Here is a 112,477-nt window from a genome sequence, read left to right on the forward strand (position 1 = left end):
CGTGTTACCCAAACAATGTTGTTCATGACAACAAGACTGACGGGAGGTTCCAATGAGCGAAGCCGTGGACGCAAAACAGGCGCCGCTCGACGTCATCACCATCGGCCGCGCTTCCGTCGATCTTTATGGCCAGCAGATCGGCTCGCGGCTGGAGGACATTACTTCGTTCGCCAAGTCGGTCGGCGGCTGCCCGGCCAACATTTCGGTCGGCACGGCGAGGCTTGGCCTGCGCTCGGCGCTGCTCACGCGCGTCGGCGACGAGCAGATGGGCCGCTTCATCCGCGAGCAGCTCAAGCGCGAAGGTGTCAATGTCGACGGGCTGAAAACCGACAAGGAGCGGCTGACCGCGCTGGTGCTGCTCTCGGTCGAGAGCGAAGGCGTTTCGCCGATGATCTTTTATCGCAGCGACTGCGCCGACATGGCGCTGGCGCCGGAAGACATCGACGAGGCGTTCATCGGCTCGGCGCGCTCGATTGTCGTCACCGGCACGCATTTTTCCCGCCCCAACAGCGATGCCGCCCAGCGCAAGGCGATCCGCATCATGAAGTCCAAGGGCGGCAAGGTTGTCTTCGACATCGACTATCGGCCCAATTTGTGGGGCCTTGCCGGCCATGCCGAGGGCTTCGAGCGCTACGTCAAGTCGGACCGGGTCTCGGCCCAGCTGAAGAGCGTGCTTCCCGATTGCGATCTCATCGTCGGCACCGAGGAAGAGATCATGATCGCGTCTGGCGCCGATGATTGCCTGAGCGCGCTGAAGACGATCCGCGCGCTGTCCTCGGCGACCATTGTGCTCAAGCGCGGCGCCATGGGCTGCATCGTCTATGACGGGCCGATCAGCGACGATCTCGAGGACGGCGTCGTCGGCAAGGGCTTCCCGATCGAGATCTATAATGTGCTGGGAGCAGGCGATGCCTTCATGTCCGGCTTCCTGCGCGGCTGGCTCGGCGGCGAAAGCCTCGAAACCGCGGCAACCTGGGCCAATGCCTGCGGCGCGTTTGCCGTGTCGCGGCTGCTGTGCGCGCCGGAATATCCGACCTTCGAGGAGCTGCAGTTCTTCCTCAAGAACGGCAGCAAGCATCGGGCGCTGCGCAAGGACGAGGCGATCAACCACATCCATTGGGCAACGATCCGCCGGCGCGACGTTCCCTCGCTGATGGCGCTTGCCTGTGACCATCGCGTGCAGCTCGAGGACGTCGCGGCAAAGGCCGGCGCCGATCCGGCGCGCATTCGCGATTTCAAGGTGCTGGCGGTCAAGGCGGCGGCCAAGGTCGCCGCCGGCCGCGACGGCTACGGCATGCTGATCGACGAGAAACATGGCCGCGAGGCGATGTTCGAATTCGCCCGCCACCCCTTCGCCTGGCTTGGCCGCCCGGTCGAGCTGCCGGGCTCACGGCCGCTGCGCTTCGAATTCTCGCAGGATATCGGCTCGCAATTGGTGGAATGGCCTGTCGATCATTGCATCAAGTGCCTGTGCTTCTATCATCCCGACGATCCGGCGGATTTGAAGGAAGAGCAGCAGCAGAAGCTGCGCGCGCTGTTCGAAGCCGCGCGGAAGGTCGGCCGCGAATTGCTGGTCGAGATCATCGCCGGCAAGCACGGCAAGCTCGACGACACGACCATTCCGCGCGCGCTGGAAGAACTCTATGCGCTCGGCATCAAACCGGACTGGTGGAAGCTCGAACCGCAGGCGTCGAGCGGCGCCTGGGCCAGGATCGAAGCAGCCATCCTGAAGCACGATCCGTGGTGCCGTGGCATCGTGCTGCTTGGCTTGGAAGCGCCGCAGGACGAGCTGGAGGCTGCCTTTGCCGCCACCGCCAAGGCGCCCATCGTCAAGGGTTTTGCGGTCGGCCGCACGATCTTCGTGCACGCGGCCGAACAATGGCTGGCCGGCAAGATGACGGATGACGAGGCTGTCGCCGACATGGCGTCGCGCTTCGAGCAATTGACCGAGGCATGGCTTGCCGCGCGCGGCCGCAAAGCAGCATAAGAAGGGCGCGGCATAAGGACTGCGGAGGAAAACACCATGAGCAAGACAATCCGCCTGACGATGGCGCAGGCGCTGACCCGCTTCCTGTCCCGCCAGATGACGGAGATCGACGGCAAGACGGTGCCGATCTTCGGCGGTGTCTGGGCGATCTTCGGCCACGGCAATGTCGCCGGCATCGGCGAGGCGCTCTACCAGGTGCGCGACGAACTGCCGACCTTCCGTGCCCACAACGAGCAGGCGATGGCGCATGCGGCGATCGCCTATGCCAAGGCCAATTTCCGCCGCCGGTTCATGGCCGCGACCTCTTCAATCGGCCCCGGCGCGCTCAACATGGTGACGGCGGCGGCACTTGCGCATGTAAACAGGTTGCCCGTCCTGTTTTTGCCTGGCGACGTCTTCGCCAACCGCATTCCCGATCCGGTGCTGCAGCAGGCCGAAGACTTTTCCGACGGGACGGCCACCGTCAATGACTGCTTCCGTCCCGTATCGCGCTATTTCGACCGCATCACGCGGCCGGAGCAGATCATTCCGGCGCTCAATCGCGCGATGCAGGTGCTGACCGATCCGGCCGATTGCGGCCCGGTGACGCTGTCGCTGTGCCAGGATGTGCAGGCCGAGGCCTATGATTATCCGGAGAGCTTCTTTGCCCAGCGGGTCTGGCATCAGCGCCGGCCGCGCCCGGACCGCCACGAGCTTGCCGCAGCTGTCGCGGCGCTCAAGGGTGCGAAAAAGCCGCTGGTGATCGCCGGCGGCGGCGTGCTCTATTCGCAGGCCTCGGACGAACTGGTAAAATTCGTCGAAAGCGCAGGCATTCCGGTCTGCGAGACGCAAGGGGGCAAATCCTCGCTGCCGGACAATCATCCGCTCAACATGGCGGCGGTCGGCGTCACCGGAACCTCGGCCGCCAACCGGCTGGCTGAGGAAGCCGATGTCGTCCTCGCCATCGGCACGCGCCTGCAGGATTTCACCACCGGATCGTGGGCCCTGTTCAAGAACTCCGGCAAGACCATTGTCGGGCTGAACGTGCAGCCTTTCGATGCCGGCAAGCATCGCGCGCTGTCGCTGGTCGCCGATGCGGCCGAGGGGCTTGCCGAACTGGGCGCCGCGCTGAAGGGCTGGAAGGCGCCTTCCGCCTGGACCGAGAATGCAGCCACCGGCAAGAAAGCCTGGCAGGCCGACGCGGCCAAGGTGACGGCGTCGACCAATGCTGCCTTCCCGTCCGACGCGCAGGTGATCGGCGCCGTGCAGCGCGCCATGGGCTCAGGCGTGACGCTGCTGCATGCGGCGGGCGGCCTGCCGGGCGAATTGCACAAGCTTTGGCAGGCCGGCGCGCCCGGCTCCTATCATGCCGAATACGGCTTCTCGACCATGGGCTACGAGATCGCCGGCGGGCTCGGCACCAAGATGGCCAAGCCCGACGAAGAGGTCGTCGTGATGATCGGCGACGGCTCGTACCTGATGCTGAATTCCGAGATCGCCACCTCGGTTATGCTCGGCCTGAAGCTGACCATCGTGCTGCTCGACAACCGCGGCTATGGCTGCATCAACCGGCTGCAGATGGCGACCGGCGGCGCCAACTTCAACAATCTCCTGAAGGACGCTCGCCACGAGATCCTGCCTGATATCGACTTCGCAGCGCATGCGGCGAGCATGGGCGCGATCGCCGAGAAGGTGCCGTCGATCGCCGGGCTCGAAAACGCGCTGCAGAAGGCCAAAAAGAACGACCGCACCACCGTGCTGGTCATCGACACCGATCCGCTGGTCTCCACCGATGCCGGCGGCCACTGGTGGGATGTGGCGGTGCCGGAAGTGTCTGCGCGGCCCCAGGTCAACGCGGCGCGCAAGGCCTATGACGAGAAGCGGCAGATGCAAAGCGTCGGTGACTGACGCTGGCGCCGCCAACCCCACCTCCCCTTGTGGGGAGGTCGGACCAAAGGTCCGGGTGGGGGTCCGGCGCCGCACCCCGCTGCTTCGCAGCGACCCTCCCCACAAGGGGGAGGGTAAACAAGAACCGGAGTGACGACTTGAAAGCCAAATTGGGCATGTCCCCCATCGCGTGGTGGAACGATGATCTTGCCGAACTCAGCGATGACGTGTCGCTGGAGGAGTGCCTGCGCCAGTCGCGTTCGGCCGGCTTCACCGGCATGGAAATGGGCCGGCGTTTTCCCAAGGACCCCGCTGTCATGCTGCCGATCCTGAAAGCGGCCGACGTGACGCTGTGCGGCGGCTGGTTCTCGGGCACGCTGGTCGATGAGGAGATGGGCAAGAACAAGGATCGCATCCAGCCGATGATCGACCTGTTCAAGGCGGTGAACGCGCCCTGCATCGTCTATGGCGAGGTCGGCCGCTCGATCCAGGGCGACCGCTCCAAGCCGCTCGCCACCAAGCCGAAACTGTCCGGCGACGAGATGAAGGCCTATGGCCGGCGCCTGACCGAGTTTGGCGAATGGTGCGCCGAACAGGGCATGCCGCTGTCCTACCATCACCACATGGCGGCGGTGGTCGAGACCGAGCCGGAGCTCGATGCCTTCATGCGCCATTCCGGCGAAGGCATTCCGCTGCTGCTCGATGCTGGCCACCTCGCCTTTGCCGGCGGCGACGTGCTGCGCGCCATCGACAACCACCACAAGCGCATCAACCATGTGCATGTCAAGGATGTGCGCATGGATGTGATCGACAGGCTCGACCGCACCAAGCAGTCCTTCCTCGACGCCGTGGCGCTCGGCGCCTTCACGGTGCCCGGCGATGGCTCGCTCGATTTCGGCGCCATCGTGCAACGCTTCGCCGACCATGGCTATGAAGGCTGGTTCGTGGTCGAGGCCGAGCAGGATCCAAAAAAGAACCCGCCGCTCAAGATGGCTGAGGTCGGCCACAAGGAGCTGATGCGGGTAATGACCGCCGCCGGCTACACGGTCGAAACCCAAGGCTTCCCCAATGCCTGATCGCGGTGGTTCTCGCTGAGCCAGGCTTGCTGTAGGTTGGCCCGATGAAAGATTCCGAGCACCCCTTCTTCCGGCCGCTGTGGCGGCGCGTCGCCGTCGTCGCGGTCTGCGTCATCTGGTCGATCATCGAGTTCGCCACCGGCACGCCGTTCTGGGGCGTCATCGCGCTCGGCTTCGCCGGCTACGGCGTCTGGCAGTTTTTTTATCTCTACAAGCCGGCGGACGAGGCGAAGCCTCCGGCCGAGGCCGAACCGAAGGAGTAATCGGATGTCGAAGCTGCTGGTGAAGGCCGAGAAGGGCCATGGCCGCGTCGCCCATGTGACGCCGAAAAGCGCCGGCTGGACCTATGTCGGTTTCGATCTGCATCGGCTGCAGCCCGGCGAAAGCGCCTCGGGCAAGACGGAGGATCGCGAAGTGTGCCTGGTGTTCGTCACCGGCAAGGGTATTGCTACAGCCGGCGGCAGGGATCTCGGCCTGCTCGGCGAGCGGATGTCGCCGTTCGAAGGCAAGCCGTGGTCGGTCTATGTTCCCGAGGGCTCGGACTGGTCGGTGACCTCAGATACCGAGCTGGAACTCGCGGTCTGCTCGGCGCCCGGCCTCGGCGGCGGCCTGCCGGTTCGAGTGATCGCGCCGGACGATCTCGGCCAGGAAGTGCGCGGCAAGGGCACCAACACGCGCTACGTCACCAACATCCTGCCGGAAGGCAAGCCGGCGGATTCGCTGCTGGTGGTCGAGGTCATCACGCCCGGCGGCCATACGTCGAGCTATCCGCCGCACAAGCATGACCAGGACAATCTGCCAGCCGAATCCTATCTCGAGGAGACCTATTACCATCGCCTCAACCCGCCGCAGGGCTTTGCCTTCCAGCGCGTCTACACCGACGCCGACAAGGATGGCCATCGCGCGCTCGACGAAGCGATGGCGATCGAGGATGGCGATGTCGTGCTGGTGCCCAAGGGCTATCACCCCTGCGCCGCCTGCCATGGCTACGACCTCTATTATCTCAACGTCATGGCCGGGCCGAAGCGGACGTGGAAATTCCACAACGCGCCCGAGCACGAATGGTTGATGAAGGCCTGACCGTTGTGCTTTTCCGGCTGAAGTTGTTGGTCCAGTTGGGAAAAATCGTCGGCTAAGGACCCGCGGGGTCGATTTGCCATCGAAAACCCGTCAAAGCTTCGTCAATCCGTCATGGAAATCACCTATGGCAGCGGGGCTGGTGCATGTCGCCCAAAAGTGCGCGGCGGTTTTGGGACAACGACATGCAAAAACAAAGATACTTGAAGCGCGTCGCAGCATCGCTCAAACGCGGCGCGCTTTAACGAGGATTTTCGATGCGCTACGCGATCTATTTCACCCCCCGGCAGGACGAACCGCTGGCGCGGATCGCCGCCAACTGGCTCGGTCGCGACCCGTTCGGCGCGGCGACAAGGTCGGTTGAGGCGGTTGCCGATTTGTCGGCGGCGGAAGTTGCATTCCACACTGCCTCGGCGCGCCGCTACGGCTTCCACGCGACGTTGAAAGCCCCCTTCCAGCTGGCTGCCAACGAGACGGAAGCCTCGCTGCGCGCGGCACTCGACCATTTCGCCGAGGCGACGCCTGTGGTGACGATCCCGCGCCTTGTCATCAGCCAGATCGACAGCTTCTTCGCACTGGTGCCGGAAGGACCGCTGCCCCCGCTCAACCGCTTCGCCGACGACGTGGTGCGCGATTTCGACCGGTTTCGCGCTGTTCTGACCGAGGCCGAGATCGAGCGGCGCAGCCCGGATTCGCTGAAGCCGGCAGAGTTCCGCAATCTCTGCCAATGGGGTTACCCCTATGTCTTCGAGGCATTCCGCTTCCACATGACGCTGTCTGGCCGGGCCGGGCCACAGGAAAGCCCACGTTTGCGCGCAGCAATAGACAGCCTGTTCGCGGATGTGCTGCGGCAGCCGGTGCTGGTCGACGCGCTGACGCTGTTTGTCGAAACCGAGCCAGGCGCGCCTTTCATGGTGCTTTCCCAGCACACGCTCGGACGCCGCACCGCCAGAAAAATCGCCTGAACAACCGGCGGAATAGCTCCCAGCCGGAATAGCCAAGGACTGCCTGAAATGACCGCCGAGACCGTTCTCCACAATGCCCGCATCGTGCTTGCCGACGAGATCGTCGAGGGTTCGCTGGTGCTGCGTGACGGCTTTATCGCCGGCATTGACGCTGGAACCAGCCAAACCGGCGGCAATATGGCCGGCGAGGACATGGGCGGCGACTATATCATTCCGGGGCTGGTCGAACTGCACACCGATCATCTCGAAGGCCATTACGCGCCGCGGCCAAAGGTGCGCTGGAACCCGATCGCGGCGGTGCTTGCCCATGACGCGCAGGTCGCGACCGCCGGCATCACCACCGTGCTCGACGCCTTGCGCGTCGGCATGGACGAGGACGCCGATCTCACCTCCACCGACATCCGCAAACTGGCCGACGCGATCGAGGACAGCGTGCGCGAGGACCGGCTGCGGGCCGACCATTTCATTCATCTGCGCTGCGAGGTTTCGGCGCCGGACTGCCTCAAGGCGTTCGCCAATTTCGATCAGGACGAACGGGTCAAGCTGGCATCGCTGATGGATCATGCCCCCGGCCAGCGGCAGTTCGTCAATCTCGAAACCTATGCCTACTATTACCAGCGCAAGCTGAAGCTGACCGACCGCGACTTCAAAGTGTTCTGCGAGAAAAGGATGGCGGAATCGGCGCGCAATTCGGCGCCGAACCGGGCGGTGATCGCCGCTGCTTGCCACGAGCGGGGCATCGTGCTCGCCAGCCATGACGACGCAACATCCGGCCATGTCGACGAGGCGATCGAGCAAGGCGTGCGGGTCGCTGAGTTCCCGACCACCGAGGAGGCGGCGCGTGCTTCGAAGGCCGCGGGGCTGGGCGTTCTGATGGGCGCGCCCAACGTCATGCGCGGCGCCTCGCATTCAGGCAATGTCTCGGCCCGCACGCTGGCCAGCGACGGTCTGCTCGATATCCTGTCATCAGACTACATCCCCTTCAGCCTGATCCAGTCCGCCTTCTTCCTCGGCGACGTGGTCGAAGGCATTTCGCTGCCGCAGGCGGTCGCCATGGTGTCGAAAAACCCGGCTGAAGCGGTTGGCCTCAACGACCGAGGTGTCATCGAACAGGGCCGCCGCGCCGATTTGGTGCGCGTGCGCGTCGACGACCATGTTCCGGTCGTCCGCACCGTTTGGCGGCAGGGACGCCGGGTCGCATGATGGTGTCGGCCTTGATCGAGCGTGAATTGTCGACTGAGACGTTTCCAATCCGCCATGGCGTGTTTGTCGCCGTCGTCGGACCGAGCGGTGCCGGCAAGGACACGGTGATCGGCTATGCCCGCGCGCTGTTTGCCGACGAGAGCCGGCTGGAGTTCGTCCGCCGCGTCATCACCAGGCCGAGCGATGCCGCGAGCGAGGATCACGACACGCTGGCCGACGCCGCCTTCGTCGAGGCCGAAGCCGACGGCGCCTTCGCCATCTCCTGGGAGGCGCATGGCTTGCGTTATGGCCTGCCTGCCGATGTCGACTGGTCGGTCGCCAATGGCCATGTTGCCGTCGCCAACGTATCGCGCGCGATCATTCCCACCTTGCGCGAGCGCTATGCCAATTTGGCCATTGTCGAGATCACCGCTTCGCCCGACGTGCTGGCCGAGCGGCTGGCGATGCGCGGCCGCGAGTCACGCGGCGAAGTGCTGGCGCGCCTGGCGCGCAGCGCCAATGTCACCCTGTCCGGTCCCGGCGTGACCTCGATCAACAACAGCGGCCCACGCGACGCGGCCGGCGAGCGCTTTGCCGAGCTGCTGCGCAAGGCGATGGCCTTTTCGGATATTTCGGGTCTGATCTAAGCGTCCATCCTGCTGCCGTATCGCGTGCGGCTCGACTGGGCCGAAGCGCCGCTGGTTGGCGCCTCGCTTGCTTTTTTGCCAGCGAGCGCTGTCCGGCGCTGAACGTATAGTGATCTGAACCCACGATTCCGAAGGTGGAAATGACCGCTAAAAAAGGTCATGGTCGAACGAGACACTACAGGACCCTTGATGCAGACGCTGACGCCCATCCTCTCGACGGTCACGGCGGCATTTCTAGCCTCCTTCGTCGAGGTCGTCGAAGCCTTCACCATCGTGCTTGCGGTCGGCGTGACGCGCAGCTGGCGCCCGGCGCTGACGGGCGCCGCGCTGGCGCTGGCGGTGCTGGCAGCGCTGGTGCTGGCGTTCGGACCGCTGCTGGCGCTGGTGCCGATCACCACGCTGCAATTCGCCGTCGGGGTGCTGCTGATCCTGTTCGGCATGCGCTGGCTGCGAAAGGCCATCCTGCGCAGCGTCGGCGTCATCGCGCTGCACGACGAGGACGCCGCCTTCTCCAAGGAAACCGCCGCGCTGCTCCAGCAGGCCAATGACCGCCGCGCCGACTATCTCGCCGGGCTGGCCTCGTTCAAGGCTGTGCTGCTAGAGGGCGTCGAGGTGGTGTTCATCGTCATCGCCGTCGGCGCGGCCCATGGGCAGACGCTTTACGCCAGCCTGGGCGCGCTGGCGGCCTTCGTCGTGGTGATGCTTGTCGGCCTGGCGGTCCACAGGCCGCTGGCGCGGGTGCCGGAGAATGCGCTCAAATTCGTGGTCGGGCTGATGCTGACCAGCTTCGGCATCTTCTGGACAGGCGAGGGCATCGGCGCAGACTGGCCGGGCGCCGACCTCGCCCTGCTCGCCATCTTCGCCATCGTAGCGCTCGCGTCCTTTGCCATGGTGCGCTGGCTGCGCAGCACCTATCCCGCGCCCGCTGGAGGGCTCGCCCGATGAACGCCATCCGTCTTGTCGCCAAGGAATTCTTCGGCATGTTCGTCGATGACGGCAATCTGGCGCTGCTGGCGCTGGTGCTGGTGGTCGCCGTCGCGGCGGCGGTGAAGCTGCTGTCACTGCCGCCGCTGCTCGGCGGCGCGCTGCTGCTGGCCGGCTGTCTCGCCATCCTGCTGCAAAGCGTTCGCCGGGCCGCACGCCAGACCGGTCGATAGCGGTTGCCAAGTATCGTTCCGCTACCGGAACAATGTTTCAATCGAGAAAGGCGTGGATCGTTTCGGCCGCGCAGGCTGAGGGTCAGCCCTTGAACGCCGGCAAGGTCAGGCCCTTGACGCCGACGTCGAGCGCGAACAATCCACCCGGATTTTTCTGCCTGACGAAATGACTGGCCGGGCGCCTGAGCACGGCCGAGGTGACATAGAGGATGTCGAGGTCCTTGCCGCCGAATTCGCAGCAGGTCGGCAGGTCGGTCGGCAGCCGCACGGTCTGCATCAGCTCGCCGTCCGGATCGTAGCGACAGACATTGCCGGTCACCGGGATCGTCACCCAGTAACAGCCTTCTGCATCGACGGTGGCGCCATCGGCGACGCCGCCGGTCGCCGTCATGTCGATGAAGGTGCGGCGGTTCTCGATGTCGCCGGTGGCGGGATCGAAATCATAGGCCCATACCGCGCCGGCATGGCTGTCGGAGAAGTACATGGTCTTCGAATCCGGGCTCCAGGCCAGACCGTTCGAGCAGCCGATGCCGTCGATCATCTTGTGGACCGAAAGGTCGGGATCGAGCCTATAGAGCGCACCGATGAATTCGATCGGCTGGCCCGGCACCTCGAACATGGTGCCCGACCAGAACCGCCCCTGGCGATCCGGCTTGCCGTCGTTGAAGCGGGTTTTTGGCATATCGGCTTCCGGGTCGACGATCGCTTCGAACCTGCCGGTCGCCGGGTCGAAGAAATGGAAACCGTTGGTCATGGTCAGCACAAGGCCGCCTTTCTCACGCAGGCCGAGGCAGCCGAGATATTCCGGTGTCTCGAAGACCTCGTCCTTGCCGGTCGCCGGATCGTAGCGGTGGATCAGCTTCTTCCAGATGTCGATCCACCACAGCACGCCGGCCTTGGGATCCCAGAGCGTGCCTTCGCCGAGCTCTGCCCTGGCATCGACGACACAAGAAATTTTGACCATGGTCAGCTCTCCCTTCTGCGCAGCTTGCCGCCGAGACCGGCAAAGGTTTCGCTGCCGATCGACACGGTGAGCAGGATGACCGCGCCATAGACGATGAGCAACGCCCCGCTCGACAGGTTCAGCGCCGGCAGCAGGCCGGTGAGGATGGTCAGCACCAGGGCACCGGCGACGGTGCCGAGATAATGGCCGCTGCCGCCGAGGATCGAGGCGCCGCCGATGGCGACCGCGGCGATCGAAGTGAACAGATAGGCGTCGCCCATGCCGAGATAGGCCTGGCCGGAATAGCCGGTCAAAAGCATGCCGGCGAAGGCGGCGGTGAGGCCCGATATGACATAGGTCAAGATGGTGGTGCGCGCCGTCGGCACGCCGGAGAATTCGGCGACCGTGGCGCTGGTGCCGAGCGCATAGAGATGGCGGCCGAACGCCGCCTTGGAGAGCAGCAGCGTCGCCACCAGCGTCAGCGCCAGCCAGATCAGCGCGATGACCGGGAAGCCGCCGATGCGGCCGACCGAGAGGAACTGGATCAAGGCCGGTGCCGAGGGCGTCGGCGAGCCGCCGGTCAGCACCAGGATCAGGCCTTGCAGGATGACATTGGTCGCCAGCGTCATGATGATCGGCGGCACGCCGAACCGGGCGACGCCGACGCCGTTGATCAGGCCGATGAACGCGCCGCCGGCGAGCAGCAGCGGCATGACCCAGACCAGCGGCAGATCCTGGCCGCCGCAGAGCAGCGCCATGATGATGGCGGCGGAATTCAGCACCCAGGGTACCGACAGATCGATACCGCCGCCGATGATGACGAAGGTCTGGCCGAGCGCGACGATGCCGACGAAGGCGGCCAGCACGACGGTCGAGCGCATGTTGGACACCGAGAGGAAGCCCGGCGAGAACAAAGCCGTGACCAGGAGCAGCACGAGCATGCCGGCATAGGCGAGCACGATGAGACGGTTGCGGGCGAGAAAGGCGCTCATTGGACACGGTTCCTTGCGGCCTTTTCGGCGACGGAGCTGGCCAGCACCGAGAGCAGCAGGATGATGCCGGACGCGACCGGCTGCCAGTAGCTCGACACATGCAGGACGAAGACAAGATTGCCGATGAGGGTGAGCACGAAGGCGCCGATCAGCGTGCCGGCGAGGTGGCCGCGGCCGCCGAACAGGCTGACGCCGCCGATGACCGCCGCTGCCACCGACGGGAGGATATAGTCCTTGCCGATGGTCGGCGAGCCGGCGCCGGTCTGCGTCACCAGGAACAGCGCCGCGCCCGCCGCGAACAGGCCGGAGAGGCCGTAGGTGACGAGGTTGACCCTTGTGATCGAAACACCGGACAGGAAGGCCGATTTCTCGTTGGAGCCTGTCGCCTGGATGGCGATGCCGACGCGCGTCGCGCGAAACCACCACCAGACCACGAGCAGCGCCAGCAGCATCCAGACCGGGCTGGTCAGGCCGACGAGTTGTGCGGAGGCGAAGCCGACCCACCAGGAGGGAACGCTGCCGCCATCGGTCGGCAGGATGATCATGGCGACGCCGTTGAGGATCGACCAGGTGGCGAGGGTCACAAGGAAGGGCTGCAGCTTGAGCAGCGAGATCAGCAGGCCGTTGAGCGCGCCGATCAGGAACCCGAGCGCCAGGATGACCAGCGACCAGAGTGCCACGGTCGACGGATCATCGGTGAAGCGCGTCGCGGCGATCACCGTGCCGATGCTGATCATGCCGCCGATCGACAGGTCGATGCCGCCGCGCACCAGCACGATCGTCTGGCCGGTTGCCGCCAGCATCAGCGTCATCGCCGCGGCCGTGTCGAGGTTGAGTTCGTCCAGCGAAAAGACGCCGGACTGCAGGCTGCCATAGATGGCGATGATCAAGGCCAGCATCAGGCAGGCGACAAGGAACGGCGCGCGGTCGAGCAGACGGCCGCGCCAGTCGATGCCGGGCCTCGTCGATTTCTTTTCGGCAGGTCGTTGCGCCATCCCGACAGTTTGCTCCGCGGACATCACCATGCCTCAAGCCGCCTCGCTTTCAAGCATGGCGGCGCGCAAAATGCCCGCCTCCGAGATGCGGTCGCCTTCGAGCGTCGCCGCGATGCGGCCATTTCGCATCACCAGCACCCGGTCGGCGACATGGACCAGTTCCGGCATGTCGCTGGAATGGAACAGGATCGCGTAGCCCTTGGCCGCGAGGTCGCGCATCAGCTGAAAAATCTCGCCCTTGGTGCCGACATCGACGCCGCGTGTCGGATCGTACAGCAACAAAACGCGCGCCTGCGTGAGCAGCATCTTGCCGAAGATCACCTTCTGCTGGTTGCCGCCCGAGAGCGTGCCTGCAAGCTGTTCCGGCGTGCCGGCCTTGATGCGCAGGAAATCGACCATTTCCTTGACCAGAGCGGCTTCCTTTTGCCGGCTGAGCAAGCCGTTTTCGGTGAAGCGCCTGATGACGGAAAGTGTCAGGTTCTCGCGCACGCTCTTGGTCAGCAGCAGGCCCTGCCCGCGCCGGTCCTCCGGCACAAGGGCGATGCCATCCTTGCCGGTCAGCGCCTGGCGCGGATTGCCGATCGAGGTGGGCTTGCCCCAGAGCTCGATGGCGCCGGTCGCCCTGGTGGCGCCGAACAGCGCCTGGAACAGTTCGCGCTGGCCGTGGCCTTGCAGGCCGCCGACCCCCAGCACCTCGCCTTCGCGCAGTGCGAAGTCGACGCCGGTGAGCCGGCTGCCGCTGGACAAATTGCTGACCCTCAGCGCAATGAGATCTGTCGCTGTGGACACGCGCTCCGGATACAGCCGGTCGAGATGCCGGCCGATCATCTGGGTGACGATCTCGTTGTCCGACACGGCATTGGCCTCGTGCGCGGCCACGGTGCTGCCATTGCGGAAGATGGTCAACCGATCGGCAATGGCACGCACCTCGGCCATGCGATGCGAGATGAAGATGACCAACCTTCCCTCGGTCGCCAATTGCCGCGTCAGCTTGAGCAGCCACTCCGCCTCCCGCGCGGGCAGCGCCGAGGTCGCTTCGTCGAGGATCAGGATGCGCGGGTCCTTGGCCAGGCCCTTGGCGATCTCGACGATCTGCCGTTCGGCCAGTGTCAGCCGCCGCAATTCCTGGTCTGGGCGCAATGCCGGAAAACTGTATTTGTCGAGCAGCGCCAGCGTCTTGCGGCGCATCTCTGCGCGATTGACGGTGCGCAGCAAGGTCCGTGGCTCGTGGCGGAACCAGATGTTCTGTTCGACGCTGAGATCTGGGATCAGCGACAATTCCTGGAAGACGGCGGCGATACCGAGCGCCTGGGCCGCATCCGGATTGGCCGGGCGATAGTCCTGGCCATCGACCAGGATCGAGCCGCCATCATGCTGGACCGCGCCCGACAGTATCTGGATGAAGGTGCTCTTGCCCGCGCCATTCTCGCCGAGCAGCGCGTGCACCTCGCCGGCGCAGGCACTGAATGTCGCCTCGCTCAGGGCGACGATACCGCCATAGCGTTTGGACAGGCCTTTGACGGTGACGAGGTCCATGAATGCGCCTTCGAAAGCTCTCCCGACACCTTGCGATGCCGGGAGACAGGATCGTGGTGTCAGAGTTTACTTGGTACCGGCGGCTTCCGCAGCAGTGATCTCGACCCAGTCCGGCGTGATCGGCAGCGTCAAGCCGGGCGCCTGGTCGGGGAACGCATTCTCGCCAATCGCGATCTTGATCATCTTGGTGCCAGGGTAAAGTTTGGACTCGAAGGGATCGGTGGTGACGAAATCACCCTTGACCGAGACGGAGCGCTCGGCCGGCCTCTTGCCGGTGTCGAGGATGTCGACCGCGAGCTTGATCGCTTCCGACGAGAGATAGGCCGGATTGGAGCCAAGGATGCATTTGGCGCCTTGCGTCTGCGCGCAGGTGACGGCCGCGACATTGTAGGAGAAGCCGACGACCGGGACGATCGGGCGGCCGGCGTCCTTCAGCGCCTGGATGGCGCCCGAACCGTAGCCTTGCGTCATGATGCCGTCGATCTTCGGATTGGCGGCAAGCAGGGCGGCCACACCAGATTGTTCCGGTCCGAGCGCATAGTTGCCGTTGTAGTAGCCGACGATCTTGATGTCGGGATATTTGGCCAGCACCTTCTCATAGCCTTGCTGCAGCTGCGCCGAGATCGGCGCGCCAGCGAGGCCACGGTCGAGGATGATGTTGCCCTTGCCGCCAAGCTGCGTCGCCATCCATTCGGCCATCACAGAGGGGATGCGATCCCAGTCCGAGGCGACGGCAAAAGCGCAGGGTTCGGTCACCACCTGGTCGAAGCTGATGACGACGATGCCGGCGTCGCAGGCCTTCTTGATGGTCGGATTCAAGGCCGAGTCCGAACCGGCATCGACAAGGATGGCGGCCGGCTTCTGGCGGATGATGTTGTTCAGCGAATTGATCTGCGCCTGGACGGTGTTCTCGACATTCTCGATCTTGAGGTCGACGCGGCCCTTCAGCGGCCCCTTGTTCACCGAAACGGTGGCGACACGCTCCATCTGCTGGCGCCAGTCATTGCCGACGAAATTGTTCGAGAGATAGATGGTGTAAGGCTTCTTGTCCTCGGCATGGCCCGGTGCCGTGCCGATGGCGATCGCGGACAAAGCGAGGCTTGCCAATCCGGCACAAATTGTCGTCAGTTTCATGGTCTCTCCTCCTTCGTGTTTCCTGCATCAGCCGGTGACGGACTTCGCCATCTTGATGGATGCTGCAGCCAAATTGATACCGGTACCAATGCGCCTTGTCAATTTAAGCCAAGGCGCATTGGAGAGGCCTGGAGCGACCATTTCGTCACCCACAAGCCAGCATCGTCACTTCGATCCGGCGGCCTCGGCCGGGGTGATTTCCACCCAGTCGGGGCTGACCGGAAGAAACAGGCCCGGAGCCATTTCCGGAAAGGCGTTCTTGCCCACCTCGATGTTCTGCATGGCCGCATCGGGGTACAATTCCGAGGGGACCGGGTCGGTGGTCAGGAAGGCATTGCGCAGCAGGATCTTCTTCTGCGCCGGTTTCTTGCCGTCGAGTATCTCCACCGCGAGCTTCAAGGCCTCGGCCGACAGATAGGCCGGATTGGGTGCAAGGATGCACTGGGCTCCTTTCGTCTGGGCGCAGGTCGTCGTCGTCAGGTTGAAGGGGCTGCCGGTGATGGGAACGATCGGGCGACCGGCATCCTGCAGCGCCTTGATCGCCCCGGCGCCGTAGCCCTGGACGAATATGGCGTCGACTTGCGGATGCGCCGCCAGCAGGCTGGCGACGCCGGCCTGCTCAGGCCCCAGCGCGTAGTCGCCGTTGAAATAGCCGACCACTTCGATGGCCGGATATTTCTTGATGACGTCTTCGAAACCACCTTGCAGCTGGGCGGAGATCGGCGCGCCGGCAAGCCCACGGTCGACGAGGATCTTGCCCTTGCCGCCGAGTTTCTTGACCAGCCATTCAGCCTCCACGCGTGGCGCGCGGCCCCAGTCGGACTCCATCGTGTAGGCGCAGGGCGCGCTGACGATCTGATCGAAGGCGATGACGACAATGCCGGCATTGCAAGCCTTCTCGATCGTCGGGTTGAGGGCTTCGCCAGAGCCCGCATCGATGACGATAGCGTTGGGCTTGTTGCGAATGATGTTGTTGAGGGAATTGATCTGGGCCTGGACCGTGGTCTCGACCACCTCGACCTTGAGGTCGACGCGACCGGCAAGCGGCGGCTTCTTGACCGCGATGTCGGCGCTGCGCAGCATCTGCTGGCGCCAGTCGTTGCCGACGAAATTGTTGGACAAATAGATGGTATAGGGCTTCTTGTCCTGTGCATTGGCCGGCACGGCATCGAACGACAGCAAAGTCGCCGCGACCGCCGCAAGGCCGGCAAAAAATGCTCCTGCTTTCATGATTTCCTCCTCCCGTGTTTGGTGTCGGCCTATCGAATGCCTTCGAGGCACACCCCCTTATGGACAGACCTTGTTCGCGTGCATGCCGTCACATTGGAATCGCCGCGCACTTCATGCACAGCGGCAAATGCTCGACATCGGATGGGGGCCACGCATTCACGTTCGATCGCGGTTTCGGCGCGGCCTTCATCTCAGCTATGATGCTATTATAATTTTATAAAACTGTCCATGGCCGAGGCAGGGAAATCCGCGCGCGACACTCTTGCCGGCCGGGCCGGGCGATCGGGCTCAGGCCAGGTCGTTCGGCGCGTCGTAGCTGATGCTGAAGAGATCGGCCGGATGTCGCGCGATGGTGAATTCGATGCTCTGCTGATCGGCCGACTGATAGAGCATCTCCACGCTGAGAACCGCGCTGCCAAGGGCTATGCCGAGGTCTTCCGCGATGGCCTCATCGGCGATCTCGGCGCGGACTGTGACATGGGCCACGTCCAGGCGCAGGCCGAGATGCCGTTGCACCGAACGAAAGATCAGCACGTCGGAGAAATCATCCCGCTTCAGCTTCGCTCCGACGGAGGGCGGGAAATAGCTGGTGATCTGAGCCTTCTTCTGCTCGCCCACCGACAGGATGCCGCGCAGGCAATAGCCCGCCTCGTCCTTGCCCATGCCGAAATGGCGCTGGAGCACGGGCGAAACCTCCTTGCGATAGGATTTCACCGACAGCTGCGCGTCCTTGGTGAAGGCCGCCATGTCGGCAAAATTCTTGAACTTCCAGCTCAGATTGACCGATGGATTGCGCGCCACGACCACGGCAGGCTTGGCCGAGCGCTTCCGGATCAGCCCGTCGGCTTCGAGATCGCGCAGCGCCTGGCGCACGGTGATGAGGCTGACACCGAAATGCTCGGCGATGGTCGCTTCCTTCGGCAGTTCGCCGCCGACGGGAAAGGTGCCGTTGCCGATCGGCTCGCGCAATATATCGGCGAGCTGGCGGTAAAGCGGCCCGTTGGCACGGCCAAGTGTGCGCTTGGGAAGACTGTCGATGGTGGGAACGGAGTGATCCATGTGCCTCGTCGCGCCTGTGTCGAAGCTTTTATAATAGCTTCCTGCGCTTGAGGCTAGGCAGGGCTGGCGGTCATGAACCGTTCAGACGAAAAGCCGGAGTGGGTTTTCAATCGCCGACTTCAGTGCCGAAAGCCATGTGGCCGCGATTGCCTCGTCAATGCTTCCCGCATCCGTAGTGAGCAGGCACTCGGCGTGAATGCCTGGTGCGTCGAGCGACACGGTCAAGCGCATGGCGCGGCCTGGCAGAAGCGGCATCATGACCGGCCTGACGTCGCTTGCCGGCAGCACCCGCAGGGACAATGGGGCGGGCCTTTCCGCATCGTCACGGCTGTCGGCCAAGGCAGCGAGCCGCGTTGCGCGCAGCGATGTCAGAGACGTTTCGGGGATCATGGCGAACACGGCTTGCCGGCCCGCCAGCTCCAGCGCAACGGATGTGTCACCGGGCTTGGCGGCGTCCGGTATCCCGGCAAATGCTCGACCGGCCGCGCACAGCAGCACGTCGTCAATATCGAACACCCTCCCAGAACCCTCAAGCGCCGCCAGCAGGTCTTGCAGTGCGCCGAGCGCAACGGACGTTGCAAAGGCAGCGATCCGGGACGCGGCAATGGAAGGCGCTGCCGCAGGGGCGGCGCCATCAGGCGTGGCAACCGGAACGTAGCCGATGATATCGGCAGCGAGGATGCGGCCGCCGGGGCCGCTGCCGCGAAGCGCTTCGAGCGGCAGTGCACGCTCGCGCGCCAGGCGGCGGGCGTATGGGGAAGCCGCAACACGCCTTACCTGTGCGTTCATTTCAGATACTCTGAATTGACGCAGTTGGTCAGCCGTCCTTCGGCAAGATAAGCGTGCACGACCTCAATCGATTTCAGCCGGAGATCGCGCATCGAAGCCGGGCTGTAGAAGGCGGCGTGCGGTGTGACGATCAGGCGATTGGCGATCCACGGCTCGCGGCGCCGCCATGCCGCCAGCAGCGGATGATCGAGATCGCCGGGTTCGCTTGGCAGGACGTCGAGCCCCGCGCCGGTGACGGTACCCTTGCGCATCGCTGCTTCCAGCGCGTCGAGATCGACGATCGGGCCGCGCGCGGTGTTGATCAGCACAAGGCCGGGTTTGGCCGCCGCGAAGGCAGCGGCGCCGAGCAGCTTGCGGGTTTCCTCGCTCAGCGGCGCGTGGACGCTGACCACATCCGCCCGCCCCATAAGCTCGTTCAGCGAATGAACGCGTTCATAGCCGGTCGACAGGTCGACGCCGGATAGGAGATGCGGGTCGTAAAACACCACGTTCATGTCGAAGGCGGCGGCGCGGCGGGCGGTGGCGAGCCCGATGCGGCCGAGCCCGACAATGCCGAAGGTGGCGCCCTTGTGCCTCCGCACCAGCGGCGCCTTGGAGAAATGCCAGCCTTCGGCGCCATGGCCGGAAAGCTCGGCGTCATAGGCCGAGGTGCCGCGGGTCAGCGCCAGCATCAGGCCAATGGCGTGGTCGGCGACTTCGGTGGTGCCGTAGTCCGGCACGTTGCAGGCCGGGATCTTGCGCGCGCCCCAGCCCGATGTGTCGATATTGTCGAAGCCGACGCCGGAGCGCACCGCGATGCGTGCCTTGGGAAAGGCCGACGGAGCGGCGGCGACATTGTGGGTGGGCGAATAGTTGATGACGGCATCGACTGTCTTGCAAACGATCGGGTCGAGCGAGGCTGCCTTGTCGTTGGTCGAGCGGGCGAGGATGAACTCGATGTCGGGATAATGCTCGCGTTCGAGTTCTGCCTCGTCGGCGGCTTGCCAGTTGGCGCACAGGATCTTCATGCTTGCCCTTCGGATTTCATCTTGCATGATGGTCTACTTCTTGATGCCGCCAATGCGGCCGCCCATCGGCACGACGGCGCCGACCGGCTGATCGATCGCGCTCAATGTCCCGTTGATCGGCGCCTCGATCTCGACCACGGCCTTGTCGGTCTCGATCTCGGCGATCAGCTCGCCTTCCCTGACCGCGTCACCGACCGCCTTCAGCCATTTGACGACGGTGCCTTCGCTGACGGTGAGGTCGCCAAATGGCATTGTTATCGGCTCGTCGCCGCCTGCAGAGAGCGTGGCGGGCGCTGGTGCGGCGGGCTGTGGCTTGGCCGGAGCCGATGCCGACTTAGCCGGCGCAGAGCTTTTCAGACCAACGGTGTACCAGTGATCGGGCACCGGTGGCTTGCCCGATATGACCTCGCGCACGCCTTGCGCGATGCGCGCGGCATCGACCAGCATGGCGCGCTCCAGCACCGGTGCGAACGGGTGCGAGGTCGGCGCGGTGTGCAGCCTGCCGGGCGGCGCGTCGAGCTCGTCGAAGGCGAGTTCGTTGATCGCCTGCGCGATCTCGCCGCCCAGGCCGCACATCGCCCAGGCTTCGTCGACGACGAGCAGGCGGTGGGTTTTCCGGACGCTGGCAACGATGGTGTCGATGTCGAGCGGCATGATGGTGCGCGGGTCGATCACCTCACTTTCAATGCCTTCGGCGGCCAAAGCTTCGGCGGCCTCAAGCGCGCGCTGCACCATCTGGCCGGCGGCGACGATGGTGATATCCGTTCCCGCCCTTGCGATCCGCGCGACGCCGAATGGCACATAATGTTCGCCAACCGGCACCTCGCCCTTGGAGGCGAACAGCGCCTTCGGTTCGAGCATGATGACGGGATCGCCGGCCCTGAGCGCCGTCTTCATCAGCCCCTTGGCATCGGCCGGGGTCGAAGGCACGCAGACGACGAGGCCCGGCATATGGGCGAAGACCGGATGGTAGATGCCGCTGTGATGCGGGCCGGAGCTGCGCAGCGCGCCAGCGCCGACGCGCACCACCATCGGCGCACTCATCAGTCCGCTGGTCATGTAGCGCAGCTTTGCTGCCTGCAGGAAGAGCTGGCCGGCGGTCTCGAAGACGAAGTCGGCGAACATCAGGTCCGAGACGGTGCGCGCGCCGGTGGCCGAGGCGCCGACGGCGGCGGCGGTAAAGCCCTGTTCGGAGATCGGCGTATCGACCATGCGATCGGCGCCGAATTCCTGCCAGAGGTTTTTGGTATGGGCAAAACTGCCGCCGCGCTCGCCGCTGCCTTCGCCGAAATAGAGGATCGCCGGATCGGCGCGCATTTCCTCGGCGATGCCGTCGCGCACGGCTTCGAGCCAGCCTTGCGTGCGGGTCTCGCCGACGGCGCGCGGCTGCAAGGCGGCCGGCGGGTTGATCGGATCGGCAAAGACATGCAGGCGCACCGTGGCCGGATCGGGCTCGGGTGAGTTGCGGGCGAAGGCCAAAGCCTGCTCGACCACCGTCTCGATCCGCGCCTCGATCGCCGCCAGCGCCTCGGCGTCGGCGACCCCGTAGTCCTCGATCAGTTTGTTGCGGAACATGTCGATCGGATCGCGCTTGATCCAAGCGTCGAGTTCCTCCTGCGTGCGGTAGTTGCCGATGACAGGATCGCCCTCGTGGTGACCGACGGTGCGGTAGGTCTTGGCCTCGATCAGCGTCGGGCCCTTGCCGGAACGGGCGCGTTCGGTCGCTTCCTTCATGGCCAGCCAGACGGCGAAGACGTCGTTGCCGTCGACGGCAACGCCGGGCATGCCGTAGGAGGCGGCTTTGGTTGATATCTCTGGATTGAGCGTGATCGATTTCAGTGGCGTCGCGGTGGCATAGAGATTGTTCTCGCAGACGAACACCGCCGGCGCACGCTGCACGGCAGCGAAGTTGAGCGCCTCGTGGAAGCCGCCATGGTTGGCGGCGCCGTCACCGAAGAAGGCGACGCCGATGTCGTCGCGGCCCTGCTGGCGGGCGCCCATGCCGATGCCGACGGCGTGGCCGATACCGGCGGCAACGATGCCATTGGTGCCGAACAGGCCGACGGAGCGGTCATAGAGATGCATGGTGCCGCCGCGGCCGCCGCAGATGCCGTCGGCCTTGCCGAACAACTCGGCCATCACCCGTCCCGGATCCGCGCCCTTGGCCAACGCATGACCGTGGCCGCGGTGGGTCGAGGTGACCCAGTCGGTCGGTCTGAGATGCGCGCAGACGCCAACGCCCGTCGCCTCCTCGCCGATATAGAGATGCAGGAAGCCGGGCGTTTCGCCCTTGCGGCAGGCGATCTGGGCCATGCTTTCGAAGCGGCGCAACAGCACCATGCGTTCGAACAGGTCGAGCAGAACCTGCTTGTCGGGCAGGTTTGGAGCGCTCTTGAAATCGTCGCGCGCACGCGCCGCAGACATTGCCACCAAAGCCTCCCTGAATCCGCCTGACGCCAGGCGACGGAGCGCCGGCGGCGAGCTTGTTGGTCGCTCGCTTTGGCCGATAATAGATTATAATAGCATAATGTCTACTGGCTCCGGACAGAGCCGGCGCGGCGGCTAGATCTTGGTGATCCTCACCGTGGCGTCGGGCCGTTGGAACAGCTCCGGCCGCAGACTGAGGCCGAGCCCCGCCCCTTCGAGCGGCGCGACATGGCCGTTGGCGACCAGCGGAATGTCGGCGACGATCTCTGTGTACCAGCCGGTGAAATAGGCGCGCACCGCTTCCTGGTAGTTGACGTTCGGCAAGGTCGCCGACAGTGCACAGCTGGCGGCATAGACGATCGGCCCGGTGCAGTCATGCAAGGTGACTGGCAATTCGCTGGCCTCGGCCATGTTGGCGATCTTGCGCGCCTCGGAAAGCCCACCGCACCAGGCAAGGTCGATCATGATCACGCTAGCGGCGCGCTTGTCGATCAGCTGCTTGAACATCTGCCGCGAAGCCAGCCGCTCGCTGGCGGCGATCGGTATCGACGTGTGGCGGGCGAGCTCGGCCAAGGCGTCGAGCTCGTTATAGCGGATCGGCTCCTCCAGCCAGGCGACGTCGTAGGGTTTCAGCGCCTCGGCGATGCGCAGCACCGGCGGCAAGGTCCACAGACCATGCAGTTCGACCATGATCTCCATGTCGCGGCCGACAGCGTCACGGATCTTGCCGAACGGCTCCAGCGCCTTGTCGAGATCGGCGAGCGAAATACGGGTGCCGTTCGACGCCTCGGCGGCGATGTCGAACGGCCATATCTTCATCGCGCCGATGCCTTCCGACTTCAGGCTTTTGGCGAGGTCGCCGGCATTGTAACGCCAGGCGAGCAGGTCTTCGTAGGGACCTTCATTGGAATCGCCTGCCTTGAGCGACCAGTCCTCGCCGCGCTCGAACAGGGCGTTCTTCCTGGTGGCGCGGACATGTTTGTAGCCGGCGCAGGTGTTGTAGATCGGCACGGTCTTGTGAGTGCGCCCGCCGAGCAGCCGCCAGACCGGCTCGCCAAGCGCCTGGCCATAAATGTCCCACAGCGCGATGTTGACGGCCGAATTGCCGCGCAGCTCGGCGCCGGAATCCCTCGCGCCGACATAGACACTGCCCAGCGTGCGGTCATGCAGCTCGATGTTGCGCGGATCCTTGCCCAGGAGATAGGCGGCGACATTGTCGTGAATATACGATGCGACCGGCCCGGGCGCCCAGAAGGTCTCGCCGGTACCGATCAGGCCGGCATCGGTGTGGACACGCAGCCAGAACAGGAACGGAAACTCGGCCAGCTGCAGCGTTTCGAGCGCGACGATTTTCATTTCTTCCTCCCGGCTGCGACCGATCACTTGGCCAACGGACCATAGCACATCGCCGTTGACAGCCATTTATGGTACCGGTATCAATCGCGTCAAGATGGCCGCCGGGAGGGTGCCCGTTGCCTGACGAAAATCAGAACATGACGTCTAAGAGAGCACTGGTCACCGGTGCAGCGGGGGGCCTCGGCCGTGAGGTGGCGATCCAGTTGGCCCAGCGCGGCTGTGTTCTCGCGATCGCCGACATCAATGGCGAGGGATTGGCGGATACCGCCAGAAAAATCGGCGAAGCCGCCGCGGAAGCCGAAAGCATAACGGGCGATTTCACGCTCGAAGGCGCGCCGGAAGCAGCCGTCGAAAAAATGGTCGCGCGCTGGGGCGGCATCGACATCCTGGTCAACAATGCCGGTTACGGCGTGATCGAGCCATTCCTCGACGCCACCTACCAGGCCTGGACACGCACGCTGGCGCTCAATGTCACCGCCCTTGCCATGGCCTGCAAGGCGGCCGGCCGGGTGATGCGCGAGCAGCGTTCGGGGCGCATCATAAACATCACCTCGCCGGGCTCACGCATGGCGTTGCCCGACTATACCGCCTACACGGCGAGCAAGGCCGGGGTCGATTCCATCACCCGGGCGGCGGCGGTGGCGCTGGCGCCTTATGGCGTGCTGGTCAACAGCCTGGCGCCGGGCATGATGGACACCGAGATGCAGCGTTCCACCGAGGCCGATCTTGCCCGCGCCAACGGCCGCGACGATCTGCAGGCCTTCCTCGACGAGCGCACGCGCCGCATTCCGCTCGGTCGCCGCGCCGAGATTTCCGAGGTCGCCGAGGCGGTGGTGTGGCTCTGCCTCGATTCGCCCAAATATATGACCGCCGAGCGGCTCAACATGTCGGGCGGGCTCGACAAGGACTGACCCGATGCTGCGAAACTCTCCTCCCGGCAGCGCCGATATCGGCGCGCTCGAACGCAAGGCAGAGCTGCTGCGCCGTCACATGCTGACCATGGCGCGCGGCCAGGGCCAAGGCTATATCGGCCAGGGCCTCGGCATCGCCGATGTCCTGGCGGCGCTCTACTTCCACGAACTACGCTACGATCCGGACAATCTCGACTGGCCCGACCGCGACCGCTTCCTTTTGTCGACCGGGCACTATTCCATCGCGCTGTGGGCGGCGCTTGCCGAGGCCGGCATCATCCCGGTCGAGGAACTGACGACCTACGGCGCCGACAACAGCCGGCTGGAAATGTCGACGCTCGACACCACGCCCGGCGTCGAGATGATCGGCGGCTCGCTTGGCCATGGGCTGGGGCAAGGTGTCGGCCAGGCGTTGGGCTTGCGCGTCGACCGCTCCGATGCGCGCGTCTTCGTCGAGCTGTCCGATGGCGAAATGCAGGAAGGCTCGACCTGGGAAGCGGCGATGTCGGCCAGCCATTTCAAGCTCGACGGGCTGGTGGCGCTGATCGATTGCAACGGTATCCAGGCCGACGGACCTATGGTGCTCGACATGGACCCTGTCGCCGGCAAATGGCGCGCCTTCGGCTGGCAGACATTGGAGATCGACGGCAACGACATGGCGGCAGTGGTTGGTGCACTGGCCGGGGCGCGTGAGCGCAACGGCAAGCCGAAGGCGATTGTGCTGCGCACCCTGCCGGGCAAGGGCGTGCCGCGCATCGAAACCTCTGAGAAATCGCACTTCTTCCGCATCGACGTGGCGCAATGGGACGGCATCATCGCCGAGTTCGACAAGAGCGTGGGGCCACGGCAATGAGCGGAGCGGAGGCCGAGCGTACGCTGGCGATGGGCCAGGACGAAGCCATCGGCGGCGGCCGGCAAAGTGTCGAGGCGCCATTCGGGCGGGCGCTGGCGCGGCTTGGCCAAAGCCGCCCGGACATTGTCGGGCTGACCGCCGACCTCGGCAAATACACCGACATCTTGCCGTTCCGCGATGCCTTTCCCGACCGCTTCTTCAATGTCGGCATGGCCGAACAGAATCTGGTTGCCGTCGCCGCCGGTCTGGCGCGCACCGGCAAGGTCCCGTTCGCCACCACCTATGGCGTGTTCGCGACCCGGCGCGCCTATGATTTCATCGCCATCGCGCTTGCCCACTCCAACCTCGACGTCAAGATCGTCGCCGGCCTGCCGGGGCTGACGACCGGCTATGGCGGCACGCATCAGGCGATCGAGGATTTGGCGCTGATGCGCATGATCCCCGGCCTCACCATCATCGATCCCTGCGACGCGACCGAGATTGAAGCAGCGACAGAGGCGATCGCCGCGCATCGAGGACCGGTCTATATGAGATTGCTGCGCGGGAGCGTGCCTGTCGTGTTCGAGCCCGGTTACATCTTCGAGATCGGCAAGGCGCGGCGTCTTCGCGAGGGCAGCGATGTCGGCATCATCTCGACCGGCTTCATGACCGAACGGGCGCTGGATGCGGCCGACGCTTTGGGCAAACAAGGCATCTCAGTCGGCGTGATGCATGTGCCGACGATCAAGCCGTTCGACGCTGGGGCGGTGGCCGAATTCGCGGCCAGCGTCGGCCAAATCGTCACGGCAGAAAACCATGTCGTTGTGGGCGGGCTGGCGGGCCTTGTCGTCGAGACCTTGTTTGACGCTGGCATTGCGAAGACAGTGACCCGCATCGGCTTGCCGGACCGCTACATCGAATGCGGCGCGGTGCCGACCTTGCAGGCGAAATACGGCCTGACCACCGAGGCGGTCATCGCGACAATCGCCGGTTTGAGCTAGAGTTTCGCGATGAAGATCACCGAGATCGAGACCTTCGCCGTCGGCGCCGGCTGGAAGAACTGGCTTTTCGTCAAGGTCCATACCGACAAGGGTATTCACGGCATCGGCGAAGGCACGCTGAACGGCTTCATCAAGACCACCGAAGCCGGCGTGCACGAGCTCAGGCATCTCGCCATCGGCCAGGATCCGCGCCGCGTCAACGCGCTGGCCAAGCGCATGCTGGACAGTGTCTCCCTCGACGGCGGCCATATCCACCGCACGGTGATCGCGGCGATCGAGGTCGCCTGCTGGGACATTCTGGGCAAGAGCCTTGGCGTGCCGATCCATCAGCTGCTCGGCGGCCAGGTGCGCGACAGCGTGCTCGGCTACGCCAATGGCTGGTATCGCACCGAGCGCTCGCCCGAGGCTTTCCTGGAGGCCGCCAAGGCGGTGCTGGCCAAGGGTTTTAGGGCGTTCAAGCTCGACCCGTTCGGCACCGCGCAAGGCTTTATCTCGCGAAAGGAACTGGACCTCTCCTACGCGATCTGCCGGACGCTGCGAGATCATCTGCCCAAGGACACGCTGATCCTGATCGATGTCCACGCGCGCTTCACCGAAATCGCCGCATTGCAGGCGGCGCAAAAATTCGCCGACCTCGACATCTACTGGTGGGAAGAGCCGACCTCGCGCGACCGGCAGGAGACCGTGCATGAAGTGGCGCATCGCTCGCCGATCCCGGTGGCGACTGGCGAGATGTACGACACGGTCGGCCAGTTCTACACGCTGGCGGCGGGCGGCGGCGTCAACATCTTCCAGCCCGAGCCGATGTCGCTCGGCGGCATTGGGCCGTCAATGCAGGTTGCCAATCTCGCGCTCGCCCACGGCAGCCATATCGCCCCGCACCAGAGCGGCGGACCGGTGGCGACCGCAGTGTGCCTGCAGCTGGCGGCGGCGGTGCCGAACTTCCTCATCCAGGAGCATTTCGATGCCTTCAACGAGCCATGGACACGCGACCTGGTGACCTGGCACCCAGTGGTCAATCCTGACAATGGCCATCTGTCGCTGCCGGATGCGCCGGGACTCGGCATCGATCTCAATATCGAGGCGATCAAGGATCATCCCTACGATCCCAACGCCTATCTCAACGTCCATGCCGAAGGCTGGGAAAAGCGGCTTGGGCGGCGGGAAGCGGCGGGGAAGCGTGGCCATTGAACGAGCTAAAGCGTCCCGTCCGTTCGTCATCCTAGGGCGGAGCAAGGAGCGAAGCGACGCGGCGCAGACCCCTAGGATCCATGCCGCGACTTCAGCGCGCCGCAACGGTGCAGAATTCTATTCCGTTGCACTCTTCGGTCAAGGTAACGGCATGGATCCTAGGGTCTCCGCGACGCCGCTTCGCGGCTGCTCCGCCCTAGGATGACGAAGCTGAGGTGCCTCGTTCAGCAGATAAAAACCGTCAAGCGCTTTCGCGGTCGACGATCTCGAAGCCGAGGCTGGTGATGGTCGGCACCTTGGTGTCGCCGCCGAGCCTTGCCAGCAGTTGCCGCACCGCGCGCCGGCCCATCTCGTAGCGGTTGACCTTGACCGTGGTCAGCGGCGGAAAAAGCTGGGCTGCCAGATCCATGTCGCCATAGCCGGCAATCGCGATCCTGTCCGGCACCGCCCAGCGGCGGCGGTGGCACTCCTGCACAGCGCCGACGGCCAGCGTATCGCTGGAAAAGAAGATGGCGTCGATGTCCTTGTGTCGGGAAGTCAAAGTCACCAGCGCCTCGGCGCCTCCCTGCGCGGTGATCGGCACCTCGACTTCCATGTCGGCATGGTTCTTGATACCGAGTTCGGTGAGCGCGGCGTGATAGCCGGTGCGGCGCTGCTGCAAACGGTCATTGCCGTGGATCGGCGTCGAGACGAAGCCGATACGCTTGTAGCCCTTGGCGGCGAGATGCATGGTCATGGCATAGGCGGTCTCGAAGTTGGAAACGCCGACCACCATATCGATCGGCTTGCGGCCCTTGATCTCTGATATTTCGACCACCGGTGCGCCGCTGGTCTTCAGCAGGGCGCGCGCCGTCTCGCTTTGCACGAAGCTTTGCAGGATCATGCCGACCGGACGCCAGCCGAGCAGATTGCGGATCGCCTGGTCCTCGGCCTCCTGCGTGAACTCGCCCTGCACCAGGAGCATCGAATAGCCGCTCTCGTGGCACTCGTCGGACATGCCCTGCACTTGCTCGGCGATGCCCGAATTGATCAGCGGCGGCACCACCGTGCCGATCATGCGGCCACTGCCGCGCATGCTGGACGCCAGCCGGTTGGGTACGAAACCCGCCTGTTCGATGGCCTCGAGCACCTTGGCGCGGGTCTCCGGCGAGACCATGTCGGGATTGGACAGCGCACGCGACACCGTCATCGGCGCGACGCCGACGCGCTTGGCGATCTCGCGGACGCCGAGGCGCTGCGGCTTCTTTTCGCCCGCCGGCGGTCTATCGCTCATCACCATGCTCCACGACGCGACATCAACCGATTCATAGCTGGTGTGGCGGACGCTTGCCAGCGACGGACCCGGCCATTGCCGCATCGACGAATTTCTCCGTTGACAAGTTATAATATTATAATCTTAATGGTGCCGAGGAGCACGCCAGGATCGGCGTGGGTGTGTGGAGCTGGCCGCAAGAGCCGGTAACAGGCACTGCCAGGGAGGTCAGGATGAACAGCGCGGCTGAGGTGAGCTCGCCGCCCCGGGACGCGCGATCGTTCCGGCGGCGACTGATCGGCTTCATTGCTGTCGGCGAGGTCGGCGTGCTGGCGGCCATGGCGCTGCTGATCGCCTTCTTCTGGCTGATCGAGCCGGCCTTCCTGTCCGAACGCAACATACGCGCCATTCTCAACGTCGTGTCATTCGTCGGCATCATCGCCATCGGCCAGACCATTCTGCTGGTCGCCGGCGAGTTCGATCTGTCCGTTGGTTCGGTCGCCGGGCTGTCCGCGGTGGTCGCGGCCAAGCTGATGACCGCGGCCGCCCTGCCGGTGACAACAGGCATTCTCGGCGGCATCGGAGTCGGCGCCTTGATCGGCCTGCTCAACGGCCTGATCGTCGTCCGGCTCGGCATCCCCGCCTTCATCCAGACGCTCGGCATGCTGTTCATCGGTCAGGGCCTGATCCAGGTGGTGACCGGCGGCTATCCGGTCTATCCGCTGCCGGAGGCGATCAATACGATCGGCGGCACCGATCTCGCCTTCGGGCTGGGCTGGAGCTTCGCCTTCTTCATCATCGCCGCCATCGCCGCCGACTTCGTGCTGCGGCGCACCGTGCTCGGGCGCAACCTGTATGCCACCGGCGGCAACAAGGAAGTGGCGCACCTCGTCGGCATCGACACCAACGCCTACAAGATCGGCGCCTTCATCGTCGTCGGCGCGCTGTCGGCGATCGCCGGCATGTTCGTCATGGCCGATCTGGGCAGCGGCGGCACCTCGATCGGCAGCGGCTGGGAACTGACCGTCATCGCCGGCGTGGTGGTCGGCGGCGTCAGCCTGTTCGGCGGCGCCGGCACGGTCGCCGGCGGCGTCGTCGGCATCCTGATGCTGAAGGTGGTGCAGAGTGGCCTGGTCGTCATCGGCGTCAACTCCAACTGGCAGCAGATCGCGGTCGGCGTGATCATGGTCATGGCCGTCGGCCTCGACATAATGCGCCGCCGCTACTTCATCGCCGGCGCTTAGACAAACCGCGAGAGGGCCGTGGATATTGCGCCGGCAAAATGCTGGCGAAGCAAGGGAGGTACGACATGAAAATCCATTTGAAGAAAGGGCTGATCCGCACCGCATTGGTGGCGGCGACAGTCGCCGTCTCGCTGGGTGCGGTGAGCCTTGCGCGGGCGGCGGACATCCATTTGCTCTGGGTTCAGGCGATGAAGGACCACCCGGTGCACCGGCTGATGCAGGCGGGCTTCCTCAACAAATGCAAGGAACTCGGCTACACCTGCGAGGTCGTCGGCGATCCGAGCGCCACCAACTGGGACATTCCGGCGACGCTGCCGCTTGCCGAAGCCGCCCTCGCCCGCACCAAATACGACGCCATCGGCGTCTACGGCCCGGATCCGGCAATCTATTCCTACATCTCCAAACTTGCCAAGGAAGGCTTCCCGATCGTCACCTGGCACGTGCTGCCGCCGGAAGGCACCGTCAATGGCCTGAAGGCGGCTACCGGTGAGAACATCGCCGAGGCAGGAACCAACGCCGCGATCGCCGTCGGTGACAAGCTCGGCGGCAAGGGCACCGTGGCGCTGACGCAAGGCGCCTCCAACGACACCGAGAACGCCATGGCGGACGCCTTCCGCAAAACCATCGCGGCGAAGTATCCCGGCATCAAGGTGCTGGACACGCAGATGGAAGGTTTCGAGCCCTCGGCGGCCGAAGCCAAGGCGGTAGCGATCCTGCAAGGCAATCCTGATGTGACCGCCGCCTTCGGCACCACCGGCAACAGCATCCAGACCTGGTCTGGCGCAGCGCGCAAGGCCGGGCGCGACGTCGTCATCATCGGCATGGACTATATCAGGCAGAACCTCGATCTGGTGAAATCCGGCGCCGCCTACGGCATCGTGGCGCAGCCGCTCTATGAAGAGAGCGCCAAGGTTGCCGAACTGCTCGGCGACCTCGCCCAGGGCAAGACCGTGCCCTACAGCAATCCCTTGCCGGCCAAGGTGATCACCGCAGCCGACCTTGGCCCCTATTACAAGATGCTGGACAGCGCCGGCCAGTAACACCTGCCGCCGGGCCCGCATCATGCGGGCTCGGCAACATCCTGAGAGGATTGCCGTGTCGACTGTCCAAGCGCCGCTGTTCTCGGCCACCGCCATCGCCAAGAATTTCGGCGGCGTACAGGCGCTGCGCGGCGTCGACTTCGATGTGACATCAGGCGAGATCCACGCTCTGCTCGGCCAGAACGGCGCCGGCAAATCCACGCTGGTCAAGATCCTCAACGGCGTGCATCCGGCCGGCTCCTACACCGGCACGATCCAACTGGACCGCCGGGTCGTCAGCTTCGCCTCGCCCGCAGATGCGCGGTCGAACGGCGTCGGCTACGTGCCGCAGGAAATCGAGGTGCTCGAACAGCTTTCGGTGGCCGAGAATGTCTTTGCCGGCCGCACCGGCCTCGGCGACGGCGTGCTCGTCCACCAGCGCAAGCTCGAGCAGCGCGCCGGCGAAATCTTTGCCGATCTTGGCATCGACATCAATCCCAAGGCCTATGTCGCGGCGCTGACTTCGGCGCAGCGCCATCTGGTGATGATTGCGCGCGCCCTCGTGCTGAAGCCGCGCGTGCTGATGCTGGACGAGCCGACCGCCTCGCTCTCGGGCACGGAAGTCGATGCCCTGTTCAGCGTGCTGCGGCGCCTGAAAGCGCAAGGCGTGGCGATGATCTACATCACCCATCGCCTGCCGGAGGTGCTGGCCATCTGCGACCGCGCTACCGTGCTGCGCGACGGGCAAGTGGCGGTGCGGATCGCAAGAGAGGATTTTGACGCCGAGGCTTTCATCTTCTCGATGTCGGGCCAGCGGCTGCAGCGGCTGTTTCCAGAGCACGCAGCGCCGGTTGGCGCGCCCTGCGCGCTGGAGGTTCGCCACCTCACCGTCGCCGGCCACAGCGGCGCCGTCCATGGCGCGAAGGATATCAGCCTCCGCGTGGCAGCCGGCGAGATCGTCGGACTGGCCGGGCTGCTAGGCTCCGGCCGCAGCGAGATCCTGCATGGCATCTATGGCCGCGTGCCGGCCGAGGGCGAAATCCAGGTTGCTGGACAACTGAAATCGATCAAGTCGCCCAGCGATGCCCGCGCCGCCGGCATCGCTCTGCTGACCGAGGATCGCAAGCGCGACGGCCTGCTGTTCAACCTGCCGGTCGGCGCCAACATCACCATCGGCAATCTTGCGCCCTTGTCGCGGAACGGCATGGTGCGCGGCGGGCTGGAACGCAGTTCGATCCTCGCCGCCATGCGTGCACTCAACGTCAAGGCATCGTCGCCGCAGGCGTCAGTCACCCATCTGTCGGGCGGCAACCAGCAAAAACTGCTGTTTGCCCGCGTGCTGATGCGGGCGCCGAAAGTGCTGCTGCTCGACGAGCCGACCAAGGGCGTCGATGCGGCAACCCGGCATGAGATCTACCGGCTTGTCGTCGAACTGGCCGGGAAAGGCGTGGCCTTGCTGATTGTCGCCTCCGAGCTTGAGGAACTGATCGGGCTTTGCGATCGCTGCCTCGTCGTTGCCGATGGCCGTATCGTCGACGAATTTGGCCGAGGCCAAGGCGGCGAGGACCGCGTGCTTCGCTCGGTGACGGCAGCGCAAGCGGAACGCCACGCGCTGGCAGCACAGGCTTCGTCATGATGTTTGCCGGCAAGCGTATTTTCGTGACCGGCGCGGCAACCGGCATCGGCCGGGCGACGGCGGAGTATCTCGTCGCCGAGGGCGCCGAGGTGTTCGGCGTAGGGCTGGATGGCGAGGAGGGAAGGGCGCTTGCCGGCCGCCATGCCGAAAGCCGACTGATCTTTCGCGAGTGCGATCTCACTGGGGAAGCCGAGGTCCGTGCGGCCGTGGCGGCAGCCCAGGGGCGGTTCGGCGGGCTCGACACGGTCGTCAATTGCGCCGGCATCTATCCGACCGGCAAGCGACTGGAAGAGCTGTCCGACGAGGATTGGGACAGGACGATCGCCGTCAACCTGACCGCCACCTTCCGCGTTTGCCGGGCAACCTTGCCGCTGCTGCGCGCGGCAGGCGGCGGTTCGATCGTCAACATCGCCTCCGTGCACGCCGACGCAACGGTCCCCGGCGTGCCGGCCTATGCCGCGACCAAGGCGGCGGTCGTCGGCCTGTCGCGGCAGATGGCGCTCGACTATGCCGTTGACCGCATCCGCGTCAACGCCGTTCTGGTCGGTTCCGTCGCCACGAGGATGACGCTGGACGGGCTGGAGGCGGCCGGCGGCGCGGAAGCGCTGGGCCTGTCCTTCGAGCCCAACCGGATCGCCCGCATTGCCAACCCGACGGAGATCGCCACGGCAATCGGCTTCCTGATCTCCGACGCCGCGTCCTTCGTCACCGGCAGCGCCATGCAAGTGGATGGCGGCCTGCTGGCACGGCTGCTTTAGGGTGAAAGCGCGAAGGGCGTGAACGCAACCTTGCCGGCGGCACTTTCACCTGGGGCGAGCACAATCACGCCCTCATCGGGATCGTCCCATCGGCCCCGGTTGAACGCACCGGAAGCGTTGGTCTGCGGCTCGACGCAGAAATAGGCTTTGGTCGGATCGGCGTAGAGCATCAGGTGCTTGAAGATTGGATCGGCGTTGATGCGCAGTCCCGCGCCGCGCGCTGGAAAGCGGATTGCCGCCTCGCCGCCCCAGCCGCCATAGTCGTTGTTGCGCCAGCCGGCGGGCAAAGGCCTGGCCTCGGCGAAATCAAGTTCGGCCGGCAGCGTGATCGGATCGCCCGAAATGCCGTCCGGTTCTTCGAGGTAGAAGCGTCGTGCACAAAACTGCAATGTCACGTCCGGATCGCGATCGAACCAGGGGTGCAGGCCGAAGCCGAACGGCAGGGGAACCGGCCCGGTGTTGGTCAGTGTCATGGCCACGCTCAGCCCATCGCCGGAAACCACAAAAGCCTGCGTCGCGCGATAGGAATAGGGCTCGGCTCCGGCAGCGATGTCCAGCGACAGCGTCGCGTTGGCGGCGCCTGCCTCGGTGACAGTCCAGGCATGTTGCCAGCCGCTGCCATGGACGTTGAATTTTTCGGGCGGATTGTTGGGCAGGACCTGCCAGCGTCTCCCAGCGAAGTCGAAGGCATTTCCGGCGATGCGGTTGGCGTAGGGCGTCATCGGGAACATGGCGACGCCAAGCACATTGCCGGCGCCGAAATCCGCACCCGACAGCCGGCGCATGAGATCGATGCCATGCCAGCGCAGCGAGCTGACGCTGCCGCCGATGTGCGGCACCAGCCCGACCTCGAGCGTTCCGGCTTTCAGTATCAACGGTTCAGAAATTGCGTCCATAGCCTGCCATCCATCCACCGTCGACGCCCAGCATCTGGCCTGATGTATAGGTGTTGAGTGGATCGCAGAAGAACAGCACCACCGCAACCGCTTCCTCGATGCTGCCGGCGCGGCCGACCGGTGTGTGGCTGAGCATCGCCTTGTCGCCGGCGATCTCATCCTCGACCGCGCCGACGCCGACGGCGTTGACCAGCACTTTGGGGCCGAACTCCATGGCAAGCGTGCGCATGCCGGCGAGGATCGAGGCGCTTTCCATGGAAAAGCGGGGATGGCGGCGCACCGGCATGCCGGCGGTGACCGAGAGCAGGAAGACGATACGCCCGCCGCCACGCACGGTCATGGCCATCGCCATCTTGCGCGCGGCCGCATACAAAATGGAGGGATCTTCGGCCGCCGTTCCCGGACGCAGCGCGCACGATACCAGAAGGATGTCGGCGGGCTGCGCCCTCCCCACTATCTGACCGCCATTGGCGCGCAAGGCGGCAAGTGCCGCTTCGACCAGCGGATTGCTTGCGCCTTCCAGACCTATCGTCGCGCCGGCGAGATCGATTTCCATGGCGTCGCTCACATCATGTATCCCGCCGTCCAGCCGCCATCGACGGCCAGCACCTGGCCGTTGACATAGCTGGCGGCCGGCGAGGCCAGGAACAGCACGGTCTCGGCGATCTCCTCCGGCTGGGCCGGCCGGCCGAGCGGCACATGGGCGAGGAATTCCTGCGTGCGGCCGGCGAACTTGCCATCATCGCCGTAGAACAGTTTCTCGGTCAGCGCCGTCATCACCGAGCCGGGGGCGATTGCATTGGTCAGGATGCCCTTGCCGCCGAGTTCGATCGCCATCGACCGCGTCAGATGGATGATGCCGGCCTTGGCGGCGACGAACGGGCTCTGCAGGCGCATTGCGGCAAGGCCGACGACCGAGGCGATGTTGACGATGCGCCCACCCTTGCCGGCGGCGAGCATCGGGGCCAGTGCCGCGCGGCTCATGATGTAGAGGCCGTCGAGATCGATGCCGGTGATGCGGTCCCATTCCTGCGGGGGGAATTCGTCGATGGTGACGCGATGCGCCAGCGTGTTGACGCCGGCATTGTTGACGAGGATGTCGAGGCGGCCATAGCGTTCCATGATCGCGGCGATCGTACCGTCCACCGACGCGGTATCGCGGATGTCGGTGACGCACGCCATGGCATCGTTCAACCCGGCCGCAACGCTTTCCGCGCCCTCGCCGTTGATGTCGGCGACGACGAGCGCGGCGCCATTGTCGGACAGGCGTCTGGCGATGGAACTGCCGATCGCTCCTGCTGCTCCCGTGACCAGCGCTACCTTGCCTCGCAGATCGCAGCGCATATCCCGTTCCGCCCTTAAGCCATTTCGGGTTATGCTATTATAATATCTTCAGCACCCGAGCAAGCAATTGCGTCACAGCAGGAGGTTATTCCGCCGGCGCGCCGGCCATGGTCTTGCGGCTTGCATCGATCATCCGCCGCCGGGCCCGGAACACGCCCCATTGCTGGTCAACCAGCACGCCGATGAGGATGACGCCGCCCATGACAGCGAAGTTGAGGGAAGAGGGAATCCCGAGCAGGTTGACGAGGTTCTGCAGCTCCTGCAGCAGCACGGTGCCGAGGATGACGCCGATCAGCGAGCCCTCGCCGCCGCGCAGCGAGAAGCCGCCGAGCACGGCCGCCGCAATGGCATAAAGCTCGTAGAACTGGCCGTGGCTGGCGGGTGAAATCGAGCGCGTGTACATGGCGAAATAGATCGCCGACAGCGCCGTCAGCACGCCGCAGATGACATAGGCGGCCATGACGATGCGGCCGGTGCGGATGCCGGAATATTTCGCCGCCTCCTCGTTCTTGCCGATGGCGTAGAGATAGCGGCCGAACACCGAGCGGTGCAGCACCACCCACATGACGATGGCGATGACGATGAGCGCGAAAAACGAGTTCGGCACGCCCCAGGAGCGGCCGGCGGTCAAGAATTCGAGATCGGGAAAATTCTGGCCGAAGGCGAAGCCGGCGGTGCCGTCGGCGGTGTAGAAGCGGGCAACACCGCGATAGATCAGCAGGCCGCACAGCGTGACGACGAAGGGCTGCAGCTTGAGCCTTGTGATCAGCCAGCCATGCGCCAGGCCGATGATGGCGCCGAGCACGAGGATGAGCACGAGGGCGACAGGCCATCCCATGCCACGCACGGCGATGAAGTCGATGAACAGCGTGCCGAGCAGCGCTACCAGCGAGCCGACCGACAGCTCGATGCCGCCGGTGATGATGACGAAGGCCTGGCCGATGGAGAGGATGCCGAACAGGCCGATCAGGTTCGAGGTGTTGGCGAGATTGATCGGCAACAGGAAGCGCGGATTGATGATGGCGACGATGGCGCCGACCACCAGGATCAGGATCAGCAGGCCGAGATCTTTCTTGCTCATCGTCTTCTCCCCAATGCCTGCCGGAGCAGGTTCGCGGGTCTCGCGAGACCCGCGCTAAAAACTATCTCGGCTGCTTGCCCACTGCCAGCAGCAGCACGTTTTCCTGGCTGAACTGGTCCTTGTCGAGAATGCCCGAAATCTGGCCCTCATGCATGACGGCGATGCGGTCGGACACGCCGATCACCTCCTCCATGTCGCTGGAGATCATCAGCACGGCGACGCCGGCATCGGCGAGCGCCCGCATCAGCCCGTAGATTTCCGCCTTGGCGCCGATGTCGATGCCGCGCGTCGGCTCGTCGAGGATCATCACCTTCGGGTTCATGGCCAGCCACTTGCCGAGCACGACCTTCTGCTGGTTGCCGCCCGACAGCGTGCCGGTGCGCGTCTGCACCGAAGGCGCTTTGATGCCGAGATCCTTCTTCTGCTTCTCGGCGGTTGCGGTTTCGGCACTTGCGGACACCAGAGAGCGCTTCGCATGCGCCGGCAAATTGGGCAGCGAGATGTTCTGGGCGATCGACAGGTCGAGCAGGATGCCGGTCAGCTTGCGGTCTTCCGGCACCAGGAAGATGCCATGCGCGACGGCGTCGGCCGCTGAGCTCAGCGCAAGCGGCTTGCCGTCGAGTTCGAGCGTGCCGCCAAGGCTGGCATCGATGCCGAAGAACACGCGCGCCAGTTCGGTGCGGCCGGAGCCGACAAGGCCGGCAAGGCCGAGGATCTCGCCGCGCCTGACGTCGAGATCGACCGGCCGGCTGGGATAGGAGGGGGTTTGGATGGCCTTGGCCGCAAGCGCCACCGCGCCGGGCGCCCGCGCCGCCTCGGATGCCTTTTCGCGCTCCTTCAGCATGCGGCCGATCATCAGCTTGACCATCTGGTCGTGGTTGATGTCGCGCTTGCCGAGCGTGCCGGCCAGCATGCCGTCGCGCAGCACGACGACGCGGTCGGCGACGCGCTCGACCTCGTGCAGCCGGTGCGAAATGAAGATGACGCTGATGCCATCGGCCTTCAGCGCCTTGATGACGTCCAGCAATTTGTCGGTTTCGGCGATCGGCAGGCTCGATGTCGGCTCATCGAGGATGACCAGCCGCGCCTTGATCGACAGCGCCTTGGCGATCTCGACCATCTGCTGCTGCGCCAGCGACAGGTCTGCGACCTGCGTGTCGGCGGAGAAATTGGCACCGACACGCTTCAGCAGCGGCGCCACCATGGTTCGCAGCCTGGCGCGGTCGACGAGCTTCAACGGCCCGGCGCGCAGCGGCTCGCGGCCAAAGAAGATGTTGGCGGCGACATCGAGGTTTTCGAACAAATTGAGTTCCTGGTGGACGAAGGCGATGCCCGAGCCCAGGCTGCCTTCGACGGTCAGGCTGTTGTGGGCGGCGCCATCGACCGTGATGGTGCCGGTATCCGGCGTGGTGACGCCGCCGAGGATCTTCATCAGGGTGGATTTGCCGGCGCCGTTCTCGCCGACGAGGCCGATGACCTCGCCGGGCCTGACCTCCATCGAAAAACCGTCGAGCGCGACGACGCCCGGATAGGTCTTGCGCACGTTCTCCAGGCTGAGGAACGCGGTGGTCGCGGCGATGGATGTGTCGGAATAATTCATCATGCCTGACAGCGGTTGGCGAGCTGACCTATTCGCAGACTGACGGTCCCAGCAGGCTTCGTCAATGCGAACAGCCGGCTCAAGCGAAGTTGAGCCGGCTGAACTGCTTGTGGTCTCAGTTTCCAGACATCGCCTTCAGATTGGCGGCGTAGGCGTCGACGTCATCCTTGCCGATGATCTTGGTCGGGATGATGATCAGATTGCCGGCCGGGATGCCCGACTTGTCGCCCTTGAGGTAGGAAGCCATCAGCTTCATGCCCTGATAGGCCCATTCGAAGGGCTGCTGCACGACGGTGGCGGCAATGGTGCCTTCCTTGACGCCGCCCAGCGTGATCGGATCGTCGTCGAAACCGACGACGGTGATCGAGCCGAGCTTGCCGGCATCGCGCAGCGCTTCATAGATGCGCGGCGTGTTGTAGGAGTAGAAGCCGACCATGCAGGTGACGTCGGGGCTGGCGACCAGCGCGTCCTCGACGTTCTTCTTGGCGCGGGCCTGGTCGATGTCGTCGCCGCGCACGTCGACGAGTTCGATCTTGGTGCCGGCCAAGCCATCCTTCATGCCCTGGATGCGTTCCTTGGCATTGTCGGCGCCGAGCAGGCCGACGAAGCCGAGGCATTTGCCGCCATTGGGCATCGCCTTCTTGGCGATTTCGGCCGCCTGCTTGCCGGCATCGACGTTGGACGAGCCGATATAGGCGACGCGCTTGGTCTGCGGGGCGTCCGAGTCGGTGGTGAACAGCGCCGTTTGCGAAGCGATCTTGTTCAGCCCGTCGGTCGAGGTCTTGGGATCGACGGCCGAGACCATGATGCCCTTGACGCCGGCCGTCACCAGATCGTCCATCAGCCGCTGCTGGATGGCGACCGAGGACTGCTCGGGATATTTGAGTTCAAGCGTGTAGTCGGGCAGTTCGCCCTGTGCCTTCTTGACGCCGGCTTCGGCCGCTTTCCAGAAATCGGAAGCGCCGTTGACGACGAAGGCCAGCGTCGGCTTGTCGTCGGCACGCGCGATGGCTGTCGCCGTCAGGCCGACAACCAGGGCCGCGGCGGCCACGGATGCATTGCGTATCAAGGATTTCATGTTCAACCTCCCGTTTTGGTCCAGTCGTTGCGACTGGACCGGTCTTGCTCACTAGAATTGCCTTGCTCACTTGGATTTGCCGTTTGCGGCTTGGATGCCCCTCCTCCTCAGGGGTTCCCGGCACTGAAGGAATGGCGTCGTTCCAGCCACACGGTCGCGGACTTTAGAGACTCATCCTTCGTTCGTAAATAGTCCGATTTGTCTGACATATCACATGTCCGAGAAAGGCTGGCGGAGCCAATATCCGCTTTGCCATCGGGCCATTTCCGCGCACCGCCCCGGACGGAGCCGGACGCGGCGGATGGACGTTACAGCGGCTTTTTGTATTAGTAAACAGTATTAGTTTTGGGCTCGCGCCCGGGCACGCCGTCAGGGAAAGGCCCGACGTGCCGCGCCCCGATATTTTGACGCGCGGCAAGCCGGACCTTGGCGAGCTCTGCCTTCCTTGCCGGGCGCAGCCGCATGAGCGATGGACGACAAGGCTACTAATAGATATAAACACAGCGACGACTTCTATAAATCATCACCGCCGCGCCACCTTGTCGGCCCGGCCGCTAGACAGGGCTGGGGATCGGGGACACGAAGGCAATGAGCGAGACGACGGATCCGGTCATCGAGAAGCGCCGCAAGGCGCCGGCGAAGCCCAAGGGCCGGGTGACCATGACCGATATCGCCAGGGCCGCCGGCTGTTCGCAGGCGACCGTGTCTTTCGTGCTCAACAATTCGCCGGGCATCAAGCTGTCGAAGCAGACCCGCGAGCGCGTCATCGAGGCAGCGCGGGCGCTGGGCTATTCCGCGCCCGCCTTCTCGGCGCTGAGCGAGCCCGTGACCGCCTTCGACGGACTGGACGGGGTGATCGGCTTTGCCGTCGACCAGCTGGCCACCAGCCCCGAGGCGGTGGTCGCCATCGAGGGCGCGCGCCAGGCCTCGTGGAATGCCGGCAACGTGCTTCTGGTGGCGCAGACCATGGGCGACGCCGTGATGGAGCCGCGCGCCATCCAGGCGCTGACCCGGCGGGGCATTTCGGCGCTGATCTACATGACCATCTTCACCCGCGAGATCACGGCGCCCGACTTCCTCTACGGCCTCGACATCCCGGTGATCCTGCTCAACTGCTACACATCGGACTATGCCTTTCCCGCCGTTGTGCCCTCCGAGATCGCCGGCGGCCAGAGCTCGACCCGGCACCTGATCAGCCACGGCCACCGCCGCATCGCCACCATAACCGGCGAGCCATGGATGCAGGCGGCGCAAGACCGGCTGAAAGGCTACCGCCGCGCGCTCGCCACCGCCGACATCCCGTTCGACCCCGAACTGGTGGTCGAAGGCGACTGGTCGGCCAGTGCGGGCTATGCCGCGACCGCCAAGCTGCTGGCGCTGAAGGACCGCCCGACCGCCATCTTCTGCCAGAACGACCGCACCGCGATCGGCTGCTACGAAGCGCTGAAGGAAGCCGGCCTGCACATCCCGCAAGACATTTCCGTGGTCGGCTACGACGACGAGGAGATCGCCCGGCATTTGTTCCCGCCGCTGACCACCTCGATCCTGCCGCACATGGCGATGGGCCAATGGGCGATCGAGCAGCTGGAAGCGCCGGCCGTGCCTGGAAGGGGGCGCTACCCCATCACCAAGCTGGAGTGTCCGCTGGTGGAGCGGGAGAGTGTGCGGGCGGTGGCGCACGGACGAGAGACGGCGAGTTGAAGCGCCACGCCCGATAGTCCGATGGCGCCGGGCAAGCACTGCCGTACGGCTGCAAGCCATCGCGCGCTGGCGGCGGGATGCACACGATTGTCGTCGCCTCACAATTTCCGGTGACCCGACCCTGTCGCGGGCCTATACTGGCGTACGATCCTCCTCCCTTTGCGCAGGAAGGACGCCCATGTGGCCGAACCGTCGTCTATGCGATCTGCTGAAGATCGAGCATCCGATCATCCAGGCCCCGATGGCTGGTTCGGCAACACCGGAACTCGCGGCGGCGGTGAGCAATGCCGGGGGCCTCGGATCGCTCGGCTGCGCATCGATGCTCCCGGATGCTCTGCGTCATGTTGTCCGCCAGCTGCGAAGCTGGACCGAATACCCGTTCAACCTCAACTTCTTCGTCTATCCGCAACCCAGCACGACCGATGCCGTCCTGGCGCAAGCCATCGACAGGTTGCGGCCCTATTACGAGGAGTTGTCCCTCGGCGCGCCGCCGGCGAGGCTGCCACCGATCGGGCCCGGTTTCGATGACGCGAAGCTTGATCTCGTGCTCGAGGTCCACCCGCCTGTCGTCAGTTTCCACTTTGGCATTCCGGACCCGGTCGCGATCGCCAGACTGAAGCAGGCCGGGATCGTGATCCTGAGTTCGGCGACGACCGTCGCCGAGGCGCGCAGGCTTGCCGACAGTGGCGCCGACGCGGTCATCGCCCAGGGATGGGAGGCGGGAGGGCATCGCGGCTCCCACGTTCCGACCGATCAGGGTGACGGCGTTGGAACGATGGCTCTGGTTCCCCAAATCGTGGATGCCATCGATCTGCCGGTCATTGCCGCGGGAGGCATCGCCGACGGGCGAGGCATAGCGGCAGCCTTCGCCCTTGGCGCCAGCGGCGTGCAGATCGGCACCGGGTTTCTGTCCTGTGACGAGGCCGGCACGGATGCGGCGCGCCGCGCCGTGATCCGTGCCGCGACCGACATGGACACGATGGTCAGCAATGCATTTTCGGGCCGCGCGGCGCGGATGAAACGCACGCGCTACGCCCTGGAGATGGAAAAGAGCCGAACGCGCCTTCCGGATTTCCCGCAAATGGTCGCGCTCAGCACCCCACTCAGCGATGCCGAACGTGCGACGGGGCGCGGGGACTTCGCCTTTCATCTGTACGGGCAAGCGGCCGCGTTGAACAGGGAGCTTCCGGCCGAACAATTGATGCGCACGCTTGTCGCCGAAACGAAGGGGATATTCGGCGCTCTCTCGGCATCGCCCGGCGAAGGCTGATATGCCTTTCGATCCCGAGCTGGTGGTCCCGCCAGGCTCTGGCTGTCGCGCCGCCAGGATTTGGCCGTCAGCGCCTCAGAACGGGATTTCAGCGCCTGCCTGTTCGTCGAACAGAACCGCGCAGCCGCGCGCAAGCGCTACCGTCGAGAGAGCGTTTGCCACGGCGTGGTCCGACGACACGAAATCGCCGGTCAGCACCCGCAACTCTTCCACCCCTTCGGCCATGGAGATGAAATTCCCAACCGCGGGATCGCGCCTGCACGCCTCGACCACGCAAAGCAGATCGATCATTTCGAAGCCGCGCATTCCAGCCTCCCGAAAAAGTCGTCCCTTGCAGGATCATGAACGCATCCGCGGGAGATAATGTTCCGGGGACCTTGGACGTGGCGGCACATGATCACCGAGGTCGGCCATGCCGACCAGTATGCGGCCGGGCAATTGTTGTCCATACTCGGCCCATGACGCGTCCAGGCTTGCGCTGTGTGCAGGTATTCGCGGCTTTACTGGCCGCGAGCTGCTTGCGTGCCGAAGCCGACGGCGCCAAAGTCCTTGGGGCCGGCGCCTACTCATTCTCAGACGAACTTGGCGGTTTCAGGATCATCTCGGCCACAGGCGCCGGAACGCGCGCCGATCCCATCGTGGTCACCGAGGAACTGGAGACCGCGGACCCGGTAACGCTGACCATACGCGCCGCCAGGCCGGTCCAGCCGTTCGGAACGTCGGGCAACTACGCGACCGGCTTCTTGCCGCTGAAGATCGTCGCGCTGAACAACAGCGGTGACGCCTGGATCGAATTCGGATTCGAGTTGCAGGCGATCATGAACAGGCCGAGCGACTATGGCGACGGGCTGTCCTTCGACCAGGCGCAGCGCGAGGACAACATGATCAAGTCCGACAGCTTCGCCGAATTCAAACGCGATTTCGAACCCTATGATCGGCTGCTGTTCCGCAAAGGCAAGGTCGACCCGCTCGAAAGTGCGTCGTTTTCATTCCTGGTGACGGACTTTTCGCCGAAGGACCGGTTTTATCTGGTGGAGGAGCCGAGGGTGCCTTCGTCTTGAGGGGATCCCACAGCTGGCACGGGCCGATGGACGATCGAACAGTTTAAGACACTGGCGGCGCGCGGCGCCGGCTCTAATAATGATTTAGGGGTCGCCATCAACCCAATAAATCGTCTGTAATGGAGGCTTTAGACGAGATTTTTTCCAGCTGGAATATTCTTACCACGTAGTTTTTCTTGCCTTCCTAGCTGCCCCGTTGTTACCGTCCTACGGTGGAATCGACTTGAATAGCGACGAACGCCAGCTGGGGGAGATAGGTAATGGTGGATTTTTCGAAACTTTCTCGCCCGAAAGGGGTAGCCGCACCAACCGATCCATTAGAAATCTTCAAGAAAACCCCCAATCTGGGCGACGCTCCTAATGATCTATGGAAAGGTCAGGCGGAAGCACTCACTCGATGGCATAAAGATCGGCAACAGACAGATAACGTGGTCATCCTCAACACCGGCGCGGGTAAGTCGATTGTCGGAATTTTAATTGCACAGAGTTTAGTTAATGAACTCATCGGACCTGTCGTTTATGTTTGCAGTACAATTGATCTTGTTAGACAAACTGAGCGCGAGTGCGGCCGCATCGGGATTGCCTATACTTCTCGGGTCGAGAGCACGTTCTCGAACGACCTCTTCGAGACAGGAAAGGCATTCTGTATCACGACATATGCAGCGCTTTTTGCCCCGATAAACGCTTTTAAAACTGACAAATCTCCCGCTGCAGTTATTTTCGACGACGCCCATGTGGCCGAGCGACTGATAAGAGATTCGTTTACAATCAATATTTCTAGAGTCGATCATCCCAATCTGTATTCCAGCATAATTGATATAATCAGACCGGAATTTGAGTCACTTGGAAAGTCGGCGCACCTTAGCTTCATTTTGGAAGACGTCGGTCAGATGAGCGTCACGTTGTGTCCGCCTGCGACCGCACATCGACATGCGGCTGAGTTAATCGAGACCTTCAAAAAACATGAATACAAAAAATCTCGAGAATTATTCTTTCCTGTTGTTCAACTTTACGAGCGGATTGGGATGTGTGCGATACTGATCTCGTCACAGTCGATCGAGATAACTCCGCCCTTCATTCCCACCAGTAAGTTTGATTTTTTGAGCCAGAAGATTAGGCGCGTATATCTTTCTGCGACGCTCGACTGCGAGACAGACTTTGTTAGAGGGTTTGGGATACGGAAAACAAACCGTATCGAACCTGACAATGACGCCGGCAACGGGGAACGCCTCATTCTGTTGGGTAGTGACTTGGCTAAGCCAGATGGCCAGCAGGAGTTGGTTGCGGACCTTTCTGGCGCCCGAAAGGTTCTTATTTCGGTTCCCTCATACCCTCGCGCGAAGAAGTGGTCCGGCTTGGCCATACCGCCACAACCTAAGGACTTTACTGACAAGCTGAACGAATTCCGAGGAGCTAAGAAGGGGGTTTTTTGCCTAGTGTCGCGGGTGGACGGGATCGACCTTCCGCAAGATACCTGCCGAATTATGATCGTAGACGGCGCCCCCTCCGGTTCAAGTTTGCTGGAGAGATTCCAGTTTGCGTCACTCGGGATGAGTAATCTCTTTTCGACAAAATTTGCCAGCAGACTGACGCAGCTCTTTGGTCGCATCAATAGAGGACGAAGTGACTACGGTGCCTTCGTTCTGTACGGCAACGACATAACTTCGTGGATGAAGAACGAGAGGAATATCGCACTTCTACCCGAGTTGCTTCGGAAGCAGACCATCCTAGGTCAATCGATGCAGAAAGACCTCGGACCCTTGGATCAGGGAGGCATTATTGAGGTCATCGGGAACGTATTGGATCGCGACAAGGGCTGGCTGGGCTTCTATCGCGACACGATCGACGGGCTCGAGGTGTCCAACTCGGCTATTGAACGCGTCAAAACTCGGGAGACGCAATTGGCGATTGGGGCGGAAGCAGAATGTAGGTTTATGTCGAAGCTCTGGGAGGGGGACATCGATGGTGCACGCAAGCCAATTTTGGATGTGCTCAACGACATAGCCGTTGCAGACGCGAAACTAGCAGGTTGGTATTCTATGTGGCTTGGCATGACCTATGAGATCGAGGGGGACGAGGAGACAAGTGGCGTCCACTATCGGCGAGCCCGTTCGCGGCTTTCAGCTTGGGTGAATTTGCCCTATAAGAAATCATTCAAAGAAGGTGACTTTTCTGCAGATGCTAAGGCCGCCGCTCACCAGCGATTGCTATTTATAAACAGCCAAGGCCCGCAGGCACTTAGCGACCATATCGCAAGAATAAGAGTACAAGTTGGTTCTGTAGGGAATGAGGAACATAGTTCCGCTCAGCACGAAGAGGCAGTACGATACATAGGAGAGCTCCTGGGATTTGAAGCCACGCGACCGGACAACGAATTGGGGATGGGGCCTGATGTCATTTGGTTTGATGACGATCAAAAGTATCTTATCCCGTTTGAACTCAAGACAAAGAAAAATGCTCCGGCCGAATACAGCAAGGACGAAGTTGGCCAATCGCTAAATCATCTTCAGTGGGTTTCTGAAAACTTCAAAGAATATCGATGCGCTGGATTGTTCATCTTGGGTCCTGATGGAACTTGCAAGGGTAACGCGAACCCCAGCGATAACATGTTCCTACTAACAGTCCAACGTTTTCAGACTTCTCTCAAACAGTTCTTAGCGAGACTTGAGGACGTAAGAGGCAGGACCGCTTTGGAGCGATGGACGCTGATCAATGAGATGGGCCAACTTCCCGAGTGGCAAATCGTTGGCTGGTTCAATCGCTTTCGGGATCGGCTGTTGCGGGATCTGAAGGTTTAGCCACAGCTTGGGAGGAATTTGCGTTTCGCAAGACGAACCAGTGCAGTGAAGAAAGCTGGCAAAAACTCGGGGCGGTGCGGAAGCCGTACAACCGAGATTGCTTTGAAAATATTGGCGCACCCGACAGGATTCGAACCTGTGACCTCTGCCTTCGGAGGGCAGCGCTCTATCCAGCTGAGCTACGGGTGCTTCCCGGCGGGCCGGAAAACGAACCAGCCGGTGAACCGGCAAGTCACGGCTTCTTAGCGGAAGCCGGCGCGGGCTTCAACGGGCAATTGGAGATTGGCTTCTCGCGCCTACTCCCCCGCCTCGCTCTTCACCGTCCGCCGCCCACGCACCGCTCGCTTAACCTTCTTGGCGCCCGTCAGCTCGTGCATCGCGTCGAGCTGCATCTGCTGCATTTCGGCCAGACGGGTCCATTGGCGCGAGATGAGGTAGTCGAGTTTTTCGTGCAGGTGGCGCACTTCAAGCTCGGCCTTGAGGTTGACGCGGTAGTCGTTGAAGGAGCGCAGGCGGTCCTTGGCCTCCGTCCGTCTCTGGCTCATCATGATGATCGGCGCCTGGACGGCGGCGATGCAGGAGAGCAGCAGGTTGAGCAGGATGAAGGGATAGGGATCGAAGGCGCTGCTCATGCCCGCGATCAGGTTGATGCCGATCCAGATCAAAAGCACGCTGGCGAACGAGATCAGGAACCACCAGCTGCCGCCGAAGGCCGCCATATTGTCGGAGACGCGGTCGGCGAAGGAGCGGTGCTCCTCGAACTCTTCTTCCGAGTTTTCGGAAATGGTGTCTTGTTTGGCGATCGATTCCACCACCTGGCGGTCGAGTTCGGAGAATTCGCCGTGCTCCTGCTGCAGCAGCTCCTCCATGTAGCGCATGCGGTAGCGGCCGAGCTCCTCGCGGCTGATGCGGGCGCCCCTGGGCAGGTCCGGATGGTCGGAGCGGATGCGGTCGGCGAGGCTCGGGCGCAGGGTGTCGATGCGCACCAGGTCGCGCTTGTGGAATTTGCGGCCCGAGATCGCCGACGGCTTCTTCTTCGGCTTCAGCCGCGACGCGCCGGGGCCGGCAGGTTCGGAGTCCGGCACTTCGGGCATGTCGAAATGCTCGTCCGAAACCTCGTTCAGATCCTCCTGCGTGATCGGCGCCTCGAAATATTCGCCGCCGCTGTCGTTGTCCGCCGCCTTCTGCTCGGATGCCTTGGGAACGGTGCTCATGGTGCTGGCTCCTGCTGTGGCGCCAAAGGATACGCCAAGGCGACGGGGGATTTCCACCGCCGGATTCGCAGCCTATGCCACGTCTTCCCTACGATTGCGTGACATCCGTGAGACGATAGCCGGCTGTGGGGTTTTTGTGGGTTCATCGCGGGGGAGGCCGTAGGAGGTGTTCGAGATTGGCCGAGGCCTCCCCGACGTCGTCATCCCCGGGCGGAGCAGGAGCGAAGCTCCGTCGCGGAGACCCTGGGATCCATTCCGTGACCTTAGCCGAGGGTGCAGCGGAGCGGAATTCTGCACCGTAGCAATGCCTGGAGGTCGCGGCATGGATCCTCGGGTCTGCGCCGCGTCGCTGCGCTCCTTGCTCCGCCCGTGGATGACGAAGTCATGGGGGCTCCGCTCCCCGCGCCTTACTGCTGTTCGGCGAACATCAGCCTGGTCTTGGCGTCGGCCACCACGGGCGACAGGCTGCGCTGGATCAGCGCTTCGACGTGGTCGTTGCGCTGGCGGGCTGAGTCGGCGCCCATCACCACCACGATCAGCTGGCGGCCGTCGGCATTGTAGGAGGTGACGATGTTGAAGCCGGAGGCCCTGATGTAGCCGGTCTTGATGCCGTCGACGCCGCGCACGCGGCCGAGCATGTCGTTGTGGCCGCGCACCAGCCGGCCGCGGAACATGAAGTCGCTTTCGGAGAAATAGTGGAAGTGCTGAGGAAAGCGCTGATGCAGCGCCATGCCGAGCACCGCCATGTCGTGCGCCGTCGTCATCTGGCCGTCGTCGGGCAGGCCGGACGCATTGTGGAAAATGGTGCTGGTCATGCCGAGCTGGCGCGCCTTGGACGTCATCATGGCGGCGAACTGGTCCTCCGTGCCGCCGAGATATTCGCCGACCGCCACCGCCACGTCGTTCGCCGATTTGACGACGATGGCGCGGATGGCGGAATCGACATCGATCGTCTCACCGCGCCGGAAGCGCATCTTGGTCGGCGGCTGCGAGGCGGCATGGTCCGAGACCGGGATCTGTGTCTCCTTGCTGACGCGCCCGGAATCCATCGCCTCGAACAGGAGGTACAGCGTCATCATCTTGGTCAGTGAGGCCGGATAGCGCTGCGCCGTCGAGTTGACCTCGAACAGCTGCTTGCCGGTCTTGCCGTCAACGACGATGGCCGCATATTTCTGCGGCGGCGCCGGCACCGCCAGCACCGAATCCGGCGGGGTCGCGGTCGAGCAGCCGGCGACCATCAGCAACAGGCCAAGGGCCAGCAAAAATCTCTGGAGGAGCGGAAGGGGACGCAGGTGGGACAAGGTCAGGTCTGTTCGGGTCAAGCTGTTGCTGAGATAAGGCGAAGCTAACGTAACGCGGCGGATGCGTCCATTTGGTTAATGCCGGTTACTCCCAGGATTGTCGAGCCAGCCGCTTTTCACCCTCCCCCTTTTTCACCCTCCCCCTTGTGGGGAGGGTCGATCCGCACAGCGGATCGGGGTGGGGGTTCTCGTAGGGCGCTACCCCCACCCCGTCGACCGGTCTTCGCTTCGCTCCGCCCGCTCGCCGACCCTCCCCACAAGGGGGAGGGTGAGGCAGCCTGATGCGAAATGCCGGCCCCGGTGCTTGCGCAAGCCGCGCCGAACGGGTTCTGTCTGCGTCTTCAGAATCGGTGAGAGCGCAATGACCATCAGCACGATCAAGGCCAGAGGTATTTCGGTTTCGCTCGACCTCACCGTTGGCCATATCGCCGACATGGTCGTCGAGAGCGGCGGGCGCCGGTTGAAGCCGCTGCACCGCGCGCCATGGGTCGATGCAGGCGAGACGCTGCCGAGGGACCTGCCGCAAGGCACCGTTCGCCTGTCGGGCGATTTCCTGTGCGCGCCGTTTTCGCGCAGCGATGTCGAGGCGGCGCCGCTGCATGGCTGGCCGGCCAACAGCGCCTGGGATGTCATCGACAGCGCCGCGACGGACGACGGCTGGCGCGCGGTCTTCCGGCTGCGGCACAAGGTGATGGGCGCCAGCGTCGACAAGATCCTAGCGCTGCGCGACGACCACCCCTTCCTCTATCAGGAACATGTGTTTTCCGGCGGTTCGGGCGCGATTTCCGTCGCCCACCACCCGATGACGGCGATGACGGGCGGCGGGCGGCTGGCCTTTTCGCCGAAGCGCTTTGCGGCGACGCCTGCCGACCCGCTGGAGCCGGACCCGGCGCGCGGCCGCTTCATGCTGGCCTATCCGGCGCGGTCGGCCGACCTCCAGCATTTTCCCGCCGCCGGCGGCGGCACGCTCGACCTGACAGACTATCGCATGGATGACCGGCGCGAGGATTTCGTCACCTTGGTCGAGGCGGACCATGGCGGGCCGGGCTGGACGGCGCTGGCGCGCCAGGCCGAGGACGATCTGGTGCTGGTGCTGAAGAACCCGGCCGAACTGCCTGTCACCATGCTGTGGCTCAGCAATGGCGGGCGCGACTACGCGCCCTGGAGCGGCCGGCACTTGGGCGTGCTCGGCATCGAGGACGGCCGCACGGCCGTCGGCCATGCTGCCTCGATCGGCGACAACTGGCTGAAGCGCGAAGGCGTGGCGACAGCCTTTGCGCTTGGCGAGGGCCGCGGCTTTTCGTTCCGCCATGTCATCGGTGCACTGCCGGCATCCGGCGGCGAGCCGCCGCAGGAGGTCACCACGGCCAATGGCCGCATGCGGCTGGCATCCGCCGGCGCGGCGCGGGACGTGCCCTTCGACAGCGACTTCCTGCGCATTGGTCGGCCAGCGGTTGCCTGAGCGGGGATTGCGACCGCAGGGTTTGAAATTTCGCCCGACTGCCGCCAAGATGCGGCGGAAATATCGTGCCGATCATCAGGGCAAATGAGGCTCCCATGTCCGAAATCGCCCACCTCGCCGCCACCATCTTCAAGCGCGCCGGCAAGGCAAAGCGCTTCGTCGTTGCCATTGCAGGGCCGCCCGGAGCGGGAAAGTCGACATTGTCGGCGAGCCTGCATGACCTGCTGCCGGAAGGAGCGGTGGAAGTCGTGCCGATGGACGGCTTCCACTATGACGACATCGTGCTCGAGGCGCGCGGCCTGCGGGCGCGGAAGGGCGCGCCGGAAACCTTCGATTTCGCCGGCTTCGAAACCCTGCTGAAGCGCATCCGGGCCGGCGAACCCGACATCGCTATCCCCGTCTTCGACCGCAGCTTGGAACTGTCGCGCGCCGCCGCGGCAATCATCGGCACCGAGACCAAGTTCATTCTGGTCGAAGGCAATTACCTGCTGCTCGACGAGGAGCCCTGGTCGCGGCTGGCGCCGCTGTTCGATTTCTCGATCTTCGTCGACGTGCCGCGCAATGAACTCGAGCGCCGCCTGATGGAGCGCTGGCACGACCATGGCCGTTCCGAAGAGGATGCGCGCGCCTGGATCGCCTCCAACGACATGCCCAACATCGAACGGGTGCTGGCACGGCGCCGGGCAGCCGATCTGGTCATTGGTTAACCTGCTTAATTTTCGATATTTTTTGACGGGAACCTTAAGACTTTCGCGCCGTTATGACCGAGAACTCGATTATCCGGCATAAGGGATTTTTCCGATGGCAACCAAAGCAAGAAAACCCGCAGCCGCAAAGCCAAAAGCCGCTAAGGCAACGCAAGCCAAAGCCGGTGCTGGTCCGGCGGTTTCCGAGCGCTCGAAGGACACTAAGGCCGCTTTCGGCAAGGCCGCACCCAGGAAAGTCGCACCCGCGGCCGCAAAACCGGCGCGCAAACCCGCCCCCAGCAAACCCGGGGCCGTCCGAAACGTGGCGAATGTGGCGGCCGGCGCGGTGGTCGCAACCGCACGCAGTGCTGCCTCGCTGGCGGCTTCCGTGATCGGCAGGGGCGGCCCGAAAGCCAAGGCGAAGTAGCAGGCCTGCATCGTGCTGCCGCGGTGCCAGGCACTCGCCTTGGCGCCGCATGGTGCGTGAGGATTCGCTTCAGCCTTTTGCGGGAATGGTCAGGCCCTTCTGTACTGCCGGCCGCGCCAGTCCCCGCTCCAGCCATGTTCCGACATTGGCGAAATCATCGAAACCGACGAGATCGCGCGCTTCATAGAAGCCGATCAGGTTGCGGACCCAGCCGAGCAGCGAGATGTCGGCGATGGTGTAGTCGTTGCCCATGATCCATTTGCGGCCCTTCAGCCTGCCGTCGAGCACGCCGATGAGCCGCCGCGACTCGTCGCGATAGCGTTCCAGCGGGCGCTTGTCGGCGATCTCGCGGCCAGCGAATTTATGGAAGAAACCGACTTGGCCGAACATCGGACCGACCGAGGCCATCTGGAAGAACACCCATTGGATGGTCTCATAGCGGCGCGCCGCGTCCGCCGGGATGAGCAGGCCGGTCTTGTCGGCGAGATAGAGCAGGATGGCGCCGGATTCGAACAGGCCGATCGGCTTGCCGTCCGGGCCGTTGGGATCGATGATCGCCGGGATCTTGCCGTTGGGGTTGAGCGACAGGAACTCCGGCGTCCAGCTTTCGTCCTTGCCGAGGCTGATCAGATGCGGCTCGTAAGGCAGGCCGATCTCTTCCAGGGCGATCGATATCTTCACGCCGTTCGGCGTCGTTGCCGAATAGAGCTGGATCCGGTCAGGATGCTTGGCCGGCCACCGCGTGGTGATCGGAAAGGCGGACAGGTCGGCCATCGAGAACTCCTGAGTGGGGATTTGCGCCAAGGGGCGCGATGCTGGCGGGTCGGCAAAGAATTAGGTGCGCGGCCGGGTGTGATCAATATGGCGGCGACAGTTTCGCCTGCGAACGTGGCGGATGATACGACCGCCATTGCCGTCCGTGATCGCCCGGGGCGATAGTGATCGCTGGAATCAGATGGCCTTGAATGCAAGCACCGCGTTGGTGCCGCCAAAGGCAAAGCTGTTGCTGATCGCAGTGCGTACCTTGCGCTCGCGCGCGACATTGGGCGTCACGTCGAGATCGCAATCGGGATCGGGCTCGCGGTAATTCGCGGTCGGCGGCACGATGCCCTCGCGGATCGCCATGACGCAAGCGATCATCTCCAGTCCGCCCGACGCGCCCAGGCAATGCGCGTGCATCGACTTGGTCGAGGAGACCGACAGCGAGCCCACATGCTCGCCAAAGACGCGCTTGATCGCGTTGGTCTCGATCTGGTCGTTGGCCTTGGTGCCGGTGCCGTGGGCGTTGAGATAATCGACGTCCTCGGGATTGAGCCCGGCATCGGCCAGGCAAAAGCGCATCGCCGCTTCCGGCCCCTCGACTGTCGGGGCGACGATATCGGAGGCATCGGCCGAGAGCCCGGCACCGGCGATTTCGGCAAGGATGGTGGCGCCACGCGCCATGGCGTGATCGTAGCTTTCCAGAACCGCCATGCCGGCGCCTTCGCCCAGCACCAGTCCCTGGCGGTCGGCAGAGAACGGCCGGCAGGTGTCGGGCGACAGCACGCGCAGTGCCTCCCAGCCCTTGAGCACGCCCCAGACCAGCGGCGCTTCGGTGCCGCCGGCGACCATGATTTCGGCGCGGCCGAGCCTGATCTGGTCGACCGCCGAGGCGATGGCATGATTGGCCGACGAGCAGGCCGAAGTGACGCCGAACACCGGCCCGCGCAGGCCAAGGTGCATGCTGACCTGGCCGGCGGCGGCGCCCGGCATGACCCGGGGCACAGTGAAGATGCCGGCGCGATTCTTGCCCTCGACCAGGATGGCGCGATAGTTCTCCTCGACCGTCTCGAACCCGCAGACGCCGACGCCGATAACGGCCCCCATGCGATAGGTGTTGTCGGCATGCGCAGCCAGTCCGGACTGCTGCATGGCTTCGCGGGCCGCGATCGTCGCCAGCAGGCTGAAGCGGTCCATCGACACCAGCTGCTTGCGCTCGATGCCGTGATCGGGCAGCGCCTTGATCTCGCAGCCGGTCTTGACCTTCAAATCGTGCAGAAAAGGATTGTCGATCGGCCCTATCGCCGAACGGCCAGCGCGCATCTCGCCCCAGATCGCCGGCGCATTGGTGCCGAGCCCGCATATCCCGCCAATGCCGGTAATGACGACGCGTTTCAGCATTCGGTCAGGCTTTTTTCGCGATCAGCGCGCGAACGGCTTCGACCATGTCGCCGACGTTCTTGAGATTGCTCCAGGCATCGACCGTGTTCATCTCGATCTCGATGCCATATTGCTCCTCGAGATCGAAGATGATCTCCGTCAGCTCAAGGGAATGGATGCCGAGCGCCGTCAACTCGGTGTTGGTGGTGATCTCTTCACCGCCCGGCTCGGCATGAGCCTTGATCTTCTCGATGATTTCCGTTGCCAGTTGGTCAGCCATTCGGTCTCTTCCCCACTTTATCGTTTCCCGACGCCAACTGAACAGCGTCTTCTTGTCCTCGATATCAGGCCGCGATCATCGCCTTATACCCCCGCCAAGCGTCGCCTGACCGTACCAAGGTGGCTCCCTCTATAGAAACGGAAACGCCATCAAGCAACAAGCTATATATCGACAAAACCGCCGCAGTGGCTAACCTGACGGCGTGGACACGATCGAACATACGAAGTTTTCGGCCCAAGCGGCACAGCGCGCCGCGGGCCTGGCCCAGCTGGGCTGCGCCAGCGCCGGCGGCCGCACGCGGCTGCGGCGCCTCTACCAGGACGGCTGCGCCAAGATAAGGCTGCCGGCCGTTTCGGCCGGTCCGCTGGAAGCGGTGCTGATCAACACCGCCGGTGGGCTGACCGGCGGTGACCGGATCGGCTGGGATGTGGATGTCGGCGCCAATGCCAGCGCCACGATAACGACCCAGGCCTGCGAGAAGGTCTATCGCGCCGCGTCCGACCACGCCCAGGTGCGGGTAAAACTGACCGTCGGCGAAAACGGCCGCATCGCCTGGCTGCCGCAGGAAACCATCGTCTTCGACCGGGCGGCCTTCGCCAGGACGCTGGATGTCGAGCTTGCCACCGGGGCCGAGGCGCTGGTGCTGGAGGCCACCATCTTCGGCCGCCTGGCCATGGGCGAACGCGCCGCGCAGGGCACTTTTCATGACCGCTGGCGTGTTCGCAGGGATGGTTTGCTCATCCATGCCGAGGATTTCCGCATAGGACCTGACATCGCGGCCGCGCTAGCCCGCCCGGCGGCTGCCGGCGGCGCGATCGCGGTGGCCACGCTTCTGCTGGTATCGGCGCGGGCCGAGGCATTGCTCGATCCGGTTCGGGAGATCGTCGGCCAACAGGGTGGCGCCAGTACGTGGAGCGTAAACAAATCTGGCAAGCTTCTTGCGAGGCTTTACGCCGTGGACAGCTACCAGCTGCGCCAGCGGCTGGTTCCGCTCGTCGGATTGCTCAACGGAACGGCGGGGCTGCCCAAATTATGGTCACTGTGATTCTATCTGCCTCATCTTTGGAAACCGCATGAACCTGACGCCACGAGAGAAGGACAAGCTGCTGATCGCCATGGCGGCGATCGTTGCGCGCAAGCGGCTGGAGCGCGGCGTCAAGCTCAACCATCCGGAAGCGATCGCGCTGATCACCGATTTCGTCGTCGAAGGCGCCCGCGATGGCCGCCCGGTCGCCGAACTGATGGAAGCCGGCGCCCATGTCGTCAGCCGCGCGCAGGTGATGGAAGGCATCGCCGAGATGATCCATGACGTGCAGGTGGAGGCGACCTTCCCGGACGGCACCAAGCTGGTGACCGTGCACGAACCGATCAGGTGAGGAGGACCAAGAATGCTCGAGTTGCGCCCAAACTGCGAATGCTGCGACAAGGACCTGCCGCCGCAGGCGACGGATGCGTTGATCTGCACCTTCGAGTGTACCTTCTGTGCCGATTGCGTGAAACAGGTGCTGGATGGCGTCTGCCCCAATTGCGGCGGCAATTTTTCGGCCCGGCCGATCCGTCCCCCCGCCATGCTGAAGAAATATCCGGCTTCGACCAGGCGCGTCCTCAAGGCCGAGGGCTGCGGCCCGCGCAAGGCCGCGTGACCCCGCGACACCGCAAACGAAAGGCAAGTAGAATGATCCCTGCCAAACGCCTGTGCCTCTCGGCGATCCTGCTGATGGCCGCCGCCATGCCGGCCTATGCCCATGTCGGCATCGGCACGACCTCCTCCTTCACGGCCGGCTTCATGCATCCTCTGTCCGGCCTTGACCATATGACCGTGATGATCGCGGTCGGACTGTGGGCGGCGCTCAAGGGCGGCAGGGCGATCTGGGCGTGGCCGGCGGCTTTTGTCAGCGTCATGCTGGTCGGCGCGGCCCTCGGCATGGCGCATGTGCCGGTGCCCTTCGTCGAGCCGGGCATATTGGCGTCCGTCGTGGCGCTCGGGCTGCTGGTGGCGCTGGCGGTCGATCTCCCAGTGTCCACGGGTGCCGCCATTATCGGCCTGTTCGCGCTGTTCCACGGCCATGCCCATGGCACCGAAGTGCCGGAAAATGCCGGCGGGCTTGAGTATATGGCCGGCTTTGCCATCGCCACCGTGCTGCTCCATGCCGTCGGCATCGCCGCAGGCCTCAGCTTCGGCTTGAGGTTCCGTGGCCTGGCCAGGGTAGCGGGTGCTGCCTGCACGGCGATCGGCGTTGGCCTGGCCTTCGGCGTTGTGTGACATCAGATGATCCCCGGCGAAATCATCCCCGCCCAAGGCGACATCGAGCTCAACAAGGGGCTGCCGACCGTCACCCTGAAAGTCGCCAACAGCGGCGACCGGCCAATCCAGGTCGGCAGCCACTACCATTTCTTCGAGACCAATGAGGGGCTGAAATTCGACCGCCAACAGGCCCGCGGCATGCGCCTCGACATTGCCGCCGGCACCGCCATGCGCTTCGAGCCAGGCCAGGAGCGCGACGTCACGCTGGTGCCGCTCGGCGGCAAGCGCGAGGTCTATGGGTTTCAGCAGAAGGTGATGGGCAAGCTGTGAGGCCGGTGGCGTCTCATGCCTGGTTTGGGCGACATGGACTAGCCCGACGGCTTGGCAGCCGCATAGATGACGATCTTTCCGGGATTGTCGAACTCGACGGCAAGGACGTCCTCGGCAAGAACGCGCCGCGAATCGATGGCATTGAAGAGCAAAGCGTTGGCCTCGATCTCCTTGCGCAGTTCCGCGACGTCGTCCTGGTGCTGCCGGACCTTGTTCTCGATGGCCGGCGGCGGGCCGCCTTCGCTGCGCGCCGCGTCGGTCAGGAACACGATGTCGACCTTGTCGAGCTTGGAGGTCTTACGCACGGTGCTGATGTTTTCACGCGTGCGATCGATCGCCGAACTGACTTTTCCGATTTCAGCTGTGGTCTTGGTCTCTTCCTCGCTGACCTGCGAGCCGACAATCCGGTCGACAGTCTCCGGACTTTCGAGGCCTTGCGCGTTCAGCGCGGCGTGGGGAAAGCTCGCCGCCAGAAATGCAGTCGCCGCTATGGCATGCAGCCATCGGCTATCGGGCAAGGTGGTAGCGGTCATCGTTGGCTTTCGCGGTTTATTCCAACACTCGGCAAACGAAACGACTCCAGCCCTGCCACGGTTCCCTTCATGATGCGGCCGGCGGACCGGATTTCGGCCCGCCGAGCCAGGCCGTCAGCTGGCCTTCTTGGTGATCAAGGTCAGCGCACCGTTGGGCTCCATGCTGGCTGCGACCACCTGGGCCGAGGTCAATCCCTTGGCCTGGAGGGCCGATTTCACCTTGGGCGTGGCGTCGATCGAGCTGCGCAGTTTCTGCAGGCCGGCATCGCCACGCTGGGCGATCACCTGATTGACCTGCGTCTGGGTGTCCTTCGGCAGTTCGGTGATGTCGACAATGTTGACGCTCTGGATCGTCGGCGCGGCCTGCTGACCGCCGGGGGCGGCGGGAGCAGGCGTCGTCGGAGCGGGCTGTTGCGCGGGCTGCTGCTGGGCACTGGCGGCACCAGCCAGCATCAGGCTGGCGGCGGCTGCGAGAACTATCGTCTTGCGCATGGATTTTCCTTCCATCGATTTGGCAAACGGTCGTCTAGGGCTGACCTCCCAACCTCAACCGCCAAATGGGATCAGAAGGTGTCATCCAGCGGGTCATTGCGTGACCATTGGATGGCGGCAATGTGCAAGCCGGCTTCAATCACACCGCATTTCGGGAGCAATCGCTGATGGCCAGAATAACGCGTGCCGCCTACGCCCAGATGTACGGACCGACCGTCGGCGACAAGGTGCGGCTTGCCGATACCGAACTCATCATCGAGGTCGAGAAGGATTTCACCATCCATGGCGAAGAGGTGAAATTCGGCGGCGGCAAGGTGATCCGCGACGGCATGGGCCAAAGCCAGGTCTCCCGTGCCCAGGGCGCGGTCGATACCGTCATCACCAATGCGCTGGTGATCGATGCCAGCGCCGGCATCTTCAAGGCCGATATCGGCCTCAGGGATGGCCGCATTGCCGCGATCGGCAAGGCCGGCAATCCGGACATGCAGGATGGTGTCACCATCATCATCGGCCCCGGCACCGAGATCATCGCCGGGGAGGGCAAGATCCTGACCGCCGGCGGTTTTGACGCGCATATCCATTTCATCTGCCCGCAGCAGATCGAGGAGGCGCTGATGAGCGGCATCACCACCATGCTCGGCGGCGGCACCGGCCCTGCGCACGGCACGCTGGCCACCACCTGCACGCCGGGACCATGGCACATGGCCCGCATGATCCAGTCCTTCGACGCCTTCCCGATGAATATCGGCCTGTCGGGCAAGGGCAATGCGTCGCTGCCTGCGGCACTGGAAGAAATGGTGCTGGGCGGCGCCTGTTCGCTGAAGCTGCATGAGGACTGGGGCACGACGCCAGCGGCGATCGACTGCTGCCTGTCGGTCGCCGATGATTACGACGTGCAGGTGATGATCCACACCGACACGCTCAACGAGTCCGGGTTTGTCGAAAACACTGTGGCGGCGATCAAGGGCCGCACCATCCACGCCTTCCACACCGAGGGTGCCGGCGGCGGCCATGCGCCCGACATCATCAAGGTCTGCGGCCTGCCCAACGTCATCCCCTCCTCGACCAACCCGACGCGGCCCTACACCGTCAACACGCTGGCCGAGCATCTCGACATGCTGATGGTCTGCCATCACCTGTCGCCATCGATCCCCGAGGACATCGCCTTTGCCGAAAGCCGCATCCGCAAGGAGACGATCGCGGCCGAGGACATCCTGCACGATATCGGCGCCTTCTCAATCATCTCGTCCGACAGCCAGGCCATGGGCCGCGTCGGCGAGGTGGCGATCCGCACCTGGCAGACCGCCGACAAGATGAAGCGCCAACGCGGCTCGCTGCCCCAGGAAACCGGCGACAACGACAATTTCCGCGTCCGCCGCTACATCGCCAAATACACCATCAATCCGGCCATCGCGCATGGCCTGTCGAAGGATATCGGCTCGATCGCGGTGGGCAAACGTGCCGACCTCGTGCTGTGGAACCCGGCCTTCTTCGGCGTCAAGCCGGACATGGTGCTGATCGGCGGCATGATCGCCGCCGCCCCGATGGGCGACCCCAACGCCTCGATCCCGACGCCGCAGCCGATGCACTACCGGCCGATGTTCGGCGCCTATGGCAAGGCCAGGACAAATTCATCGGTGACTTTCGTTTCCAAGGCAGCGCTGGAGTCAGGGCTGCATGGCCGGCTCGGCGTCGACAAGCAATTCGTCGCGGTGGAAAACACCCGCGGCGGCATCGGCAAGCGTTCGATGGTGCTCAACGACGCAACGCCGCATGTCGAGGTCGATCCGGAAACCTATGAGGTGCGCGCCGACGGTGAATTGCTCACCTGCGAGCCGGCAACGGTGCTGCCGATGGCGCAAAGGTATTTTCTGTTTTGAGGTCGTTTGGCCAACGATGATGCGCCTGACTTAAAAATGTGCACATTTTGTCGACTGCTCGCACAAAAGCGTACACGCTATGTCCACGGCGAAGTCGAAAATGTTTCGTCAGATCGCCGATCGGATCCCTGCCCCCTGCTTCCAACTTGGAAATCCGGGGCCTTTGGAGCAATATAGGCTTCATGAATAAGATTTTTCGCAAACAGCAATTGACGCCCTATGAGGCCGACTATGCTCAGTGGTGCGCCGAGCAAGGCGCGCTGTTGCGCGAAGGTCGCCTATCCGACCTCGATCGCGAGAATCTTGCCGAGGAGATCGAGAGCTTGGGGCGGAGCGACAAAAGGGAAATTGCAAGCAGGCTTGGCACCTTGATCCTTCATTTGCTCAAATGGGAGTTTCAGGCTGAGCAGCGCAAAACTGGATGGCTGCTCACAATCCGTGAGCAGCGTCATCGGATTGAAAATCTGCTCGATGAAAGTCCGAGCCTGAAAGCGTATCCGGCGCAGATGCTCGGACGAGAGTTCAAGATAGCAAGATTAAAGGCGCTGGACGAAACCGGCTTGAGAGATCGCGATTTTCCTGTTGATTGCCCATATGCAATCAGAGAAATTCTCGACCATGACTATTTTCCAGGTACGCCGTGGTCTTCGGATAAACTTATTCGCGAGTAGCCGAGAAGTGGCCCGTCGCAGATATTTCATCCCGTCGTGAGCATTGGTTATTATCCACCGATGGCCACCGAAATAGCCTCTCCCCACGACATCTTCCCGCATATCCGCATCGTCATGGGCATGGTGATCGGGCTTGGTGTCGCCCGCCTGCTGTCGGGGGTGGCGCGCATCGTCCAGCATCCCGGCCAATACAAGCTCTATCCCGTGCACCTGGCCTGGGTCGCCTCGGTGCTGTTGATGCTGGTGCATTTCTGGTGGTGGGAGGTCGGCCTCTACGCCATCGAAACGTGGACCTTCGGCAAATACCTGTTCATCATCTTCTACGCCATCACGCTATTCCTGCTTTGCGCGCTGCTGTTTCCCGATTCGATGCTGGACTACACCAGCTACGAGGATTTCTTCTATTCGCGCCGCGCCTGGTTCTTCGGCCTGCTGGCTGCGACCTACCTGCTCGATGTGATCGACACACTGCTGAAGGGGCCGGAGCATTTCGCCCGCTTCGGCAACGAATATCTGTTCCGCACACCGGTCTTCGTCGCCTTTTGCATCGCCGCGATCCTGGTGCGCGATCGCCGCTTCCACATCGCCTTCGTCACGGCGGCGTTGATCTATCAGATATCGTTCATCCTGCGGCTCTTCGACACGATCGTATGACTATGGCGGATGGTCTAGAGTCCAGCGAAAGGCAGGATCCAACTATGTACAAGGCCGTCGGATCGCGCGGATCCCGGGTCAGTCGCGTTCTCTGGATGCTTGAGGAGCTCGGGCAGCCCTATGAATTCGTCGAGGTTCATCTGCGCTCGCCGGAAGCCTATGCGCTCAACCCTTCGGGAAAGGTGCCGATCCTCATCGACGATGAACTGACGGTGACGGATTCCGCGGCGATCTGCGTCTACCTGGCCGACAAGCATGCTGACAAGGGCATGGGCGCCAACGCAGGCATTGCCGGCCGTGCCGAGATGGATTCCTGGATGCATTTCGCCCAGAGTGAGTTCGAGGCGCCGCTGTGGAACAAATTGCGCCACCGCTTTCTGCTGCCGAAGGAGGTTCGGGTCGATGTCGGCCCCGCGGCAACCTATGATTTCGCCTCGGAGGTCAAGGCGCTGGACCGTCGGCTTGGCGACAAGCCGTTTGCGCTCGGCGACCGGTTTTCCGCCGTCGACGTGCTGCTGGGCGACATGGGCGGCTGGGCCCGTGCCGGCCGGTTCCCGATCGACTCCGAGCGCGTCAACGCCTATTTCGACCGCGTTCTGGCGCGGCCCGCCCGAGCAAGGGCGCAGGCCAATGCATCGGCCCGAAAATCGGAATCGATTTCCGAAAAGCACGATGCATAGATTCAAAAATGTTAGAGCGTCCTTTTGCGCGTCCAAGAGGACGCTCGGCGCTCTAATGGAGGAGGCTCGATGAAATGAAACTCAACCTCAACACCGACTTCACCAAATTCCCGCGTGCTGTCTCGGTGTTGCCCGCCGGCAATGCCGGAACCACCGCGCCGTCCGGTCGTGCGATTCTGGCCCATGACGAGCGGCATCTGCGCCGCCGTGCCATCGAACTTGCCGACGGCAGCAAGGTGCTGGTCGATCTGCCCGAGCCCGTTGCCCTGAACGATGGCGACCGGCTGGTGCTGGAGGATGGCGGCCATATCGAGATCATTGCCGCACCGGAAGAGGTCTATGACATCCGCGCCCGTGACGGCGTGCACCTGACCGAGCTCGCCTGGCACATCGGCAACCGTCATCTCGCGGCTGCGATCGAGGCGGACCGCATCGTCATCCTGCGCGACCATGTCATCAAGGCGATGCTGGAGGGGCTTGGCGCCACGGTGCGCGAGGTTTCCGAGCCGTTCAAGCCGGTGCGCGGCGCCTATTCCGGCGGGCATGATCACGGCCATGCGCATGCGCACAGCCACGCCGAGGCGCACTCGCACAGCGAGGCACACAGCCATTCCCACCCCGGTCACCACCACGACCATGACTGACCAGCCCTCGAACATCGCCCTGCTGCGATTGATGGCGTGGCTATCGCCGGCCTTTCCGGTCGGCGGTTTTGCCTACAGCCACGGTCTGGAGCGCGCGGTGCATGACGGGTTGGTTGTGGATGTCCGGAGCCTGGCCAGTTGGCTGGAAACGCTGGTCGAGATGGGCTCGGGCTGGAACGATGCCGTGCTGTTCGCCGAGAGCTGGCGGCGCGCCCGCAACGCCGGCGATCTCGACGAATTGGTCGCACTGGCCGAGGCGTTGGCCGGCTCGCGGGAACGCCACACCGAGACCATGCTGCAAGGGGCCGCCTTTCTCAAAGCGGCCGCTGCCTGGCCCAATCCTGTGCTTGAGCGCTTGCCGACCGATTGTGCCTATTGTGTCGCCGTCGGCGCCATTGCCGGCGGCAATGGCATTGCGCTGCAGGACGCGCTGTCGGCCTTCCTGCAGGCCTTCTTTTCCAACCTCGTCCAGGCGGCCATCCGCCTCGGCATTGTCGGCCAGACGGAAGCAACAGGGCTGCTCGCCGGCTTCGAGCCATTGGCCCTGGCGACCGCCGGCCGCGTCGCGCGCTCGACATTGGACGATCTCGGCGGCTGCGCCTTCGTCTCCGACGTCATGGCGATGAAGCACGAAACCCAATATTCGCGATTGTTTCGCTCATGATCGCCCTAGCCTTCGCGCTTTCCTTCGTTCTGCTCATGATCACGGCGCTGCATGTCTATTGGGGCATTGGCGGCATCTGGCCAGGCAAAGATGCTGCCTCCTGCGCCCGCGCCGTCGTCGGTTTTCGCGGCGTCGATGAAATGCCGACGCCATCAGCCTGTTTCGCCGTTGCCGCCTGTCTCGGCCTGGCGACGCTCTGGCCGCTGGCGCTCATCGGCTTCTTTGCCTCGCCCTTCCCAAGGGAAGGCCTGGCCGCCACCTCGCTGCTCATTGGCCTGGTGTTCCTCGGGCGCGGCATTGCCGGCTTCACGCCGTGGTGGCGACGACTGGCGCCCGAGCAGCCTTTCGCCCGGCTGGATGTCCGCTATTATTCGCCGCTCTGCCTGTTGATCGGGCTCGGCTTCGCAGTTCTTGCCATCATGGAGTTCCCGACATGACCCAGCCCAACGGTCCCCTTCGCATCGGTATTGGCGGCCCCGTCGGCTCCGGCAAGACGACGCTCACCGAAAAACTCTGCAAGGCGCTGCGCGACGAGTTTTCCATCGCCGTCGTCACCAACGACATCTACACCAGGGAAGATGCCATGATGCTGGCGCGGCTGCAGGCGCTGCCGGAGGAGCGCATCATCGGCGTCGAGACGGGCGGATGCCCGCACACCGCCATTCGCGAGGACGCTTCGATCAATTTGCAGGCGATCGCCGAGCTCAACCGGAAGTTCCCCGATCTCGACGTCATCTTCATCGAATCCGGCGGCGACAACCTAGCCGCGACCTTCTCGCCGGACCTTGCGGATTTGACGCTCTATGTCATCTCGGTCTGCCAGGGCGAAGAAATCCCGAGGAAGGGCGGGCCGGCAATCACCCGCTCGGACTTCCTCATCATCAACAAGAGCGATCTGGCGCCCTATGTGAACGTCAATCTCGATGTGATGGAGAGCGACGCCGCCCGTATGCGTGGCAAGCGCCCATTCGGCTTCACGGACCTGTCGCGCGGCAAGGGGCTGCGGGAGGTGATCGACTTCATCGTCGAGCATGGCGGCTTGCGGGCCGCCACTGCCGCCAGCACGGCAGCCTGACCGGCAGCGCTTCTCCCTGCACCAACCGAAACCCGTTGCGGGCAGCCGTCGGTCGCGGCATTCTCGCCAAAGCCGGAGGATTTTTCGATGAGCATCGCCCGCCTGCAGAAGGAGACGCTGACCAACCTGCCCTTCTACGAGGAGCGCGTCGATCTTGCCTGTGCCTTTCGCTGGACGGCGCGGCTCAACATGCATGAGGCGGTGGCCAACCATTTCTCGCTAGCGGTCAACGAGGACGGCACGCAATTCCTGATGAATCCCAACCAGGTGCATTTCTCGCGCATCAGGGCGAGCGACCTTTTGATGATCGACGCCAACGATCCGGACACGCTCTCCGGCCCCAACGCGCCGGACCCGACGGCGTGGGGCCTGCACGGCGCCATCCATCGCAATGTGCGCCATGCGCGCTGCGTCATGCATGTGCATTCGATCCACGCCACGGTGCTGGCCTCGCTCGCCGACTCGACATTGCCGCCGATCGACCAGAATTCGGCGATGTTCTTCAACCGCCATGTCGTCGACGCGCATTATGGCGGACTGGCCTTCGAGGAGGAGGGCGAACGCTGCTCGCAACTTCTGACCGATCCCAAGGTCAAGGTGATGGTGATGGGCAATCACGGCGTGCTGGTCATCGGCGATACGGTCGCCGATGCCTTCAACCGCATGTTCTATTTCGAGCGTGCCGCCGAGACCTACATCAAGGCGCTGTGGACCGGCCGGCCGCTGCGCACGCTGTCCGACGCGGTCGCCGAGAAAGCGGCGAGCGAAATGGATGATTATCCGGGTCAGGCCGAGCGCCATCTGAGCGAATTGAAGGCGATCCTCGACGAGCAGGAGCCGGTCTACAGGAACTGAAGATTACAGTCCAATCTCTCTGCGCAATTCCTCGGCGCTGTTGATGACGACGGCGCCGGGAGGTCCGTCCATCGGCTTTTCCGGCCAGAAGATCGTCTTCATGCCCGCCGCCAGCCCCGCCATGGCGCCGGGCCAGCTGTCGTCGATCGCCACCGCCTGCGCCGGATCGACGCCGGCGAGATAGGCGGCACGCAGGAAGGGTTCGGCATGCGGCTTGCCTTCGCGCACGTCGTTGCGGCTGATCGTCTTCATGCCGGGATAGGTCAGGCCGACCATGCTTAGATTGGCGTCGACGATCATCCGGTCCGAATTGGACACCACGGCCTGCGCGACGCCCTTTGCCCGCAATTCGTTGAAGATCTCGATCGCGCCGGGGCGCGGCCGCAAGCTCTCGACCAGCGGCAGATAGTGCTCGTATTTGTGGACGATCCATTCGTCGAAGGGCAGGTCCAGGCCGAACTCGTCGCGCATCATCTCGTAGACCGGCCAGGCGGCAACCCCGAGCACCCGCTCATGCAAATCGGCCGGCGGTATGAGGCCGGCATTTCGCATCGCCGCCACGAGAGCCGCCTCATGCAGCGGTTCGCTGTCGACCAGCGTGCCGTCCATGTCCCAGAAAACCGCTTTCGGTGTCATGCAGCGCTCCTTTTTTCGATCCCTTAAAGGGTTTACGCCGGGAGATAAACCTTCGAGCCGGCAATCCGTTGTCGTCTGCTCAGGACCGATTTCGCCCGGGGTGCCTCGCACGAACATGGTCGAGGCTGGTATCGCCATTGTGGACGCCCCAGCGGGAGTAAGCATTTGCCCTTGAGATTGACAATTGCGCAGAAAGCCGTTCCCTGCGAAACTAGGAATGGACCGCTCCTGTGACCAGCGGTTTCGGGAGGCAGGACGTGAACACCCGGCAGGATGGCGGCAGCAACAGGCTGGACGACGCGGCGCGCGCCGGCTGGCTCTATTATGTCGCCGGCAATACACAGGACCAGATCGCCGCCACGCTCGGCATCTCGCGGCAGACGGCGCAGCGGCTGGTGTCGCTGGCGGTGTCGGAAGGTTTGATCAAGGTTCGTGTCGACCATCCGATCGCCAACTGCCTGGACCTCGCGGCCCGGCTTAAGTCGCGCTTCGCGCTCGATCTGGTCGAGGTGGTGCCGAGCGATCCCAATTCATCCTCCACCACGATCGGCATCGCCGAGGCGGCAGCCGCCGAGATCGAGCGGCGGCTGCGATCGCCGACGCCGATCGTCATGGGCATCGGCACCGGACGCACGCTGAAAGCGGCGATCGAGCAATTACCGCCGATGGAATGCCCGCAGCACAAGGTGGTGTCCTTGACCGGCAACATCTCGCCGGACGGCTCGGCAGCCTTCTACAACGTCATCTTCACCATGGCCGACAGGGTCAAGGCACGCTCCTTCCCGATGCCGCTGCCGGTCATCGCCTCTTCGCCGCAGGAGCGCGAGATGCTGCTCAACCAGCCGATGATCCAGCCGACGCTGGCGCTGGCAGCGGAGGCCGACGTCACCTTTATCGGCATCGGCGACCTCGGTCCGAAGGCACCGCTCTACGAGGACGGTTTCATTTCAGAAAGCGAGCTGAAAGCCCTGCAGAAGGCTGGCGGCATTGCCGAGATCGTCGGCTGGGTGTTCGATCGCGAAGGCCGGATGATCGAGGGCATCACCAACGACCGGGTGTCTTCAGCGTCGCTGCCGTCGCGCGAAAAATCGCTGGTCATCGCTCTCGCCATGGGCGAGCGCAAGCTGCCGGGTATCCTGGCCGCTGTGAACCGCAGGCTGGTCAACGGGCTGATCACCGATGAGCGGACGGCGACCGCGCTGCTGGCCGGCATCTGACCGGGAACCGCTCCCGTTTGCCAAATGTGGCCGCGGCGACTGCTTTGCGATAAAACCTGCAAGGCTATCTGTGCCGCCCGAAGGGATCGTTGCCATCGAGGAAGCCGAGATCGCGCTGCAGATGCGGCGACAGGTCCCTGATGTCGAGATGCGCCCTTTTCCTAGCCGCGAACCAGCCGAATCCGTCCGCGAGCCACGAAATCCAGCGATGATCGGGAGCCGGAGTGCATTTTTGCTGCGCCATGGTCATGATCGTCAACCTTCACTATCTTGAACCCGAATGACGGGTTGACATTGAATGTCGGTCTAGCCGGCCAGCTTTGCCAATCGAACGTCGATAAGGACCTATAAGGAGGCTTTATGCCCGATCTCGGCTCGCGGCAGGTTTCGCAGCTCCCGCCGCTGCAGGCGATCCGGGTGTTCGAAGCGGTGGCGCGGCACCTTTCCTTCACCAAGGCCGCCGTGGAGCTTGCGATGACGCAAGCCGCCGTCAGCTATCAGATCAAGGTGCTGGAAGAGCGCGTCGGTTCGCCGCTGTTCCTGCGCCGGCCGCGCCAGATCGAACTGACCGAAGCCGGCCAACGGCTGGCGCCGGCCGTCAGCGAGGCGTTCGCCATTCTTGGCCAGGCCTATGCGGCGGCGCGTGGCGGCGCGGACGGGCTGTTGTGCGTCACCACGGTGCTGACCTTTGCCTCGAACTGGTTGGCGCATCATCTGGGCTCGTTCCAAATGGCCCATCCAACCCTTGCGGTGCGGCTCGATACATCGAGCCGGCTGACGGATTTCGCCCGCGAGGATGTTGACCTCGCCATCCGCTCGGGCGGCGGCAAATGGCCGGCGCTGGAAGCCCACAAGCTGCTCGATGCCGATTTCACGCCGATGCTGAGCCCGAAGCTCGCGGCGAGCATCGGCGGCGTCAACGAGCCGGCCGACCTTTTGCGTCTGCCTATCCTCGATCCCGGCGACATCTGGTGGACGCAGTGGTTCGAGGCTGCCGGCGTGCACTCGCACGACCTTGCCAGCCGACCCGGCAGCAGCATGGGCGCGCAGGCCTATGAGGCCAATGCGGCCATCGCCGGCCACGGCGTGGCGATCCTGACCCGGGCGCTGTTCAAGGCCGAACTCGCCGACGGCCGCCTGATCCAGCCCTTCGACCTGGTTGGCGACGACGGCCATGCCTACTGGCTGGTCTACCCCGAGGCGCGCCGCAATGTCCCTAAGATCCGCGCTTTCCGCGACTGGATCCTGGCCGAGATCGCCTGCTGACAGGCTTCGCGCTGCCGCTCCAAGCCTGGGAAGCCTTCCTGTTCAGTCGCCCGGCATCCGCCACGGGCGCGGCTCTCGCCGTCTCAAATTTCCAGGCGTCCGTCATCTATCGGGCAAGCCCGGTGCTGCGCTGCAGCATCGAATCCGGCTTGACATAATTCTCGGCAAGTGAGTAATTGCTCACAGCCAAGGCAAATGCTCATCTTGGTTTATGGGAGGAATTTGATGAAACTTCGCACGCTCACCCTGGGCCTGTTGTCGGCAAGCGCCCTCGCTTTCGCCGCACACGCCGAATCCATCACCATCGCCACCGTCAACAATGGCGATATGGTCCGCATGCAGAAGCTGACCGACGACTTCACCAAGGCGAACCCCGACATCCAGCTCAACTGGGTGACACTTGAAGAGAACGTGCTGCGCGAGCGCGTCACCACCGACATCGCCACCAAGGGCGGCCAGTATGACGTGATGACCATCGGCACGTACGAAGTTCCGATCTGGGCCAAGCAGAGCTGGCTGCTGCCGCTCGACAAGCTCGGCGCCGACTACGACGCCAAGGACATCATCCCGGCCATCGCCGGCGGCTTATCCGTCGACGGCAAGCTCTATGCCGCGCCCTTCTATGGCGAGAGCTCGTTCGTCATGTACCGCAAGGACCTGATGGACAAGGCCGGGCTGAAGATGCCCGACGCGCCGACCTGGGACTTCATCAAGCAGGCCGCCGACAAGATGACCGACCGCGCCAGCGGCGTGAACGGCGTATGCCTTCGTGGCAAGGCCGGCTGGGGTGAGAACATGGCCTTCCTGACCGCCATGTCGAACTCCTTCGGCGCGCGCTGGTTCGACGAGAACTGGAAGCCGCAGTTCGACCAACCCGAGTGGAAGAAGACGCTGCAGTTCTATGTCGATCTGATGAAGGCCGACGGTCCGGAAGGCGCTTCGTCCAACGGCTTCAACGAGAACCTGGCGCTGTTCCAGCAGGGCAAGTGCGGCATGTGGATCGACGCCACCGTCGCGGCATCCTTCGTCTCCGATCCGAAGGCCTCGAAGGTCGCCGACAAGGTCGGCTATGCGCTGGCCCCCGACAATGGCCTGGGCAAGCGCGGCAACTGGCTGTGGGCATGGTCGCTGGCCATTCCGGCCGGTACGCAGAAGGCCGATGCCGCCGAGAAGTTCGTGTCCTGGGCGACCAGCAAGCATTACGCTGAGCTCGTAGCCTCGAAGGAAGGCTGGGCCAACGTTCCTCCGGGCACGCGTTCCTCGCTCTATGCCAACCCCGAGTACCAGAAGGCGGCTCCGTTCGCCAAGATGACGCTGGACTCCATCAACGCAGCCGATCCGACGCATCCGACCGTCAAGCCGGTGCCCTATGTCGGCGTCCAGTTCGTCGCCATTCCTGAGTTCCAGGGCCTCGGCACCACAGTCGGCCAGCTCTTCTCGGCGGCTCTTGCCGGCCAGTCGAGTGTCGACGATGCGCTGAAGCAGGCCCAGGACGCCGCCACCGCGACGATGACCGAAGGCGGGTATATCAAGTAAGGCTCCTCCCGGTGCCGAATGCCGGCCAGTTTGCTGGCCGGCAACGGCCGCCCGAAACCCAGTTCGGGCGGCCGTCTTGAACGCCTCTGAAAATTCAGTCCAATCCTTGAAGGGTGACCGTCATGGCTACTCAGCAGACCCATTCGCTTGCCCGTTTCATGATGGCGCCATCCGTTGTGCTGCTGCTGGTCTGGATGGTTGTTCCGCTGGGGCTCACGCTGTGGTTCTCTTTTCAGCAGTACAATCCGCTCAACCCGATGCGCGACGGGTTCGTCGGCCTCTCCAACTACGCGCTTTTCTATTCCAATCCGGCTTTCCTGCAGTCGATCCTCAACACGCTTACCATCGTCGTCAGCGTGCTTGTCATCACGGTGGTCGGCGGCATCCTGCTGGCGCTTCTGATCGATCAGCCGATGTGGGGACAGGGCATTGTGCGCATCCTCGTCATCTCGCCCTTCTTCGTCATGCCGCCGGTGGCAGCGCTGGTCTGGAAGAACATGATCATGCACCCGCAATACGGGGTGTTCGCCGACATAGCGCGCTTCTTCGGCGCCCAGCCGATCGACTGGTTCGGGCAGCATCCGCTGACCGCCATCATCATCATCGTCGCCTGGCAGTGGCTGCCTTTCGCGACGCTGATCCTCCTGACCTCGCTACAATCGCTCGACGGTGAGCAGAAGGAGGCCGCCGAGATGGACGGCGCCGGCTTCATCAGCCGCTTCATCTATCTGACGCTGCCGCACATGTCGCGCGCCATCACCGTCGTCATCCTGATCCAGACGATCTTCCTGCTTTCCGTCTATGCCGAGATCCTCGTCACCACCAATGGCGGTCCGGGATACGCTTCCACCAACCTGCCCTTCCTCGTCTACCAGAAGGCCTTGCTGGAATTCAAAATCGGCCAGGCATCCGCCGGCGGCATCATCGCTGTCATTCTCGCCAACATCGTTGCCTTCTTCGCCATGCGCGCCGTCGGCAAGAACCTGGACAAGTAAGGGAGGACAAGATGGCACGTGCAGTCACCACCCAGCACAAGACAATCGCGACCGCTGCCGCCTGGATCGTCGCGCTGCTAATCTTCTTTCCAATCCTCTATACGATCATCACCTCGTTCAAGTCGGAACAGGAGGCGATCCAGGGCTTCAACCTGATCCCGTCGGGGACGTTTGAGAGCTATACCGAGGTTCAGGCGCAGAGCGGCTATTTCAAGTTCTTCCTGAACTCGGTGCTGCTGTCCGTCGGCTCGACCATCCTCGCCCTGCTGGTCGCCATACCGGCGGCATGGTCGATGGCTTTCTCGCCGACCAAGCGGACCAAGGACATATTGATGTGGATGCTGTCCACCAAGATGATGCCGGCGGTGGCCGTGCTGTTCCCGATCTACCTGATCTTCCGCAATCTCGGACTGCTCGATAGCCGCATCGGCCTGATGGTCATGCTGATGCTGATCAACCTGCCGATCGTGGTGTGGATGCTCTACACCTACTTCCGCGAAATCCCGGGCGAAATCCTGGAGGCGGCGCGCATGGACGGCGCGTCGCTGTGGAACGAGATCATCTATGTGCTGACCCCGATGGCGGTGCCTGGCATCGCGTCGACCATGCTCTTGAACATCATCCTGGCCTGGAACGAGGCGTTCTGGACGATCCGCCTGACCACCACGGATGCTGCTCCGCTCACCGCCTTCATCAGTTCGTTCTCCAGCCCGCAAGGCCTGTTCTGGGCCAAGCTTTCGGCAGCCTCGACGCTGGCGATCGCACCGATCCTGATCATGGGCTGGTTCAGCCAGAAGCAGCTGGTGCGCGGCCTGACCTTTGGTGCTGTGAAGTAATACGCCGCAAGCAATGGACGTCGCACAATAGCCCTCGGGGAGGAAAACCATGGGAAACATCACGCTCAAGAACGTCTCCAAGTCCTTCGGATCGACGTCCATCATCCCTGGCCTCGACCTGGTGATTGAAAATGGCGAGTTCGTCGTCTTCGTCGGCCCGTCGGGTTGCGGCAAGTCCACGCTGCTGCGGCTGATCGCCGGGCTGGAGGACACCAGCGGCGGCACCATCAACATCGACGGCCGTGACGTCACCGGCGAGGCGCCGGCCAAGCGCAAACTCGCCATGGTGTTCCAGTCCTATGCGCTCTACCCGCATATGACTGTTGCCAAGAACATCGCCTTCCCGCTGAAGATGGCTGGCGAGGACAAGGCCACCATCGAGAAGAAGGTGAAGGATGCGGCGCGTGTGCTGAACCTCACCAACTATCTCGAGCGGCGGCCCGGCCAGCTCTCCGGCGGCCAGCGCCAGCGCGTCGCCATCGGCCGCGCCATCGTGCGCCAACCCTCGGCCTTCCTGTTCGACGAGCCGCTGTCCAACCTTGACGCAGCCCTGCGCGGCACGATGCGGCTGGAGATCAGCGAACTGCACCACCAGCTCAAGACGACGATGATCTACGTCACCCACGACCAGGTCGAAGCCATGACCATGGCCGACAAGATCGTCGTGCTGAATGCCGGCAATATCGAGCAGGTCGGCTCGCCGATGGAGCTCTACAAGACGCCGCGCAACCTGTTCGTCGCTGGCTTCATCGGCTCACCGAAGATGAACCTGATCGAAAGCGCGCCGGCGGCCAAATATGGCGCCAAGACAATCGGCATCCGTCCCGAGCACTTGGAGATCTCGACCACGGCGGGTGAATGGAAGGCGACCGTCGGCGTTGCCGAGCATCTGGGATCCGACACGTTCTTGCACGTTCAAGCTGACGGCGTCGGTCCGCTGACGGTGCGTGCAGACGGCGAGCTGACCGTCCGTCACGGCGACACCATCTATCTCACCCCCGACAAGACCAAACTGCATCGCTTCGGCGCTGACGGAAAGGCGATGTGAGCATGCGCCTGGCCGGCAAATCGGCGCTGATCACGGGTTCGGCCCGTGGCATCGGCAGGGCCTTCGCCGAAGCCTATGTCGGCGAAGGCGCTATCGTTGCGATTGCCGACATCAACCTCGAGGCCGCGCAAAAGACGGCTGCCGAGATCGGCGGCAACGCTTATGCCGTCAAACTCGATGTCACGGATCAGGCGTCCATCGATGCAGCCGTCAAGGCCGTGGAGACCAACGCCGGCGGCCTCGACATATTGATCAACAACGCCGCTTTGTTCGACCTGGCGCCGATCGTCGAGATAACCAGGGCGAGCTACGACAAACTGTTTTCCGTCAATGTCGCCGGCACGCTGTTCATGCTGCAGGCCGCGGCCCGCTCGATGATCGCCGCTGGCCGGGGCGGCAGGATCATCAACATGGCGAGCCAGGCCGGACGGCGCGGCGAGGCCCTGGTCGGCGTCTATTGCGCCACCAAAGCCGCCGTCATCTCGCTCACACAGTCGGCGGGGCTGGACCTGATCAAGCACCGCATCAACGTCAATGCCATCGCGCCCGGCGTGGTCGATGGCGAGCATTGGGACCACGTCGATTCACTGTTCGCCAAATACGAAAACCGGCCGAAGGGCGAGAAGAAGAAACTGGTCGGCGAGGCCGTGCCCTACGGGCGCATGGGCACAGCCCAGGACCTTACCGGCATGGCGGTGTTCCTCGCCAGCAGCGAGGCCGAATACATCGTCGCCCAGACCTACAATGTCGATGGCGGCCAGTGGATGAGTTGAGGGCGGGGGCGGCCTCTTCTGCCCGTACCTCCGCGGGGGGAAGAGGCCAAATATCAAGGTGACGGCAGCATCTACCTCGAAAGGTATGTGCCGCCCCGTACCCTCTCCCCATGAAGGGAGAGGGGAGTAACGCAGGCCGCGGCCCGGCCAAAGGGTAAACAGATGACCGTGAAACTCTCTTCTGCCAATCTCGCGGACCTGCCCGCCGGGGTCGCTGGTCCGACATACGATCGCGCGGCGCTCAAAGCTGGCATCGTGCATTTTGGCGTCGGCAATTTCCATCGCTCGCACCAGGCCGTCTATCTCGACGATTTGTTCAATTCAGGCCTCGGCCATGACTGGGCGCTGGTCGGCGCCGGCGTCTTCGAGGGCGAGAAGATCGGCCGCGGCAAGCTGGAAGAGCAGGACTGGCTGACCACGGTGGTCGAGCAGGACGAGGGTCATATGAGCGCTCGTGTCACCGGTGCGATGATCGACTTCCTGATGCCCGGCGATGCGGCCGGCATCATCGAAAGGCTTGCCGATCCGGCGATCAAGATCGTTTCGCTGACCATTACCGAAGGCGGCTACTTCATCGACCCGGCCTCAGGTGTCTTCAACCCGACCCATCCCGACATTGTCGCCGATGCGCAACCGGGCGCAACGCCGAAAACGGTGTTCGGCCTCATCCTCGCCGGGCTGGTGCGCCGGCGCGACGAGGGCACCGTGCCGTTCACGGTGATGTCCTGCGACAACATTCCCCACAATGGCCATGTCACGTCGGATGGCGTCATCGGGCTGGCGCGGCTGATCGACGAGGACCTGGCGACCTGGGTCGGCGAACACGTCGCCTTCCCCAATGCCATGGTCGATCGCATCACGCCTGCCACCACCGATCGTGAGCGCGGTATCCTGGCCAAGGAGTTTGGCGTCGAGGACAATTGGCCGGTGTTCTGCGAGCCGTTCCGGCAATGGGTGCTCGAAGACCACTTCACCGATGGTCGTCCGCCGCTGGAAAAGGTCGGCGTGCAGTTCGTCAGGGATGTTGCGCCTTACGAACTGATGAAGATCCGCATCCTCAATGGCGGTCATGCCACCATTGCCTATCCGGCCGGGCTGATGGACATCCATTTCGTCCATGAGGCGATGCAGGAGCCGCTGGTGCGCGGCTTTCTCGACAAGCTCGAGCATGACGAGATCATCCCGACTGTGCCGCCGGTGCCGGATACGGTGCTGGAGGACTATTACCAGCTCATCGAGAAACGCTTCTCCAATCCCAAGATCGGCGACACGGTGCGCCGGCTCTGCCTTGATGGCTCCAACCGGCAGCCGAAATTCATCATCCCGACCATCACCGACCGGCTGAAGGCGGGAAAGGGTGTCGCCGGGCTGGCGCTGGAATCGGCCTTGTGGTGCCGCTACTGCTTCGGCACCACCGACAGCGGCGCCGTCATCGAACCCAACGACCCGAGCTGGGACCGGCTGCAGGCGACGGCAAAGGCCGCAAAGGAGGCCCCGGCCGCCTGGCTGGCCATGGAAGACATCTATGGCGATGTCGGCCGCGCGACGGCGTTCGTCGAGGCCTTTGCCCATGCGCTCACCGTGTTATGGGCTGACGGCGCGCGCGTCACGCTGACACGCTATCTCGCCGGCAAGCTCTGAGAGCCGTTCGACATCATGACGCCTGAACTAGTCATCTTCGACTGCGATGGCGTTCTGGTGGACAGCGAAGCGCTTTCCGTCTCGGCGCTGCTCGGCATGATCGAACTTGCCGGCGGCAGTATCGGCGAGGACGCCGCCTACGAGCATTTCCTTGGCAAGAGCATGAAAAGCGTGCGCGAGATCCTGGGCCGCGACTTCGGCCTGGAGATCAGCGACCAGCATCTCACCGCCATGCGCGTCGACCTGATGCGAAAGTTCCGCGAGGAGCTTAAGCCTATCCCCGGCATCAAGGAGATATTGCCGAAGCTCGGCCTGCCCTTCTGCGTCGCCTCGTCCGGGACACTGGAACGCATCCGCTATGCGCTCGACGTCACCGGCCTGCTTGGGCTGATGGAGCCGCATCTGTTCAGCGCCGCCATGGTGGCCAGGGGAAAGCCGGCGCCCGATCTTTTCCTGCATGCCGCCACCGCCATGCGTGCAGATCCGCGCGAATGCCTCGTCATCGAGGACAGTCCGGCCGGCGTAGCTGCGGCGCGCGCGGCTGGCATGCGGGTCTTTGCCTTCACCGGCGGCGCGCATGCCGGCAACCCCGCGCTGAAAGCGCGGCTTGCGTCGAGTGAACCGGACTTTATATTCGCTGACATGCTGCAATTGCCCGATCTGATTGCAGGCCTGGGAGCGAGAGTTAGAGCATCTTGACGAAACAATTTGTTTGCGCGGTCGATGTCGGCACCGGGAGCGCTCGTGCGGGCATTCTCGACGCCAGTGGCACCTTGCTCGGCCGCGCCGAGCGGCCGATCGCCATGAACCAGCCGAAGCCCGATCACGCCGAGCATGATTCGCGCGATATCTGGTCGGCCGTGTGCACCGCGGTGCGTGCGGCGCGCGAAAAGGCTGGCGTCGCGGCGCAAGACATTGTCGGCATCTCCTTTGACGCCACCTGCTCGCTGGTCGTGCGCGACCGGCAGGGCGGCCAGCTCAGCGTCTCGACGTCGGGTGACAGACGCTGGGACACCATCGTCTGGCTCGACCACCGCGCCATTGCCGAAGCCGACGAGTGCACGGCGAGCAGCCACGAGGTGCTCAACTATATTGGCGGCGTCATGTCGCCGGAAATGGCGACCCCGAAGCTGATGTGGCTGAAGCGTAATCTGCCCAGCACCTGGAATGAAGCCGGCCATCTGTTCGACCTGACTGATTTCCTGACCTGGCAGGCGACCGGTTCGCTGGCCCGCTCGCAATGCACGCTGACCGCCAAATGGACCTATCTGGCGCATGAGGACCCCGCTTGGCAGCGCGATTTCTTCGAAATCGTCGGCCTCGGCGACCTCTTTGAGCACGGCAATTTGCCGGAGCGGGCCAGCCCGGTCGGCACCGATATCGGCAAGTTGACACCGCAGGCAGCGGCCGAGCTTGGCCTGACGGAGAACTGCCGGGTCGGCGCCGGGGTCATCGATGCCTATGCCGGCGCGCTCGGCGTGCTGGGCGGTTTTGCCGGAGACGAGCAGAATATCGGGCGGCACCTGGCGCTGATCGCCGGCACATCGAGCTGCGTCATGGCGATGTCGCCCGACCCGCAGCCTTTCGCCGGCGTCTGGGGCCCCTATTACGGTGCCGCATTGCCGAAGCTGTGGCTGTCGGAAGGCGGCCAGTCGGCCACCGGCGCCCTGCTAGACCACATCATCCGCTGGCACGGGGCCGGCGGCGAGCCGGACGCCGCCATGCATGCCAAAATCGCCAGGCGTGTCGCCGAACTGCGGGCCATCGAGGGCGAGAACCTGGCTGCAAGGCTGCATGTGCTGCCGGACTTTCATGGCAACCGCTCGCCGCTCGCCGACCCGCACGCCGTCGGCGTCGTCAGCGGGCTGACGCTGGATTCCTCCTTCGACAGCCTGTGCAAGCTCTACTGGCGCACGGCCGTCGGCATCGCGCTCGGCGTGCGCCATGTGCTGGAGGCGTTGAACGAGAACGGCTACCTCATCGACACGCTGCATGTCACTGGCGGCCACACCAAGAACCCGCTGCTGATGGAGCTCTATGCCGACGCCACCGGCTGTACGGTGATCGAGCCGCTGGCCGACGAGGCGGTGCTGCTCGGCACCGGCATGGTGGCCGCGACCGCCGCTGGGCTTTTCCCCGACCTCAATGCCGCCTGTCTTGCCATGCAGCAAGGCGGCAAGACGCGCGCCGCCAACCCGGCAGCCGGCGCCCGCTTCGATCGCGACTACCGGATTTTCCTGGAGATGCACCGGCAGCGGCAAGCGCTCGACGAGATCCACTGAAAGCCTCGTTTAGAGCAATTCCAGGAAAAGTGTGAAGCGGTTTTCCGTCCGAAATTGCGTCAAAACAAAGAGATAGAGGGGTTCACCGTTTCCGTGAAACGGTGAACCCCTCTAGAGGAAAGCGTCGCGCGCTATTGCTTGCGCAGGGACGCGCCCGACGTCGCGTCGAACAGGTGGATGCTTTCCGCCTCGAACGTGTAGCGGACAGGCGCATGCAGCGCCGGGCATTCGCGTGCCGGAACCAGCGCGCTGATCTCCTTGCCGCCGGAGCCGAATGTCACCAGCGCATCATTGCCGTGGAATTCAATGAGATCGGCAGTGCCTTGCAAAATGCTGGCGGTACCGTCGTTTGCCGTCTTCAGGTCCGGAGGCCGGATGCCGAGCACCGCGCGATCGCCATGCTGGAGATGGAAGCCCGAGCCGTCCGTCGAAAGCACCGTTCCGGCGCCGGTCAACGTCCAGCTATTCGCGGCCCGGGCAATCGTCACCTCGATAAAATTCATGTTCGGCGTGCCGATGAAGCCGGCCACGAACATATTGCCGGGACGCCGATAGATTTCCGCCGGCGAGCCGATCTGCTCGATGAAACCGTCCTTGAGCAGCACGATGCGGTCGGCGAGCGTCATCGCCTGCAGCTGGTCATGGGTGACGTAGACGGTGGTGGTCTTCAGCGACTGGTGCAACCGCGCGATCTCGACGCGCATATGGTTGCGCAGCTTGGCGTCGAGGTTGGACAGCGGCTCGTCGAACAGGAACACTTTGGGCGTCTTGATCATGGCCCGGGCGATGGCGACGCGCTGCTGCTGGCCGCCGGAAAGCTCGGCCGGCTTGCGGCCGAGATAAGGGTCCAGCCCGAGCGTCCTGGACACCGCGTCGACCCGCTTCCGGATCTCGGCCGCCGGCACCTTCTGGCGCCGCAGACCGAAGGCAATGTTGTCGAAGATCGTCATGTGCGGGTAGAGCGCGTAGTTCTGGAACACCATAGCGATACCGCGATCGCCCGGATCGAGATCGTTGACGACCTTACCGCCGATCGAGACCTCGCCGCCGCTGATATCCTCCAGGCCTGCCAGCATCCGCAGCAATGTCGACTTGCCGCAGCCGGACGGGCCGAGGAAGACGACGAATTCGTGTTCCTCGATCGAGAGGTTGAGGTCGCGGATGACGGTCGTGGCGCCATAGGCCTTGTCGACATGGGAGCAAACGATCGCGGACATGATCAGCCCTTCTCGCCGGCCAGCAGGATCTGCAGCTTGACGTCTTCAGGGTTGCCTTGGGCCGCCCGCTCGAACGCCTTGATGCTGTCTGAGAAATCATAGGTGCCGGTGATCAGCGGCTTGAGGTCGACCTTGCCGGAGGCGATCAGCTGCAGGGCGCGGTCGAAGATGTTGGCGTAGCGGAACACCGTCTCGATCCGCACTTCCTTGGATATGGCCGCCGGCACGTTGAGGGCCACCGGCTCCACCGGCAGCCCGACCAGCACCACCGCGCCGCCCGGCCGCACGACATCGAACAGATCGGCAAACGCCTTCGGGCTGCCGCTGGCTTCGAAAACGATGTCGGCGCCCCAATTGTCTGTCGCGGCGGCGACCGCATCGACCAGCGACTGCTCGCCGATATTGACCGGCACAATACCCGCATACTGTGCCGCGATCTTCAGCTTGGGCGCTGAAAAGTCGGAAATCAGCACTTTCGAGCAGCCGCCGGCAAGGGCGGCCAGCGCGATCATGATGCCGATCGGGCCGCAGCCGACGACGACGGCGACATCGCCCGGGACGATCCGGGCACGGCTTGCCGCCTGCATGCCGATGGCGAAGGGCTCGACCATCGCGCCCTCGGCGAAGGAGACATTGTCCGGCAGTTTGTAGGTGAAGGCGGCAGGATGCACGGCATAGGGCGCGAGCACGCCGTGCACCGGCGGCGTCGCCCAGAAGCGGACATCCGGGTCGACATTGTAGATGCCGAGCTTCGTCGCGCGCGACGACAGGTTCGGCACGCCCGGCTCCATGCAGACGCGGTCGCCGACCTTCAGCGCCGTGACGTTGGCGCCGGTCTCGACAACAACTCCCGCGGCTTCGTGGCCGAGCACCATCGGCGCACGCACGACATAGCTGCCGATCGCGCCATGTGTGTAGTAGTGCACGTCGCTGCCGCAGACGCCGACCGTGTGGATGGCGATCCTGACATCGTCCGGTCCCACGTCGAGCGGCAACGCTATCTCGCGCAGCGACAGTTCACCTTTTTTCTCAAGCACCAAAGCCCGCATCGGGTAGTCCTCACATCAAGTCTTTTTTTGCCGGAAAACGGAATTCAGGAAGCCGCTGAGCACGCCGAGGAACAGCAGCGGCGGCAGCGACAGGAGCACGACCGAGGCGTTGAGGATGCCCCACGGCACGTTCATGCCTTGCTGGGAGAGTTCCGAGGCGACGATCGGCAAGGTCTTGGCATTCGAGCTCGACAGCATCAGCGCGATCAGGAATTCGTTCCAGACCAGCACGAAGCTGAAGGCGATCGCCCCTGCCAAGGAGCGGGCCGCCACAGGCAGCGCGATCCGCCAGAACACAGAATAGGCGCCGTAGCCGTCGACGAAGGCCGCTTCCTCGATCTCCTTCGGCACAGCCTGGAAGGCGGGGATGGCGAGCCACATGATCACCGAGATGGTAAGCAGCGAATAGGTGATGATCAGCGCCGGCAGCGTGTCATAGAGGCCGACCTGCAGCCAGATCACCATCAGCGGGATGGCCACCGCCACCGGCGGCAGGAAGCGCAGCGACAGCACGAAGAACTGGATGTCGCCGGCCCAGCGGTTGGGATAGCGCGCCACCGCATAGGCCGCCGGCAGGCCAAGCACCACGCCGATCAACACGGCCGAGCCGCAAGCGACGACCGAGTTGCAGAGGCCGGTCATGACGCTGTCGCGGCCGAGGATATAGCTGATGTTGGCAAGTGTCGGCGTGAACACCAGGCGCGGGACGCGGGTGATGATGTCGACATTGTTCTTCAGCGAATTGAGCGCCGTCCACAGCAGCGGAAACACGGCCAGGAAGCCGGCAAACGCCAGGATAGTCTTGCCGATCAGGCGTCCCGGTTTCATGCCTGCACCCGCTTCCACAGCATGGTGAAAGTGATGACGGTGGCGATCATCATCAGCACGGCCATGGCCGACGCGTAGGAGACCTTGCCGGACTCGATGAAGCCTTGCGAGAAGGCGTACATGTCGAGCGTCTCGGTCGCGACGCCCGGACCGCCGCGGGTCATCACATAGATCAGGTCGAAGGAGCGCAGCGATTCGATCATCTTGACGAACATCAGGCTGATCAGCGGCGCCTTCAGCATCGGCAAGGTCACGTAGGCGTGGATCTGCCAGCGCCTGGCATGGTCGAGCCGCGCCGCCTCGATCGGCTGCGGCGGCAGCGTCTCCAAAAGCTTCAAGACGATGACGGCGAAGAACAGGCCCCATTGCCAGACATCGACCGAAGCGACGGCGAACAATGCCGTCGCCGGCTTCGACAGCGGATCGAAGATCAGCCCGCCGGTGATGAGCCGGTAGGGGTAGGTGGCGATGCCGTAGAGCGGATGGTAGGCGAACTTCCAGACGAAGGCCGCCGAGACGCGCGGCAGCAGCACCGGGATGATGAACAGCAGGCAGTAGACATTGCGCTGGCGCGGCGACGCGACCTCGAACATCAGCACGCCGAGCCCGATCGCCACCACCATGGTCGCAACCACGGTGACGATCTCCCATTTCACCGACACCCAGACAGCGTTGAGGAAGCGGCGGTCGAGAAACAGGTCGACGAAGTTCGACAGCCAGACCCAGGAATAATCAGGCGTGCTCAACTCGCGATTCTGCAGGGCGATGACAATGGCGTAGAGCGTCGGCACCATAGACAGCACCAGAAGGATGGCGATGGTCGGAACGACGAAGGTGACAGGGAGCGACGTGCGTCGGGCCATTGGCATCTATCCTCGCTTGCGTCTCGATCGTGTCGGCATGATCTCTCCCTTGGGAGCAAACGTTCCCGCGGCGCGCAGGTCCCGGCATTGCAGGCAATGCCGCGGACCGCGCGCCACGGGCGGGAGGATGGCTCTATTTCTTCTTCACCAGCTCGTTGGCGTAGGCCTCGAGCTCGTTGAGGCCGCCCTTGACGTCGGTGCGGGTGCCGGTGACCAGTTCCTCGAGGATGATGCCCCAGCGGTCGCCGAGATCCGGCCAGCGTGGGTCCTGCCAGAAATTGACCGCCGTGACCTTGCCCGTCGCGGCGAGCGCCTGACCGAGATCGGCGCCGTAGATGTCGGCGAATTCCTTGCTGGACAGGATGCTGGTGCGGTTCAGTTCGCCGAACTGATGGGCGTCGAGCCGGCGCTTCTCGTTTTCCTTCGAGGTTGCCCAGGCGATGAACAGGCCGGCGCATTTCTTCGAGGCGTCGTCCGCATTGGCCTTCGCCGCGATGGCGAGACCATGGCCGTAACCGCCGCCGGGCAGCGGCGAGGGCGGCGGCAGGAAGCCGATCTTGCCGACCACTTGCGACGTCTTCGGGTCGACCGACATCCCCGACAGCGGCGTCGATTCGACCAGGATCGCCACCTGGCCCGACAGGAAGGCGCCGGTCGATTCATCCCAGCTGCCGGTCTGCGTACCGGGCGCCGAATCCTTGAACAGCTTCAGATAGGCCTCGGTCGCCTTGACGGCGGCGTCCGAATTGAAGGCAGGCTTGTCGCCGTCGAACCACTGGCCGCCATAGGCCTTGAAGAACGGCATCCAGCGCCAGACATTGGCGCCCGAACCGCGTGCGCCGCGCAGCGCGATGCCGTACATGCCCTTGTCCGGATTGGTGAGCTTCGGCACGTCGGCGATCAGCTCGTCCAGGGTCTTGGGCGGCTGGATGCCGGCGGCCTCAAGCACGTCCTTGCGGTAGACCATCAGGTCGCCGCCGCCGGTCAGCGGCGCGAACCAGACCTTGCCGTCATAGGTCGCGACCTTCTGGCGGCCTGGATCGAAGTCGGCGTAATCATAGTCGGCCGGATAATAATCGGTCAGCGGCACGATCCATTTCGACGATGCAAAGAGCGCGACGTTGGCTTCGTCGACATAGTAGACGTTGTAGTTGCCGACGGTAGACGCATCGGCGCGTGATTTCGCCCGGCGGTCGTTCTCGTTCAAATAGTCGATCTGGAAGCCGGCGCCGGCGAGCTTCTCGAACTCCGCCTTGGAGTCCTCCAGAAGCGTCAGGCCGTCGCGCGGCTGCGCCAGCACCTTGACCGGGGCCGAGCAGACCGGCGCCTGCGCCAGCGCAATGGTTGATACAGTAGCGGAAAGCACGAAAGCTGCGCCCAAGCCCGCAGCGAGCCGAATTGGTTTCATTGATTTTCTCCTCCAGGAACACTCGCGGGAAGCGCAAGTCCTCGGGTCATGCGATCCTCACCATCGCCCGAGCGACATGCCACCCGTCGCCAAAATGCGGAGTTCAATCACGCCAAGCTAGAAGCCTCGTTGCAGTAAACCTGTACTTTTATGCATTGTGCAGCGCAAAATACGGTGCCGTGTGACGAAGTCTGTCACACGAGTATCGATCGCGTCTAAACCGTTGATTTTAGAGGGTGCTTATGCGCGCATCGCCAGCCGCTGCCGCGACAGCTTGCGATAGGAAGACGGCGTCATCTTGTGCTTGCGCAGGAAGGCGCGGTTGAAGTTCGAGATGTTCATGTAGCCGACCTGGAAACAGATGTCGGTGATCGCAATGTCAGTGTCGGCCAGCAGCTTGCAGGCCTGCCAGAGTCTGAGCTTGGCGAGGTGGTCGCTGAAGGAGTTGCCGGTGTTCTTCTGGAAGAAGCGCGAGAACGTGCTCTCGGTCATCCCGGCGAGTTCGGCCACATCAGGCAGTTTCAGATCCTCGGCGAAATGCTGGAACAGATAAGTCAGCGTGCGCTGGATGATGTCGAGCGAGGCAGCGTCGAGAACCGGCGAGAAATCCGGCGACGACAGCAGCTCATATTCATCGGTCCTGGCCAAGAGGTCGACCAGTTCGAGGAACAGGCAGAGGCGGGCGAGACCATGCACCGTTCCCATCCGCTCCATCAGCTCGGCGCCTTCCAGCGCGGTGCGGCCATGAAAGACCATGCCGCGCAGAGACCGTTCCAGGAACGGCTCCAGTTCGCGCAGCTCCGGCAGCAGGCCCGCCGAGCCGCGCAGCCTCTGCGCATCGAACTGCAGCACGATATCGCGGCCTTCGATCAACTCGCCCGGCTGCACCGCCGTCACCCAGTCATGCGGCAGGCCGCCACCGACAATGGTCAGGTAGCCCGGCCCGAACTCGCCGATGTGATCACCCACCAGGACCACGCCGGAAGATTTGCGCAGCAGATGGATTTCGTACTCCGGATGAAAATTCCAGACATTGCGCTCCCAAGGATAGTCATCCAGCCGCCACAGGAAACTGTCGCTCGCCTCGGTGACGATATGTTCGAAGGCCGGCGCCGTGCGCAGCGTTGCAACGGGGTTCCTGCTGCGCTTGAACTGCATCCTGCCTCCTGGTTTCTCGTGGCACCTCACCCGTCCCTGCAATCCGTAGCAGCCCCTGGCCCGCATGTGAAATAGCCCTCGCTTCGCACTAGTTTGCGTGCCTTCGGCACTCAGGACCATCTTCTGGCTCAATCTGTTCCCGCCCCTCCTCCCTTGCCTTCATGTCGCGTTTCGTACAAAAGCTGGCGCAAACGCCGCGAAACCGAAGGTTTTGCCGTTTTGAAAATGCGGCTTCCGGCTTTGATACCGACGTGCCGTATCTGGAAAGAGCGGAACAATGTCTGCGATCGAAGCCGGCGCTCGCGCGCCGGAAAATCTTTGGCGTCAGGAAATCAGGGCGACGCTGGCGCTGGCCTGGCCGATGGTGCTGACCAATCTCGGCCAGACGGCGATGACGGCGACCGACGTCATGATGATGGGTCGTCTCGGCCCGGACACGCTGGCCAGCGGCGCGCTTGGCGCCAACCTCTATTTCATGCCGCTGATCTTCGGGCTCGGCCTGATGCTGGCGACCTCGCCGATGATCGCGACCGAGCTCGGCCGTCGCCGCCATTCGGTGCGCGATTTGCGTCGCACCGTGCGCCAGGGCCTGTGGCTGGCGATCCTGATCTCGATCCCGATCTGGCTCGTGCTTTGGCATGGCGAGGCGATTCTCTTGGCCATGGGCCAGGAGCCGGCCCTGGCGCATCAAGCAGGCATTTATCTGCGCTGGCTGGAATGGGCGGTGCTGCCGTTCTACGGCTATATCGTGCTGCGCTCGTTCATCTCGGCGCTGGAGCGGCCGGGCTGGGCGCTGGTCATCGTCTTCGTCGCCGTTGCCTGCAACGCGCTGTTCAACTGGGTGTTCATGTTCGGCAATCTCGGCGTGCCTGCAATGGGCATCGCAGGCTCGGGCCTTGCGACCTCGCTGTCCTCAACGCTGATGTTGATCGGCATGGCTGCGGTGGTGATGCTGGAGAAGAAGTTCCGGCGCTATCGCCTGTTCGGGCGATTCTGGCGATCCGACTGGCCGCGCTTCAAGGGCCTGTTGCGGCTCGGCCTGCCGATCGCCGGTATTCTCGCTTTCGAGGTGACCATCTTCAACGCGGCGGCACTGCTGATGGGCCTGATCGACGCGGATTCGCTGGCCGCGCACGCCATCGCCATCCAGATCGCCTCGATCTCCTTCATGGTGCCGCTGGGCCTCAACCAGGCGGTGACGGTGCGCGTCGGGCTTGCGCATGGCGCCGGCAATCCGGAAGGCGTTTCGCGCGCCGGCTGGACCGCCTTTGTCATCGGCGTCTCGTTCATGGCGCTGATGGGGCTGGTGATGATCCTTTGGCCACATCTCCTGATCAGCGCCTTCATCGACCTCACCAACCCGGCCAATGCCAGGGTGATCGCGCTTGCCGTGTCGTTCCTGGTGTTTGCAGCACTGTTCCAGATATTCGACGGCGCGCAAGCGGTTGCCGCCGGCATGCTGCGCGGCCTGCACGACACCAAGGTGCCGATGATCTATGCAGCGATCGGCTATTGGGGCGTCGGCCTGCCGCTCGGCGTGCTGCTCGCCTTCCATTTCGGCTTCCACGGCGTCGGCATCTGGATCGGCCTGTCGTCTGGACTGGCCGTGGTGGCGGCCCTGCTTCTGACGCGCTGGCTGCGGCGCGACAGGATCGCACCGCCGCTGGTGTTAGGGCATTGACAGACCGTTGCCGGTTGCCCGCCACCGAACTTTCAGCCGTGATTCATTCCGTTGAGGCCGGAACTACGCCGCCTGAACGATCTCGACCAGTTCAACGTCGAACACCAGGTCCTTTCCGGCCAACGGATGATTGCCGTCGAGCTTGACGCTGGCGTCGTTCACGCCGACGACCGTTACCGGCATGGGGCGCCCCTCGCGGGTTCTGACCTGCAATCGAGTACCGATATCGACGTTGATGTTATCCGGCACGCGGGCGCGGTCGATGGTCATGACCGCTTCGGGGCGGTGGGGGCCATAGGCGGCTTCGGCGGGAACGGTGACGGTGCTTTTCGCGCCGACCTCCATGCCCTCGACATGGGTTTCAAGACCGGGAATCACCTGCCCTTCACCCAGCGTGAATTGCAACGGTTCGCCGCCGGAAGCATCGAATTGAGTGCCGTCGGCCAGACGTCCAGTATAATTGATGCGCACGGTGTCGCCATTCTTGGCCTGTGTCATGGCAGTCATCCTTTTGGGAGCTTTTGAGGGGACCGGCCAGAGGTCACGGTCCCGTTTTCGATCATCCATGCACTAAGGTGCACGGCGCGAAACTCTAAAACTAGGTGCTCGGCTGGAGATGTAAAGCGCTGGAGCTGCCAACCGGCTTCCCCATGTGCCGCCTTCATTCGCGTGCGGCCTGCGCGATGATGCCCGCCGCCGGCCTTCAGCGCAGGTCAAGCCATCACCGAAATCACTCAATGTAGTCGCCGTCGATGCCGGTCAACACAACGTGCTCGTGGCTCAGCGCATCGGCACCCGCTTCTCCAGACGCCGCGCATATTGCGTCAGGGGAAAGCACATGGCGAAGAAGATCAGCGCCACCAGCCCGTATACCTTGAACGGTTCGAAGGTCGCATTGTTGATGGCGTTGGAGGTCCGCACCAGCTCCTCGAAGCCGATGATCGAGGTCAGCGCGGTCGATTTGATGAGCTGTACCAGGAAGCCGACCGTCGGCGCGCGGGTGATCGAGAACGCCTGCGGCAGGATGATCAGCCTGAGTTCCTGCAGATAGTGCAGGCCGAGGCTGGCGCCGGCGTCCCATTGGCCCAACGGCAGCGCGGCGACGCCGGAGCGCCAGATCTCGGCGAGATAGGCGCTGGCGAAGAAGGTCAGGCCGAGCACGGCCGCCGTCCATGGCTCAATGCGCAGGCCGAGCATCGGCAGGCCGAAGAACATCAGGAAGAGCTGCATCAGGAGCGGCGTTCCCTGGAACAGCGCGATGTAGCCTGACGCGAGGCGCCGGCTCCATGTGTTCTTCGATATCCTCAGGAACAGCACCGCCATTCCAACCGCCGCGCCGCCGACAAAGGCGGCCAGTGACAACAGCACCGTCCAGCGCGTGGCCAGCAGGAGATTGCGCACGATGTCCCAGAGGGTGAACTCGATCATGACACGCCAGCCCCGAGCGCGCGGCGCCCTCCTGCGACCAGGAGCCTTCGCAAGGCCATCGACATCAAGAGGTAGACCAGCGTGACGACGAAATACGTCTCGAAAGAACGAAAGGTGCGCGCCTGCAGCATGTCGGCCTCATAGGTCAATTCGCGCACCGCGATCTGCGAAACCACAGCCGATTCCAGCATCATGATGACGATCTGGCTGGTCAGCGCCGGATAAATGATCTTGAGCGCCTGCGGCAGCACGATCTTGACGAAAACCTGGCGGAGCCGCAGCCCAAGCGCCAGGGCTGCTTCCGTCTGCCCGTGCGGCACCGCGTCGAGCCCGGCGCCGACGATCTCGATCGTGTAGGCCGCCATGTTGAGCGTCATCGCCAGCATGGCGGCCAGGATGGGATCGAGCCTGATCCCGAGGCTGGGCAGGCCGAAGAAGATGAAGAACAGCTGCACCAGGAACGGTGTGTTGCGCATCACCTCGACATACCAGGCGATGGCCCGGCGAAGCAGTACGGGGCCGTTCCGCCGTCCCGCGGCACCGAGGATGCTGAGCAGCGTTCCCGCCAGCGTGGTCACGGCGATCAGCAGGATCGTCGTGGCCGCGCCGTGGGCGATATCGCCCACGGCACCTGGAAGCCAGCCGAAGGCCACGGAAACTCAATCCTTGAGGTTGTCGGGGTTGAGCGGCGTCTTCAGCCAGGCTTTCGAGCTTTCGTCCAGCTTGCCGTCGGCCAGCATCTTGGCGACGGCGTCGTTGACCGCCTTCTTCAGGGCGTCCTCATTCTTGTTGAGACCGATATGCGAGGGCGAGGTCAGGAGCTGGAACTTCTGCTCCGGCTTCAGCGCTTCCTGCTTGGCCAAAACCTGCGCGCCGACATCGTTGCCGACGACCATCAGCTGGGTCTGGCCCGAGATGAACGCCTGGATCACCGAATTGTAGTTGTCGAAGCGCTTGATATCGGCCGAGGCTGGTGCGACCGCAGTGAGCGACGTGTCCTCGAGCGTGCCGCGATTGACGGCGATCGACTTGTCGGCAAGGTCTTCCTTGCCCTTCACCGTCATCGCGGCCGGACCGATCACCGCGATGTAATAGGGGGCGTAGGCGGCGGCGAAGTCGATTACCTGCTCACGCTCCTTCGAGTAGCCGACGCTCATCAGGATATCGACGCGGTGGTCGTTCAAATAGGGGATGCGGTTCTGGCCGGTGACGGCCACCGGATTGAGCTTCACCTTGAGCGTGTCGGCGATGTACTGGGCGACGTCCATGTCGTAGCCCTTGAGGCTCATATCGGCGCTGGCCGAGGAGAAGGGCGGGAAGTCGGCGAAGACGCCGACATTGATGGTGCCGGCCTTGGTAATATCAGCCAGCGCATCGGCGTTGGCGGCGTGTGTGGCGATACCGAGGCCGGTGGCGCCGAGTACCAGGACGGCGGCGATGGATGATTTCAGTGTCGAGTGGATTGTCATTGTTATTCCCCTTCTGGAAGCTTTGATTGTTTCCGGTCGGCCGCCGGCTCCAGCGCGGCGGCCGCCTTGGCTTTGATCGTCAGGCACCCTTACCGGTGATTGCCGGGCTGAACACCATCAGGCTCAAGATCTCGAACAGCACCTGGGCGCCGGCATGGGCCGTGTTGGTGGTGGCGTCATATTGCGGCGCCACCTCGACGACGTCGCCGCCGACGATGTTGAGGCCTTTGAGGCCGCGCAGCAGCTCGAGCACTTCGCGCGTGGTGAGCCCGCCGACTTCCGGCGTGCCGGTGCCGGGCGCAAAGGCCGGATCGACGCTGTCGATATCGAAGGAGACATAGGTCGGGCCGTCGCCAACGATCTTGCGCGCCTTCTCGATGATGGCGGGGATGCCGAGACCGGTCACCTCCTCGGCATGGACCACCGTCATCCCGGACTCGTAGGTGAACTCCCACAGATATTCGGCCGAGCCGCGAATGCCGATCTGGATGGTGCGCGTCGGGTCGAGCACGCCGTCGAGCACCGCGTTGCGGAACGGCCCGCCGTGGTGGAACTTGGTCATGTCGAATAGGCCGCTGGTGTCGCAATGGGCATCGATGTGGATCAGGCCGACTGGTGCCTTCTTGCCGACGGCCTTCAGGATCGGATGGCTGATCGAATGGTCGCCGCCGACCGACAGCGGAATGACGCCGGCATCGACGATCTGGTTGGTGCGGCGCTCGATGTCCTCATGGCTGGCCTCGAGCCGATAGCGGCTGCGGAACGGCGTGTCGCCGATATCGGCAACCCTGAGTTCATGCGTCGGCGCGCATTCCAGCACGTGATTGTAGGGGCCGATGCGCTCGATGGCACGCAATGCCCTCGGCCCGAAGCGCGAGCCCGGCCGGTTGGTGACGCCGAGGTCCATCGGCACGCCGATCATCGCCACCTGCAGGTCGCCAAAATCCGGGTTCTCCGCAGCGATTTCGCGGTAGGGTGCGGCAAGGAAGGTCGGTATGCCGGAATAGGGCGCCAGCCTGGTGCCGCTCTTGGAGAAGATCTTGTCGGCGACCTTGCGGAATTTTGGGTCGAACATTTCGCCGCCATGGCTCTCGCCATATTTGCGACGCAAGGCGTCGAGCTTGCCACGATCGTAACCCATTCCGTTCCTCCTGCTGAGCGATGCAACGCGGACGTCGGTGATATCAGGCGAACTGACCGTCGACCGGCCGGTTCGCCGTCACACTGCCGCCTGCAAATTTCATGTCTTAATGCGATTGCCTGCCGAAGTGTCCGGCAGCCGCATTGAAAAATCAATTGATATTGTTAGGGTGTTTCCTGTGAGAAAATCTCACAAACTCAGGAGAGCCAGATGGCCAAACGCCTGCCGCCCCTGAACCCGCTGCGCGCCTTCGAGGCAACGGCGCGCCATGGCTCGCTGACCAAGGCGGCGAGTGAGCTGAATGTCACGCATGGTGCCGTCAGCCACCAGATCAAGGCGCTGGAGCAGTCGCTCGGCGTCAAGCTGTTCGAGCGTGTCGGCCAGCGGGTCAAACTGACACCGCATGGCGCCGAACTCTTGCCGGCGGTATCGACAGCCTTCGACGGCATCGCCGCCGCCACGCAGCGGCTGACGCGGCCGGCGAGCAGCGGCGCGCTTTCGGTGTCCTGCGTGCCGGCTTTGCTGCTTTTGTGGATGACGCCCAGGCTGGGCAGCTTCACCGCGCAATATCCCGACATCCAGCTGACGCTCATCCCCTCCAACGACCCCAGGGATATCCGGGCGCCGCATATCGATGTCTGCGTGCACTATGGCAATGGCAGCTGGACCGACTGCTGGATGCGCAAATGGTCCGGCCTCGAACTGTTTCCCGTGGTCAGCCCGACCTTGATCAACAACCGCCCGATCCGCAGCGTCAGGGATCTCGCCGACCACGTATTCCTGCATGGCGATGACGGCCGCGAATGGCACACCTGGCTGGCGGCCGCCGATGCACTGGACCTCGAGCGCGGCCGCCGCCATCATCTCGGCGACGCGCGCATGGCGACCGAGGCCGCGGTGCACGGCCATGGCGTGGCGCTCGGCGATTCGGTGACGGCAAGCGCGCTGCTGGCCAGGGGCATGCTGGTCGCGCCGTTCAGCCTGTCGGTGCCGGCTGTCGATGAATTCTACATCGTCTGCCGCAACGAAATGCGCTCGACGCCGATTGTGCAAGTGTTCATCGACTGGCTGTTCGCCGAGAAGGCCGGGGATGACGGCCGCGCCGGCGCCCCGGTGGCGGGCCGCATCGTCAGCCGCCGCAAGCGTCCAGCGCTCAAGGTCATCGGCGCCAAAGCGGCCTCTTGACCCTGGACTGGAGCGGGTTCTTTTTGTCAGGCCAGCCGCAAAGCGGGAGGCGCTTTCAAAATTTCAATGCTAAGAGGCATTTGGCCAATGCATGTCGCCCAAAAGTGCGCAGCGGTTTTGGGAAAACGACATGCATGAAACTTAAGAACTTAAAGCGCGTCGCCTGAATCTGTTCGGGGCAATGCGCTTTAAGAGCGAGCAGCGAAGGCGACATCGAGATATGGCAAAGACCGATATTGCGCGGCGCGTCTACAACCACACCTGGAAGCTCGATCCGATCGTGCGCAGCCTGCTCGACACCGACTTCTACAAGCTTTTGATGCTGCAGATGATCTGGGGCATGTACCCCAAGGTCGACGCAACCTTCTCGCTGATCAATCGTACAACGTCGGTAAAGCTTGCCGATGAAATCGACGAGGGCGAACTGCGCGAACAGCTCGACCATGCCCGCACTTTGCGCTTCTCCAAGAAGGAGATGATCTGGCTGGGTGGCAACAATTTCTACGGCCGCAAACAGATTTTCGAGCCGGAGTTCCTCGCTTGGCTGGAGGGCTTCCGGCTGCCCGATTACGAGCTGTCCAAACGCGACGGCCAGTATGAGCTGACCTTTGTCGGGCCGTGGATGTACACCACGCTGTGGGAGATTCCGGCGCTCGCCATCATCAACGAATTGCGTTCGCGCGCGGCCATGCGGGCCTTCGGGCCGTTCGCGCTCGATGTGCTCTATGCCCGCGCCAAGGCCAAGATGTGGGCCAAGACCGAGCGGCTGAAGGCGCTACCCGGTATCCGCATCTCCGACTTCGGCACGCGCCGGCGGCATTCCTTCCTGTGGCAGCGCTGGTGCGTCGAAGCATTGAAGGAGGGTGTCGGCGAGGCCTTCACCGGCACCTCCAACGTGCTGCTGGCGATGGACAACGACCTCGAAGCGCTCGGCACCAACGCGCACGAACTGCCGATGGTATTCGCGGCCCTTGCCGATTCCGAGAAGGAGCTGAAGCAGTCACCCTACAAGGTGCTGCAGGACTGGCAGCGCTATTATGGCGGCAACCTGCTGATCGTGCTGCCAGACACCTTCGGCACGGCTGCGTTCCTGCGCGATGCGCCTGAATGGATCGCCGACTGGACAGGCTTCCGCCCCGACAGCGCGCCGCCGATCGATGGCGGCGAAAAAATTCTGTCCTGGTGGCGCGAGAAGGGCAAGGACCCGAGGCAGAAGCTGCTGATCTTCTCCGACGGGCTCGAGGTCGAGACCATCGAGGAGACCTACCGCCACTTCAAGGGCAAGGTGCGCATGTCCTTCGGCTGGGGCACCAATCTCACCAACGATTTCGAGGGTTGCGCGCCAACGGAAACCAACAGGCTCGACGCCATCTCGCTGGTCTGCAAGGTCAGCGAAGCCAATGGCAGGCCGGCGGTGAAGCTTTCCGACAATCCGGCCAAGGCGACCGGCGATTCCAAGGAGATCGAGCGCTATCTCAGGATTTTCGGGGCGAAGGATCGCGTGGAGCAGCTGGTCAAGGTGTAAGGGGAGACCGGACTCATGGATAGTTCGAGTCCCTTCACGCCCCCCTCTGTCCTGCCGGACATCTCCCCCACAAGGGGGGAGATCATGCTGCCATCTTCGCCTTCGCCAATCTCCAGCGTTGCAAGGGAAGCCCCGGCGGAGAAGTCGCCAATCTCCCCCCTTGAGGGCGAGATGTCCGGCAGGACAGAGGGGGGCGCCGTAGAGTGTTGCCGTCTGCCATTGGCGCTATTGCCTGCGGCCCTTCTCCCCACCCCCGCCTTCGCCCATGCCTCCGATCGCGGCCATGTCCTGCTCCTGCCGACCGGCTACTATCTCGTCGGCGGCGCTTTCGCCGTGGCCGTCAGCTTCCTCGCACTGGCGCTGCTGCCGGCGGATTGGCTTGACCGTTTCTGGCGACGGCGCCTGCCGCTGTTCGCCTTCAGCGACCGCGCCCGCATCGCCATCAGCCTGATATCCTTTGCCGGCTTTGCAATTCTCATCGTCGCCGGCCTTTTCGGCAGCCGCGACCCGCTCTCCAACCCGCTGCCACTGGTGGTCTGGACGCTGCTATGGGCCGGCGTCACGCTGCTGCAGGGTGTCTTCGGCGATCTCTGGTCCTGGCTGAACCCATGGTGCGGGCCGTGGCGCCTCGCTTCGCGCCTGCTCGGAACAAGCGATGAGGGATTCTGGCGCCTTCCCCGATGGCTCGGTTTCTGGCCTTCCGTCATCCTATTCTTCGCCTTCGCCTGGTTCGAGCTGATCGATCCGGCGCCCGACGATCCGGCACGGCTTGCCCTGGCCGCCGGCGTCTACTGGCTGTTCACCTTTGCCGCCATGCTGGCGTTCGGCTATCGCAGTTGGAGCCGCAGCGGCGAATTCCTGACGATCTTCTTCTCGATGGTGGCGCGTTTCGCGCCGGTCGAGCGCGACGAGAAGGGCCGGCTTGGGCTTTGCTGGCCAGGCGCAAAACTGCTGGCGGCGGAGCCTTTGCCGCCCAGCGGCATCGCCTTCCTGCTGCTTGCCCTGTCGTCGGTCTCCTTCGACGGCCTGTCGAAAACCTTCTTCTGGCTCGGCCTGTTCGGCATCAATCCGCTCGAATTCCCGGGCCGCACCGCCGTGATCGGCAGCGGCACTTTCGGGCTCGTTCTGACGTTCCTGCTGCTGGCAGCGGTGTTCCTCCTCGCCGTCACCCTCGGCCAGCGCCTTGCCGGCAGCGATCAACCACTCGGCCAGGCGGCGGGCCTGCTGGTCTGGTCGATCGTGCCGATCGCGCTCGCCTACCACGTCGCGCACTACCTGACCGCGCTGCTGGTCGACGGCCAGTATGCGATGGCCGCCCTGTCCGACCCGTTCGCGCTGGGCTGGAACCTGTTCGGCACCGCCGACATGCAGGTCGAGGCCGGCATCGTCGCCGGTGCGGAGTCCGCCTGGTGGCTGTGGAATGCCCAGGCCGGCGCCATCATATCAGGCCATGTGCTCGCCGTGCTCGTCGCCCACGGTTTCGCCTGGCGCCTGCACCCGCAGCCTGCCCGCGCAGCACTCAACCAGTTTCCGCTCACGCTGCTGATGATCGCCTACACCGTCTTCGGCCTCTGGCTGCTCGCCACGCCGACAGTTGGGTAGAGCCGTTTGCACTGGAAAATAAACCGGGATTCCCGTAGAGCAATTCCAGTAAAAGTGTGAAACGGTTTTCCGTCCGGAATTGACTCAAAACAAAGAGTTCGAACCAGCATTGCCGTGTCCCGACTTTGGTGATTTAGTTTGTACACATGCAATTTCGACCCTCCGATAAGGGGCGGCCTGCCGCGCTACAGCCATTGGTCAAAACTCAAAAAACAGGGGAACTGCCGTGACTGACAAGAATGGGTTTTTCGATCTCTCCAAAACCACGCTCTCCCGCCGGACGGCGCTGAAGGGCCTCGCCGCCGGCGCTGGCCTCGCCGTGGCTCCCGGTTTCGTCCGTTACAGCCAGGCGCAGAGCTCGGCGCCGATCAAGATCGGCTTCCAGTCGCACCGCACCGGCATTGGTGCTGCCTATGGCCGCTGGTACGAGAAGACCACCGCTGCGGCGGTCAAGGCGATCAACGCAGCCGGCGGCATCAATGGCCGTCAGGTCGAGGTGATCATCGAGGATGACGGCACCGATCCCGGCCGTGGTGCGGAAGTGGTCGGCAAGTTCGCCACCCAGCACAAGACCGATATCGTCTTCGGCACGCTGTTCTCGCACGTCGTCATCGGCTCGGCGCCCGCTGCCGGCGAAGCCAAGATACCCTATTTCGTCGTCAGCGAAGGCCACCATGTCGCCTCGACCAAGCTCAACCGCTATGTCTTCCAGCCCGGCATCACCGATGTGAAGAGCCAAATCCAGTCGATGGCGCCGTGGATCGCGGCCAATGCCGGCAAGAAGGTGACGCAGATCTTCCCCGATTTTGCTTTCGGCTACGACCATCGCGACTACCTGCCTCCGGCGCTTAAGGCGCAGGGCGCCGAGGTCATCGCGCAGATCGCCATCCCGCCGACGGAATCGTCGTTCACGAAATATTTTCCGCAGATCCCGGCCGAGACCGAGGTGATCTACCACGTCATGGTCGGTCCGGCGGTGCTCACCTTCGTCAAGGAACTCGGCGAATTCTACGGCTCCAACCGGCCGCAGCTGTTCGGCTTCATCGATTCGCTGGAAGCCGTCGACATCAACAGCCCCGGCCTGGAATTCCTCGATGGCAGCCATTTCTGGGAAGGCTCGCCGCGCTATGCGCAGCCTGACGATTCCGCAGCGCAGAAGGCCTATCGCGCCGCCGTCGGCATCGACGACAACGGTGCCGCCGTCGGCGACCCCAAGGACGTCTCCACCGCCGCGCACATGTTCGGCTGCTGGGAAACGCTCTATGTCGTCAAGAAGGCGATGGAGGATGCCGGCTACAAGGGGCCGGAAGACCGCGCCAAGCTGGTCGAGGCGACCGAGGCGCTGACCGCTTTCGCCGAAGGCCCGGAGCATCCGCAGGGGCCGAAAACCTTCAACGGCAAGATCCACCAGTGTTTTGGCATCCAGAACATCTCCAAGGTCGAAGGCGGCAAGCTCAAGGTCGTGCACAAGACCAAGATCGAGGACGGGCTTTACGAGGCCGAAGGGGATTATACGAAGCAGGCGCTGTGAGGCTTAGCTGAACCAGCAAGCGTGAGCGCCCAGCCGCCCCCCTCTGTCCTGCCGGACCCGGCCCTCCGCTGTCGCTCCGGGCGTTCGTCGTTCGGAAAGCCAAGCAATTGGCTTTCCGTCCGCTGCGCGGACCACTCCTCACCCCCCTCAAGGGGCGCGATTGCGCTATCGCTAGGCGTGTAGCCGATGCATTTTGGACCCCATCTCCTCCTCGCCGCTCTCGAAGGCCTCGTCACATCAGCCGTGCTGGCGCTGACGGCGCTTGGGCTGTCGCTGGTGTTCGGCGTGATGCGCGTGGTCAATGTCGCGCATGGTGAGTTCTTCATGCTTGGCGCTGTGCTCGCCTGGGCGATCACCACGGCAATCGGCGGCCATCCGGCGCTCGGTTTCCTGGCGGCGCTGGTGATTGCGCCGCTGATCGTTGGCGCCATCGCGTTGATTGCCGAGCGGCTGGTGCTGCGCCGGCTCAACTACAATCCGGAAGCCACCATCGTCGCCACCATCGGCATGCTCTACATCATCCAGCAACTGGCGCTGACCTTTTATGGTCCCGAGGCGCGGCCGGTGGAGCCGCCCTTTAACTACCGTATCCTTCTGCCGTGGTTCGGCTATTCCGGCTACAAGCTGTCGATCATCGCCGCTTCCGCGCTTCTGCTCACCGCGACATGGCTGGTGCTGACGCGCACCAGGATCGGCCTCATCATGCGCGCCACGCAGTATGACAGCGAGACGGCGCAGGCCTTCGGCATTGCGGTCGGCCGCGTCTATGGCGGCGTCTTCGCGCTTGGCGCCATGCTGGCAGCCATTGCCGCGGTGCTGATCGTGCCGATCAGCCAGGCGCATTATCTGATGGGGCAGGATCCGCTGCTGTTGTCCTTCATCGTCGTCATCATCGGCGGCCTCGGCTCGCTGCGCGGCACGGTCGTCGCCGCCGTGCTGATCGGCCTGTCGGACGGCATCATATCGATGTTCTTCTCGCCGACGCTGGCCAAGATCATCGCCACGCTGCTGGTCGCCATGGTGCTGGTGTTCCGCCCGCAAGGGCTGTTCGGGACGGCCTCGCGATGAGCGAAGCTTCGCCGGCGAAAGCCTATGCCCTGCATCTCGGCGTCATTGCGCTGCTCTTCGCGCTGAGCTTCCTGCTGCCGGAATACTATCACGGCCTGCTCGCCCGTATCATGGTGCTGGCGGTGTTCGCCATGGGCTACAACATGCTGTTCGGCTATGTCGGCCTGCTCAGCCTCGGCCACGCCATGTTCTTCGGCGCCGGGCTCTATGGCGCCGGCCTTGCCGTCATCCAGCTCGGCTGGAACGTGCCGGCGGCATTCGCCGTGGGCCTCGGCTGTGGTGCCGTTCTGGCCCTGATCATTGGCCTGTTGGCACTGCGCACCACGGGCGTTGCCTTCATGATCGTCACCATGATGTTCGCGCAGGTGTTTTATCTCCTCATCCTCTACTTCGCCGTGTGGACCGGCGGCGATCAAGGCCAGGTCGTGCCGCAGCCGGCGCGCGTCCTCAATTTCGGTGCGACCTCGCTCGACCTCACCAATCCGACCGTGCGCTACATGAGTGCGCTGGCGCTGTTCTCGCTCGTGCTGCTCGTCACGCTGGCCACCGTCCGCTCCCGCTATGGCCGCGTTCTCGTTGCCATCCGCGAGAACGAGGAGCGCACGAAGATGCTGGGCTACGACACTTTCTCCAACAAGCTCATAGCCGTCGTCGTCTCCGGCGCGATCTGTGCAGCGTCAGGTGCCGCCTACGCGCTGCTGTTCGGCTATGTCGGATCGAGTTTCGCCTCGGTGCAATATTCGATCCTGCCGCTGCTATGGGTATTGCTCGGCGGCGCCGCCACGACGCTCGGACCGCTGATCGGCACGCTGTTCATGTATTATGTCATCGACGTCACCAGCGGCTACACCTCCGCCTATCTGCTGATCGTCGGTGTGGCACTGATCCTTCTGGTACTGTTCTTCCCAAAGGGTATTCTCGGTACCATCCGCCAGCGCTGGCTCGGGTGGCTGCCATGATGCCGCTTTTGACGACCAAGGGTCTGTCGCGCAATTTCGGCGGCCTGCGCGCCGTCGACAGCGTCGACTTCACCCTGATGCCCGGAGAGATCCGCGCCGTGATCGGCCCCAATGGAGCCGGGAAAACCACCTTCGTCAGCCTGGTCAGCGGCCGCATCCAGCCATCTTCGGGAGCGATCGTCTTCGACGGCGCCGACATCACAGGCCTGCCGGCCTATATCAGGGTCCGCCAGGGCATCGCCTATACGTTCCAGATCACCAGCGTCTTCGCCAATCTCAGCGCCTACGACAATGTCGCGCTGCCGGTGCAGCGCACGCTGAGCGACAGCCGCTCGAAAGGCGCGGTCAAAGCCGGCGTCATGTCGGCGCTCGAACGTACGGGACTGGCCGACCGCGCCCATATGCAGGCCGGGCAATTGTCCTATGGCCACCAGCGTCTGCTGGAAGTGACTATGGGCCTGGCACTGAAGCCACGCCTCTTGATCCTCGACGAGCCGACGCAAGGGCTGGCCGACAGCGAGATCGACAATTTCGTGGAGCTGGTGCGCGAGATCGCCAGGAGCGCCACCGTGCTTTTGATCGAGCACAACATGCCTGTCGTCATGCAGCTGGCCGACCGCATTACCGTCTTCAATGCCGGCAAGATCCTGGCCGAAGGCACGCCCGAGGCGATCCGCGAAAACGCGGCGGTGCAGGAAGCCTATCTGGGGACGGCCCCATGATTGAAGCGAACATGACGGAGACGGGCAAGACGCAAGCCTTGGCGATCTCGGGACTGGACTGCTTCTATGGCGCTGTCCAGGTGCTCCATGGGCTCGATCTGGTGCTGAACAAGGGCGAGGTGCTGTGCCTGTTTGGCCGTAACGGCGCCGGCAAGACGACGGCGCTGAAGGCGATCATGGGACTGGTTCCTTCAAGCGCGGGCTCGATCAAGCTCGCCGGCCGGGAATTGACCGGCCTGCCGGCGCATGACGTGCCGAAGGCCGGCGTCGCCTATGTGCCGCAGGGAAGGCGGCTGTTCGCCGAGATGACCGTGGCGGAGAACATCGAGATCGGGCTGATGGCGCGCGGCAAGGGCAAGGCCGTGCGGGAAAATGTCCTCGAGCTTTTTCCATTACTGCGCCAGCGGCTGAGGCAACGCTCGGGCACTCTGTCCGGCGGCGAACAGCAGATGCTGGCCATGGCGCGCGCACTGTGCCTGGAGCCGCAGGTGCTGCTGCTCGACGAACCGACCGAAGGGCTGATGCCGTCGATGATCGCCAAGATCCGCGAGACCGTGGCGATGCTGCGCGACATGGGCGTCTCGACCATCCTGGTCGAACAGCGGGTCGACGCGGTGCTGTCGGTCGCCGACCGCGTTTGCTTTATTGAGAACGGCCGCAACCGCGAGACGGTCGACGTCGCGGACCTGCGCGCCGACCCTTCGGCGGTCAGGCGGTATGTGGGCGTGGGTTGATCACCCGAAGAACAGAAAGCCCGCAACCAGAAACGTCGGGATCAATACCAGCCCGGACCACGCCATGTAGCCGAAAAAGCCGGGCATCTTGACGCCGCGGTGCCTGGCGATGGCATAGACCATGAAGTTGGGCGCATTGCCGATATAGGTGTTGGCGCCCATGAACACGGCGCCCACCGAGATCGCGGCAAGCGTCGAAGCGAACTCGGTCATCAGGTGTCGAGGGTCGCCGCTGGCAAGCTCGAAGAACACCAGATAGGTCGGTGCATTGTCGAGGAAGGACGACAGCGCTCCGGTCAGCCAGAAATAGGCGAGATCGTTGGGCTGGCCCGAGGGAGAACTGACAAGCGACACCAACGGCGCCAGTGCCCCCTCATGGCTGGCCCTGAGGATGGCGATGACCGGCACGATGCAGATGAAAATGCCGGCAAACAATTTCGCCACCTCCGCGATCGGAGCCCAGGTGAAGCCGTTCGCTTCGCGGTGGCTCTTGTATGAGAGGGGAAGCGACAGCAAGGCCAGCGCGAGGATGATGGCGTCGCGCACCAGGTTCTGCAGTTCGAGACCGACCCCGAACACGGGAAAACTCACGCCCGGCTTCCAGGCCGCCGACAGCAGGATCGCACCGATCACACCAGCCAGCAGCGGAAGGTTGGCGAGGCCGCGCAGGCGCACCTTCGTATCCGGCGTCGGATCCTTGATCTTCGGTGCGCCGGCCTCGCGCCGGTGCAGGATGATGTCGATGCCTAAGAAGACGGCCAGCACGACGAGGCCGACGAAGAAGGTCTCCCGGTAGAGGTTGGTGGTGGTCCAGAAGAAATCGACGCCGCGCAGGAAGCCGACGAACAGAGGCGGATCGCCGAGCGGCGTCAGCGAGCCGCCGATGTTGGAAACCAGGAAAATGAAGAAGATGACGATATGGGCGTTGAACGGCCTGTTGTCGTTGGCGCGCAGGATCGGCCGGATCAGGATCATCGAGGCGCCGGTGGTGCCGATCACCGAGGCCAGGATCGCGCCAGCAACCAACAGCCCGGCATTGACCAGCGGCGTGCCGTGAATGTTGCCGGCAAGCAGGATGCCGCCCGAAATGGTGTAGAGCGCGAACAACAGGATGATGAACGACATGTATTCGGTGAGCAGCGCGTGCAGCACCGCCTCTGTCGCCGAGGGGACGCCGAAGGCCAATGCCAGCGGCACGACGACCAGCGCCGCCCACAGGGCAGTGATCTTGCCGTAATGATGCTCCCAGGCATGGGGGAACAGCAGCGGGCCGGTGGCGATCGACAGCAGCAATCCGGCAAAAGGCAGCGCCCACCACAGCGACATCGCGGCGCCGGGCAGACCGTGCTCCTCGGCCGCGAAGGCCTGTGTCGGAAACAGCATAGTGGCGGCGGCGATTGCTGCGCCCACCATCATTCCTGTTGAAACCGGCGAAAACCCCCTCGGACGCCCCACAGCCGATTCAGTCCGACAAATGATCTTCGAGCGTCACGCCGGCGTCGCGCATGCGATGCAGCATGGCATCGACCGACCCATTGAGATCGATGCCACGGCAGGCATCGAGCCGGACGGTGATCTTGAAGCCCTGGCTGACGGCGTCGAGCGCCGAAAAGCCGACGCAGAAATCCGTCGCCAGGCCGACCAGGGTCAAGGTGTCGATGCCGCGTTCCCTGAGATAGCCGGCGAGGCCGGTGGGCGTCGTGCGGTCGTTCTCGAAGAAAGCCGAGTAGCTGTCGATGGCGGGGCGAAATCCCTTGCGGATGACGAGTTCGGCCTTGGTCCAGGCGAGGCCGGAGTGAAAATCCGAGCCAAGGCTGCCCTGGATGCAATGGTCCGGCCACAATGTCTGCTGGCCGTAGGGCATGTCGATCATGGTAAAGGGCTGCGCGCCTGGATGGCTGGAGGCAAAGCTCGAATGGCCGGCGGGGTGCCAGTCCTGCGTCAGCACGACATGGTCGGCATGCCGGATCATATCGTTGACCAGCGGCACGATCTCGTCGCCGCCGGCCACGGCAAGCGCGCCGCCCGGGCAAAAGTCGTTCTGCAGGTCGATGACAACAAGCGCTTCGTCGGCCATGGGCTTTCCTCTTCTGTATGCGGGCTCCAGTGGAAAATGCCGCTGACGCGACCGGAGGCAGAAACTTGACCAGATGGCCGCCTGCGTCAACCTCTGGAAGCATAACAAATGCGTGGTGGCGGAGCTGCGGCAAACTCTGGCTTTGACAATTCCTGCCGGCTTGATATCATTTGCATACGAATGAATTTGCCCGGCCGTGACGCCGGAAGGATCTTTCGAAGTACCGGTTCTGGAAGGCCTCTTTTTTGGAAGGCAAAGCGTGATCCGTTACGCGAAACCCACCACGGTCGACGAGGCGCTCGCGCTGCTTGGCGAGGGCGCCTGGCGCATTCTGGCCGGCGGCACGGATTTCTATCCGGCACAAGGCAGCAAGCCGTTCCGCGACAATGTCCTCGACATCAACGGTCTGACGACGCTGCGCGGCATCGCCGAGACCGGCAGTCATTGGGTCATCGGCGCGCGCACGACGTGGACCGACATCATCCGCCACCCCTTGCCGCCGGCCTTCGACGCGCTGAAACAGGCCGCGCGCGAAGTCGGCTCGGAGCAGATCCAGAACGTCGCCTCCGTCGCCGGCAATCTTTGCAACGCTTCGCCGGCCGCCGACGGCGTGCCGGGCCTGCTTGTCCTCGACGCCGAGGTCGAGCTGCGCTCGGCGGCGGCAACGCGCCATCTGCCCTTGCCGGATTTCATCCTCGGCAATCGCCGCACGGCCTTGCAGCCAGGCGAATTGGTCACCGCCATCCGCGTGCCAAAACCCATCGGCACGTCGGCTTTCGTCAAGCTCGGGGCGCGGCGCTATCTCGTTATTTCCATCGCCATGGTGGCGGCGCGTCTGGTCGTGGAGAACGGCATTGTCACGGATGCGGCTGTCGCGGTCGGTTCGTGTTCGGCCGTCGCCAAGCGGCTCGCCGGTGTCGAGGCCGCGTTGCGCGGCTTGCCGGCTGAGGGCGGGCTCGCCGATGCGGTCCTGGCCGCGCCGATGGCTGAGCTGTCCCCAATCACCGATGTGCGCGGCAGCGCCGAGTACCGGCTCGACGCCGTGCGCGAGATCGTTGCCCGGGCTTTGCTGACAGCCGCCGGACCGATACACCACATGGTGGCGGCATGAGCCAGGTCCTGCCTGAAGCCCGAGAAGCTCTGCCCGATTTGGGCGGCGTTCCGCATGGCCTTGAGCGCGCCGACATTGCCTTCGCGGTCAATGGTGTCGACGTGTCCATCAACGTGCCGCCGTTGCGCCGCCTGTCACAGGTTTTGCGTGACGAATTGCTGCTCACCGGCACCAAGGTCGGCTGCGACGCCGGCGATTGCGGCGCCTGCACGGTGCTGGTCGACGGCGCGCCTGTCTGTGCCTGCCTGATGCCGGCTGCCTCAGCCGCCGGCGCATCGGTGACAACGGTCGAAGGACTGGCCAATGGCCGGCTGTCGGCGCTGCAGGCCTCTTTCCTCGCCCATGGCGCCGCGCAATGCGGCATCTGCACGCCGGCGCTGCTGGTCGCGGCAACCGCGCTGCTGGACACGAAGCCCAGACCGACCGAGACCGAGGTGCAGGACGCTCTGGGCGGCATCCTCTGCCGCTGCACCGGCTACCGGAAGATCATCGCGGCGGTGGTGGATGCCTCTTTGCAAACGGCAAGCCTGGATTTCCGCCTGCCTCAGTCCGGACACGCCATTGGCTCGTCACCTGTCAGGCTTGACGGCGTGCCGAAGGTGACCGGAGCTGAGAAATTCGGTGGCGATTCCTTCCCGGCGGATGCGCTTGGCGTGCTGGTGGTGCGCTCGCCGCATTACCATGCCAGCTTCACCTTCGGCGATCTCGCTAGCTGGGTGAAGGCCCATCCCGGCATCACCGGTGTGTTCACGGCGGCCGATATTCCGGGGAAAAACTGTTTCGGCGTTATCGGCCCGTTCGCCGACCAGCCGGCACTGGCCGACGGGTTTGCGCGGCTTCGCGGCGAGGCGGTGGCGCTGGTTGCCGGCGAGCGCGAGGCGATGCTCGATCTCGATTTGTCGGACTTTCCGGTCCGCTGGACCGAACTGCCGCATTTTCTGCAGTCTGGCGAAGCGCAGGCCGAAGGCGCTGCGCTGATCCATGAAAACCGCCCGGCCAACCTGTTGACCAAGGGCTTCGTCGAACGCGGCGACCCCGAGGCAGCGCTTGCCAATGCCGCCGTCACGGTTTCCGGCGCGATCGACACCTCCTATGTCGAGCACGCCTATATCGAGCCCGAAGCCGGCCATGCCTATATGGATGGCGACACGCTGGTCGTCGTCGCCTGCACCCAGGCGCCGTACATGGATCGTGACGACACAGCGAAGGTGCTTGGCCTTGCCGTCGACAAGGTGCGCATCGTGCCGACCGCGACCGGCGGCGGGTTCGGCTCCAAGCTCGACGTTTCGCTGCAGCCGCTGATCGGCCTGGTGGCGCTGAAGACGGGACGGCCGGCCGCCCTTGCCTACACCCGCAACGAATCGATGATGTCGACCACCAAGCGTCATCCGGCCGAGATGAAGGCGACCATCGGCGCCGACGCCCACGGCCATGTCACTGGCATGACCTTCACGGGCGATTTCAACACCGGCCCCTATGCGAGCTGGGGCCCGACCGTGGCCAACCGCGTGCCGGTGCATGCCTCCGGCCCCTATGCGACGCCGAACTACCGCGCCGAGGGCCGCGCCGTCCACACCCATGGCCCGATCTCCGGCGCCTTCCGCGGCTTCGGCGTGCCGCAGGCGACGATCATGCAAGAGACGCTTTATGACGAACTGGCAGGCAAGCTCGGCGTCGACCGCCTCGATTTTCGCCTGAAAAACTGCCTTCGGAACGGCTCCGAAACGGTTACTGGTCAGCTCCTGGAGTCCGGTGTCGGCATTGCGGAATGCCTCGAGGCCCTGCGGCCGCATTGGGCGCGTGCGACCTCGGATGCGGATGTTTTCAACAATGCCCACCGGGACAAAAAGCGCGGCGTTGGCGTGGCTTCCTGCTGGTATGGCTGCGGTAACACATCGCTGCCCAATCCATCGACCATCCGGGTCGGCATCTCGCCATCTGGCGATGTCATCCTGCATCAAGGCGCCGTCGATATCGGCCAGGGTTCCAACACCGTCATTAGCCAGATCTGCGCCGACGCGCTCGGCCTGCCGCTGGACAAATTCCGGCTGAAGAGCGCCGACACGGCAATCAGCCCCGATGCCGGCAAGACCTCGGCCTCGCGCCAGACTTTTGTGACCGGCAAGGCAGCCGAAAAAGCAGGGCGGGCCTTGCGCGAAACGATCCTGCGCTTCGCCAATGTCTCTGAAAAAGCCTCCATGCAGCTCGATGGCGTGGCAATCGTCATCCGCGAGGGCGAAGCCACGCGCCGTATCGATCTCGCCTCGCTCGACGTGGACGGCAATGGCTTCGTCTTCCGCGCCGAGGAGACCTACGACCCGCCGACGCTGCCGCTCGATGCCAAGGGACAGGGCAAGCCCTATGCCGTCTATGGCTATGGGGCGCAGATCGCCGAACTCGAGGTCGATCTCACGCTCGGCACGGTGAGGCTGATCAAGATCACCGCCGCGCACGATGTCGGCAAGGCGATCAACCCGCTGCTGGCCGAGGGTCAGATAGAAGGCGGCATCGCGCAAGGCATCGGCATGGCGCTGATGGAAGAGTACATTCCCGGTCGCACCGAAAACCTGCACGACTATCTCATCCCGACGATCGGTGACGTGCCGCCGATCGAGACCATACTGGTCGAGGTTCCCGATCCCGAAGGGCCGTTCGGCGCCAAGGGCCTGGGCGAGCATGTGCTGATCCCGACGGCGCCGGCGATCCTCAACGCCATCCGCCACGCCACCGGCGTTCTGGTCACCAAGGTTCCGGCGACGCCGACGCGTATCCGCGCCGCCATTCGCGAAAAGGAGGCACGCCGATGAGCGAGCTTGCCGAGCGCTTCGAAACCCACGATCCCGGCGAGAAGCTGGTGGCGGAAAAGATCCGCTGCGATGCCTGCCCTGTCATGTGCTACATCGCGGATGGCCGCACCGGCGCCTGCGACCGCTATGGCAATGCCGGCGGCAAGATCGTGCGCATGGATCCGCTGACCATTCTCGACCATGCGGCGGAGACCGGCGCGGCAATCGTGCCGTTCGTCGCCGAGGGCGAGGCATGGGACGGCGAACTGGTCAACACCGGCCGCCGCTTCGTCACGGCAATAGGTGCCGGCACCACCTATCCCGACTACAAGCCAGCCCCCTTCATCGTCAGCCAGGAGGTCGAGGGCGTCGATTTGGTGACCGTGGTCACCGAGGGCATCTTCTCCTACTGCGGCGTCAAGGTGAAGATCGATACCGACCGCCATATCGGACCCGAAACGGCTGTCGTGCGATCGCAAGGCGAGGCGATCGGCCATGTCACCACGGGCGAGTACGGCTCGCAGATGCTGTCGCTGGGCGGTGTGCATCATTTGACCGGCGGCTCCAAAGCGGAAGGCCGCGCCACCTGTGACGCGCTGCTCAATCTGTGCAACCGCAAGCCGGTCGAACTGAGCATCGACGGCGGCGCCACCATCACCGTCGAAGCCGGCAAACCGCCTGTCATCGACGGCAAGCAGGAACACCGCATGCGCGTCGGCTGCGGTTCGGCGACCATCGGCATGTTCGCCACGCAATGGCGCGGGCTGGTCGACGAGGTGGTGGTGGTCGACGACCACATCACCGGCGTCGTCTCCGAGCATCAGGCCGGCAAGGTGCTGGGCTGGCAGGATACGGGGATAAAAATCATCGGCCGCCGCTCAACACCGGGCCGCTATTTCAAGGTGTCGGAGCCCGGCCTCGGCTGGGGCGGGACCAGCATTTCCGACCCGCTGTCGATCCTCGGCGAATGGAACGCCAAGAAGGGCGCACGTCCCGGCCTGTCGATGCTGATGGTTTCGACCACCGGCGAGCAGTTCGCCTATTACGAACTCGACGACGATCTGAAGCCGGTCCAAAAGCCGTTTCCGGAGCGGCTGCAAAAGTCGGTCGAGCTGATCGAGGACAATTGCGAGCCGGCGCTGTGCACCGTGCTGTTCATCGGCGGCGCCGGCGGTTCGCTGCGCGCCGGCGTCACCGAAAACCCGGTCAATCTCACCCGTTCGGTGCAAGGCTTGAAGACCTATGTCACGGTCGGTGGTGCGCCGGCCTATGTCTGGCCGGGCGGCGGCATCACGCTGATGGTCGATGTCACACGGGTTCCGGAAGGCGCCTTCGGTTATGTGCCGACGCCGGCGCTGGTGGCGCCGATCGAATTCACCTTGCGCCGCGACGATTATGTCAGGCTCGGCGGCTACGAGGCCGAAATCCGCAGCGTCGACGACATCGTTGCCAAGGGCGGCGAATACCTCAATGCGCGCCGCGGCACCGGCGCGTCATCGGGCAATCCATGGCCGCCACTGGCGCAATTGCGCCGGACGCCCGCGAACGGGGCCGGATGATGGACGGTCCGCAAGCGCATTGGCTGCAGGGCGGCAAACGGCTGCATCTCAACCATGGGCCGATCGACCTGATCGTCGAGGTCTTTGGCGAGGCGCTGGAATGCCGCAAGGCCTATGAGCAGGCCGTGGCACGGTTCCAGACCATTTTAGCCGAGCTGGTTGATGAACTTCCGGAACTGCGACGTCCCGCGTCGTTGCGTCCTCGCCTGTTCTCCGGGTCAACGGCGCGGCGGATGGAGGCGGCGGTCGTGCCGCTGGCGGAAGAATTCATCACGCCGATGGCCGCCGTCGCGGGATCAGTAGCCGACGAAATACTTGGGGCACTGCTCGCCGGCCGAAAGCTCGATCGCGCCTATGTCAACAATGGCGGCGACAGCGCGATCCATCTGAGCGCCGGCCAGTCGATGACCCTTGCTATCGCCGGCATCGGCCACGGTCTGGCCGATCGCATCGTCATCCATGCCGAGGACGGGGTGCACGGCGTTGCCACCAGCGGCTGGCGCGGGCGCTCGTTTTCGCTCGGCATCGCCGACGCCGTCACCGTGCTCGCCAAGACCGGCGCCGAGGCCGATGCGGCCGCGACGCTGATCGCCAATGCCGTCGACCTGCCCGGCCATCCGGCCATCCGGCGTGTGCCGGCGCGCGAGCTGGCGCCTGACAGCGACCTTGGCGACAGGCTGGTGACACAAGGCGTCGGCCGGCTTTCTCCAGCCGAGATCGCCACGGCGCTGGACAGCGGGCTTGCCGTCGCCGAAGATTTCCGCCGAAGGGGATTGATCGCCGCGTCGGCGCTGTTCCTTGCCGGCCATATCAGCGTCGATGGTTCCATGGCGCTTGCCGCGCCCAACAAACGTCAGGGGAAGGAAGTTGCCCATGCCTGAGTTTCCGGTCCGCAAGATCGCGGTGCTGAGCGAAGAGATTTTTCATGAGGGCGGGCCGGTCGCAAAAGTCCCGCGCCGGCGTGCCGCCGCCATGGCCGTGGTCAAGAACCCGTTCGCCGGGCGCTATGTCGAAGACCTGCAGAGCGCGATGGACGATTTGAAGCCACTCGGCCTGCTGCTCGCCGACCGACTGATCGCCGCACTCGGCGGCGATGTCAAACAGATCGACGGCTATGGCAAGGGCGCCATTGTCGGCACGGCAGGTGAACTCGAGCACGGTGCGCTGTGGCATGTGCCGGGCGGCTATGCCATGCGCGAGCGGCTCGGCGACGCCAAGGCGATCGTGCCGTCGGCCAAGAAGGTCGGCGCCTTCGGCTCGAAGCTCGACGTGCCGCTCGGCCACATAAACGCGGCTTACGTGCGCAGCCATTTCGACGCCATGGAGGTCGGCATCAGCGATGGCCCGCGCCCCGATGAGATCCTGTTTTGCCTGGCCATGACGTGCGGCCCACGCGTCCACAATCGCATGGGCGGTCTGGCGGCCGATGACATAAAAGCCTGGGACGGGCTGCGGTGAGCGACGGGGACAATCTGCTCAAGCTGGTCGAGGCCGAAGAGGCCGACGATCAGGATTACCTCCTGCAGGAGCAGGTCGGCTTCATCCTGCGCAAGGCGCACCAGCGCCATGTCTCGATCTTCGCCGCGCATATCGGCGACCTGACGCCGCCGCAATTCGCGGCACTGGCCAAGCTGCGCGATGTCGGCGAGACCTCGCAGAACCAGCTCGGCACGCTGATCGCGATGGATGCGGCGACGGTGAAGGGCGTCATCGACCGGCTGAAGGCGCGCGGCCTGGTAGAGCTTTCCAAGCATGAGGTCGACAAAAGGCGGCTGCTGGTCAACCTGACCGCCGAAGGACGCGACGCGATCGAACGCCTGATCCCGCTGGCCCGCGAGATCACAAGGGAAACGCTGGCGCCGCTCTCGGCCAAGGAGATCGCCACCTTCATGAAGCTGCTGGCCAAGCTGGCGTAGGTGATCCTGCCGGACGCCAATCAGCGCCCGGCAGAAAAGTATCGTTTCAGAGGCCGTTGGCCTTCAGCACCTTAGCGGCGTTTTCCTTGGTGATCTTCTCAGTCGGCAGCGTGATGGTCTTTTCGACCTTCTCGCCTTTGAGGAACTTGATCGCCTGACGCAGACCTTCCGCACCGGGGGTGACATAGGTGAAGGTCGCCGTCAGTTCACCCTTGTTCACCATTTGCACGCCCTCGTTGGGCAGACCGTCGATGCCGATGAACTTGATGTCCTTTTCGCGGCCGACATCCTTGGCGGCGAGATAGGCGCCATAGGCCATCGGGTCATTGTGGCCGTAGACGAGATCGATCTTCTCGTTGCTCTTCAGCGCATTGGCCATCAAATTATAGGCCTGGTCCTGCTTCCAGTCGCCCGACTGCTGGTCGAGCAGGTATTTGATGCCCGGCTCCTTGTCGGTGAATTCATGGAAACCGTCATGGCGGTCATGTGCCGGCTGGGTGCCCATGCCGCCCCAGATCTCGACGACATTGCCCTTCGCCTTGCCCTTGCCGCCGAGCAGTTCGACGGCATACTCGCCGGCCGCGCGGCCGATCAGCTTGTTGTCGCCGCCGACGAACTGCGTGTAATCCTTGGTGTCGACATTGCGGTCGAGCACGAAGACCGGGATCTTGGCGTCGATGGCCTGCTGCACGACGCCGGTGAGGCCGGCGGATTCCTTCGGCGACACCAGCAGCGCGTCGACCTCCTGACGGATCAGGTTCTCGACATCGGCGACCTGCTTCTCGGTCTTGTCCTCGCCGTCGGTGATGATCAGCTCGACCTCGGGATGCTTGGCGGCTTCGGCAATTATGTCCTTGTTGAACTGGGCGCGCCAGGGCTCGATCGTGGTCACCTGCGAGAAGCCGATCTTCCACTTCTTGTCCTGGGCGAAGGCATTGCCGGTCGAAAGCAGCGCGGTGGTGGTCAGCAGTGCCGCGCCAATTGCGGCAAGCTTCAGCATGTCACGTCTTTTCATTTCTTGTTTCCTCCGAGATTGAGAGACGGGGTCTCTTGCGACGGCCGCTTGGCTGCGGCCGTTTCCTTGCGCGCCGCTTGCCCGCCGGGCAGGCGCAGATATGCCAGGAGATCACCGGCATTGCGCTCCTGCACGAGCACAGTGCCGATGATGATCATCCCCTTCAGCACCAGCTGAAGGTTCGAATTGATGTTGTGGAGCTGCAATATGTTGGAGAGCAGCCCGAAGATCAGCACGCCGCAGAACGTGCCGGTCAGGCTGCCGCGTCCGCCCATCAGGCTGGTGCCGCCGATGACCACGGCGGCGATGGCGTCGAGCTCCAACCCGGCGCCGGCATCGGGCTTGCCTTGCCGGTACTGCGCCACATAGAGCACGGCGGCGATGCCGGCCAGCAGGCCGGAGATGGCATAGGTGGCGATCTTGACGCGGCCGGCGGCGATGCCGGAAAGCCTAGCCGCCTCCTCATTGCCGCCGATGGCATAGACATAGCGCCCGAACGGCGTGAAGCGCAGCACGGCGCCGTAGATCAGGATCGCGCCGAGGAAGAACAGGCCGGGCATCGGGATGACGCCGAACACCAGCGAGCGCAGCATCTCGAAATCGGCGGTGGCGTTCGAGCCGGTGTAGACCGGCAGCACCGCATTGTTCTGGCCTGCGGTGAGCCGGGCGATGCCGAGTGCCGTCACCATCATCGCCAGCGTGACGATGAAGGGCTGCAGCCGCCCGGCAACGATGATGAAGCCGTTGATCGCGCCGAACAGCAGCCCCACGCACGGCGCCACCAAGAGCACGCCGAACACGCCGAATTTGGGCTCGATCTGCGGCAGCAGATACCACAGGGAAACGCAGCACAGGATCACGCCGACGATTGCTGGCGTGACCAGCCCACGAACGCCGTCCAGCCTGACATCGCGGGTGGCGGCATCCGGGCCAGCGCGGGATTTTGCAAGGTTCAGGAAGATGAAGCGGGTGATGACGAAACCGAGGCAAAGCGCCACCAGGGCGACGGTCGGCACGCCCAGCACGACACCCGGTGTCACGCCCGGAACCGTCAGCAGCATGGCGCAGACCACCGAGCAGATGGCCATCAGCGAGCCGACGGACAGGTCGATGCCGCCGGTGATGATCACCGCCGTCATGCCGGTGGCGATCAGGCCGGTGGTTGACACCTGGCGCAGCACGTCGAGCAGATTGCCGTAGGACAGGAAGATGTTGTTGCCCTTGGAACTCATCGGCGAGCCCAGAACGCCGATCAGGAAGATGGCGATCAGGCCCCAATAGAGCTTGGTCCGGGAGAGAAGCTTCAGGGCAGTCATGCGGCTGGTCTCGATAGGGTCCGGCGCGGTGCGGCAAGGCGCATGATGGCCTCTTCGCTTGCCGCGTCGCGGGAAAGAATGCCTGTCTGGCGGCCGTCGGCCATCACCAGGATGCGGTCCGACAGATGCAGCAATTCCGGCAGTTCGGAACTGATGACGGCGATGGCGAGGCCATCGCGCGCAAGCTTGAAGATGAGGTCGTAGATCTCGCGCTTGGCGCCGACATCGATGCCGCGCGTCGGCTCGTCCAGCAAAAGCACTCGCGGCCTCGTCGCCAGCCATTTGCCGATGACGACCTTCTGCTGGTTGCCGCCCGAGAGCGTGCCGGCGGCTTGGTCGATGTCCCGGCAGCGGATGCCGAGCGCCCTGACCGCTTGCCGCGCCAGTCCTTGTTCGCCGGCCAGCGAGCGGATGCCGAAACGCGCCAGCGACCCGACCAGCGGCAGCGCCACATTGTCCGATATCGAGGCCTGCAGATGCAGGCCTTGCGTCTTGCGGTCCTCGCTCACTAGCGCAATGCCCAGCCGCCTGGCATCGCGCGGCGACCGGATGTCCACGGACCGGCCGTCGAGCCGGATCTCGCCGCCGGCACGGCCATCGCTCGAGCCGAAGATCGCTTCCATGATCTCGGTGCGGCCCGAACCCAAAAGGCCGCCTATGCCGAGGATTTCACCGGCCGCAAGATCGAAGCTGACACCATCGACGACCTGCCGCCAGCCGTGGCGGTCGGGCTTCGACAGCGACAGATTGCTGACCGAAAGCACGGTCCGGCCGCCGGGATCCCGCTCCTCCTGGGAGGATGCGAGCAGGTCGCGTCCGACCATCGCCGAAATGATGGCATTCTCGTCCAGCTCGGCCATGGGCCGCGTCAGCACATGGCGCCCGTCGCGGAACACGGTGACGCGGTTGGCCAGATGCATCACCTCGTCGATGCGATGCGAGATGTAGACGATGGCGACACCGCTTTCGGCAAGCTGGCGGATGATGCGGAACAGGCGCTGGCATTCGGCCGGCGACAGCGCCGAGGTCGGCTCGTCCATGATCAGGATGCGCGCCGACATCGACAGCGCCTTGGCGATCTCGACCAGCTGCTGTTCGCCGACGCGCAAGGCGCCGACGCGCGCTTCAGGATCAAGTTCGATGCCGAGCCGCTGCAGGAGGGCGCCCGCCCCGCGGCTGCTCGCCTTGCGGTCGACGATCAATCCGACGATCAGCTTCTCGCGGCCGAGGAAGATGTTGTCGGCGACACTCAATTCCGGCACCAGGTTGAGTTCCTGATGGATGATGGCGATGCCGGCATCCTCGGCATCGCGCACGCCGGCGAAACTCACCGGCCGGCCATCGACGCTGACCGCGCCTTCGTAGCCGGTATGGATGCCAGAAAGAATCTTCATCAGCGTCGACTTGCCGGCGCCGTTCTCGCCCATCAAGGCATGGACTTCGCCACGCCGCAATTCGAAGCCGACATCCACCAGGGCGGCGATGCCGCCGAAGCTCTTGGAAATGCGCTCGGCGCTCAGGACGACGTTGGACTGGTCCGCCGCCGAAGCATGCCCATGGGCGATGGAACTTCTGTGCTCCATGACAATGGCGGCCTCCCTTCCGTCCTCGTCAAATTTCATCCAAACGCTAATCTAAACGTTTCGATCATGTCAAACCGCTTATCTGATAACGTAGGATTGGCCCTTTTCAATTCTTGCGAAAACCCTCGACATTCCGTAGGTATAGCGAACAAACATCGGCGAAACGTTTCGAAAATGGCGACATCCAAGCGGACGAGACAGCGTAAATCGACGGCGCCGACGATGCTGCACGTGGCCGAAGCGGCGCGTGTCTCGGTCGCCACCGTTTCGGCATTGATCAACGGCACGGCGACCGTCAGCCCGGAACTTAGCCAACGCATCGAACAGGCGATCCGCGATATCGGCTACAAGCGCAATGCGATCGCCCGCAGCCTGAAGATGGGCACGACGCGCACGATCGGCTTGACCGTGCCGCACATCACCAACCCGTTCTTCACCGACGTCGTCTCGGTCATCCAGCAGGCCTTCGACCGGGCCGGCTATGCCGTCATGCTGTGCTGCACGGACGAGGACCTGAACACCCAGGATGACCAGATCAGGCTGTTGCTCGACCGCATGGTCGACGGGCTGATCGTCGCGCGTGTCGGCGACGGCGCGATCCTCAAGGGCATCGTCGACGGCGCCAATGTGCCGGTGGTGCTTCTGGACCGCGTTTGCGAGGGCGTCGACACCGACACGGTGGTGCTCGACAACCAGCGCGCGGTGTTCGACGCCATCACCTATCTCATTCATCTCGGCCACCGGCGCATTGGCTACATCACCGGCACGTCAGACATTTCGCCGATGCATGACCGCATGGCCGGATATCGCCAAGCGCTTCACGCCGCCGGCCTGCCGGTGGCCGAGGAACTGGTTCGCTCCGGCAATTTCCACGAGATCGACGGCTACAACGCGACCATGCAGCTGCTTTCATCGCATGACCGGCCAAGCGCGATCTTCTCGGCCAACAATCCGATGGTGATCGGCACCATGAAGGCGATCCGCGA

Annotated in this window: 109 protein-coding genes and 1 tRNA gene (1 of these 110 running past the window's edge); 64 read left to right on the forward strand and 46 right to left on the reverse strand. The window is 63.8% G+C overall.

The genetic code is table 11. The features are described from left to right. The first annotated feature begins 52 nt into the window (after positions 1–52). The 10 genes from JT360_RS03555 (at position 53) to JT360_RS03600 (ending at position 9,957) form a co-directional block, all read left to right on the forward strand. Entirely contained in the window at positions 53–1,987 is a 1,935-nt protein-coding gene (locus JT360_RS03555; protein ID WP_214470172.1) for a bifunctional 5-dehydro-2-deoxygluconokinase/5-dehydro-2-deoxyphosphogluconate aldolase, read from the forward strand. Between the two features lie 36 nt (positions 1,988–2,023). Beyond that, entirely contained in the window at positions 2,024–3,874 is a 1,851-nt protein-coding gene (iolD, locus tag JT360_RS03560; RefSeq protein WP_214470173.1) for a 3D-(3,5/4)-trihydroxycyclohexane-1,2-dione acylhydrolase (decyclizing), read from the forward strand. Positions 3,875–4,011: 137 nt separating this feature from the next. Continuing rightward, positions 4,012–4,929: a myo-inosose-2 dehydratase gene (gene iolE, locus JT360_RS03565; protein WP_214470174.1), complete on the forward strand. Its 918-nt coding sequence runs from the start codon at positions 4,012–4,014 to the stop codon at positions 4,927–4,929. A gap of 44 nt (positions 4,930–4,973) precedes the next feature. Then, entirely contained in the window at positions 4,974–5,192 is a 219-nt protein-coding gene (locus JT360_RS03570) for a DUF3329 domain-containing protein (RefSeq protein WP_214470175.1), read from the forward strand. A gap of 4 nt (positions 5,193–5,196) precedes the next feature. Next, positions 5,197–6,009: a 5-deoxy-glucuronate isomerase gene (iolB, locus tag JT360_RS03575; RefSeq protein ID WP_214470176.1), complete on the forward strand. Its 813-nt coding sequence runs from the start codon at positions 5,197–5,199 to the stop codon at positions 6,007–6,009. 254 nt (positions 6,010–6,263) lie between these two features. Continuing rightward, complete coding sequence (locus tag JT360_RS03580) at positions 6,264–6,971, forward strand: DUF1045 domain-containing protein (RefSeq protein ID WP_214470177.1); 708 nt, start codon at positions 6,264–6,266, stop codon at positions 6,969–6,971. A gap of 48 nt (positions 6,972–7,019) precedes the next feature. Beyond that, positions 7,020–8,174: an alpha-D-ribose 1-methylphosphonate 5-triphosphate diphosphatase gene (locus tag JT360_RS03585; RefSeq protein ID WP_214470178.1), complete on the forward strand. Its 1,155-nt coding sequence runs from the start codon at positions 7,020–7,022 to the stop codon at positions 8,172–8,174. Then, on the forward strand, positions 8,171–8,800 hold the full coding sequence (gene phnN, locus JT360_RS03590; protein ID WP_214470179.1) for a phosphonate metabolism protein/1,5-bisphosphokinase (PRPP-forming) PhnN: 630 nt from the start codon (positions 8,171–8,173) through the stop codon (positions 8,798–8,800). Before JT360_RS03585 ends, phnN begins: the two co-directional genes overlap by 4 nt. 189 nt (positions 8,801–8,989) lie before the next feature. Further along, a complete protein-coding gene (locus JT360_RS03595; RefSeq protein ID WP_214470180.1) occupies positions 8,990–9,745 on the forward strand; it encodes a COG4280 domain-containing protein in 756 nt (251 codons plus the stop codon). Further along, positions 9,742–9,957 carry a hypothetical protein gene (locus tag JT360_RS03600; RefSeq protein WP_214470181.1) on the forward strand — a complete coding sequence of 72 codons (216 nt, stop codon included), beginning with the start codon at positions 9,742–9,744 and terminating at the stop codon, positions 9,955–9,957. Before JT360_RS03595 ends, JT360_RS03600 begins: the two co-directional genes overlap by 4 nt. Before the next feature lie 82 nt (positions 9,958–10,039). Here the strand turns inward: JT360_RS03600 and JT360_RS03605 are convergent, their stop codons facing one another. From JT360_RS03605 to JT360_RS03655, 11 genes are all read right to left on the reverse strand, one after another. Further along, positions 10,040–10,921: an SMP-30/gluconolactonase/LRE family protein gene (locus JT360_RS03605; protein WP_214470182.1), complete on the reverse strand. Its 882-nt coding sequence runs from the start codon at positions 10,919–10,921 to the stop codon at positions 10,040–10,042. A gap of 2 nt (positions 10,922–10,923) precedes the next feature. Then, positions 10,924–11,892 (reverse strand): ABC transporter permease, encoded by a 969-nt coding sequence (locus JT360_RS03610; RefSeq protein ID WP_214470183.1) that lies wholly within the window; start codon positions 11,890–11,892, stop codon positions 10,924–10,926. Continuing rightward, a complete protein-coding gene (locus tag JT360_RS03615) occupies positions 11,889–12,887 on the reverse strand; it encodes an ABC transporter permease (protein ID WP_250888596.1) in 999 nt (332 codons plus the stop codon). The genes JT360_RS03610 and JT360_RS03615 overlap by 4 nt, the downstream gene beginning before the upstream one ends. 33 nt (positions 12,888–12,920) lie before the next feature. Continuing rightward, positions 12,921–14,423, reverse strand: coding sequence for a sugar ABC transporter ATP-binding protein (locus JT360_RS03620; protein WP_214470185.1), 1,503 nt, complete (start codon positions 14,421–14,423; stop codon positions 12,921–12,923). 66 nt (positions 14,424–14,489) lie between these two features. Next, complete coding sequence (locus JT360_RS03625) at positions 14,490–15,557, reverse strand: substrate-binding domain-containing protein (RefSeq protein ID WP_214470186.1); 1,068 nt, start codon at positions 15,555–15,557, stop codon at positions 14,490–14,492. 165 nt (positions 15,558–15,722) lie between these two features. Next, positions 15,723–16,787 carry a sugar ABC transporter substrate-binding protein gene (locus JT360_RS03630; protein WP_214470187.1) on the reverse strand — a complete coding sequence of 355 codons (1,065 nt, stop codon included), beginning with the start codon at positions 16,785–16,787 and terminating at the stop codon, positions 15,723–15,725. A gap of 288 nt (positions 16,788–17,075) precedes the next feature. Next, on the reverse strand, positions 17,076–17,846 hold the full coding sequence (locus JT360_RS03635) for a GntR family transcriptional regulator (protein WP_214470188.1): 771 nt from the start codon (positions 17,844–17,846) through the stop codon (positions 17,076–17,078). Positions 17,847–17,927: 81 nt separating this feature from the next. Further along, on the reverse strand, positions 17,928–18,635 hold the full coding sequence (locus tag JT360_RS03640; protein WP_214470189.1) for an E3 binding domain-containing protein: 708 nt from the start codon (positions 18,633–18,635) through the stop codon (positions 17,928–17,930). Further along, positions 18,632–19,642, reverse strand: coding sequence for a C-terminal binding protein (locus JT360_RS03645; protein WP_214470190.1), 1,011 nt, complete (start codon positions 19,640–19,642; stop codon positions 18,632–18,634). The genes JT360_RS03640 and JT360_RS03645 overlap by 4 nt, the downstream gene beginning before the upstream one ends. Positions 19,643–19,675: 33 nt before the next feature. Further along, positions 19,676–22,066, reverse strand: a complete 2,391-nt coding sequence (locus JT360_RS03650; protein ID WP_250888597.1) for a thiamine pyrophosphate-dependent enzyme — start codon at positions 22,064–22,066, stop codon at positions 19,676–19,678. Between the two features lie 138 nt (positions 22,067–22,204). After that, positions 22,205–23,425 carry a mandelate racemase/muconate lactonizing enzyme family protein gene (locus tag JT360_RS03655; RefSeq protein WP_214470192.1) on the reverse strand — a complete coding sequence of 407 codons (1,221 nt, stop codon included), beginning with the start codon at positions 23,423–23,425 and terminating at the stop codon, positions 22,205–22,207. Between the two features lie 137 nt (positions 23,426–23,562). Here JT360_RS03655 and JT360_RS03660 point away from each other — a divergent pair, with 137 nt between their 5' ends. The 4 genes from JT360_RS03660 to JT360_RS03675 are packed head-to-tail and all read left to right on the forward strand — an operon-like array spanning position 23,563 to position 27,360. Then, on the forward strand, positions 23,563–24,336 hold the full coding sequence (locus tag JT360_RS03660) for an SDR family NAD(P)-dependent oxidoreductase (RefSeq protein ID WP_214470193.1): 774 nt from the start codon (positions 23,563–23,565) through the stop codon (positions 24,334–24,336). 4 nt (positions 24,337–24,340) lie between these two features. After that, positions 24,341–25,189, forward strand: a complete 849-nt coding sequence (locus JT360_RS03665) for a transketolase (RefSeq protein WP_214470194.1) — start codon at positions 24,341–24,343, stop codon at positions 25,187–25,189. Next, positions 25,186–26,169, forward strand: a complete 984-nt coding sequence (locus tag JT360_RS03670; RefSeq protein ID WP_214470195.1) for a transketolase family protein — start codon at positions 25,186–25,188, stop codon at positions 26,167–26,169. The genes JT360_RS03665 and JT360_RS03670 overlap by 4 nt, the downstream gene beginning before the upstream one ends. 9 nt (positions 26,170–26,178) lie before the next feature. Then, complete coding sequence (locus JT360_RS03675) at positions 26,179–27,360, forward strand: mandelate racemase/muconate lactonizing enzyme family protein (protein ID WP_214470196.1); 1,182 nt, start codon at positions 26,179–26,181, stop codon at positions 27,358–27,360. Positions 27,361–27,601: 241 nt separating this feature from the next. On the opposite strand, the gene JT360_RS03680 is transcribed toward JT360_RS03675, so the two are convergent. Next, the gene (locus tag JT360_RS03680; protein ID WP_250888598.1) at positions 27,602–28,633 is read right to left on the reverse strand and encodes a substrate-binding domain-containing protein; all 1,032 of its coding nucleotides are present in this window, start codon (positions 28,631–28,633) and stop codon (positions 27,602–27,604) included. Between the two features lie 212 nt (positions 28,634–28,845). Between JT360_RS03680 and JT360_RS03685 the strand changes: the two genes are divergently transcribed. From JT360_RS03685 to JT360_RS03700, 4 genes are all read left to right on the forward strand, one after another. Continuing rightward, entirely contained in the window at positions 28,846–29,856 is a 1,011-nt protein-coding gene (locus JT360_RS03685; RefSeq protein WP_214470197.1) for an ABC transporter permease, read from the forward strand. Between the two features lie 65 nt (positions 29,857–29,921). Next, positions 29,922–30,896: a sugar ABC transporter substrate-binding protein gene (locus JT360_RS03690; protein WP_214470198.1), complete on the forward strand. Its 975-nt coding sequence runs from the start codon at positions 29,922–29,924 to the stop codon at positions 30,894–30,896. Positions 30,897–30,951: 55 nt separating this feature from the next. Then, entirely contained in the window at positions 30,952–32,511 is a 1,560-nt protein-coding gene (locus tag JT360_RS03695) for a sugar ABC transporter ATP-binding protein (protein WP_352126990.1), read from the forward strand. Next, on the forward strand, positions 32,508–33,269 hold the full coding sequence (locus JT360_RS03700; RefSeq protein WP_214470200.1) for an SDR family NAD(P)-dependent oxidoreductase: 762 nt from the start codon (positions 32,508–32,510) through the stop codon (positions 33,267–33,269). Before JT360_RS03695 ends, JT360_RS03700 begins: the two co-directional genes overlap by 4 nt. On the opposite strand, the gene JT360_RS03705 is transcribed toward JT360_RS03700, so the two are convergent. The 6 genes from JT360_RS03705 to JT360_RS03730 form a co-directional block, all read right to left on the reverse strand. Beyond that, a complete protein-coding gene (locus JT360_RS03705; protein ID WP_214470201.1) occupies positions 33,266–34,165 on the reverse strand; it encodes an aldose 1-epimerase in 900 nt (299 codons plus the stop codon). The genes JT360_RS03700 and JT360_RS03705 overlap by 4 nt on opposite strands. Next, positions 34,149–34,733, reverse strand: a complete 585-nt coding sequence (locus JT360_RS03710) for an SDR family oxidoreductase (protein ID WP_352126991.1) — start codon at positions 34,731–34,733, stop codon at positions 34,149–34,151. The genes JT360_RS03705 and JT360_RS03710 overlap by 17 nt, the downstream gene beginning before the upstream one ends. Further along, entirely contained in the window at positions 34,730–35,509 is a 780-nt protein-coding gene (locus JT360_RS03715) for an SDR family NAD(P)-dependent oxidoreductase (RefSeq protein ID WP_214470202.1), read from the reverse strand. The genes JT360_RS03710 and JT360_RS03715 overlap by 4 nt, the downstream gene beginning before the upstream one ends. An 85-nt stretch (positions 35,510–35,594) precedes the next feature. Continuing rightward, positions 35,595–36,590: an ABC transporter permease gene (locus tag JT360_RS03720; protein WP_214470203.1), complete on the reverse strand. Its 996-nt coding sequence runs from the start codon at positions 36,588–36,590 to the stop codon at positions 35,595–35,597. Between the two features lie 61 nt (positions 36,591–36,651). Beyond that, entirely contained in the window at positions 36,652–38,190 is a 1,539-nt protein-coding gene (locus tag JT360_RS03725) for a sugar ABC transporter ATP-binding protein (protein WP_214470412.1), read from the reverse strand. Between the two features lie 115 nt (positions 38,191–38,305). Continuing rightward, complete coding sequence (locus tag JT360_RS03730) at positions 38,306–39,268, reverse strand: sugar-binding protein (RefSeq protein ID WP_214470204.1); 963 nt, start codon at positions 39,266–39,268, stop codon at positions 38,306–38,308. 588 nt (positions 39,269–39,856) lie between these two features. Here JT360_RS03730 and JT360_RS03735 point away from each other — a divergent pair. Both JT360_RS03735 and JT360_RS03740 read left to right on the forward strand, forming a co-directional pair. Next, the gene (locus tag JT360_RS03735) at positions 39,857–40,969 is read left to right on the forward strand and encodes a LacI family DNA-binding transcriptional regulator (protein WP_214470205.1); all 1,113 of its coding nucleotides are present in this window, start codon (positions 39,857–39,859) and stop codon (positions 40,967–40,969) included. Between the two features lie 178 nt (positions 40,970–41,147). Next, entirely contained in the window at positions 41,148–42,239 is a 1,092-nt protein-coding gene (locus tag JT360_RS03740; protein ID WP_214470206.1) for an NAD(P)H-dependent flavin oxidoreductase, read from the forward strand. A 75-nt stretch (positions 42,240–42,314) separates the two neighbouring features. Here JT360_RS03740 and JT360_RS03745 read toward each other — a convergent pair whose 3' ends face one another. Next, positions 42,315–42,545, reverse strand: a complete 231-nt coding sequence (locus JT360_RS03745; RefSeq protein ID WP_214470207.1) for a hypothetical protein — start codon at positions 42,543–42,545, stop codon at positions 42,315–42,317. A gap of 152 nt (positions 42,546–42,697) precedes the next feature. Between JT360_RS03745 and JT360_RS03750 the strand changes: the two genes are divergently transcribed. Both JT360_RS03750 and JT360_RS03755 read left to right on the forward strand, forming a co-directional pair. Beyond that, complete coding sequence (locus JT360_RS03750; RefSeq protein ID WP_214470208.1) at positions 42,698–43,300, forward strand: hypothetical protein; 603 nt, start codon at positions 42,698–42,700, stop codon at positions 43,298–43,300. A gap of 260 nt (positions 43,301–43,560) precedes the next feature. Beyond that, positions 43,561–46,098 (forward strand): DEAD/DEAH box helicase family protein, encoded by a 2,538-nt coding sequence (locus tag JT360_RS03755; protein ID WP_214470209.1) that lies wholly within the window; start codon positions 43,561–43,563, stop codon positions 46,096–46,098. 112 nt (positions 46,099–46,210) lie between these two features. On the opposite strand, the gene JT360_RS03760 is transcribed toward JT360_RS03755, so the two are convergent. From JT360_RS03760 to JT360_RS03770, 3 genes are all read right to left on the reverse strand, one after another. After that, positions 46,211–46,287 (reverse strand) — tRNA-Arg (locus JT360_RS03760). A 107-nt stretch (positions 46,288–46,394) separates the two neighbouring features. Beyond that, positions 46,395–47,312: a DUF1003 domain-containing protein gene (locus JT360_RS03765; RefSeq protein WP_214470210.1), complete on the reverse strand. Its 918-nt coding sequence runs from the start codon at positions 47,310–47,312 to the stop codon at positions 46,395–46,397. A 407-nt stretch (positions 47,313–47,719) separates the two neighbouring features. After that, a complete protein-coding gene (locus tag JT360_RS03770) occupies positions 47,720–48,613 on the reverse strand; it encodes a D-alanyl-D-alanine carboxypeptidase family protein (RefSeq protein WP_214470211.1) in 894 nt (297 codons plus the stop codon). A gap of 361 nt (positions 48,614–48,974) precedes the next feature. Between JT360_RS03770 and JT360_RS03775 the strand changes: the two genes are divergently transcribed. Beyond that, positions 48,975–50,075, forward strand: a complete 1,101-nt coding sequence (locus JT360_RS03775) for a hypothetical protein (RefSeq protein WP_214470212.1) — start codon at positions 48,975–48,977, stop codon at positions 50,073–50,075. 95 nt (positions 50,076–50,170) lie between these two features. Continuing rightward, positions 50,171–50,782, forward strand: coding sequence for a nucleoside triphosphate hydrolase (locus JT360_RS03780; RefSeq protein WP_214470213.1), 612 nt, complete (start codon positions 50,171–50,173; stop codon positions 50,780–50,782). A 69-nt stretch (positions 50,783–50,851) separates the two neighbouring features. Here the strand turns inward: JT360_RS03780 and JT360_RS03785 are convergent, their stop codons facing one another. The 4 genes from JT360_RS03785 to JT360_RS03800 form a co-directional block, all read right to left on the reverse strand. Beyond that, positions 50,852–51,199, reverse strand: coding sequence for a hypothetical protein (locus tag JT360_RS03785; protein WP_214470214.1), 348 nt, complete (start codon positions 51,197–51,199; stop codon positions 50,852–50,854). A gap of 58 nt (positions 51,200–51,257) precedes the next feature. Continuing rightward, positions 51,258–51,962, reverse strand: coding sequence for a glutathione S-transferase family protein (locus JT360_RS03790; RefSeq protein WP_214470215.1), 705 nt, complete (start codon positions 51,960–51,962; stop codon positions 51,258–51,260). A gap of 177 nt (positions 51,963–52,139) precedes the next feature. Next, entirely contained in the window at positions 52,140–53,348 is a 1,209-nt protein-coding gene (locus tag JT360_RS03795; protein ID WP_214470216.1) for a beta-ketoacyl-[acyl-carrier-protein] synthase family protein, read from the reverse strand. 4 nt (positions 53,349–53,352) lie between these two features. Continuing rightward, the gene (locus JT360_RS03800) at positions 53,353–53,607 is read right to left on the reverse strand and encodes an acyl carrier protein (protein WP_214470217.1); all 255 of its coding nucleotides are present in this window, start codon (positions 53,605–53,607) and stop codon (positions 53,353–53,355) included. A gap of 202 nt (positions 53,608–53,809) precedes the next feature. Between JT360_RS03800 and JT360_RS03805 the strand changes: the two genes are divergently transcribed. The 5 genes from JT360_RS03805 to JT360_RS03825 are packed head-to-tail and all read left to right on the forward strand — an operon-like array spanning position 53,810 to position 56,182. Next, a complete protein-coding gene (locus tag JT360_RS03805; protein ID WP_214470218.1) occupies positions 53,810–54,652 on the forward strand; it encodes an urease accessory protein UreD in 843 nt (280 codons plus the stop codon). Between the two features lie 28 nt (positions 54,653–54,680). Next, entirely contained in the window at positions 54,681–54,983 is a 303-nt protein-coding gene (locus JT360_RS03810) for an urease subunit gamma (protein ID WP_015314510.1), read from the forward strand. A 12-nt stretch (positions 54,984–54,995) separates the two neighbouring features. Continuing rightward, positions 54,996–55,250 carry a DUF1272 domain-containing protein gene (locus tag JT360_RS03815; protein ID WP_214470219.1) on the forward strand — a complete coding sequence of 85 codons (255 nt, stop codon included), beginning with the start codon at positions 54,996–54,998 and terminating at the stop codon, positions 55,248–55,250. Positions 55,251–55,282: 32 nt separating this feature from the next. Beyond that, positions 55,283–55,870 carry a HupE/UreJ family protein gene (locus tag JT360_RS03820; protein ID WP_214470220.1) on the forward strand — a complete coding sequence of 196 codons (588 nt, stop codon included), beginning with the start codon at positions 55,283–55,285 and terminating at the stop codon, positions 55,868–55,870. A 6-nt stretch (positions 55,871–55,876) separates the two neighbouring features. Continuing rightward, complete coding sequence (locus JT360_RS03825; protein WP_214470221.1) at positions 55,877–56,182, forward strand: urease subunit beta; 306 nt, start codon at positions 55,877–55,879, stop codon at positions 56,180–56,182. Between the two features lie 38 nt (positions 56,183–56,220). Here JT360_RS03825 and JT360_RS03830 read toward each other — a convergent pair whose 3' ends face one another. Both JT360_RS03830 and JT360_RS03835 read right to left on the reverse strand, forming a co-directional pair. Then, complete coding sequence (locus JT360_RS03830; RefSeq protein WP_214470222.1) at positions 56,221–56,715, reverse strand: hypothetical protein; 495 nt, start codon at positions 56,713–56,715, stop codon at positions 56,221–56,223. A 114-nt stretch (positions 56,716–56,829) separates the two neighbouring features. Continuing rightward, the gene (locus JT360_RS03835) at positions 56,830–57,207 is read right to left on the reverse strand and encodes a hypothetical protein (protein ID WP_214470223.1); all 378 of its coding nucleotides are present in this window, start codon (positions 57,205–57,207) and stop codon (positions 56,830–56,832) included. A 167-nt stretch (positions 57,208–57,374) separates the two neighbouring features. Here JT360_RS03835 and ureC point away from each other — a divergent pair, with 167 nt between their 5' ends. From ureC to JT360_RS03880, 9 genes are all read left to right on the forward strand, one after another. Continuing rightward, entirely contained in the window at positions 57,375–59,087 is a 1,713-nt protein-coding gene (gene ureC, locus JT360_RS03840) for an urease subunit alpha (RefSeq protein ID WP_502845455.1), read from the forward strand. Positions 59,088–59,269: 182 nt separating this feature from the next. After that, positions 59,270–59,758, forward strand: coding sequence for a DUF29 domain-containing protein (locus JT360_RS03845; protein ID WP_214470224.1), 489 nt, complete (start codon positions 59,270–59,272; stop codon positions 59,756–59,758). A 60-nt stretch (positions 59,759–59,818) separates the two neighbouring features. Next, positions 59,819–60,412, forward strand: coding sequence for a hypothetical protein (locus JT360_RS03850; protein WP_214470225.1), 594 nt, complete (start codon positions 59,819–59,821; stop codon positions 60,410–60,412). A 44-nt stretch (positions 60,413–60,456) separates the two neighbouring features. Continuing rightward, entirely contained in the window at positions 60,457–61,092 is a 636-nt protein-coding gene (locus tag JT360_RS03855; RefSeq protein WP_214470226.1) for a glutathione S-transferase family protein, read from the forward strand. 74 nt (positions 61,093–61,166) lie between these two features. Beyond that, a complete protein-coding gene (gene ureE / locus JT360_RS03860; protein WP_214470227.1) occupies positions 61,167–61,736 on the forward strand; it encodes an urease accessory protein UreE in 570 nt (189 codons plus the stop codon). Further along, positions 61,729–62,400 (forward strand): urease accessory protein UreF, encoded by a 672-nt coding sequence (locus JT360_RS03865; protein WP_214470228.1) that lies wholly within the window; start codon positions 61,729–61,731, stop codon positions 62,398–62,400. The genes ureE and JT360_RS03865 overlap by 8 nt, the downstream gene beginning before the upstream one ends. Beyond that, entirely contained in the window at positions 62,397–62,837 is a 441-nt protein-coding gene (locus JT360_RS03870) for a DUF3995 domain-containing protein (protein ID WP_214470229.1), read from the forward strand. Before JT360_RS03865 ends, JT360_RS03870 begins: the two co-directional genes overlap by 4 nt. Continuing rightward, positions 62,834–63,475, forward strand: coding sequence for an urease accessory protein UreG (gene ureG, locus JT360_RS03875; protein ID WP_214470230.1), 642 nt, complete (start codon positions 62,834–62,836; stop codon positions 63,473–63,475). The genes JT360_RS03870 and ureG overlap by 4 nt, the downstream gene beginning before the upstream one ends. 87 nt (positions 63,476–63,562) lie before the next feature. After that, entirely contained in the window at positions 63,563–64,330 is a 768-nt protein-coding gene (locus tag JT360_RS03880; RefSeq protein ID WP_214470231.1) for a class II aldolase and adducin N-terminal domain-containing protein, read from the forward strand. A gap of 3 nt (positions 64,331–64,333) precedes the next feature. Here JT360_RS03880 and JT360_RS03885 read toward each other — a convergent pair whose 3' ends face one another. Beyond that, positions 64,334–64,966 (reverse strand): HAD family hydrolase, encoded by a 633-nt coding sequence (locus tag JT360_RS03885; protein WP_214470232.1) that lies wholly within the window; start codon positions 64,964–64,966, stop codon positions 64,334–64,336. A gap of 257 nt (positions 64,967–65,223) precedes the next feature. Here JT360_RS03885 and JT360_RS03890 point away from each other — a divergent pair, with 257 nt between their 5' ends. Beyond that, complete coding sequence (locus JT360_RS03890) at positions 65,224–66,183, forward strand: sugar-binding transcriptional regulator (protein WP_214470233.1); 960 nt, start codon at positions 65,224–65,226, stop codon at positions 66,181–66,183. Between the two features lie 64 nt (positions 66,184–66,247). On the opposite strand, the gene JT360_RS03895 is transcribed toward JT360_RS03890, so the two are convergent. Next, complete coding sequence (locus tag JT360_RS03895) at positions 66,248–66,433, reverse strand: hypothetical protein (protein ID WP_214470234.1); 186 nt, start codon at positions 66,431–66,433, stop codon at positions 66,248–66,250. A 110-nt stretch (positions 66,434–66,543) separates the two neighbouring features. Here JT360_RS03895 and gcvA (JT360_RS03900) point away from each other — a divergent pair, with 110 nt between their 5' ends. The 9 genes from gcvA (JT360_RS03900) (at position 66,544) to JT360_RS03940 (ending at position 76,560) form a co-directional block, all read left to right on the forward strand. Continuing rightward, positions 66,544–67,449, forward strand: coding sequence for a transcriptional regulator GcvA (gene gcvA, locus JT360_RS03900; protein ID WP_214470235.1), 906 nt, complete (start codon positions 66,544–66,546; stop codon positions 67,447–67,449). Positions 67,450–67,674: 225 nt separating this feature from the next. Continuing rightward, positions 67,675–68,985: an ABC transporter substrate-binding protein gene (locus tag JT360_RS03905; RefSeq protein ID WP_214470236.1), complete on the forward strand. Its 1,311-nt coding sequence runs from the start codon at positions 67,675–67,677 to the stop codon at positions 68,983–68,985. A 122-nt stretch (positions 68,986–69,107) separates the two neighbouring features. Then, the gene (locus tag JT360_RS03910) at positions 69,108–69,980 is read left to right on the forward strand and encodes a carbohydrate ABC transporter permease (protein ID WP_214470237.1); all 873 of its coding nucleotides are present in this window, start codon (positions 69,108–69,110) and stop codon (positions 69,978–69,980) included. 11 nt (positions 69,981–69,991) lie between these two features. Next, positions 69,992–70,816 carry a carbohydrate ABC transporter permease gene (locus tag JT360_RS03915; RefSeq protein WP_214470238.1) on the forward strand — a complete coding sequence of 275 codons (825 nt, stop codon included), beginning with the start codon at positions 69,992–69,994 and terminating at the stop codon, positions 70,814–70,816. A gap of 49 nt (positions 70,817–70,865) precedes the next feature. Next, a complete protein-coding gene (locus JT360_RS03920; protein ID WP_214470239.1) occupies positions 70,866–71,864 on the forward strand; it encodes an ABC transporter ATP-binding protein in 999 nt (332 codons plus the stop codon). A gap of 2 nt (positions 71,865–71,866) precedes the next feature. After that, positions 71,867–72,637 (forward strand): L-iditol 2-dehydrogenase, encoded by a 771-nt coding sequence (locus JT360_RS03925; protein WP_214470414.1) that lies wholly within the window; start codon positions 71,867–71,869, stop codon positions 72,635–72,637. A 162-nt stretch (positions 72,638–72,799) separates the two neighbouring features. Continuing rightward, entirely contained in the window at positions 72,800–74,278 is a 1,479-nt protein-coding gene (locus JT360_RS03930) for a mannitol dehydrogenase family protein (RefSeq protein ID WP_214470240.1), read from the forward strand. Positions 74,279–74,293: 15 nt separating this feature from the next. Then, positions 74,294–74,977, forward strand: coding sequence for an HAD family hydrolase (locus tag JT360_RS03935; protein WP_214470241.1), 684 nt, complete (start codon positions 74,294–74,296; stop codon positions 74,975–74,977). Beyond that, positions 74,974–76,560, forward strand: coding sequence for an FGGY-family carbohydrate kinase (locus JT360_RS03940; protein ID WP_214470242.1), 1,587 nt, complete (start codon positions 74,974–74,976; stop codon positions 76,558–76,560). The genes JT360_RS03935 and JT360_RS03940 overlap by 4 nt, the downstream gene beginning before the upstream one ends. 131 nt (positions 76,561–76,691) lie before the next feature. Here the strand turns inward: JT360_RS03940 and JT360_RS03945 are convergent, their stop codons facing one another. The 6 genes from JT360_RS03945 to JT360_RS03970 all read right to left on the reverse strand — a co-directional run bounded on the left by JT360_RS03945 (position 76,692) and on the right by JT360_RS03970 (position 83,083). Next, the gene (locus JT360_RS03945) at positions 76,692–77,777 is read right to left on the reverse strand and encodes an ABC transporter ATP-binding protein (RefSeq protein WP_214470243.1); all 1,086 of its coding nucleotides are present in this window, start codon (positions 77,775–77,777) and stop codon (positions 76,692–76,694) included. A 2-nt stretch (positions 77,778–77,779) separates the two neighbouring features. Then, positions 77,780–78,826 (reverse strand): NAD(P)-dependent alcohol dehydrogenase, encoded by a 1,047-nt coding sequence (locus tag JT360_RS03950; RefSeq protein ID WP_214470244.1) that lies wholly within the window; start codon positions 78,824–78,826, stop codon positions 77,780–77,782. A 15-nt stretch (positions 78,827–78,841) separates the two neighbouring features. Then, a complete protein-coding gene (locus tag JT360_RS03955; protein WP_214470245.1) occupies positions 78,842–79,654 on the reverse strand; it encodes a carbohydrate ABC transporter permease in 813 nt (270 codons plus the stop codon). Continuing rightward, on the reverse strand, positions 79,651–80,517 hold the full coding sequence (locus tag JT360_RS03960; protein WP_214470246.1) for a carbohydrate ABC transporter permease: 867 nt from the start codon (positions 80,515–80,517) through the stop codon (positions 79,651–79,653). Before JT360_RS03960 ends, JT360_RS03955 begins: the two co-directional genes overlap by 4 nt. 133 nt (positions 80,518–80,650) lie before the next feature. Continuing rightward, complete coding sequence (locus JT360_RS03965) at positions 80,651–81,925, reverse strand: ABC transporter substrate-binding protein (protein WP_214470247.1); 1,275 nt, start codon at positions 81,923–81,925, stop codon at positions 80,651–80,653. Positions 81,926–82,165: 240 nt separating this feature from the next. Next, positions 82,166–83,083: an AraC family transcriptional regulator gene (locus tag JT360_RS03970; RefSeq protein ID WP_214470248.1), complete on the reverse strand. Its 918-nt coding sequence runs from the start codon at positions 83,081–83,083 to the stop codon at positions 82,166–82,168. Positions 83,084–83,360: 277 nt separating this feature from the next. Here JT360_RS03970 and JT360_RS03975 point away from each other — a divergent pair, with 277 nt between their 5' ends. Beyond that, the gene (locus JT360_RS03975; RefSeq protein ID WP_214470249.1) at positions 83,361–84,764 is read left to right on the forward strand and encodes an MATE family efflux transporter; all 1,404 of its coding nucleotides are present in this window, start codon (positions 83,361–83,363) and stop codon (positions 84,762–84,764) included. A 63-nt stretch (positions 84,765–84,827) separates the two neighbouring features. Here JT360_RS03975 and JT360_RS03980 read toward each other — a convergent pair whose 3' ends face one another. The 5 genes from JT360_RS03980 to speB form a co-directional block, all read right to left on the reverse strand. Continuing rightward, positions 84,828–85,262 (reverse strand): FKBP-type peptidyl-prolyl cis-trans isomerase, encoded by a 435-nt coding sequence (locus tag JT360_RS03980; protein WP_214470250.1) that lies wholly within the window; start codon positions 85,260–85,262, stop codon positions 84,828–84,830. A gap of 282 nt (positions 85,263–85,544) precedes the next feature. Then, positions 85,545–86,192, reverse strand: coding sequence for an amino acid ABC transporter permease (locus tag JT360_RS03985; protein ID WP_214470251.1), 648 nt, complete (start codon positions 86,190–86,192; stop codon positions 85,545–85,547). Continuing rightward, positions 86,189–86,845: an amino acid ABC transporter permease gene (locus JT360_RS03990; RefSeq protein ID WP_214470252.1), complete on the reverse strand. Its 657-nt coding sequence runs from the start codon at positions 86,843–86,845 to the stop codon at positions 86,189–86,191. The genes JT360_RS03985 and JT360_RS03990 overlap by 4 nt, the downstream gene beginning before the upstream one ends. 6 nt (positions 86,846–86,851) lie before the next feature. Continuing rightward, a complete protein-coding gene (locus JT360_RS03995; RefSeq protein ID WP_214470253.1) occupies positions 86,852–87,661 on the reverse strand; it encodes a transporter substrate-binding domain-containing protein in 810 nt (269 codons plus the stop codon). A gap of 79 nt (positions 87,662–87,740) precedes the next feature. Further along, positions 87,741–88,802, reverse strand: coding sequence for an agmatinase (gene speB, locus JT360_RS04000; RefSeq protein WP_214470254.1), 1,062 nt, complete (start codon positions 88,800–88,802; stop codon positions 87,741–87,743). A 210-nt stretch (positions 88,803–89,012) separates the two neighbouring features. Between speB and gcvA (JT360_RS04005) the strand changes: the two genes are divergently transcribed. The 8 genes from gcvA (JT360_RS04005) to JT360_RS04040 all read left to right on the forward strand — a co-directional run bounded on the left by gcvA (JT360_RS04005) (position 89,013) and on the right by JT360_RS04040 (position 98,128). Then, positions 89,013–89,987, forward strand: a complete 975-nt coding sequence (gcvA, locus tag JT360_RS04005; protein ID WP_214470255.1) for a transcriptional regulator GcvA — start codon at positions 89,013–89,015, stop codon at positions 89,985–89,987. A gap of 220 nt (positions 89,988–90,207) precedes the next feature. Then, the gene (gene pncB / locus JT360_RS04010; RefSeq protein ID WP_214470256.1) at positions 90,208–91,512 is read left to right on the forward strand and encodes a nicotinate phosphoribosyltransferase; all 1,305 of its coding nucleotides are present in this window, start codon (positions 90,208–90,210) and stop codon (positions 91,510–91,512) included. A gap of 171 nt (positions 91,513–91,683) precedes the next feature. Further along, positions 91,684–93,114 carry a hypothetical protein gene (locus JT360_RS04015; RefSeq protein WP_214470257.1) on the forward strand — a complete coding sequence of 477 codons (1,431 nt, stop codon included), beginning with the start codon at positions 91,684–91,686 and terminating at the stop codon, positions 93,112–93,114. A gap of 226 nt (positions 93,115–93,340) precedes the next feature. Next, positions 93,341–94,645: an ABC transporter substrate-binding protein gene (locus tag JT360_RS04020; protein WP_214470258.1), complete on the forward strand. Its 1,305-nt coding sequence runs from the start codon at positions 93,341–93,343 to the stop codon at positions 94,643–94,645. Positions 94,646–94,831: 186 nt separating this feature from the next. After that, positions 94,832–95,713, forward strand: coding sequence for a branched-chain amino acid ABC transporter permease (locus JT360_RS04025; RefSeq protein ID WP_214470259.1), 882 nt, complete (start codon positions 94,832–94,834; stop codon positions 95,711–95,713). Further along, positions 95,710–96,672, forward strand: coding sequence for a branched-chain amino acid ABC transporter permease (locus tag JT360_RS04030; protein ID WP_214470260.1), 963 nt, complete (start codon positions 95,710–95,712; stop codon positions 96,670–96,672). The genes JT360_RS04025 and JT360_RS04030 overlap by 4 nt, the downstream gene beginning before the upstream one ends. Next, positions 96,669–97,394 (forward strand): ABC transporter ATP-binding protein, encoded by a 726-nt coding sequence (locus JT360_RS04035; RefSeq protein WP_214470261.1) that lies wholly within the window; start codon positions 96,669–96,671, stop codon positions 97,392–97,394. The genes JT360_RS04030 and JT360_RS04035 overlap by 4 nt, the downstream gene beginning before the upstream one ends. An 11-nt stretch (positions 97,395–97,405) precedes the next feature. Further along, positions 97,406–98,128: an ABC transporter ATP-binding protein gene (locus JT360_RS04040; RefSeq protein ID WP_214470415.1), complete on the forward strand. Its 723-nt coding sequence runs from the start codon at positions 97,406–97,408 to the stop codon at positions 98,126–98,128. Here the strand turns inward: JT360_RS04040 and JT360_RS04045 are convergent, their stop codons facing one another. Beyond that, positions 98,129–99,541, reverse strand: coding sequence for a sodium:proton antiporter (locus JT360_RS04045; protein ID WP_214470262.1), 1,413 nt, complete (start codon positions 99,539–99,541; stop codon positions 98,129–98,131). A 49-nt stretch (positions 99,542–99,590) separates the two neighbouring features. Then, the gene (pncA, locus tag JT360_RS04050) at positions 99,591–100,205 is read right to left on the reverse strand and encodes a bifunctional nicotinamidase/pyrazinamidase (RefSeq protein WP_214470263.1); all 615 of its coding nucleotides are present in this window, start codon (positions 100,203–100,205) and stop codon (positions 99,591–99,593) included. Positions 100,206–100,464: 259 nt separating this feature from the next. On the opposite strand from pncA, the gene JT360_RS04055 reads away from it, so the two are divergent. The 6 genes from JT360_RS04055 to JT360_RS04080 are packed head-to-tail and all read left to right on the forward strand — an operon-like array spanning position 100,465 to position 107,577. Next, positions 100,465–101,316, forward strand: a complete 852-nt coding sequence (locus tag JT360_RS04055; RefSeq protein ID WP_214470264.1) for an FAD binding domain-containing protein — start codon at positions 100,465–100,467, stop codon at positions 101,314–101,316. Beyond that, positions 101,313–104,123: a molybdopterin-dependent oxidoreductase gene (locus JT360_RS04060; protein WP_214470265.1), complete on the forward strand. Its 2,811-nt coding sequence runs from the start codon at positions 101,313–101,315 to the stop codon at positions 104,121–104,123. Before JT360_RS04055 ends, JT360_RS04060 begins: the two co-directional genes overlap by 4 nt. After that, positions 104,120–105,661 carry a 6-hydroxynicotinate reductase gene (locus JT360_RS04065; protein ID WP_214470266.1) on the forward strand — a complete coding sequence of 514 codons (1,542 nt, stop codon included), beginning with the start codon at positions 104,120–104,122 and terminating at the stop codon, positions 105,659–105,661. The genes JT360_RS04060 and JT360_RS04065 overlap by 4 nt, the downstream gene beginning before the upstream one ends. Beyond that, positions 105,661–106,542: a UPF0280 family protein gene (locus tag JT360_RS04070; protein ID WP_214470267.1), complete on the forward strand. Its 882-nt coding sequence runs from the start codon at positions 105,661–105,663 to the stop codon at positions 106,540–106,542. Before JT360_RS04065 ends, JT360_RS04070 begins: the two co-directional genes overlap by 1 nt. Then, positions 106,535–107,119: an amino acid synthesis family protein gene (locus JT360_RS04075; protein ID WP_214470268.1), complete on the forward strand. Its 585-nt coding sequence runs from the start codon at positions 106,535–106,537 to the stop codon at positions 107,117–107,119. Before JT360_RS04070 ends, JT360_RS04075 begins: the two co-directional genes overlap by 8 nt. Continuing rightward, positions 107,116–107,577, forward strand: a complete 462-nt coding sequence (locus JT360_RS04080; RefSeq protein ID WP_214470269.1) for a MarR family winged helix-turn-helix transcriptional regulator — start codon at positions 107,116–107,118, stop codon at positions 107,575–107,577. The genes JT360_RS04075 and JT360_RS04080 overlap by 4 nt, the downstream gene beginning before the upstream one ends. 46 nt (positions 107,578–107,623) lie before the next feature. Here JT360_RS04080 and JT360_RS04085 read toward each other — a convergent pair whose 3' ends face one another. Genes JT360_RS04085 through JT360_RS04095 form a run of 3 tightly spaced genes read right to left on the reverse strand, consistent with a single transcriptional unit; the run spans position 107,624 to position 111,491 of the window. Continuing rightward, positions 107,624–108,592: a substrate-binding domain-containing protein gene (locus JT360_RS04085; protein WP_214470270.1), complete on the reverse strand. Its 969-nt coding sequence runs from the start codon at positions 108,590–108,592 to the stop codon at positions 107,624–107,626. Then, positions 108,589–109,908 (reverse strand): ABC transporter permease, encoded by a 1,320-nt coding sequence (locus tag JT360_RS04090; RefSeq protein WP_214470271.1) that lies wholly within the window; start codon positions 109,906–109,908, stop codon positions 108,589–108,591. The genes JT360_RS04085 and JT360_RS04090 overlap by 4 nt, the downstream gene beginning before the upstream one ends. Continuing rightward, positions 109,905–111,491, reverse strand: coding sequence for a sugar ABC transporter ATP-binding protein (locus tag JT360_RS04095; RefSeq protein WP_214470272.1), 1,587 nt, complete (start codon positions 111,489–111,491; stop codon positions 109,905–109,907). The genes JT360_RS04090 and JT360_RS04095 overlap by 4 nt, the downstream gene beginning before the upstream one ends. 222 nt (positions 111,492–111,713) lie before the next feature. Here JT360_RS04095 and JT360_RS04100 point away from each other — a divergent pair, with 222 nt between their 5' ends. Next, positions 111,714–112,477 carry the 5' portion of a LacI family DNA-binding transcriptional regulator gene (locus JT360_RS04100; RefSeq protein ID WP_214470416.1) on the forward strand. It continues 256 nt past the right edge of the window, so 764 of the gene's 1,020 nt are visible here — the first part of the coding sequence; it begins with the start codon at positions 111,714–111,716; the stop codon falls past the right edge of the window.

The organism is Mesorhizobium sp. dw_380 (assembly GCF_018588885.1).
GTDB lineage: Bacteria > Pseudomonadota > Alphaproteobacteria > Rhizobiales > Rhizobiaceae > Mesorhizobium.

What these genes read in the sequence shown, in the direction of transcription:
- JT360_RS03865 (WP_214470228.1), top strand. Translation starts at nt 61,729, where the DNA reads ATGACTGACCAGCCCTCGAACATCGCCCTGCTGCGATTGATGGCGTGG.
- JT360_RS03745 (WP_214470207.1), bottom strand. Translation starts at nt 42,545, where the DNA reads ATGCGCGGCTTCGAAATGATCGATCTGCTTTGCGTGGTCGAGGCGTGC.
- JT360_RS03820 (WP_214470220.1), top strand. Translation starts at nt 55,283, where the DNA reads ATGATCCCTGCCAAACGCCTGTGCCTCTCGGCGATCCTGCTGATGGCC.
- JT360_RS04030 (WP_214470260.1), top strand. Translation starts at nt 95,710, where the DNA reads ATGAGCGAAGCTTCGCCGGCGAAAGCCTATGCCCTGCATCTCGGCGTC.
- JT360_RS03920 (WP_214470239.1), top strand. Translation starts at nt 70,866, where the DNA reads ATGGGAAACATCACGCTCAAGAACGTCTCCAAGTCCTTCGGATCGACG.
- JT360_RS03685 (WP_214470197.1), top strand. Translation starts at nt 28,846, where the DNA reads ATGAACAGCGCGGCTGAGGTGAGCTCGCCGCCCCGGGACGCGCGATCG.
- JT360_RS04045 (WP_214470262.1), bottom strand. Translation starts at nt 99,541, where the DNA reads ATGGTGGGCGCAGCAATCGCCGCCGCCACTATGCTGTTTCCGACACAG.
- JT360_RS03690 (WP_214470198.1), top strand. Translation starts at nt 29,922, where the DNA reads ATGAAAATCCATTTGAAGAAAGGGCTGATCCGCACCGCATTGGTGGCG.
- JT360_RS03665 (WP_214470194.1), top strand. Translation starts at nt 24,341, where the DNA reads ATGCTGCGAAACTCTCCTCCCGGCAGCGCCGATATCGGCGCGCTCGAA.
- JT360_RS03930 (WP_214470240.1), top strand. Translation starts at nt 72,800, where the DNA reads ATGACCGTGAAACTCTCTTCTGCCAATCTCGCGGACCTGCCCGCCGGG.
- JT360_RS04090 (WP_214470271.1), bottom strand. Translation starts at nt 109,908, where the DNA reads ATGACTGCCCTGAAGCTTCTCTCCCGGACCAAGCTCTATTGGGGCCTG.
- ureC (WP_502845455.1), top strand. Translation starts at nt 57,375, where the DNA reads ATGGCCAGAATAACGCGTGCCGCCTACGCCCAGATGTACGGACCGACC.
- JT360_RS03650 (WP_250888597.1), bottom strand. Translation starts at nt 22,066, where the DNA reads ATGTCTGCGGCGCGTGCGCGCGACGATTTCAAGAGCGCTCCAAACCTG.
- JT360_RS04035 (WP_214470261.1), top strand. Translation starts at nt 96,669, where the DNA reads ATGATGCCGCTTTTGACGACCAAGGGTCTGTCGCGCAATTTCGGCGGC.
- phnN (WP_214470179.1), top strand. Translation starts at nt 8,171, where the DNA reads ATGATGGTGTCGGCCTTGATCGAGCGTGAATTGTCGACTGAGACGTTT.
- JT360_RS03705 (WP_214470201.1), bottom strand. Translation starts at nt 34,165, where the DNA reads ATGGACGCAATTTCTGAACCGTTGATACTGAAAGCCGGAACGCTCGAG.
- JT360_RS03730 (WP_214470204.1), bottom strand. Translation starts at nt 39,268, where the DNA reads ATGAAATCCTTGATACGCAATGCATCCGTGGCCGCCGCGGCCCTGGTT.
- ureG (WP_214470230.1), top strand. Translation starts at nt 62,834, where the DNA reads ATGACCCAGCCCAACGGTCCCCTTCGCATCGGTATTGGCGGCCCCGTC.
- JT360_RS03935 (WP_214470241.1), top strand. Translation starts at nt 74,294, where the DNA reads ATGACGCCTGAACTAGTCATCTTCGACTGCGATGGCGTTCTGGTGGAC.
- JT360_RS04070 (WP_214470267.1), top strand. Translation starts at nt 105,661, where the DNA reads ATGGACGGTCCGCAAGCGCATTGGCTGCAGGGCGGCAAACGGCTGCAT.
- JT360_RS03855 (WP_214470226.1), top strand. Translation starts at nt 60,457, where the DNA reads ATGTACAAGGCCGTCGGATCGCGCGGATCCCGGGTCAGTCGCGTTCTC.
- JT360_RS04040 (WP_214470415.1), top strand. Translation starts at nt 97,406, where the DNA reads ATGACGGAGACGGGCAAGACGCAAGCCTTGGCGATCTCGGGACTGGAC.
- JT360_RS03640 (WP_214470189.1), bottom strand. Translation starts at nt 18,635, where the DNA reads ATGAACGCACAGGTAAGGCGTGTTGCGGCTTCCCCATACGCCCGCCGC.
- JT360_RS03610 (WP_214470183.1), bottom strand. Translation starts at nt 11,892, where the DNA reads ATGAGCGCCTTTCTCGCCCGCAACCGTCTCATCGTGCTCGCCTATGCC.
- JT360_RS03580 (WP_214470177.1), top strand. Translation starts at nt 6,264, where the DNA reads ATGCGCTACGCGATCTATTTCACCCCCCGGCAGGACGAACCGCTGGCG.
- JT360_RS03905 (WP_214470236.1), top strand. Translation starts at nt 67,675, where the DNA reads ATGAAACTTCGCACGCTCACCCTGGGCCTGTTGTCGGCAAGCGCCCTC.
- JT360_RS03850 (WP_214470225.1), top strand. Translation starts at nt 59,819, where the DNA reads ATGGCCACCGAAATAGCCTCTCCCCACGACATCTTCCCGCATATCCGC.
- JT360_RS03750 (WP_214470208.1), top strand. Translation starts at nt 42,698, where the DNA reads ATGACGCGTCCAGGCTTGCGCTGTGTGCAGGTATTCGCGGCTTTACTG.
- JT360_RS03755 (WP_214470209.1), top strand. Translation starts at nt 43,561, where the DNA reads ATGGTGGATTTTTCGAAACTTTCTCGCCCGAAAGGGGTAGCCGCACCA.
- JT360_RS03630 (WP_214470187.1), bottom strand. Translation starts at nt 16,787, where the DNA reads ATGAAAGCAGGAGCATTTTTTGCCGGCCTTGCGGCGGTCGCGGCGACT.
- JT360_RS03765 (WP_214470210.1), bottom strand. Translation starts at nt 47,312, where the DNA reads ATGAGCACCGTTCCCAAGGCATCCGAGCAGAAGGCGGCGGACAACGAC.
- JT360_RS03980 (WP_214470250.1), bottom strand. Translation starts at nt 85,262, where the DNA reads ATGACACAGGCCAAGAATGGCGACACCGTGCGCATCAATTATACTGGA.
- JT360_RS03655 (WP_214470192.1), bottom strand. Translation starts at nt 23,425, where the DNA reads ATGAAAATCGTCGCGCTCGAAACGCTGCAGCTGGCCGAGTTTCCGTTC.
- JT360_RS03810 (WP_015314510.1), top strand. Translation starts at nt 54,681, where the DNA reads ATGAACCTGACGCCACGAGAGAAGGACAAGCTGCTGATCGCCATGGCG.
- JT360_RS03725 (WP_214470412.1), bottom strand. Translation starts at nt 38,190, where the DNA reads ATGAATTATTCCGACACATCCATCGCCGCGACCACCGCGTTCCTCAGC.
- JT360_RS03600 (WP_214470181.1), top strand. Translation starts at nt 9,742, where the DNA reads ATGAACGCCATCCGTCTTGTCGCCAAGGAATTCTTCGGCATGTTCGTC.
- JT360_RS03615 (WP_250888596.1), bottom strand. Translation starts at nt 12,887, where the DNA reads ATGGCGCAACGACCTGCCGAAAAGAAATCGACGAGGCCCGGCATCGAC.
- JT360_RS04060 (WP_214470265.1), top strand. Translation starts at nt 101,313, where the DNA reads ATGAGCCAGGTCCTGCCTGAAGCCCGAGAAGCTCTGCCCGATTTGGGC.
- JT360_RS03815 (WP_214470219.1), top strand. Translation starts at nt 54,996, where the DNA reads ATGCTCGAGTTGCGCCCAAACTGCGAATGCTGCGACAAGGACCTGCCG.
- JT360_RS03735 (WP_214470205.1), top strand. Translation starts at nt 39,857, where the DNA reads ATGAGCGAGACGACGGATCCGGTCATCGAGAAGCGCCGCAAGGCGCCG.
- JT360_RS03555 (WP_214470172.1), top strand. Translation starts at nt 53, where the DNA reads ATGAGCGAAGCCGTGGACGCAAAACAGGCGCCGCTCGACGTCATCACC.
- JT360_RS03830 (WP_214470222.1), bottom strand. Translation starts at nt 56,715, where the DNA reads ATGACCGCTACCACCTTGCCCGATAGCCGATGGCTGCATGCCATAGCG.
- JT360_RS04065 (WP_214470266.1), top strand. Translation starts at nt 104,120, where the DNA reads ATGAGCGAGCTTGCCGAGCGCTTCGAAACCCACGATCCCGGCGAGAAG.
- JT360_RS03835 (WP_214470223.1), bottom strand. Translation starts at nt 57,207, where the DNA reads ATGCGCAAGACGATAGTTCTCGCAGCCGCCGCCAGCCTGATGCTGGCT.
- JT360_RS03605 (WP_214470182.1), bottom strand. Translation starts at nt 10,921, where the DNA reads ATGGTCAAAATTTCTTGTGTCGTCGATGCCAGGGCAGAGCTCGGCGAA.
- JT360_RS03955 (WP_214470245.1), bottom strand. Translation starts at nt 79,654, where the DNA reads ATGAAACCGGGACGCCTGATCGGCAAGACTATCCTGGCGTTTGCCGGC.
- speB (WP_214470254.1), bottom strand. Translation starts at nt 88,802, where the DNA reads ATGGGTTACGATCGTGGCAAGCTCGACGCCTTGCGTCGCAAATATGGC.
- JT360_RS03885 (WP_214470232.1), bottom strand. Translation starts at nt 64,966, where the DNA reads ATGACACCGAAAGCGGTTTTCTGGGACATGGACGGCACGCTGGTCGAC.
- JT360_RS03680 (WP_250888598.1), bottom strand. Translation starts at nt 28,633, where the DNA reads ATGAGCGATAGACCGCCGGCGGGCGAAAAGAAGCCGCAGCGCCTCGGC.
- JT360_RS03795 (WP_214470216.1), bottom strand. Translation starts at nt 53,348, where the DNA reads ATGCTGAAACGCGTCGTCATTACCGGCATTGGCGGGATATGCGGGCTC.
- pncA (WP_214470263.1), bottom strand. Translation starts at nt 100,205, where the DNA reads ATGGCCGACGAAGCGCTTGTTGTCATCGACCTGCAGAACGACTTTTGC.
- JT360_RS03675 (WP_214470196.1), top strand. Translation starts at nt 26,179, where the DNA reads ATGAAGATCACCGAGATCGAGACCTTCGCCGTCGGCGCCGGCTGGAAG.
- JT360_RS03995 (WP_214470253.1), bottom strand. Translation starts at nt 87,661, where the DNA reads ATGACAATCCACTCGACACTGAAATCATCCATCGCCGCCGTCCTGGTA.
- JT360_RS03845 (WP_214470224.1), top strand. Translation starts at nt 59,270, where the DNA reads ATGAATAAGATTTTTCGCAAACAGCAATTGACGCCCTATGAGGCCGAC.
- JT360_RS03825 (WP_214470221.1), top strand. Translation starts at nt 55,877, where the DNA reads ATGATCCCCGGCGAAATCATCCCCGCCCAAGGCGACATCGAGCTCAAC.
- JT360_RS03720 (WP_214470203.1), bottom strand. Translation starts at nt 36,590, where the DNA reads ATGAGCAAGAAAGATCTCGGCCTGCTGATCCTGATCCTGGTGGTCGGC.
- JT360_RS03780 (WP_214470213.1), top strand. Translation starts at nt 50,171, where the DNA reads ATGTCCGAAATCGCCCACCTCGCCGCCACCATCTTCAAGCGCGCCGGC.
- JT360_RS03570 (WP_214470175.1), top strand. Translation starts at nt 4,974, where the DNA reads ATGAAAGATTCCGAGCACCCCTTCTTCCGGCCGCTGTGGCGGCGCGTC.
- JT360_RS03620 (WP_214470185.1), bottom strand. Translation starts at nt 14,423, where the DNA reads ATGGACCTCGTCACCGTCAAAGGCCTGTCCAAACGCTATGGCGGTATC.
- JT360_RS03970 (WP_214470248.1), bottom strand. Translation starts at nt 83,083, where the DNA reads ATGCAGTTCAAGCGCAGCAGGAACCCCGTTGCAACGCTGCGCACGGCG.
- JT360_RS03945 (WP_214470243.1), bottom strand. Translation starts at nt 77,777, where the DNA reads ATGTCCGCGATCGTTTGCTCCCATGTCGACAAGGCCTATGGCGCCACG.
- gcvA (WP_214470235.1), top strand. Translation starts at nt 66,544, where the DNA reads ATGCCCGATCTCGGCTCGCGGCAGGTTTCGCAGCTCCCGCCGCTGCAG.
- JT360_RS03670 (WP_214470195.1), top strand. Translation starts at nt 25,186, where the DNA reads ATGAGCGGAGCGGAGGCCGAGCGTACGCTGGCGATGGGCCAGGACGAA.
- JT360_RS03740 (WP_214470206.1), top strand. Translation starts at nt 41,148, where the DNA reads ATGTGGCCGAACCGTCGTCTATGCGATCTGCTGAAGATCGAGCATCCG.
- JT360_RS03925 (WP_214470414.1), top strand. Translation starts at nt 71,867, where the DNA reads ATGCGCCTGGCCGGCAAATCGGCGCTGATCACGGGTTCGGCCCGTGGC.
- iolD (WP_214470173.1), top strand. Translation starts at nt 2,024, where the DNA reads ATGAGCAAGACAATCCGCCTGACGATGGCGCAGGCGCTGACCCGCTTC.
- JT360_RS03660 (WP_214470193.1), top strand. Translation starts at nt 23,563, where the DNA reads ATGACGTCTAAGAGAGCACTGGTCACCGGTGCAGCGGGGGGCCTCGGC.
- JT360_RS03950 (WP_214470244.1), bottom strand. Translation starts at nt 78,826, where the DNA reads ATGCGGGCTTTGGTGCTTGAGAAAAAAGGTGAACTGTCGCTGCGCGAG.
- JT360_RS03870 (WP_214470229.1), top strand. Translation starts at nt 62,397, where the DNA reads ATGATCGCCCTAGCCTTCGCGCTTTCCTTCGTTCTGCTCATGATCACG.
- JT360_RS03985 (WP_214470251.1), bottom strand. Translation starts at nt 86,192, where the DNA reads ATGATCGAGTTCACCCTCTGGGACATCGTGCGCAATCTCCTGCTGGCC.
- ureE (WP_214470227.1), top strand. Translation starts at nt 61,167, where the DNA reads ATGAAACTCAACCTCAACACCGACTTCACCAAATTCCCGCGTGCTGTC.
- JT360_RS03915 (WP_214470238.1), top strand. Translation starts at nt 69,992, where the DNA reads ATGGCACGTGCAGTCACCACCCAGCACAAGACAATCGCGACCGCTGCC.
- JT360_RS03635 (WP_214470188.1), bottom strand. Translation starts at nt 17,846, where the DNA reads ATGGATCACTCCGTTCCCACCATCGACAGTCTTCCCAAGCGCACACTT.
- JT360_RS03700 (WP_214470200.1), top strand. Translation starts at nt 32,508, where the DNA reads ATGATGTTTGCCGGCAAGCGTATTTTCGTGACCGGCGCGGCAACCGGC.
- JT360_RS03775 (WP_214470212.1), top strand. Translation starts at nt 48,975, where the DNA reads ATGACCATCAGCACGATCAAGGCCAGAGGTATTTCGGTTTCGCTCGAC.
- gcvA (WP_214470255.1), top strand. Translation starts at nt 89,013, where the DNA reads ATGGCCAAACGCCTGCCGCCCCTGAACCCGCTGCGCGCCTTCGAGGCA.
- JT360_RS03790 (WP_214470215.1), bottom strand. Translation starts at nt 51,962, where the DNA reads ATGGCCGACCTGTCCGCCTTTCCGATCACCACGCGGTGGCCGGCCAAG.
- JT360_RS03975 (WP_214470249.1), top strand. Translation starts at nt 83,361, where the DNA reads ATGTCTGCGATCGAAGCCGGCGCTCGCGCGCCGGAAAATCTTTGGCGT.
- JT360_RS03595 (WP_214470180.1), top strand. Translation starts at nt 8,990, where the DNA reads ATGCAGACGCTGACGCCCATCCTCTCGACGGTCACGGCGGCATTTCTA.
- JT360_RS03785 (WP_214470214.1), bottom strand. Translation starts at nt 51,199, where the DNA reads ATGCAGGCCTGCTACTTCGCCTTGGCTTTCGGGCCGCCCCTGCCGATC.
- iolB (WP_214470176.1), top strand. Translation starts at nt 5,197, where the DNA reads ATGTCGAAGCTGCTGGTGAAGGCCGAGAAGGGCCATGGCCGCGTCGCC.
- JT360_RS04075 (WP_214470268.1), top strand. Translation starts at nt 106,535, where the DNA reads ATGCCTGAGTTTCCGGTCCGCAAGATCGCGGTGCTGAGCGAAGAGATT.
- JT360_RS03715 (WP_214470202.1), bottom strand. Translation starts at nt 35,509, where the DNA reads ATGCGCTGCGATCTGCGAGGCAAGGTAGCGCTGGTCACGGGAGCAGCA.
- JT360_RS03895 (WP_214470234.1), bottom strand. Translation starts at nt 66,433, where the DNA reads ATGACCATGGCGCAGCAAAAATGCACTCCGGCTCCCGATCATCGCTGG.
- JT360_RS04095 (WP_214470272.1), bottom strand. Translation starts at nt 111,491, where the DNA reads ATGGAGCACAGAAGTTCCATCGCCCATGGGCATGCTTCGGCGGCGGAC.
- JT360_RS03965 (WP_214470247.1), bottom strand. Translation starts at nt 81,925, where the DNA reads ATGAAACCAATTCGGCTCGCTGCGGGCTTGGGCGCAGCTTTCGTGCTT.
- JT360_RS04085 (WP_214470270.1), bottom strand. Translation starts at nt 108,592, where the DNA reads ATGAAAAGACGTGACATGCTGAAGCTTGCCGCAATTGGCGCGGCACTG.
- JT360_RS03585 (WP_214470178.1), top strand. Translation starts at nt 7,020, where the DNA reads ATGACCGCCGAGACCGTTCTCCACAATGCCCGCATCGTGCTTGCCGAC.
- pncB (WP_214470256.1), top strand. Translation starts at nt 90,208, where the DNA reads ATGGCAAAGACCGATATTGCGCGGCGCGTCTACAACCACACCTGGAAG.
- JT360_RS03960 (WP_214470246.1), bottom strand. Translation starts at nt 80,517, where the DNA reads ATGGCCCGACGCACGTCGCTCCCTGTCACCTTCGTCGTTCCGACCATC.
- JT360_RS03800 (WP_214470217.1), bottom strand. Translation starts at nt 53,607, where the DNA reads ATGGCTGACCAACTGGCAACGGAAATCATCGAGAAGATCAAGGCTCAT.
- JT360_RS04025 (WP_214470259.1), top strand. Translation starts at nt 94,832, where the DNA reads ATGCATTTTGGACCCCATCTCCTCCTCGCCGCTCTCGAAGGCCTCGTC.
- JT360_RS03645 (WP_214470190.1), bottom strand. Translation starts at nt 19,642, where the DNA reads ATGAAGATCCTGTGCGCCAACTGGCAAGCCGCCGACGAGGCAGAACTC.
- JT360_RS03910 (WP_214470237.1), top strand. Translation starts at nt 69,108, where the DNA reads ATGGCTACTCAGCAGACCCATTCGCTTGCCCGTTTCATGATGGCGCCA.
- JT360_RS03880 (WP_214470231.1), top strand. Translation starts at nt 63,563, where the DNA reads ATGAGCATCGCCCGCCTGCAGAAGGAGACGCTGACCAACCTGCCCTTC.
- JT360_RS03625 (WP_214470186.1), bottom strand. Translation starts at nt 15,557, where the DNA reads ATGAAACTGACGACAATTTGTGCCGGATTGGCAAGCCTCGCTTTGTCC.
- JT360_RS04015 (WP_214470257.1), top strand. Translation starts at nt 91,684, where the DNA reads ATGTCCGGCAGGACAGAGGGGGGCGCCGTAGAGTGTTGCCGTCTGCCA.